108 protein-coding genes, 1 tRNA gene and 1 pseudogene (1 of these 110 cut by a window edge) are annotated in these 113,416 nt (G+C 59.7%); 62 read left to right on the top strand and 48 right to left on the bottom strand.

What is annotated here, in order from left to right; all coding sequences use genetic code 11:
* From DQ393_RS05690 to DQ393_RS05650, 9 genes are all read left to right on the top strand, one after another.
* Window positions 1-887 carry the 3' portion of a pyruvate dehydrogenase complex E1 component subunit beta gene (locus DQ393_RS05690; RefSeq protein ID WP_112340828.1) on the top strand. It extends 496 nt beyond the left edge of the window, so 887 of the gene's 1,383 nt are visible here — the last part of the coding sequence; its start codon lies off the left edge, out of view; the stop codon is at window positions 885-887.
* Window positions 888-902: 15 nt separating this feature from the next.
* Window positions 903-2,264 (top strand): pyruvate dehydrogenase complex dihydrolipoamide acetyltransferase, encoded by a 1,362-nt coding sequence (locus DQ393_RS05685; RefSeq protein ID WP_112340827.1) that lies wholly within the window; start codon window positions 903-905, stop codon window positions 2,262-2,264.
* A gap of 24 nt (window positions 2,265-2,288) precedes the next feature.
* Window positions 2,289-2,930 (top strand): SGNH/GDSL hydrolase family protein, encoded by a 642-nt coding sequence (locus DQ393_RS05680; RefSeq protein WP_112340826.1) that lies wholly within the window; start codon window positions 2,289-2,291, stop codon window positions 2,928-2,930.
* Between the two features lie 52 nt (window positions 2,931-2,982).
* Entirely contained in the window at window positions 2,983-4,428 is a 1,446-nt protein-coding gene (lpdA, locus tag DQ393_RS05675) for a dihydrolipoyl dehydrogenase (protein ID WP_112340825.1), read from the top strand.
* A gap of 55 nt (window positions 4,429-4,483) precedes the next feature.
* Window positions 4,484-4,738, top strand: a complete 255-nt coding sequence (locus tag DQ393_RS05670; RefSeq protein WP_112340824.1) for a GlsB/YeaQ/YmgE family stress response membrane protein — start codon at window positions 4,484-4,486, stop codon at window positions 4,736-4,738.
* 69 nt (window positions 4,739-4,807) lie between these two features.
* Entirely contained in the window at window positions 4,808-5,056 is a 249-nt protein-coding gene (locus tag DQ393_RS05665) for a GlsB/YeaQ/YmgE family stress response membrane protein (protein WP_092715509.1), read from the top strand.
* Window positions 5,057-5,092: 36 nt separating this feature from the next.
* The gene (gene lipA, locus DQ393_RS05660) at window positions 5,093-6,064 is read left to right on the top strand and encodes a lipoyl synthase (RefSeq protein WP_112340823.1); all 972 of its coding nucleotides are present in this window, start codon (window positions 5,093-5,095) and stop codon (window positions 6,062-6,064) included.
* A 199-nt stretch (window positions 6,065-6,263) separates the two neighbouring features.
* Window positions 6,264-6,812, top strand: coding sequence for an AAA family ATPase (locus DQ393_RS05655; RefSeq protein WP_432421984.1), 549 nt, complete (start codon window positions 6,264-6,266; stop codon window positions 6,810-6,812).
* A 9-nt stretch (window positions 6,813-6,821) separates the two neighbouring features.
* A complete protein-coding gene (locus tag DQ393_RS05650) occupies window positions 6,822-7,268 on the top strand; it encodes a type II toxin-antitoxin system RatA family toxin (protein ID WP_112340821.1) in 447 nt (148 codons plus the stop codon).
* A gap of 12 nt (window positions 7,269-7,280) precedes the next feature.
* Here the strand turns inward: DQ393_RS05650 and DQ393_RS05645 are convergent, their stop codons facing one another.
* Both DQ393_RS05645 and DQ393_RS05640 read right to left on the bottom strand, forming a co-directional pair.
* Window positions 7,281-7,775 carry a CinA family protein gene (locus DQ393_RS05645; protein ID WP_210260771.1) on the bottom strand — a complete coding sequence of 165 codons (495 nt, stop codon included), beginning with the start codon at window positions 7,773-7,775 and terminating at the stop codon, window positions 7,281-7,283.
* Entirely contained in the window at window positions 7,775-8,995 is a 1,221-nt protein-coding gene (locus DQ393_RS05640) for a bifunctional 2-C-methyl-D-erythritol 4-phosphate cytidylyltransferase/2-C-methyl-D-erythritol 2,4-cyclodiphosphate synthase (protein ID WP_112340820.1), read from the bottom strand. Before DQ393_RS05640 ends, DQ393_RS05645 begins: the two co-directional genes overlap by 1 nt.
* 223 nt (window positions 8,996-9,218) lie before the next feature.
* On the opposite strand from DQ393_RS05640, the gene dusB reads away from it, so the two are divergent.
* The 8 genes from dusB to hflX all read left to right on the top strand — a co-directional run bounded on the left by dusB (window position 9,219) and on the right by hflX (window position 19,443).
* Window positions 9,219-10,244 (top strand): tRNA dihydrouridine synthase DusB, encoded by a 1,026-nt coding sequence (gene dusB / locus DQ393_RS05635; RefSeq protein ID WP_181592288.1) that lies wholly within the window; start codon window positions 9,219-9,221, stop codon window positions 10,242-10,244.
* Complete coding sequence (locus tag DQ393_RS05630) at window positions 10,241-11,404, top strand: two-component system sensor histidine kinase NtrB (RefSeq protein WP_112340818.1); 1,164 nt, start codon at window positions 10,241-10,243, stop codon at window positions 11,402-11,404. The genes dusB and DQ393_RS05630 overlap by 4 nt, the downstream gene beginning before the upstream one ends.
* Window positions 11,401-12,852: a nitrogen regulation protein NR(I) gene (ntrC, locus tag DQ393_RS05625; protein WP_112340817.1), complete on the top strand. Its 1,452-nt coding sequence runs from the start codon at window positions 11,401-11,403 to the stop codon at window positions 12,850-12,852. Before DQ393_RS05630 ends, ntrC begins: the two co-directional genes overlap by 4 nt.
* Window positions 12,853-13,139: 287 nt before the next feature.
* Complete coding sequence (locus DQ393_RS05620) at window positions 13,140-15,413, top strand: sensor histidine kinase NtrY-like (RefSeq protein ID WP_112340816.1); 2,274 nt, start codon at window positions 13,140-13,142, stop codon at window positions 15,411-15,413.
* The gene (locus tag DQ393_RS05615) at window positions 15,403-16,767 is read left to right on the top strand and encodes a sigma-54-dependent transcriptional regulator (RefSeq protein WP_112340815.1); all 1,365 of its coding nucleotides are present in this window, start codon (window positions 15,403-15,405) and stop codon (window positions 16,765-16,767) included. Before DQ393_RS05620 ends, DQ393_RS05615 begins: the two co-directional genes overlap by 11 nt.
* 49 nt (window positions 16,768-16,816) lie before the next feature.
* A complete protein-coding gene (locus tag DQ393_RS05610) occupies window positions 16,817-17,680 on the top strand; it encodes a D-amino-acid transaminase (RefSeq protein ID WP_112340814.1) in 864 nt (287 codons plus the stop codon).
* A gap of 107 nt (window positions 17,681-17,787) precedes the next feature.
* Window positions 17,788-18,030, top strand: a complete 243-nt coding sequence (hfq, locus tag DQ393_RS05605; protein ID WP_003539403.1) for an RNA chaperone Hfq — start codon at window positions 17,788-17,790, stop codon at window positions 18,028-18,030.
* A gap of 78 nt (window positions 18,031-18,108) precedes the next feature.
* On the top strand, window positions 18,109-19,443 hold the full coding sequence (hflX, locus tag DQ393_RS05600; RefSeq protein ID WP_112340813.1) for a GTPase HflX: 1,335 nt from the start codon (window positions 18,109-18,111) through the stop codon (window positions 19,441-19,443).
* Between the two features lie 6 nt (window positions 19,444-19,449).
* Here hflX and mazG read toward each other — a convergent pair whose 3' ends face one another.
* Entirely contained in the window at window positions 19,450-20,298 is an 849-nt protein-coding gene (gene mazG, locus DQ393_RS05595) for a nucleoside triphosphate pyrophosphohydrolase (protein WP_112340812.1), read from the bottom strand.
* 21 nt (window positions 20,299-20,319) lie between these two features.
* Window positions 20,320-20,907 (bottom strand): deaminase, encoded by a 588-nt coding sequence (locus tag DQ393_RS05590; protein ID WP_112340811.1) that lies wholly within the window; start codon window positions 20,905-20,907, stop codon window positions 20,320-20,322.
* Window positions 20,908-21,199: 292 nt separating this feature from the next.
* Here DQ393_RS05590 and cysG point away from each other — a divergent pair, with 292 nt between their 5' ends.
* The 5 genes from cysG to DQ393_RS05565 all read left to right on the top strand — a co-directional run bounded on the left by cysG (window position 21,200) and on the right by DQ393_RS05565 (window position 26,233).
* A complete protein-coding gene (gene cysG / locus DQ393_RS05585; protein WP_112341058.1) occupies window positions 21,200-22,636 on the top strand; it encodes a siroheme synthase CysG in 1,437 nt (478 codons plus the stop codon).
* 3 nt (window positions 22,637-22,639) lie between these two features.
* Window positions 22,640-22,954 carry a DUF2849 domain-containing protein gene (locus DQ393_RS05580; RefSeq protein WP_112340810.1) on the top strand — a complete coding sequence of 105 codons (315 nt, stop codon included), beginning with the start codon at window positions 22,640-22,642 and terminating at the stop codon, window positions 22,952-22,954.
* Between the two features lie 17 nt (window positions 22,955-22,971).
* Window positions 22,972-24,651: a nitrite/sulfite reductase gene (locus DQ393_RS05575; protein WP_112340809.1), complete on the top strand. Its 1,680-nt coding sequence runs from the start codon at window positions 22,972-22,974 to the stop codon at window positions 24,649-24,651.
* An 11-nt stretch (window positions 24,652-24,662) separates the two neighbouring features.
* Window positions 24,663-25,175, top strand: a complete 513-nt coding sequence (locus DQ393_RS05570; protein ID WP_112340808.1) for a DUF934 domain-containing protein — start codon at window positions 24,663-24,665, stop codon at window positions 25,173-25,175.
* A gap of 245 nt (window positions 25,176-25,420) precedes the next feature.
* Window positions 25,421-26,233 carry a ferredoxin--NADP reductase gene (locus DQ393_RS05565; protein ID WP_112340807.1) on the top strand — a complete coding sequence of 271 codons (813 nt, stop codon included), beginning with the start codon at window positions 25,421-25,423 and terminating at the stop codon, window positions 26,231-26,233.
* A gap of 54 nt (window positions 26,234-26,287) precedes the next feature.
* Here the strand turns inward: DQ393_RS05565 and DQ393_RS05560 are convergent, their stop codons facing one another.
* The 4 genes from DQ393_RS05560 to DQ393_RS05545 all read right to left on the bottom strand — a co-directional run bounded on the left by DQ393_RS05560 (window position 26,288) and on the right by DQ393_RS05545 (window position 28,207).
* Window positions 26,288-26,902 (bottom strand): GntR family transcriptional regulator, encoded by a 615-nt coding sequence (locus tag DQ393_RS05560; protein ID WP_112340806.1) that lies wholly within the window; start codon window positions 26,900-26,902, stop codon window positions 26,288-26,290.
* A 191-nt stretch (window positions 26,903-27,093) separates the two neighbouring features.
* Window positions 27,094-27,300, bottom strand: a complete 207-nt coding sequence (locus DQ393_RS33670) for a hypothetical protein (protein ID WP_112340805.1) — start codon at window positions 27,298-27,300, stop codon at window positions 27,094-27,096.
* 239 nt (window positions 27,301-27,539) lie between these two features.
* Complete coding sequence (locus tag DQ393_RS05550) at window positions 27,540-27,797, bottom strand: GlsB/YeaQ/YmgE family stress response membrane protein (protein WP_112340804.1); 258 nt, start codon at window positions 27,795-27,797, stop codon at window positions 27,540-27,542.
* A 334-nt stretch (window positions 27,798-28,131) separates the two neighbouring features.
* Window positions 28,132-28,207 (bottom strand) — tRNA-Lys (locus tag DQ393_RS05545).
* Between the two features lie 282 nt (window positions 28,208-28,489).
* Between DQ393_RS05545 and DQ393_RS05540 the strand changes: the two genes are divergently transcribed.
* Both DQ393_RS05540 and DQ393_RS05535 read left to right on the top strand, forming a co-directional pair.
* Complete coding sequence (locus DQ393_RS05540) at window positions 28,490-28,966, top strand: hypothetical protein (protein ID WP_245430261.1); 477 nt, start codon at window positions 28,490-28,492, stop codon at window positions 28,964-28,966.
* 410 nt (window positions 28,967-29,376) lie between these two features.
* The gene (locus DQ393_RS05535; RefSeq protein WP_112340803.1) at window positions 29,377-29,583 is read left to right on the top strand and encodes a hypothetical protein; all 207 of its coding nucleotides are present in this window, start codon (window positions 29,377-29,379) and stop codon (window positions 29,581-29,583) included.
* A gap of 271 nt (window positions 29,584-29,854) precedes the next feature.
* Here the strand turns inward: DQ393_RS05535 and DQ393_RS05530 are convergent, their stop codons facing one another.
* Entirely contained in the window at window positions 29,855-30,136 is a 282-nt protein-coding gene (locus tag DQ393_RS05530) for a PsiF family protein (RefSeq protein WP_112340802.1), read from the bottom strand.
* 270 nt (window positions 30,137-30,406) lie between these two features.
* Here DQ393_RS05530 and DQ393_RS05525 point away from each other — a divergent pair, with 270 nt between their 5' ends.
* Both DQ393_RS05525 and DQ393_RS05520 read left to right on the top strand, forming a co-directional pair.
* Complete coding sequence (locus DQ393_RS05525; protein WP_112340801.1) at window positions 30,407-31,159, top strand: cytochrome c biogenesis CcdA family protein; 753 nt, start codon at window positions 30,407-30,409, stop codon at window positions 31,157-31,159.
* 64 nt (window positions 31,160-31,223) lie between these two features.
* Window positions 31,224-32,186: an AEC family transporter gene (locus DQ393_RS05520; protein WP_112340800.1), complete on the top strand. Its 963-nt coding sequence runs from the start codon at window positions 31,224-31,226 to the stop codon at window positions 32,184-32,186.
* Here DQ393_RS05520 and DQ393_RS05515 read toward each other — a convergent pair.
* Complete coding sequence (locus DQ393_RS05515) at window positions 32,163-33,365, bottom strand: UbiH/UbiF family hydroxylase (protein ID WP_112340799.1); 1,203 nt, start codon at window positions 33,363-33,365, stop codon at window positions 32,163-32,165. The genes DQ393_RS05520 and DQ393_RS05515 overlap by 24 nt on opposite strands.
* Before the next feature lie 214 nt (window positions 33,366-33,579).
* Here DQ393_RS05515 and pcsA point away from each other — a divergent pair, with 214 nt between their 5' ends.
* The 15 genes from pcsA (at window position 33,580) to DQ393_RS05440 (ending at window position 51,550) form a co-directional block, all read left to right on the top strand.
* Window positions 33,580-34,305 carry a phosphatidylcholine synthase gene (gene pcsA, locus DQ393_RS05510; RefSeq protein WP_112340798.1) on the top strand — a complete coding sequence of 242 codons (726 nt, stop codon included), beginning with the start codon at window positions 33,580-33,582 and terminating at the stop codon, window positions 34,303-34,305.
* Between the two features lie 12 nt (window positions 34,306-34,317).
* The gene (locus tag DQ393_RS05505) at window positions 34,318-35,301 is read left to right on the top strand and encodes a quinone oxidoreductase family protein (RefSeq protein WP_112340797.1); all 984 of its coding nucleotides are present in this window, start codon (window positions 34,318-34,320) and stop codon (window positions 35,299-35,301) included.
* A gap of 41 nt (window positions 35,302-35,342) precedes the next feature.
* Window positions 35,343-36,917 (top strand): ABC transporter ATP-binding protein, encoded by a 1,575-nt coding sequence (locus tag DQ393_RS05500; protein ID WP_112340796.1) that lies wholly within the window; start codon window positions 35,343-35,345, stop codon window positions 36,915-36,917.
* Complete coding sequence (locus DQ393_RS05495; protein WP_112340795.1) at window positions 36,907-37,992, top strand: ABC transporter permease; 1,086 nt, start codon at window positions 36,907-36,909, stop codon at window positions 37,990-37,992. The genes DQ393_RS05500 and DQ393_RS05495 overlap by 11 nt, the downstream gene beginning before the upstream one ends.
* Window positions 37,989-38,909, top strand: coding sequence for an ABC transporter permease (locus DQ393_RS05490; protein ID WP_112340794.1), 921 nt, complete (start codon window positions 37,989-37,991; stop codon window positions 38,907-38,909). The genes DQ393_RS05495 and DQ393_RS05490 overlap by 4 nt, the downstream gene beginning before the upstream one ends.
* Before the next feature lie 48 nt (window positions 38,910-38,957).
* Window positions 38,958-40,034, top strand: coding sequence for a BMP family ABC transporter substrate-binding protein (locus tag DQ393_RS05485; protein WP_112340793.1), 1,077 nt, complete (start codon window positions 38,958-38,960; stop codon window positions 40,032-40,034).
* Window positions 40,035-40,175: 141 nt separating this feature from the next.
* Complete coding sequence (ytfQ, locus tag DQ393_RS05480; RefSeq protein WP_112340792.1) at window positions 40,176-41,138, top strand: galactofuranose ABC transporter, galactofuranose-binding protein YtfQ; 963 nt, start codon at window positions 40,176-40,178, stop codon at window positions 41,136-41,138.
* Window positions 41,139-41,266: 128 nt separating this feature from the next.
* Window positions 41,267-42,790 (top strand): galactofuranose ABC transporter, ATP-binding protein YtfR, encoded by a 1,524-nt coding sequence (gene ytfR / locus DQ393_RS05475; RefSeq protein ID WP_112340791.1) that lies wholly within the window; start codon window positions 41,267-41,269, stop codon window positions 42,788-42,790.
* The gene (locus DQ393_RS05470; RefSeq protein WP_112340790.1) at window positions 42,787-43,812 is read left to right on the top strand and encodes an ABC transporter permease; all 1,026 of its coding nucleotides are present in this window, start codon (window positions 42,787-42,789) and stop codon (window positions 43,810-43,812) included. The genes ytfR and DQ393_RS05470 overlap by 4 nt, the downstream gene beginning before the upstream one ends.
* Window positions 43,809-44,777 (top strand): galactofuranose ABC transporter, permease protein YjfF, encoded by a 969-nt coding sequence (yjfF, locus tag DQ393_RS05465; protein ID WP_112340789.1) that lies wholly within the window; start codon window positions 43,809-43,811, stop codon window positions 44,775-44,777. The genes DQ393_RS05470 and yjfF overlap by 4 nt, the downstream gene beginning before the upstream one ends.
* Window positions 44,778-44,793: 16 nt before the next feature.
* A complete protein-coding gene (locus DQ393_RS05460; protein WP_112340788.1) occupies window positions 44,794-45,540 on the top strand; it encodes a FadR/GntR family transcriptional regulator in 747 nt (248 codons plus the stop codon).
* Between the two features lie 103 nt (window positions 45,541-45,643).
* The gene (gene glmU / locus DQ393_RS05455) at window positions 45,644-47,005 is read left to right on the top strand and encodes a bifunctional UDP-N-acetylglucosamine diphosphorylase/glucosamine-1-phosphate N-acetyltransferase GlmU (protein WP_112340787.1); all 1,362 of its coding nucleotides are present in this window, start codon (window positions 45,644-45,646) and stop codon (window positions 47,003-47,005) included.
* A 115-nt stretch (window positions 47,006-47,120) separates the two neighbouring features.
* Window positions 47,121-48,947, top strand: coding sequence for a glutamine--fructose-6-phosphate transaminase (isomerizing) (gene glmS, locus DQ393_RS05450; protein ID WP_112340786.1), 1,827 nt, complete (start codon window positions 47,121-47,123; stop codon window positions 48,945-48,947).
* Window positions 48,948-49,123: 176 nt separating this feature from the next.
* Window positions 49,124-49,825, top strand: a complete 702-nt coding sequence (locus tag DQ393_RS05445) for a DUF502 domain-containing protein (RefSeq protein ID WP_069612147.1) — start codon at window positions 49,124-49,126, stop codon at window positions 49,823-49,825.
* A gap of 237 nt (window positions 49,826-50,062) precedes the next feature.
* Window positions 50,063-51,550, top strand: a complete 1,488-nt coding sequence (locus DQ393_RS05440) for an esterase-like activity of phytase family protein (protein WP_432421983.1) — start codon at window positions 50,063-50,065, stop codon at window positions 51,548-51,550.
* Between the two features lie 42 nt (window positions 51,551-51,592).
* Here the strand turns inward: DQ393_RS05440 and recG are convergent, their stop codons facing one another.
* A complete protein-coding gene (gene recG / locus DQ393_RS05435; RefSeq protein WP_112341056.1) occupies window positions 51,593-53,698 on the bottom strand; it encodes an ATP-dependent DNA helicase RecG in 2,106 nt (701 codons plus the stop codon).
* 173 nt (window positions 53,699-53,871) lie between these two features.
* Here recG and DQ393_RS05430 point away from each other — a divergent pair, with 173 nt between their 5' ends.
* On the top strand, window positions 53,872-54,186 hold the full coding sequence (locus tag DQ393_RS05430; protein ID WP_112340784.1) for a succinate dehydrogenase assembly factor 2: 315 nt from the start codon (window positions 53,872-53,874) through the stop codon (window positions 54,184-54,186).
* Window positions 54,183-57,683 (top strand): transcription-repair coupling factor, encoded by a 3,501-nt coding sequence (mfd, locus tag DQ393_RS05425; protein WP_112340783.1) that lies wholly within the window; start codon window positions 54,183-54,185, stop codon window positions 57,681-57,683. Before DQ393_RS05430 ends, mfd begins: the two co-directional genes overlap by 4 nt.
* A 91-nt stretch (window positions 57,684-57,774) precedes the next feature.
* On the opposite strand, the gene DQ393_RS05420 is transcribed toward mfd, so the two are convergent.
* The gene (locus DQ393_RS05420) at window positions 57,775-58,197 is read right to left on the bottom strand and encodes a RidA family protein (protein WP_112340782.1); all 423 of its coding nucleotides are present in this window, start codon (window positions 58,195-58,197) and stop codon (window positions 57,775-57,777) included.
* A gap of 168 nt (window positions 58,198-58,365) precedes the next feature.
* On the opposite strand from DQ393_RS05420, the gene DQ393_RS05415 reads away from it, so the two are divergent.
* Window positions 58,366-58,953: a TetR/AcrR family transcriptional regulator gene (locus tag DQ393_RS05415; protein WP_169645983.1), complete on the top strand. Its 588-nt coding sequence runs from the start codon at window positions 58,366-58,368 to the stop codon at window positions 58,951-58,953.
* A gap of 80 nt (window positions 58,954-59,033) precedes the next feature.
* Here the strand turns inward: DQ393_RS05415 and DQ393_RS05410 are convergent, their stop codons facing one another.
* Window positions 59,034-59,705 (bottom strand): DsbA family oxidoreductase, encoded by a 672-nt coding sequence (locus DQ393_RS05410; protein WP_112340781.1) that lies wholly within the window; start codon window positions 59,703-59,705, stop codon window positions 59,034-59,036.
* Between the two features lie 91 nt (window positions 59,706-59,796).
* The gene (locus DQ393_RS05405) at window positions 59,797-61,608 is read right to left on the bottom strand and encodes an extracellular solute-binding protein (protein WP_112340780.1); all 1,812 of its coding nucleotides are present in this window, start codon (window positions 61,606-61,608) and stop codon (window positions 59,797-59,799) included.
* Between the two features lie 263 nt (window positions 61,609-61,871).
* On the opposite strand from DQ393_RS05405, the gene DQ393_RS05400 reads away from it, so the two are divergent.
* Window positions 61,872-62,531, top strand: a complete 660-nt coding sequence (locus DQ393_RS05400; RefSeq protein WP_112340779.1) for an invasion associated locus B family protein — start codon at window positions 61,872-61,874, stop codon at window positions 62,529-62,531.
* A gap of 136 nt (window positions 62,532-62,667) precedes the next feature.
* On the opposite strand, the gene hspQ is transcribed toward DQ393_RS05400, so the two are convergent.
* From hspQ to DQ393_RS05385, 3 genes are all read right to left on the bottom strand, one after another.
* Window positions 62,668-62,997 carry a heat shock protein HspQ gene (hspQ, locus tag DQ393_RS05395; protein ID WP_112340778.1) on the bottom strand — a complete coding sequence of 110 codons (330 nt, stop codon included), beginning with the start codon at window positions 62,995-62,997 and terminating at the stop codon, window positions 62,668-62,670.
* 214 nt (window positions 62,998-63,211) lie between these two features.
* The gene (glnA, locus tag DQ393_RS05390) at window positions 63,212-64,621 is read right to left on the bottom strand and encodes a type I glutamate--ammonia ligase (RefSeq protein WP_112340777.1); all 1,410 of its coding nucleotides are present in this window, start codon (window positions 64,619-64,621) and stop codon (window positions 63,212-63,214) included.
* A gap of 62 nt (window positions 64,622-64,683) precedes the next feature.
* Window positions 64,684-65,022: a P-II family nitrogen regulator gene (locus DQ393_RS05385; RefSeq protein WP_015339877.1), complete on the bottom strand. Its 339-nt coding sequence runs from the start codon at window positions 65,020-65,022 to the stop codon at window positions 64,684-64,686.
* 349 nt (window positions 65,023-65,371) lie between these two features.
* On the opposite strand from DQ393_RS05385, the gene DQ393_RS05380 reads away from it, so the two are divergent.
* On the top strand, window positions 65,372-66,847 hold the full coding sequence (locus tag DQ393_RS05380; protein ID WP_112340776.1) for an NAD(P)H-hydrate dehydratase: 1,476 nt from the start codon (window positions 65,372-65,374) through the stop codon (window positions 66,845-66,847).
* Between the two features lie 2 nt (window positions 66,848-66,849).
* Here DQ393_RS05380 and DQ393_RS05375 read toward each other — a convergent pair whose 3' ends face one another.
* Both DQ393_RS05375 and uvrA read right to left on the bottom strand, forming a co-directional pair.
* Window positions 66,850-67,656, bottom strand: a complete 807-nt coding sequence (locus tag DQ393_RS05375) for a DUF72 domain-containing protein (protein WP_112340775.1) — start codon at window positions 67,654-67,656, stop codon at window positions 66,850-66,852.
* Window positions 67,657-67,689: 33 nt separating this feature from the next.
* Complete coding sequence (gene uvrA, locus DQ393_RS05370) at window positions 67,690-70,611, bottom strand: excinuclease ABC subunit UvrA (protein WP_112340774.1); 2,922 nt, start codon at window positions 70,609-70,611, stop codon at window positions 67,690-67,692.
* A 271-nt stretch (window positions 70,612-70,882) separates the two neighbouring features.
* Here uvrA and DQ393_RS05365 point away from each other — a divergent pair, with 271 nt between their 5' ends.
* The gene (locus tag DQ393_RS05365; RefSeq protein WP_112341054.1) at window positions 70,883-71,446 is read left to right on the top strand and encodes a single-stranded DNA-binding protein; all 564 of its coding nucleotides are present in this window, start codon (window positions 70,883-70,885) and stop codon (window positions 71,444-71,446) included.
* 106 nt (window positions 71,447-71,552) lie between these two features.
* Here DQ393_RS05365 and DQ393_RS05360 read toward each other — a convergent pair whose 3' ends face one another.
* Window positions 71,553-72,257: an alpha/beta hydrolase gene (locus DQ393_RS05360; RefSeq protein WP_112340773.1), complete on the bottom strand. Its 705-nt coding sequence runs from the start codon at window positions 72,255-72,257 to the stop codon at window positions 71,553-71,555.
* Between the two features lie 106 nt (window positions 72,258-72,363).
* Here DQ393_RS05360 and DQ393_RS05355 point away from each other — a divergent pair, with 106 nt between their 5' ends.
* Window positions 72,364-73,290 (top strand): LysR family transcriptional regulator, encoded by a 927-nt coding sequence (locus DQ393_RS05355; RefSeq protein WP_112340772.1) that lies wholly within the window; start codon window positions 72,364-72,366, stop codon window positions 73,288-73,290.
* Between the two features lie 152 nt (window positions 73,291-73,442).
* On the opposite strand, the gene DQ393_RS05345 is transcribed toward DQ393_RS05355, so the two are convergent.
* On the bottom strand, window positions 73,443-74,075 hold the full coding sequence (locus tag DQ393_RS05345) for a MarC family protein (protein ID WP_112340771.1): 633 nt from the start codon (window positions 74,073-74,075) through the stop codon (window positions 73,443-73,445).
* Between the two features lie 224 nt (window positions 74,076-74,299).
* On the opposite strand from DQ393_RS05345, the gene gyrA reads away from it, so the two are divergent.
* Window positions 74,300-77,083: a DNA gyrase subunit A gene (gene gyrA, locus DQ393_RS05340; RefSeq protein WP_112340770.1), complete on the top strand. Its 2,784-nt coding sequence runs from the start codon at window positions 74,300-74,302 to the stop codon at window positions 77,081-77,083.
* Between the two features lie 149 nt (window positions 77,084-77,232).
* Here gyrA and DQ393_RS05335 read toward each other — a convergent pair whose 3' ends face one another.
* From DQ393_RS05335 to DQ393_RS05330, 4 genes are all read right to left on the bottom strand, one after another.
* The gene (locus DQ393_RS05335) at window positions 77,233-78,123 is read right to left on the bottom strand and encodes an NAD-dependent epimerase/dehydratase family protein (RefSeq protein WP_112340769.1); all 891 of its coding nucleotides are present in this window, start codon (window positions 78,121-78,123) and stop codon (window positions 77,233-77,235) included.
* Window positions 78,124-78,324: 201 nt separating this feature from the next.
* Complete coding sequence (locus tag DQ393_RS34085; RefSeq protein WP_281023965.1) at window positions 78,325-78,459, bottom strand: hypothetical protein; 135 nt, start codon at window positions 78,457-78,459, stop codon at window positions 78,325-78,327.
* A 40-nt stretch (window positions 78,460-78,499) separates the two neighbouring features.
* Complete coding sequence (locus tag DQ393_RS33335) at window positions 78,500-78,658, bottom strand: hypothetical protein (protein WP_162943881.1); 159 nt, start codon at window positions 78,656-78,658, stop codon at window positions 78,500-78,502.
* A 91-nt stretch (window positions 78,659-78,749) separates the two neighbouring features.
* A complete protein-coding gene (locus DQ393_RS05330) occupies window positions 78,750-79,085 on the bottom strand; it encodes a hypothetical protein (protein WP_245430260.1) in 336 nt (111 codons plus the stop codon).
* 91 nt (window positions 79,086-79,176) lie between these two features.
* Between DQ393_RS05330 and coaD the strand changes: the two genes are divergently transcribed.
* The 7 genes from coaD (at window position 79,177) to DQ393_RS05295 (ending at window position 85,010) form a co-directional block, all read left to right on the top strand.
* Window positions 79,177-79,689 (top strand): pantetheine-phosphate adenylyltransferase, encoded by a 513-nt coding sequence (gene coaD, locus DQ393_RS05325; RefSeq protein WP_112340768.1) that lies wholly within the window; start codon window positions 79,177-79,179, stop codon window positions 79,687-79,689.
* 29 nt (window positions 79,690-79,718) lie between these two features.
* Window positions 79,719-80,291, top strand: coding sequence for a peptidylprolyl isomerase (locus tag DQ393_RS05320; protein ID WP_112340767.1), 573 nt, complete (start codon window positions 79,719-79,721; stop codon window positions 80,289-80,291).
* An 83-nt stretch (window positions 80,292-80,374) separates the two neighbouring features.
* Window positions 80,375-80,884 carry a peptidylprolyl isomerase gene (locus tag DQ393_RS05315; protein WP_112340766.1) on the top strand — a complete coding sequence of 170 codons (510 nt, stop codon included), beginning with the start codon at window positions 80,375-80,377 and terminating at the stop codon, window positions 80,882-80,884.
* Between the two features lie 88 nt (window positions 80,885-80,972).
* Window positions 80,973-82,058 carry a tRNA preQ1(34) S-adenosylmethionine ribosyltransferase-isomerase QueA gene (queA, locus tag DQ393_RS05310; protein WP_112340765.1) on the top strand — a complete coding sequence of 362 codons (1,086 nt, stop codon included), beginning with the start codon at window positions 80,973-80,975 and terminating at the stop codon, window positions 82,056-82,058.
* A 6-nt stretch (window positions 82,059-82,064) separates the two neighbouring features.
* On the top strand, window positions 82,065-83,195 hold the full coding sequence (gene tgt / locus DQ393_RS05305) for a tRNA guanosine(34) transglycosylase Tgt (protein ID WP_112340764.1): 1,131 nt from the start codon (window positions 82,065-82,067) through the stop codon (window positions 83,193-83,195).
* Between the two features lie 245 nt (window positions 83,196-83,440).
* A complete protein-coding gene (locus DQ393_RS05300) occupies window positions 83,441-83,866 on the top strand; it encodes a VOC family protein (RefSeq protein ID WP_112340763.1) in 426 nt (141 codons plus the stop codon).
* A 253-nt stretch (window positions 83,867-84,119) separates the two neighbouring features.
* Entirely contained in the window at window positions 84,120-85,010 is an 891-nt protein-coding gene (locus tag DQ393_RS05295; RefSeq protein WP_112340762.1) for a cell wall hydrolase, read from the top strand.
* A 75-nt stretch (window positions 85,011-85,085) separates the two neighbouring features.
* Here the strand turns inward: DQ393_RS05295 and DQ393_RS05290 are convergent, their stop codons facing one another.
* The 6 genes from DQ393_RS05290 to DQ393_RS05265 all read right to left on the bottom strand — a co-directional run bounded on the left by DQ393_RS05290 (window position 85,086) and on the right by DQ393_RS05265 (window position 92,024).
* Entirely contained in the window at window positions 85,086-85,508 is a 423-nt protein-coding gene (locus DQ393_RS05290) for a DUF4864 domain-containing protein (protein WP_112340761.1), read from the bottom strand.
* 57 nt (window positions 85,509-85,565) lie between these two features.
* Window positions 85,566-86,831 (bottom strand): beta-ketoacyl-ACP synthase II, encoded by a 1,266-nt coding sequence (fabF, locus tag DQ393_RS05285; protein ID WP_112340760.1) that lies wholly within the window; start codon window positions 86,829-86,831, stop codon window positions 85,566-85,568.
* Window positions 86,832-86,848: 17 nt separating this feature from the next.
* Complete coding sequence (locus DQ393_RS05280; protein WP_112341053.1) at window positions 86,849-87,355, bottom strand: winged helix-turn-helix transcriptional regulator; 507 nt, start codon at window positions 87,353-87,355, stop codon at window positions 86,849-86,851.
* 145 nt (window positions 87,356-87,500) lie between these two features.
* Entirely contained in the window at window positions 87,501-88,091 is a 591-nt protein-coding gene (locus DQ393_RS05275) for an NADPH-dependent FMN reductase (RefSeq protein WP_112340759.1), read from the bottom strand.
* 136 nt (window positions 88,092-88,227) lie between these two features.
* The gene (locus DQ393_RS05270) at window positions 88,228-90,129 is read right to left on the bottom strand and encodes an ABC transporter ATP-binding protein (protein WP_112340758.1); all 1,902 of its coding nucleotides are present in this window, start codon (window positions 90,127-90,129) and stop codon (window positions 88,228-88,230) included.
* A 2-nt stretch (window positions 90,130-90,131) separates the two neighbouring features.
* Window positions 90,132-92,024, bottom strand: coding sequence for an ABC transporter ATP-binding protein (locus tag DQ393_RS05265; protein ID WP_112340757.1), 1,893 nt, complete (start codon window positions 92,022-92,024; stop codon window positions 90,132-90,134).
* A gap of 225 nt (window positions 92,025-92,249) precedes the next feature.
* Here DQ393_RS05265 and DQ393_RS05260 point away from each other — a divergent pair, with 225 nt between their 5' ends.
* A complete protein-coding gene (locus DQ393_RS05260; RefSeq protein ID WP_112340756.1) occupies window positions 92,250-92,906 on the top strand; it encodes a dihydrofolate reductase family protein in 657 nt (218 codons plus the stop codon).
* Window positions 92,907-92,948: 42 nt separating this feature from the next.
* On the opposite strand, the gene DQ393_RS05255 is transcribed toward DQ393_RS05260, so the two are convergent.
* Window positions 92,949-93,839, bottom strand: coding sequence for a LysR family transcriptional regulator (locus DQ393_RS05255; protein ID WP_112340755.1), 891 nt, complete (start codon window positions 93,837-93,839; stop codon window positions 92,949-92,951).
* Between the two features lie 101 nt (window positions 93,840-93,940).
* Here DQ393_RS05255 and DQ393_RS05250 point away from each other — a divergent pair, with 101 nt between their 5' ends.
* From DQ393_RS05250 to DQ393_RS05240, 3 genes are all read left to right on the top strand, one after another.
* On the top strand, window positions 93,941-94,162 hold the full coding sequence (locus tag DQ393_RS05250; protein ID WP_112341052.1) for a DUF1127 domain-containing protein: 222 nt from the start codon (window positions 93,941-93,943) through the stop codon (window positions 94,160-94,162).
* Window positions 94,163-94,519: 357 nt separating this feature from the next.
* Entirely contained in the window at window positions 94,520-95,374 is an 855-nt protein-coding gene (locus DQ393_RS05245) for a D-alanyl-D-alanine carboxypeptidase family protein (RefSeq protein ID WP_112340754.1), read from the top strand.
* A 457-nt stretch (window positions 95,375-95,831) separates the two neighbouring features.
* A complete protein-coding gene (locus DQ393_RS05240; RefSeq protein WP_112340753.1) occupies window positions 95,832-96,575 on the top strand; it encodes a class I SAM-dependent methyltransferase in 744 nt (247 codons plus the stop codon).
* A 182-nt stretch (window positions 96,576-96,757) separates the two neighbouring features.
* Here DQ393_RS05240 and DQ393_RS05235 read toward each other — a convergent pair whose 3' ends face one another.
* From DQ393_RS05235 to metG, 5 genes are all read right to left on the bottom strand, one after another.
* Window positions 96,758-97,237 (bottom strand): SRPBCC domain-containing protein, encoded by a 480-nt coding sequence (locus tag DQ393_RS05235; protein ID WP_112340752.1) that lies wholly within the window; start codon window positions 97,235-97,237, stop codon window positions 96,758-96,760.
* 72 nt (window positions 97,238-97,309) lie between these two features.
* Window positions 97,310-97,801, bottom strand: coding sequence for a YbaK/EbsC family protein (locus tag DQ393_RS05230; protein WP_112340751.1), 492 nt, complete (start codon window positions 97,799-97,801; stop codon window positions 97,310-97,312).
* Window positions 97,798-98,625 (bottom strand): MBL fold metallo-hydrolase, encoded by an 828-nt coding sequence (locus DQ393_RS05225; protein ID WP_112340750.1) that lies wholly within the window; start codon window positions 98,623-98,625, stop codon window positions 97,798-97,800. Before DQ393_RS05225 ends, DQ393_RS05230 begins: the two co-directional genes overlap by 4 nt.
* Window positions 98,626-98,629: 4 nt before the next feature.
* Window positions 98,630-99,412: a TatD family hydrolase gene (locus tag DQ393_RS05220; protein WP_112340749.1), complete on the bottom strand. Its 783-nt coding sequence runs from the start codon at window positions 99,410-99,412 to the stop codon at window positions 98,630-98,632.
* An 8-nt stretch (window positions 99,413-99,420) separates the two neighbouring features.
* Window positions 99,421-100,974, bottom strand: a complete 1,554-nt coding sequence (metG, locus tag DQ393_RS05215; protein ID WP_112340748.1) for a methionine--tRNA ligase — start codon at window positions 100,972-100,974, stop codon at window positions 99,421-99,423.
* A 211-nt stretch (window positions 100,975-101,185) separates the two neighbouring features.
* On the opposite strand from metG, the gene DQ393_RS05210 reads away from it, so the two are divergent.
* Window positions 101,186-102,025, top strand: coding sequence for a sulfite exporter TauE/SafE family protein (locus DQ393_RS05210; protein WP_181592287.1), 840 nt, complete (start codon window positions 101,186-101,188; stop codon window positions 102,023-102,025).
* Between the two features lie 51 nt (window positions 102,026-102,076).
* On the opposite strand, the gene DQ393_RS05205 is transcribed toward DQ393_RS05210, so the two are convergent.
* The 10 genes from DQ393_RS05205 to DQ393_RS05160 all read right to left on the bottom strand — a co-directional run bounded on the left by DQ393_RS05205 (window position 102,077) and on the right by DQ393_RS05160 (window position 111,305).
* Complete coding sequence (locus tag DQ393_RS05205) at window positions 102,077-103,108, bottom strand: DNA polymerase III subunit delta' (RefSeq protein WP_112340747.1); 1,032 nt, start codon at window positions 103,106-103,108, stop codon at window positions 102,077-102,079.
* Complete coding sequence (tmk, locus tag DQ393_RS05200) at window positions 103,105-103,782, bottom strand: dTMP kinase (RefSeq protein ID WP_112340746.1); 678 nt, start codon at window positions 103,780-103,782, stop codon at window positions 103,105-103,107. Before tmk ends, DQ393_RS05205 begins: the two co-directional genes overlap by 4 nt.
* Window positions 103,783-103,935: 153 nt before the next feature.
* On the bottom strand, window positions 103,936-105,144 hold the full coding sequence (locus DQ393_RS05195; protein ID WP_112340745.1) for a D-alanyl-D-alanine carboxypeptidase family protein: 1,209 nt from the start codon (window positions 105,142-105,144) through the stop codon (window positions 103,936-103,938).
* Window positions 105,145-105,214: 70 nt separating this feature from the next.
* Window positions 105,215-106,384, bottom strand: a complete 1,170-nt coding sequence (locus tag DQ393_RS05190; RefSeq protein ID WP_169646075.1) for a septal ring lytic transglycosylase RlpA family protein — start codon at window positions 106,382-106,384, stop codon at window positions 105,215-105,217.
* A gap of 440 nt (window positions 106,385-106,824) precedes the next feature.
* On the bottom strand, window positions 106,825-107,697 hold the full coding sequence (locus DQ393_RS05185) for a sigma-70 family RNA polymerase sigma factor (protein ID WP_112340743.1): 873 nt from the start codon (window positions 107,695-107,697) through the stop codon (window positions 106,825-106,827).
* Window positions 107,690-108,313 (bottom strand): flavodoxin family protein, encoded by a 624-nt coding sequence (locus DQ393_RS05180; RefSeq protein ID WP_112340742.1) that lies wholly within the window; start codon window positions 108,311-108,313, stop codon window positions 107,690-107,692. Before DQ393_RS05180 ends, DQ393_RS05185 begins: the two co-directional genes overlap by 8 nt.
* Window positions 108,314-108,639: 326 nt before the next feature.
* The gene (gene arsK / locus DQ393_RS05175; RefSeq protein ID WP_112340741.1) at window positions 108,640-109,857 is read right to left on the bottom strand and encodes an arsenite efflux MFS transporter ArsK; all 1,218 of its coding nucleotides are present in this window, start codon (window positions 109,855-109,857) and stop codon (window positions 108,640-108,642) included.
* The gene (arsC, locus tag DQ393_RS05170) at window positions 109,838-110,260 is read right to left on the bottom strand and encodes an arsenate reductase (glutaredoxin) (RefSeq protein ID WP_112340740.1); all 423 of its coding nucleotides are present in this window, start codon (window positions 110,258-110,260) and stop codon (window positions 109,838-109,840) included. Before arsC ends, arsK begins: the two co-directional genes overlap by 20 nt.
* Complete coding sequence (locus DQ393_RS05165) at window positions 110,257-110,940, bottom strand: aquaporin (protein WP_112341050.1); 684 nt, start codon at window positions 110,938-110,940, stop codon at window positions 110,257-110,259. Before DQ393_RS05165 ends, arsC begins: the two co-directional genes overlap by 4 nt.
* Window positions 110,940-111,305, bottom strand: coding sequence for an ArsR/SmtB family transcription factor (locus DQ393_RS05160; RefSeq protein ID WP_112340739.1), 366 nt, complete (start codon window positions 111,303-111,305; stop codon window positions 110,940-110,942). Before DQ393_RS05160 ends, DQ393_RS05165 begins: the two co-directional genes overlap by 1 nt.
* 42 nt (window positions 111,306-111,347) lie before the next feature.
* On the opposite strand from DQ393_RS05160, the gene DQ393_RS05155 reads away from it, so the two are divergent.
* A complete protein-coding gene (locus DQ393_RS05155) occupies window positions 111,348-111,872 on the top strand; it encodes a DUF6428 family protein (protein WP_112340738.1) in 525 nt (174 codons plus the stop codon).
* 102 nt (window positions 111,873-111,974) lie between these two features.
* Here DQ393_RS05155 and DQ393_RS05150 read toward each other — a convergent pair.
* Window positions 111,975-113,339 (bottom strand): annotated as a pseudogene (locus DQ393_RS05150) (IS701 family transposase).
* Window positions 113,340-113,416 lie beyond the last annotated feature (77 nt).

Genomic DNA, 113,416 nt, shown 5'->3' with positions numbered 1-113,416 from the left:
CCGAATATCAGGGAGCCTACAAGGTAACCCAGGGCCTGCTGCAGGAATTCGGCGCACGCCGCGTGATCGATACCCCGATCACCGAGCATGGTTTTGCCGGTATCGGCGTCGGTGCCGCGATGGCCGGTCTTCGCCCGATCGTCGAGTTCATGACCTTCAACTTCGCCATGCAGGCGATCGATCAGATCATCAACTCCGCCGCCAAGACGCTCTATATGTCCGGTGGCCAGATGGGCGCTCCGATCGTTTTCCGCGGCCCGAACGGCGCGGCAGCGCGCGTCGGCGCTCAGCATAGCCAGGACTATGCGGCCTGGTATAGCCACATTCCGGGCCTCAAGGTCGTCATGCCCTACACGGCAGCCGACGCCAAGGGCCTGCTCAAGGCTGCCATCCGCGATCCGAACCCGGTCATCTTCCTTGAGAACGAAATCCTCTACGGTCAGCACTTCGATGTGCCGAAGCTGGATAATTTCGTTCTGCCGATCGGCAAGGCCCGCATCCACCGTCCGGGCAAGGACGTCACGGTCGTCTCCTTCGGCATCGGCATGACCTATGCTACCAAGGCCGTTGCAGAGCTGGAAGCCCAGGGCATCGATGTCGAACTCATCGACCTGCGCACGATCCGTCCGATGGATCTGCCGACGATCATCGAATCGGTCAAGAAGACCGGCCGCCTGGTCACCGTCGAGGAAGGCTATCCGCAGTCCTCCGTCGGCACGGAAATCGCCACCCGCGTCATGCAGCAGGCCTTCGACTATCTCGATGCGCCGATCCTGACGATCGCCGGCAAGGACGTACCCATGCCATACGCCGCCAACCTCGAAAAGCTGGCGCTCCCGAGCGTCGCCGAAGTGGTCGATGCGGTGAAGGCCGTTTGCTACAAGTAAGGGGAGGGCTCATCGATGCCTATCAACATCACCATGCCTGCCCTCTCGCCGACCATGGAAGAGGGCAACCTCGCCAAGTGGCTGGTCAAGGAAGGCGACAAGATCAAGTCCGGCGATGTCATCGCCGAGATCGAGACTGACAAGGCAACGATGGAAGTCGAGGCTGTCGATGAGGGCACCGTCGCCAAGATCGTCGTTCCCGCTGGTACCGAAGGCGTGAAGGTCAATGCCCTGATCGCCGTGCTTGCCGCCGATGGCGAAGATGTCGCTGCGGCAGCTTCCGGCGCTGGCGCCGCTGCTGCTCCGGCTGCGAAGGAAGCCCCGAAGGTGGAAGCAGCACCTGCTGCTGCCCCGGCTCCGGCAAGCGTTTCTGCTCCTGCCGCACCCGCCCCAGCTCCCGCCGCATCGGCTCCGGCAGCGAGCGACGGTCATCGTACCTTCGCTTCGCCGCTCGCTCGCCGTCTTGCCAAGGAAGCCGGCATCGATGTGACTGCGGTTTCCGGCACCGGCCCGCATGGCCGAGTGGTCAAGAAGGACATCGAAGCTGCTGTTTCCGGCGGCACAGCCAAGGCTGCTCCCGCGGCAACCCCGGCTGCTCAGCCGGCAGCAGCCGCTGTTCCGGCCGCACCGAAGGGCATCTCCGACGACGCCGTCCTCAAGCTGTTCGAGCAGGGTTCCTACGAGCTCGTACCGCATGACGGCATGCGCAAGACCATCGCCAAGCGCCTGCAGGAATCCAAGCAGACGATCCCGCACTTCTACGTCTCGGTCGATTGCGAACTCGACGCGCTGCTGGCACTCCGCACGCAGCTCAACGATTCCGCTCCGAAGTCGAAGGACGGCGTGCCTGCCTACAAGCTTTCGGTCAACGACATGGTCATCAAGGCCCTGGCGCTGGCATTGCGCGATGTTCCGGATGCCAACGTCTCCTGGACTGACAGCGCCATGGTCAAGCACAAGCATGCCGATGTTGGCGTTGCCGTGTCCATTCCGGGCGGCCTGATTACGCCGATCATCCGCAGCGCCGAGCAGAAGACACTCTCCACCATCTCCAACGAGATGAAGGACTACGGCAAGCGCGCCAAGGAGCGCAAGCTGAAGCCCGAGGAGTATCAGGGTGGTACGACTGCGGTGTCGAACATGGGCATGATGGGCGTCAAGAACTTCGCCGCCGTCGTCAACCCGCCGCATGCGACCATCCTGGCCGTCGGCGCCGGCGAACAGCGCGTCATCGTCAAGAAGGGCGAAATGGTGATTGCCAACGTGATGACCGTCACGCTGTCGACCGATCACCGCGCCGTCGACGGTGCGCTCGGCGCCGAGCTCCTGGCAGCCTTCAAGGGCTACATCGAAAATCCGATGGGGATGCTCGTCTGAGCTTTGGCAACACGGAGGGCATGAATGACCAAGACTGTTCTGTGTTACGGCGACTCGCTGACATGGGGCTACAGTGCCGAAACGGTCGGCCGTCATGCCTATGAAGATCGGTGGCCGAGTGTCTTGCAAAAGGCGCTCGGCAACCAGGTTCGCGTGATCCCGGAAGGATTGAACGGCCGCACGACGGCGTTTGACGATCATCTCGCCGATTGCGACCGCAATGGCGCGAGAATCCTGCCGACGATCCTGCAGACCCACAATCCCCTTGATCTCGTGATCATCATGCTCGGCACCAACGACATGAAACCGGTCGTCGCCGGCTCGGCCTTTGCCGCTCTGCAGGGCATCAGCCGCTTGGTCCAGCTGGTGCGCAATCATGCTTGGGGGTTCGACTATGAGGTGCCCGACATTCTCATTGCCGCCCCGCCGGCGATTACCGAGACGGCGAATGCCGCCTTTGCTGCGAGTTATCTCGGCGCGGTCAATGAATCGAGCAAGCTGCCGACGCTTTACAGCGATTTGGCGGATGAACTCGGATGCGGATTCTTCGATGCCAATACGGTCGCCGTCACCACGCCGCTCGATGGCGTTCATCTCGATGCGGAAAACACCCGGGCGCTCGGTCGCGGCCTCGAGCCGATCGTGCGGATGATGCTCGGTCTCTGATAGATTCAAGGCGTCGGCTTCGATCCGCCGCCACCAATAAGGCAGGAAACACATGGCTGAGAATTACGACGTCATTATCATCGGCTCCGGTCCGGGCGGTTATGTCGCTGCCGTGCGCGCTGGCCAGCTTGGCCTGAAGACCGCGATCGTCGAGCGTGAGCACCTGGGCGGCATCTGCCTCAACTGGGGCTGCATTCCCACGAAGGCGCTGCTCCGTTCGGCCGAAATTCTCGATCATTCCAACCATCTGAAGGATTACGGTCTCGTTCTGGAAGGCAAGGTGAGCGCGGATGTGAAGGCGGTGGTTGCCCGCTCGCGCGGCGTTTCCGCCCGTTTGAACACCGGCGTCGGTTTCCTGATGAAGAAGAACAAGGTCGACGTAATCTGGGGCGAAGCCAAGATCACCAAACCAGGCGAAATCGTCGTCAGCAAGTCGACCAAGCCGGTCGTCGAGCCGCAGCATCCGGTGCCGAAGAACGTCAAGGGCGAGGGCACCTATACCGCCAAGCATATCATCGTCGCGACCGGCGCCCGTCCGCGCGCTCTGCCTGGCATCGAGCCGGACGGCAAACTGATCTGGACCTATTTCGAAGCGCTGAAGCCGGATTTCCTGCCGAAGTCGCTGCTCGTCATGGGCTCGGGCGCGATCGGCATCGAATTCGCGAGCTTCTATCGCTCCATGGGCGTCGACGTCACCGTCGTCGAAGTCATGCCGACTATCATGCCGGTCGAAGATGCCGAAATCTCCGGCATCGCTCGCAAGCAGCTGGAAAAGCGCGGCCTGAAGATCTTCACCAAGGCCAAGGTCACGAAGGTCGATAAGGCTGCCAACAGCATCACCGCCCATGTCGAAACCGAAGACGGCAAGGTTCAGCAGATCGTTGCCGATCGTATGATCTCGGCCGTGGGCGTTCAGGGCAATATCGAGAATCTCGGCCTCGAGGCGCTCGGCGTCAAGACCGATCGCGGCTGCGTCGTCATCGACGGCTACGGCAAGACCAATGTCCCCGGCATCTATGCGATCGGCGATGTCGCCGGCCCGCCTATGCTGGCGCACAAGGCCGAACACGAAGGCGTCGTCTGCATCGAGAAGATCGCCGGCCTGCCGAACGTTCATCCGACTGACAAGAGCAAGGTTCCGGGCTGCACCTATTGCCAGCCGCAGGTCGCTTCCGTCGGCCTGACCGAAGCCAAGGCCAGGGAGCTCGGCCGCGATATCCGCGTCGGCCGCTTCTCCTTCGTTGCCAACGGCAAGGCGATCGCGCTCGGTGAGGATCAGGGTCTCTGCAAGGTCATCTTCGACAAGAAGACCGGCGAACTGCTTGGCGCGCATATGGTCGGCGCCGAAGTGACCGAACTCATCCAGGGCTTCGTCGTAGCCATGAATCTGGAAACGACGGAAGAAGAACTGATGCATACGATCTTCCCGCATCCGACCGTATCGGAAACGATGAAGGAAGCCGTGCTGGATGCCTACGGCCGGGTGCTGAACGCTTGATAATTTCCTGCCATGCCCTTTATCCAGAGGGTGGAAAACAGGAAAGGAAATCAACATGTCTATCACGACGGAAGGTTGGATCGTCTTTCTTCTCATCGGCCTGGTCGCGGGTTTCCTCGCGAGCCTGATCGTTGGAGGCGGCGGACTCATCAGTTGCCTGGTGAGCGGCGTGATCGGCGCTTTCGTGGGCGGTTTCCTGTTTCATTATTTCGGGATATCGCTCGGTATTGAAAATGCGCTTGTCGTGGAGATCATCCATGCCACGGTCGGCGCGATCATCGTGGTGCTGTTGGCGAGATTGATCGCTTAGAGCATCATCATTAAGACGCAAGGCGACGCCCGGAAGAACTGTCTTGAAGGGCGCCCGAACGAGGGTTTGATGGAAAGCGTAGGTTGGCTGGGTCTGATCATCATCGGCGGTCTTGCGGGCTGGCTCGCTGGCAAGCTGATGGATGCACGTTACGGCATCATCCTGAACATCATCCTCGGCATTGCCGGCTCGGTTGTTGCTGCGGGGCTTCTGGTCGCTCTGCATGTCGGCGTTCCCGGCGGCCGGCTTGGCTTTTTCATCACCGGTTTCATCGGTGCATGCATTCTGATATTCCTCGCCAAATTCGCTCGGCGATGAAGGGCCGCATTTCAAGCGGCGGAAAGTAGACGTTCCATGGTCACCATTCTCGACACGATCAACCCGGACGCCAAGCGCGTGCGACACCCGGAAAAGGCGCATCGGCCGGATACGGAAGTCATGCGCAAGCCGGACTGGATCCGCGTGAAGGCGCCGACATCGAAGGGTTATGCCGAAACCCGTTCGATCGTGAAGGAGCACAAGCTCGTCACGGTCTGCGAGGAGGCCGGTTGCCCGAATATCGGCGAGTGCTGGGACAAGAAGCACGCCACCTTTATGATCATGGGCGAAATCTGTACCCGTGCCTGCGCCTTCTGCAATGTCGCGACCGGCAAGCCGAATGCGCTCGACATGGCGGAGCCGGAAAATGTCGCCAAGGCCGTCAAGCAGATGGGCCTCAGCCACGTGGTTATCACCTCGGTCGACCGCGACGATCTGGAAGATGGCGGCGCTGAGCATTTCGAGAAGGTGATTTGGGCGATCCGCGCCGCTTCGCCCTCGACCACGATCGAGATCCTGACGCCGGACTTCCTGAAGAAGCCGGGCGCTTTGGAGCGTGTCGTTGCCGCCAAGCCCGACGTCTTCAACCACAATCTGGAAACCGTGCCCGGCAATTACCTGACGGTTCGTCCCGGCGCGCGCTACTTCCACTCCGTCCGCCTGCTGCAGCGGGTCAAGGAACTGGATCCGACCATGTTCACCAAGTCGGGCATCATGGTCGGCCTCGGCGAGGAGCGCAACGAAGTGCTGCAGCTGATGGACGACCTGCGCACCGCAGACGTCGACTTCCTGACCATCGGCCAGTATCTGCAGCCGACGCGCAAACATCATCAGGTGATGAGCTTCGTCACGCCGGAAGAGTTCAAGTCCTACGAAACCGTGGCCTACACCAAGGGCTTCCTGATGGTCGCTTCCAGCCCGCTGACACGCTCGTCGCATCATGCCGGCGACGATTTCGCGCGGCTGCGTGCTGCCCGCGAGAAGAAGGTTCTACTGGCGGCGGAATAAGCCCAGCCGGATGAATTTGCCTTTGACCGAACCGCGGCGATTGCGCCGCGGTTTTTCGTTGTTCCGTCATTTATTTGTCATCGACGCGGCCTAGGGAACACGCCGCCGTTTGTCAGCGGTATCGGCACTTTCGATTCGATTATGGAGCTGTACCGTGGAGCAGATCGTCGCGCCACATGCGCTTGTCCGTTCCGTCGATATAGATGAGGCAGCTCGCATCCTCGAAAAGGCAGGCCGAATCCTCGTCATCGGCTGCTCCGGCGGCGGCAAGTCGACCCTGTCGCAGAAGATTGCCGCCCGCTTTGGCCTTGCCTATGTGTCGATCGATCGTGATGTTTTGTGGCTGCCCGGCTGGGTTCAGCGCGACAAGGCGGAGCAGCGCGCCATCATCGTCACCAAGGTGCAGGGCGAGCGATGGATCATGGACGGGACCAATCCCTCGACATTCGACATACGCCTGCCGCGCACGGATTTGGTCATATGGGTGCGGATGCCCCGCGTGCTATGCATATGGGGCGCCGTTTCCCGCTGGCTCAAATGGATGGGTCGCACGCGACCGGAGATGGCGCCTGGCTGCATAGAGAAAGTCGATTGGGATTTCCTGCGCTTCATCTGGACATTTGAGGAGAAATTCACGCCCAGGGTCCTTGCCGGACTTGCCGAACACGGCCCTGATGTCCCGGTTTTGCAGCTGAAATCCCGCGGCGAAATGCGTCAGCTCCTTGATCTTCTCGGCCGTCCTGCTTAATTGCGGCTCATGCCTCAGTTTGAAACCCATCGCCCCGTTCCCCATTCGCCCGACCAGATGTTCGACCTCGTCGCCGACGTGGAGCGCTATCCCGAATTCCTGCCGCTTTGCGATGCGCTCACGGTCCGCAACCGCAAGGAGCGCGACGGCAAGACCTTGCTGATTGCCGATATGACCGTTGGCTATAAAGCGATCCGCGAGACCTTCACGACGCAGGTGCTGTTGAACAAGGCGGAGCGCGCGATCGATGTGAAATATATCGACGGGCCCTTCAAATATCTCGACAATCGCTGGCGCTTTACGCCGTCGGAAAACGGCGGTTGCAGCATTGATTTCTTCATCGACTATGAGTTCAAGAGCCGCATTCTCGGCGCTTTGATGGGGTCGATGTTCGATCGGGCCTTCCGCATGTTCACGGATGCCTTCGAGACGCGCGCGAGCAAGATATATGCTTGAAGCCGCGCCTGCTTATTGGCTGAGCGCGACAAGCATCTCCAGCGCGGTGTTCAACGTGGCGAGCCGGACCTTGTCGCGGCCGATATCGCCGTAACGCATTTCGTGATGGATCAGCATACCGCTCCGCGCCTTGGCGGCGAGGTGGACGAGCCCAACCGGTTTTTCTGCTGAGCCGCCGCCGGGGCCGGCAATACCGGTCACCGCTACGGCAAAATCGGCCCGGGAGCGGAAGAGGGCGCCATGCACCATCTGCAGCGCCGTTTCCTTTGATACGGCGCCGAATTGCGCCAGCGTCTGCTCCTGAACGCCGAGCATCTCCATCTTGGCGGTATTGGTATAGGTGACGAAGCCGCGATCGACCACCGCCGAAGAACCGGGGATTTCCGTCAACGCGCCGGCGATAAGCCCGCCGGTGCAGGATTCGGCCGTGGCGACCATCCAGCCTTTTGCCGTGAAATCCGTCACGATCCTTTGCGCCAGCGCGATAACTTCATCGGGAAAATGCATTATGCCTTGCCTCCGCGATAGACGACGGTCGCCGTCGCAATGGCTGCGATGCCTTCGCGGCGGCCGACAAAGCCGATCTTCTCGTTCGTCGTTGCCTTGACCGAGCAGCGATCGATGCTGATATCGAGAAACTCCGAAAGCCTGGCGCGCATCACGTCGCGATGCGGCCCGACTTTCGGCGCCTCTGCGATCAGCGAGACATCCGCGTTCATAATGGTGCCGCCGCGTTCGCGCACGATCTTTGCCGCATGTTCGATAAAGATGCGGGATGGTGCGCCTTTCCACTGGGGATCGGAGGGCGGAAAATGATCGCCGATATCGCCGGCGCCGCAGGTGGCCAGCAACGCATCCGTCAGGGCATGCAGGGCAACATCGGCATCTGAATGCCCCTTCAGCTTCTGATCATGCGCAATGAACACGCCGCACAGCGTCACGCCGTCGCCGGGTTCCAGCTGGTGCACGTCGTAGCCATTGCCGGTGCGCACGTCTGGCAGCAGGCCGGCACTCAGCTTTTCATCGGCCATGGCAATATCCCTCTTGATCGTCAGCTTCACATTGTCGGCGCTGCCGGTCACGAGCTTTACCGGCAGTCCGCGCCATTCCGCGATCGAGGCATCGTCGGTGAAATCGGTCCTGCCGCCGGAATCGGCCTTTTCATGGGCGGCAAGAATATCGGCAAGGCGAAAGGATTGCGGCGTCTGTGCGGCGTGAAGCCCGGCGCGGGAGACGGTTTCGACGACCAGTCCTTCTGCATTGCCGCGCTTCAGCGTATCGGTGACAGGCATGGCGGGCAATACCGCCGGTGCGCCATCCGCAAGTGCTGCGGCCACTCGGTCGAGCAGGTCATGGTCGAAGAAGGGACGCACGGCATCGTGGATCATCACATGCGTCACGCCGCTGTCTTTCAACGCACGCAATCCGGCAAGTACCGATTGTTGGCGCGTCGCGCCGCCGAAGGCGATCTCGACATCAGGCAGTCCTGCAACCTGCTCCAGCGCCGAGCGGAGCAGATTTTCATCGTCGCGATGGATGACGATGACGATCTTCGCTGCCTGCGGCCATGTCACGAATCTTTCAAGCGTATGCGCAATAACCGCTCTGCCGCCGATCGGGCGATATTGCTTGGGGCCTTCTTCCGGAGAGCCCGCCCGTTCACCGCGCCCGGCGGCAACGATCACGATTCCCACCGATAACGGTTGCGTTGGATGCATTTGCGTCATAACCCCCGAAGGATAAAAGGCTCGGTCCCTCGCATGGCCTTGAAAAGCACAGAGCTTTCTTTTGAACAAGCACATGCTAAATAGATCGCCAAACGGGACCCTGCTTCAGCAGGGTCTATCGCCTCGACGGAGTATTTTCCAGCATCTGCCCAAAAAATATCGGGATTCTTCAAACCCCCTTGGCAAACTTTCAAAGCGTGTCTAAAAATAGTGCAGATGTATAGTGTGCCCGAAAGATAATCATTTGCTGTCTTCCAAGCTTGCAGCCCCATTTTCCATCGGTTCCGTGCCTATCCGGAATCGTGTGATCCTGGCACCGATGTCGGGCGTGACCGATCTTCCTTTCCGGCAGCTCGCATTGCGTTATGGGGCGGGCTTGGTCGTCACGGAAATGGTCGCTAGCCGCGAGCTCGTGCAGAATACGGCTGAATCCTGGGCGCGTTTGAAAAGCGCGGGATTGAAGCCGCATATGGTGCAGCTTGCCGGTCGCGAGGGCCATTGGATGGCCGAAGCGGCGAAAATTGCCGCCGACAATGGTGCCGATATCATCGATATCAATATGGGATGTCCCGCCAAGAAGGTGATCGGCGGCTATTCCGGCTCGGCGCTGATGCGCGACCCGGACCACGCGCTGACATTGATCGAGGCGACGGTCCGGGCGGTGAACATTCCCGTGACACTCAAGATGCGGCTGGGCTGGGACGAGAATTCCATCAACGCGCCTCATATCGCCCGCCGGGCCGAAGAGGCCGGTGTCCAGCTCGTGACCATTCATGGCCGCACGCGCATGCAGTTCTATGAGGGCAGGGCGGATTGGGATGCGATCCGCGCCGTGCGCGATGCCATCACCATTCCGCTTGTCGCCAATGGCGATGTGGAAACGGAGGAAGACGCCGAGGAAATCCTGCGCCGCTCCGGTGCCGATGCCGTGATGATCGGCCGGGGCTGTCAGGGCCGCCCATGGCATGCAGGCGTATTGGCCGGTCACCGCGAGCCGAGCCGCCAGGAGATCGTCGAGATCGCACTCGAACATTATCGCATGATGCTGGAGTTTTATGGCGAAGCGGTCGGCATTCGCCATGCCCGCAAGCATCTCGCCTGGTATCTCGATCGCTATGCGCCGGCGACGGCAGGTGCCGACAAGGTGAAAATCATGACGTCGAAAGAGAGCGGCGAGGTGGCTGCATCCTTCCTTGCCGCGCTGCACGCCGGCGCCAATCTTGCCCAATGCGTTCAGGAGGCTGCATGACTTCGAAATCCAGCTCCAGCTCCGGCGCCGGTGACATCTCGGCCAACTCCGTGGCAATGGCGGTTCTCAACGCGATCCAGAATCCCGTCGTCATGGTCGACGAGGCCGGCTTGATTGCTTTCGCCAACTGGGAGGCGGAGGCCTTCTTTGGCGCAAGCGCGTCCCATCTGTCGCGCTACAAGATTTCGACCTTCATTCCCTTCGGCAGCCCTTTGTTGGCGTTGATCGATCAGGTGCGCGAGCGCCGCGCGCCTGTCAACGAGTATCGTGTCGACCTCAGTTCGCCGCGTTTGGGGCAGGACAAGCTGGTGGATATCTATGTTGCGCCGGTTTCCAGCGACCCGGGTTCCGTCGTGGTGGTGTTCCAGGAACGCTCCATGGCCGACAAGATCGACCGGCAGCTGACGCATCGCGCCGCCGCCCGTTCGGTCACCGGCCTTGCCTCCATGCTGGCGCATGAGATCAAGAACCCGCTGTCGGGCATTCGCGGCGCCGCTCAGCTGCTCGAACAGTCGGTCGAGGACGATGATCGCGCGCTGACGCGCCTCATCTGCGACGAGACGGACCGCATCGTTTCGCTGGTCGACCGCATGGAGGTTTTCTCCGACGAGCGGCCCGTCGATCGTGTCCCCGTCAACATCCACTCTGTGCTCGATCATGTGAAGGCTGTCGCCAAGGCGGGCTTTGCCCGCAACATCAAGATCTCAGAGAATTACGATCCGTCGCTGCCGGCGGTCTTCGCAAACCGGGATCAGCTCGTGCAGGTCTTCCTCAATCTGGTGAAGAATGCCGCTGAAGCGGTTGGCGACCGTCAGGATGGCGAGATCATGCTGACGACGGCCTATCGCCCCGGCATCCGGCTTTCGGTCGCCGGCACACGCGAAAAAATCTCGCTGCCGCTGGAATTCTGCGTCATCGACAACGGCCCGGGCGTACCGGCCGATCTCGTGCCGCATCTCTTTGATCCGTTCATCACCACGAAGACGAATGGAACCGGCCTCGGCCTTGCGCTGGTCGCCAAGATCATCGGCGACCATGGCGGCATTGTCGAATGCGACAGCCAGAACCATCGTACCACTTTCCGCGTTTTGATGCCCGCCTCCAAGGGCATTACCCCAGAAGATGCCCCCCTTCCGAACTCTACAGGGACTACTCGATGACAGCCACGATCCTTGTCGCCGATGACGATGCGGCCATCCGCACCGTGCTCAACCAGGCTCTGAGCCGCGCGGGTTACGATGTGCGCATTACATCCAACGCCGCCACGCTCTGGCGTTGGGTCTCGGCCGGCGAAGGCGACCTCGTCGTAACCGACGTCGTCATGCCTGATGAAAACGCATTCGATCTATTGCCGCGTATCAAGAAGGCGAGGCCGGATCTGCCCGTGCTCGTCATGAGCGCGCAGAATACCTTCATGACGGCAATCAAGGCGTCCGAAAAGGGCGCTTACGATTATCTTCCGAAGCCGTTCGACCTGACGGAGCTGATCGCGATCGTCGGCCGTGCCCTGTCCGAACCGAAGCGCAAGCCGGCAAAGCTTGACGACGACATGCAGGACGGCATGCCGCTTGTGGGGCGTTCAGCCGCGATGCAGGAAATCTATCGCGTGCTCGCGCGCCTGATGCAGACCGATCTCACGCTGATGATCACCGGCGAATCCGGCACCGGCAAGGAGCTGGTGGCGCGCGCCCTGCATGATTACGGCAAGCGCCGCAATGGGCCTTTCGTTGCCATCAACATGGCTGCGATCCCGCGCGATCTGATCGAATCCGAACTGTTCGGTCATGAGAAGGGCGCTTTCACCGGTGCTCAGACCCGCTCGACCGGCCGTTTCGAGCAGGCGGAAGGCGGTACGCTGTTTCTCGACGAAATCGGCGATATGCCGATGGATGCGCAGACACGCCTGCTGCGTGTGCTGCAGCAGGGCGAATATACGACCGTCGGCGGCCGCACGCCGATCCGCACCGATGTCCGCATCGTCGCGGCCACCAACAAGGACCTGAAGCAGGCGATCAATCAGGGCCTGTTCCGCGAGGACCTCTATTATCGTCTCAACGTCGTGCCGTTGCGCCTGCCGCCGCTGCGCGACCGCGCCGAGGATATTCCGGATCTCGTGCGCCATTTCGTGCAGCAGGCCGAGAAGGAGGGGCTGGGTTCCAAGCGCTTCGACCAGGAAGCGCTCGAACTGATGAAGGCCTATCCCTGGCCGGGCAATGTTCGCGAACTGGAAAACCTCATTCGCCGGCTGATGGCGCTCTATCCGCAGGATGTTATCACCAAGGAAATCATCGACGCGGAACTGCGGGCCGACGTGCCCGACAGCCCGATCGAAAAAGGCCCGGTCCGCACCGGCTCCATGACCATCGCCCAGGCGGTGGAGGAAAACATGCGGACCTATTTCGCCGGTTTCGGCGACAATCTGCCGCCGCCCGGCCTTTACGACCGCGTGCTGACAGAAATGGAATATCCGCTGATTCTCGCGGCCTTGACCGCGACGCGCGGCAACCAGATCAAGGCCGCCGATCTTTTGGGCCTCAACCGCAATACGTTGCGTAAAAAGATCAGAGAACTGGGAGTTTCGGTTTACAGAAGCTCCCGAACGGCTTGACAATGCGATCAGATGCGTTGCATTTTCGCCACAATGCGTTGCTTAAAGGTCACGCAGTTGATTCGTCGTCTTTGCAGTGGCGATTCATTTGGCTTGCTCTTCGGAAAACGAAAGTTCGTCAGATTTTTCAGGTAGTTGCAAGGGTGATATGAAGTAAAGGTTTCGCTCCTATGCGAAACCGAACGACAGTTCCCGCCTCTGCCTGTCGCGCACGCAAATGCCAAATAAGCGGCGGTGCGATTTTGACCAGGGCGTCGATCGTCGCTCGGGCGTGGAGATTGATGGGAATGATGCAGGACGCGGTGTCGCCGGCGGCGAGCGACGAGGCGGTTGTCAAGGTGACGGACCGCCGTGCTTCCTTTGCCCTGCCGGGTCTCATCCTGGCTGGTGGGGCGCTTCTGTGTGCCATTGCGACCCTGCTGATGCTGCTTGGGTTGACGCCGATCGCCCCGACATCGTCGGTCGTCTTCACCTCGGTCGTGATCAACGGTCTCTTCGTGCTGGGACTGATTGCCCTGATCGCCCGCGAAGTCGCGCGGCTGATGAAGGCGCGCAGCCGTGGCCGCGCCGCGGCTCGGCTCCATATTCGCATCGTCGTTCTTTTCTCGATCGTGGCGATCACGCCGGCCATTCTCGTCGCCATCGTCGCGAGCCTGACGCTCAATGTCGGCCTCGACCGCTGGTTCGGCGTTCGCACGCAGCAGATCATCAGTTCCTCGCAGAACGTCGCGCAAGCCTATCTGATGGAGAATGCGAGCTATCTGCAGGGCCAGACCGTGTCGATGGCGAACGATCTGGAGCGCAATCGCTCGCTGTTCAATCTCGACCGCACCGGCTTCGCCGATTTGATGACCCGGCAGGCACGTGGGCGCGGCTTGCTGGGCGCCTTCCTCGTGCGCCGCGACGGCAGTGCGATCGTCCAGGCCGAGATCAAGACCGAACGGCCGCTTCCGGCCATTCCGAAGGATGCGCTCGATTCCTCCGCCAACGGCCAGCCGACACTCATTCCGCCAGGGGTGACCAACCTTGTCGGCGCAGTCATCAAGCTTGATGAAATTCCCGGCTCGTTCCTCTACACAGTGCGTGCCGTCGACCCGCGCGTCATGAACGCCATGCGCATGGTCGAGGACAACACCGTCGAATACAAGGCGATGGAAGCAGGGCGCATGTCGCTCCAGATCGCCTTCGCCGTTCTTTACATCGGCTTCGCGCTCATCGTGCTGCTGGCCGCGATCTGGACCGCGATTGCGATCGCCGACCGTATCGTCAGGCCGATTCGCCTCCTCATCAGTGCTGCGGACAATGTCGCGTCGGGCAATATGAACGTGCTGGTGCCCGTGCGGTCTGCCGATGGCGACGTCGGCAGCCTGTCGCGCACCTTCAACAAGATGATCTCGGAAATTCGCACCCAGCGCGATGAAATCCTTGAAGCGAAGGACGAGGTGGACGACCGCCGCCGCTTCATCGAGGCCGTTCTGTCGGGTGTGACGGCGGCTGTCATCGGTGTCGAGCATGACCGGCGCATCACCATCGTCAATACTTCGGCTGAAGACCTGCTGACGCTCAAGAGCGACGAGCTGATCGGCAAGAACCTGTCGGAAATCGCCCCCGAGGTCGATCAAGTCGTGACTGAGGCGACGACGCGCCATCGCAGCGATTTCCGCAAGCAGATCAGCCTCGTTCGCGGCGGAACGGTGCGCACGCTCAGCGTCCAGGTGACGCGCGAGGAATCACGCGATGCCAACGAATCCTATGTCATCACGCTCGACGACATCACCGATCTGGTGATTGCGCAGCGCTCGACCGCCTGGGCAGACGTTGCGCGCCGCATTGCGCATGAGATCAAGAATCCGCTGACGCCGATCCAGCTGTCTGCCGAGCGCATCCGCCGCCGCTTCGGCAAGAATATCGCCGATGCAGACCGTCCGATTTTCGACCAGTGCACGGATACGATCATCCGGCAGGTGGGCGATATCGGCCGCATGGTCGACGAGTTCTCCTCCTTCGCCCGTATGCCGAAGCCGACCATGGAGCCGACCGATCTGCGCGATATTCTGCGCGACGCCGTGTTCCTGCGCGAAATGGGCAATACGCATGTCCAGTTCGAGCGTGAGCTGGGCGACGAACGGCTGGAGGGCATGTTCGATGCGCGAATGCTCGGTCAGGCCTTCGGCAATCTCATCAAGAATGCCGTCGAGGCGATCGAAGGCGTGCCGAGCGATCAGGCGCGCGAGCAGCCGAAGGTCCTGGTGCGTTCGTCGCTCGATCCGGAGCGGGATCGTTTCACCGTCGATGTCATCGACAATGGCCGCGGCCTGCCGGTGGAAAACCGGCACAGCATTCTCGAACCCTATATGACCATGCGCGAGAAAGGTACGGGCCTCGGTCTCGCCATCGTCAAGAAGATCATTGAAGACCATGGCGGGCAGATCGAACTCCACGACGCGCCGGCCGATTTCGACCAGGGCAGGGGAGCCATGATCCGCGTGCATCTGCCGCGCCGTGAGCAGGCCACCGTCGCCCACACAGCAAGTGACAAGGAAAGCGTTTATGGCATCTGACATTCTCGTAGTGGATGACGAGGAAGACATTCGCGAAATCGTTTCGGGCATTCTCTCCGATGAAGGGCACGAAACCCGCACGGCACACGACAGCGACAGCGCGCTCGCCGCGATTTCCGATCGCGCGCCGCGGCTGATCTTCCTCGATATATGGATGCAGGGCAGCAAGCTCGATGGTCTTGCGTTGCTCGACGAAATCAAGGCGCGCCATCCGGAACTGCCTGTTGTCATGATCTCCGGTCACGGCAATATCGAGACGGCCGTCTCCGCCATCAAGCGCGGCGCCTTCGATTTCATCGAAAAGCCGTTCAAGGCCGATCGTCTGATCCTGATTGCCGAGCGCGCGCTCGAAAATTCCAAGCTGAAGCGTGAGGTCTCCGAGTTGAAGCGCCGCACCGGCGACGCCGTGGAGCTTATCGGCACCTCGGTTGCCGTTTCGCAGCTGCGCCAGACGATCGACAAGGTATCGCCCACCAACAGCCGCGTCATGATCTTCGGCCCGTCGGGCTCCGGCAAGGAGCTCGTCGCGCGGATGATCCACAAGAAGTCGACCCGCGCGAATGGTCCCTTCGTGGCGCTGAATGCCGCGACGATCACACCGGAGCGCATGGAAATCGCTCTCTTCGGCACAGAAGGCTCGCCGGGGCAGGCGCGCAAGATCGGCGCCCTGGAAGAGGCCCATCGCGGCATTCTCTATCTCGATGAAGTCGGCGAAATGCCGCGCGAGACGCAGAACAAGATCCTGCGCGTGCTCGTCGATCAGCAGTTCGAGCGCGTCGGCGGCTCCAAGCGCGTCAAGGTGGACGTCCGCATCATCTCGTCCACGGCCTATAATCTCGAGAGCCGCATCGCCGAGGGCCTGTTCCGCGAGGATCTCTATCACCGTCTGGCCGTCGTGCCCGTGCGTGTGCCTGCCCTTGCCGAACGCCGCGAGGACGTTCCCTTCCTAGTGGATCAGCTGATGCGCCAGATATCCGAGCAGGCCGGCATCCGTCCGCGCCGGATCGGTGACGACGCCATGGCCGTGCTGCAGGCACATGACTGGCCGGGCAACATCCGCCAGCTGCGCAACAATATCGAGCGGCTGATGATCCTGGCACGCTCCGATGGCGCAGAAACGCCGATCACGGCGGAAATGCTGCCGACCGACCTCGGCGACATGCTGCCGAAGGTATCCGCCAAGAACGATTATCACATCATGACATTGCCGCTGCGCGAAGCCCGCGAGATGTTCGAGCGCGATTACCTCATCGCTCAGATCAACCGCTTCGGCGGCAATATCTCGCGTACGGCGGAATTTGTCGGCATGGAGCGCTCGGCGCTGCATCGAAAACTGAAGTCGTTGGGCGTCTGATCAGTCGCTCGACATTTCAAACATCTCAGAATTCGGATCAGGGGCTTCCATGCCGAGAATAGCTTATGTCAACGGTCGCTACGTCAAGCACAGCGATGCCATGGTGCATATCGAGGATCGCGGCTATCAGTTCGCCGATGGTGTCTACGAGGTTTGCGAGGTCCGTCATGGCGTGATTGTCGACCTGACGCGCCATCTTGACCGCCTCAACCGTTCGCTGGGCGAATTGCGCATCGCCTGGCCGATGACGCGCCAGGCATTGATCCTGGTGATTCGCGAGACGCTACGCCGCAACCATGTCCGCAATGGCCTGTTCTATCTGCAGGTGACGCGCGGTGTCGCCCGTCGAGATCACGTCTTCCCGCCGGCCGGCACGCCGTCCTCGATCGTCGTGACCGCCAAGAGCACCGATCAGTCCGTGATCGCCAAAAAGAACGCCGATGGCATCAAGGCGATCACCGTCCGCGACAATCGCTGGGACCGGGTCGACATCAAGTCTGTGGGCTTGCTTCCGAATGCCATGGCCCGCCAGCAGGCCAAGGAGGCCGGCGCCCAGGAGGCGATCTATATCGACCACAACGGCATGGTGAAGGAAGGGGCTGCGACCAACGTCTGGATCGTCGATCATGATGGCAATCTCGTCACTCGCCCAGCCGAGCATGGCATCCTGCGCGGCATCACCCGTACGACTCTGATGGACGTCGCAGCCAAGCTCGACGTGACGATTGTCGAGCGATTCTTCTCGGTCGAGGAGATGATGAAGGCCCGCGAAGTCTTCATCACCGCGGCGACAAGTATATGTTTTCCGGTCGTTTCTATCGACGGCGAGCCCATTGCCAATGGTCATCCGGGCAGCATGTCACAGAAAATTCGTGAAGCCTTTTTCGACGTTGCGGAAAAGACTGCGATTTGATACCAACATTCGCTGGAGGGAGAGAATGAGGGTATCTCCTGTCCGGGACCTCTGTATATCATGACATTCAACCGACCTGGGTCGGCAAAAAAGAAAGAAGCGGCGCGATGGCGGAACGTTCTCAAAACTTGCAGGACTTGTTTCTCAATACTGTTCGCAAGCAAAAGATTTCACTCACGATTTTCTTGATTAACGGCGTGAAGCTCACAGGTGTCGTAACCTCGTTCGACAATTTCTGCGTCCTGCTCCGTCGCGATGGCCATTCGCAGCTCGTCTACAAGCATGCGATCTCGACGATCATGCCGGGTCAGCCGATGCAGATGTTCGAGAGCGAAGAAGCCGCATCCTAAACAGGACTATCTACAATCACGACACGCGATACCAAAAATGATTCTCTCATCCCGGAGACCGTAAAACACCGGGATGATATGCGCGCTGTTGTCGTCGTGCCTGTTTTGAAACAGGCGCGCGCCGCGCGTTCCGCTCAAGCCGATAGCGCTAATTTCGTCTCGCGCCCGCCCGAGAGCCGGCTGGAAGAGGCCAAAGGTCTCGCCTTGGCGATCGATCTCGACGTGGTCAACGGTTCCATCGTGCCGATCAACGATCCGCGGCCGGCAACGCTGCTCGGGACTGGCAAGATCAAGGAAATTCTCGCGCTGCTCGACGAGTTCAACGCCGGCCTCGTCATCGTCGATCATCCGTTGACGCCGGTGCAGCAGCGCAATCTCGAAAAGGCATGGAACGCCAAGGTCATCGACCGCACCGGCCTCATTCTCGAAATCTTCGGCCGCCGCGCCTCCACCAAGGAAGGCACGCTGCAGGTCGAGCTGGCTCATCTGAACTATCAGAAGGGCCGGTTGGTTCGCAGCTGGACCCACCTTGAACGTCAGCGCGGCGGTGCCGGCTTCATGGGCGGCCCGGGTGAAACCCAGATCGAAGCCGACCGGCGGATGCTGCAGGAGCGGATCATCCGGCTGGAGCGCGAGCTGGAGCAGGTGGTCCGCACACGCCAGCTTCATCGCGCCAAACGCCGGAAGGTGCCGCATCCGATCGTGGCTCTCGTCGGCTATACCAATGCCGGCAAGTCGACGCTGTTCAATCGCATTACCGGTGCCGGTGTTCTGGCTGAAGACATGCTGTTTGCGACGCTCGACCCGACGCTGCGCCGCATGAAGCTGCCGCATGGCCGTACCGTCATTCTCTCCGATACCGTCGGCTTTATTTCCGACCTGCCGACCCACCTGGTGGCCGCATTCCGCGCGACGCTGGAAGAGGTGCTGGAAGCCGATCTGATCCTGCATGTCCGCGATCTCTCCGATGACGATAATCAAGCCCAGAGCGCTGACGTCATGCGCATTCTCGGCGATCTCGGCATCGGCGAAGCCGAAGGCGCCGAGCGCATCCTCGAGGTCTGGAACAAGATCGATCGGCTGGAGCCGGAAGCGCATGACGCCATCGTCCAGAAGGCGTCGACCGCGGAAAACGTTATTGCAGTCTCGGCGATAACAGGCGAGGGCGTCGATCGTCTGATGGGCGAAATCAGCCGGCGTCTTTCCGGCGTGCTGACGGAAACGACGATCACCTTGCCCGTCGAAAAGCTGGCGCTGCTGCCCTGGCTTTACAATCATGCCGTCGTCGACAGTCGCGAAGACAACGAGGATGGCACGGTAACGCTCGACGTCCGCCTGACCGAGACCGAGGCGGCCGAACTGGAGCGACGCATGGGCAACGGCCCGAAGCCGCAGCGCGAAGACTGGGAATAGGCGTTTTTACGCCGTTTTGACTCCGGCTAGCTGCCGCTCGATGGCTTTTGCCGACTGCCATATCTCTTCCATCCGCTCCAGCGAGGCGCCTTCCAGCGTCTCGCCCTCAGCCTCGAGCGTTGTTTCGATATGATGGAAGCGGCGGCGGAACTTGGTGTTCGTGCCGCGCAGGGCCTGCTCCGGATCGGCCTTCACATGCCGGCCGATATTGACGACGGCGAAGATCAGGTCGCCGAGTTCGTCGCTGACCTTGCCCTTGTCGCCGCTCGCAAGCGCTGCCCGCAATTCGCCGATCTCCTCCTCGATCTTGTCGAGGATCGGCTCCGGCGCCGACCAGTCGAAACCGACCTTGGCGGCCCGTTCCTGCAGTTTCAAGGCTTCTGTGAGGGCAGGGCACGTTCGCTGCACCGAGCCCAGGAAGCCGGCCTTGAAATCTTCGGTGATGCCGCTCTTCGCCCGCCGTTCGGCTCGTTCGCGCTTCTCCTCGGCCTTGATCCGGTCCCACTGCAGCGTCACTGCATCCTCGGTCTTGGCATCGGAGACAGCAAAGACATGCGGATGGCGGCGGATCATCTTGCGGGTGATGGCATGCACGACATCACCGAAGGAAAACGCTCCCGCCTCCTCGGCGATCCGCGCATGGAAAACGACCTGCAGCAGCAGATCGCCGAGCTCGTCGCAGAGATCGTCCGTATCCTTGCGTTCGATCGCATCCGCGACCTCATAGGCCTCTTCGATCGTATAGGGCTTGATGGTCTCAAAGGTCTGAACGATGTCCCAGGGGCAGCCGCTCTCGGGATTTCGCAGCGCCGCCATGATGTCGATCAGGCTGTTTATGTCTCGCGATGCTTCCATCGTTGCCTCGGTTTTGTTCTGTTAATTCAGCGGGATGTCGTTGCTGTTCTTCGATGCCTGGTAGTTGTCGGAGAGACCGGCATAGGTCTGCTTGATGCGCGCCGTCCGGTCCTTCAGCTCGGCCTTACGCGGATCGGCTTCCGTCTCCACGAGGTCGGAAATGGCAAAGCTGTTCCAGAATGCATTTTGGCGGCGATAGCCACCCGGCTCCAGGCCGAAGACTTCCTTCAGGATCTTGAGATCGTGCGGGATCGCGAAGGCGTCACGGGAATCCTCATGGCTGAAGAAGTAGTAGAAATTGTCGAAGCCGGCCCAGGTAATCGCCGACATGCACATGGTGCACGGCTCGTGGGTGGACAGGAAGATCAGGTCCTTGGTCGCGGGCTTTTCGCCGAGTTCATAAAAGCGCTTGAGGGTATGAACCTCGCCATGCCACAGCGGGTTCTCCAATTCATTGTTGGTTTCCGCGATGACGAGCGAAAGGTCCGATTTGCGCAGGATAGCGGCGCCGAAGACCTTATTGCCGGCGGCCACGCCCTTGCTGGTCAGGGGCAGGATGTCGTGCTCCACGACATCGAGAAGGCGGGCTGCGATGCTGTTGTCGGCCAAGGATCTGCTCCGGAGTTTTGAGCTAGTCTATCGGGATTGCGCAAGCGGCGGAATGCGCAAATGACGTATGGACCAGGTTTGTCACAGGCAATAAAATCGCCGCAGGCGGTAGTCAATCCTAAAAGTCTATAGATTTCCTATGTTTACCCAGATCTGCTCGTCTGGTGAGTTTTGCTCAAATCCTTGTCATGTCGAGCAAAAGAATACGCGCACGCATGGGCATTAGAATTTCTGTTTCTTCAATCTCTTGGCAGCAGGGGCGATATTCGCCAAATCTCGAAGTGGAATAATGATGCCTCCCAGGACTGAACAGCTTTCGGTGTTTCCCGCCTTCTTCCGCGTGGAGGGAAGGGTAGCGGCTGTTTTCGGCAATGGCGACGAAGCCTTCGCCAAGGTACGGCTGCTCCTGAACACGCAGGCCCGGATCGTCGCCTGTGCTCCGGCGCCCGAAGCTGACTATCATGCCTTCCTGATCGCCAACCGCATCGAAACCGTACGCGACGATTTCTCACCCGATCAGGTCAAGGGGGCGACCTTGGTCTTTGCCGCCACCGGCGATGCCGCAGCGGATCGCGCGATCGTCGATGCTGCCCGCGCCGAGCGAATTCCGGCAAACGCCGTCGACCAGCCTGACTATTGCGATTTCTATACACCGGCGCTGGTCAATCGCGCTCCCGTGGCCGTTGCCATCGGCACCGAAGGTGCCGGTCCGGTGCTGGCACAGATGATCCGCGCCCAGATCGACCAGATGTTGTCGCCGTCGCTCGGCAAGCTTGCCGAGCTTGCGACGCGCTACCGCAAGCCGGTCGAGCGCCTTGTTGCGCGCGGCGTTGCGCGTCGCGTCTTCTGGCGGCAGTTCTTCTCCGAATCCGTTGCTGACGCCGTCAATGCCGGTCATATCTTGCAGGCGGAGCAGGCAGCCGATGAGCTGCTGCAGTCGTCGCGCGACGTCGAGGGCCGCATCTGGCTGGTCGGCGCCGGCCCCGGCGCGGAAGATCTGCTGACACTGCGCGCACAGCGCGTCATGATGGAAGCCGATGTCATCGTCTATGATGCGCTGGTGCCGCAGGTGATCGTCGATATGGGCCGCCGCGATGCCGAGCGCCTGTCGGTCGGCAAGCGCAAGGGATGCCACAGCAAGTCGCAGGAAGAGATCAACGATCTGCTGGTGCAGCTCGGTCGTGAAGGCAAGCGTGTGGTGCGGTTGAAGTCGGGCGATCCGCTGGTTTACGGCCGCGCCGGCGAGGAAATGGCGGCTCTGCGCGCCGCCGGTATCGGCTATGAAATCGTTCCGGGCATCACCTCGGCCTTTGCCGCCGCTGCCGATTTCGAGTTGCCGCTGACGCTGCGCGGCGTTGCTTCATCGCTGGTCTTCACGACAGGTCACGATCTCACAGGCGATGTGCTGCCCGATTGGGCGAGCTTGGCCGTATCCGGCGCCACGATTGCGGTGTATATGGGGCGCACGGTTGCCGCTTCCGTCGCCGGCCGCCTGATGCAGGCCGGCCTGCCGCCGGAGACGACCGTTGCCATTATCGAGAATGCGAGTCGGCGCGATCGCCGCCTGATGCATGGCGTTCTGCGGGATCTGCCGGATCTCGAGCACCTCGACGAGTTGAACGGGCCTGTCATGGTTATCATCGGCGATGCCGTCGCCGGTGCGAATTTTGAGCAATCCGAGCCGCTGGTCCGTCGCGAGACCGCTGCTCAAGACTATGCAAGGAACTGATTGATGGTCGACAAGGTTCTGACCGCAAACCGGCTTACCGATGGCGTCGCCGTCTGGCTGAACGCAAATGGTGAATGGGTGACATCGCTGCAGGAGGCGCTGGTCGCTCGTCATGCCGAAGCGGAAGCCGCACTGGAAGCGATCGGCAAGCAGGCCTATGCTGACAACAAGGTCGTCGACGTCAATCTCATCGACGTGCAGGAAACGGACGGCAAGCTTTGGCCGCTGCGCCTGCGCGAGCGCATCCGCGCCGAAGGCCCCACCATGGAATATGCGCCGGGCTATGCCGCGGCCGATCCCGATTTCATTGCAGTCTGAGAAGTCCCGAGGAAGTCATGTATCGTTACGATGAATTCGACCACGCCTTTGTTGCGGAACGGGTTGCCCAGTTTCGCGATCAGGTGCAGCGACGTCTGTCGGGTGAGCTTTCGGAAGATGCCTTCAAGCCGCTGCGCCTGATGAACGGCGTCTATCTGCAGCTGCATGCCTATATGCTGCGCATCGCCATTCCATACGGCACGCTGAGCTCGCGCCAGATGCGCATGCTCGCCCATGTCGCCCGCACCTATGACCGCGGCTATGGCCACTTCACCACGCGTCAGAACCTGCAGTTCAACTGGCCGAAGCTTTCTGAGATGCCGGACGCGCTTGCTGATCTCGCTTCAGTCGAGATGCACGCCATCCAGACCTCGGGTAATTGCATTCGCAACGTGACCGCCGACCATTTCGCCGGCGCTGCGGCGGACGAAGTCGCCGATCCAAGGCCTTATGCCGAAATCCTGCGCCAATGGTCCTCCGTTCATCCGGAGTTCTCCTTCCTGCCGCGCAAGTTCAAGATCGCCGTCACCGGCGCCGAGCGCGACCGCGCCGCGATACAGGTGCATGATATCGGCCTGCATCTGAAGAAGAACGACAAGGGCGAGATCGGCTTTGCCGTTTACGTCGGCGGCGGGCAGGGGCGCACGCCGCTGGTTGCCAAGCTGATCCGTGACTTCCTGCCGGAAGAGGATCTCCTGTCCTATACGACGGCGATCATGCGCGTTTACAATCTGCATGGCCGCCGCGACAACAAGTATAAGGCCCGTATCAAAATCCTCGTGCATGAAACCGGCGCCGAAGAACTGGCGCGTCAGGTCGAGGCCGAGTTCGACAAACTGCGAGACACTGAACTGAAGCTGCCGGAAGCCGACGTTCAGGCGATTTCAGCCTATTTCGCACCGCCGGCGCTGCCGGAGCGCCCCGAAGGCTGGGAAAGCCTGGCACGCTGGAAGAAGGCCGATCCGGCTTTTGCGCGCTGGGTGCAGCAGAATGTGCAGCCGCACAAGAACCCCGATTACGGCATGGTGACAATCTCGCTGAAGCCGATCGGCGGCATTCCGGGCGACGCCTCGGACGCGCAGATGGAAGCCGTGGCCAATATTGCCGAGGAATATGCCTTCGACGAGATCCGCGTCAGCCATGAGCAGAACCTCATCCTGCCGCATGTGGCGCTGGCCGACCTCGAAGCGGTTTATCGCGGTCTGGTGGCCAACGGCCTCGAAACGGCGAATGCCGGCCTGATCACGGATATCATCGCCTGTCCTGGCCTCGACTATTGCGCGCTTGCCAATGCGCGTTCCATTCCGGTTGCGCAGGAAATCTCCACGCGTTTCGGTTCGGCCGAGCGTCAGGCCGAGATCGGTGAGCTGAAGATCAAGATTTCCGGCTGCATCAATGCCTGCGGCCATCACCATGTCGGTCATATCGGCCTGCTCGGCGTAGAGAAGAAGGGTGCGGAACTCTATCAGATCACGCTCGGCGGCTCCGGCGACGAGAATACCTCGATCGGCGAGATCATCGGCCGCGGCTTCGAGCCCGATAAGGTGACCGACGCCATCGAGACCATTGTCGATACCTATCTCGGCCTTCGTCTGGATCCTTCCGAAACATTCCTCGCCGCCTACCGACGCGTCGGGCCGCAGCCGTTCAAGACAGCACTCTACGGCGCGTCCTCGTCGGCAGCGGAAGCGGCGTAAGGAGATCGACCATGACAAAGATCTGGCGTGAAACAGGCTTCGTGGACAATGATCAATGGGTCATCGAGACCGACGAGGTCAAGGCGACCGAGACGCAGAAACCTCTGCTTAGTCTTGATGCACTGATCGCGAAGGCGGAAGAGAGCAACGAAGCCGGCCTCGGCGTTCTCATCAAGCCGGCAGACGATGTGACCCGGCTGCAGCCCTATCTGGACCGTCTCGATATCGTCGCAGTCGCGTTTCCGGCATTCAACGATGGTCGTGCCTTCAGCCACGCCTCATTGCTGCGCCAGCGCCTCGGCTATGCCAATGAGCTGCGTGCTGTCGGCGACGTATTGATCGACCAGATACCGTTGATGCTGCGCGTCGGCATCGATAGTTTCGCAGTGACCAACGAGACGGCGCTGAAGCGCCTGTCGGAGAACCGATTGCCGGGTATTCCGCATTACTATCAGCCGACCGCGCGGAAGGCTGAGGGCGGGCAGGCCTATAGCTGGCGGCGATTGCCGGCAAAATCGGCCTGATGTCGAAAGGCCTGCGTTTGCGGCAATTTGACGGGGTCGGATTGCCGTATTCAAGCCTTTTGAACGATGTAGTATCGGCAATCTGGAAACTTGACTGAAACACGCATATTTCAGTCCTATGCTGCCTGATGGAATGGAATGCCTTTCAAAACCGGCTATATTGTTATATCAGCGTCGCGAAATGAGCCTGCCAGGGAATATGTGACCAGGAAAACGCGTAAGACTAATACGGGATTCGAGACAGAATGAACGCCCCCGCAAAGACAGATGAATTTGCTTCAGCAGTACCCGCCGGCGTCTTCGCCGAGAAGGTGCTGAGCGTCACGCATTATACCGACCGGCTCTTTCGCTTCACTATGACCCGGCCGCAAGGCTTCCGCTTCCGCTCCGGCGAATTCGCCATGATTGGGCTGATGGTCGATGGCAAACCGCTCTATCGCGCCTATTCGATCGCGAGCCCCGCCTGGGCCGACGAGCTCGAATTCTTCTCCATCAAGGTGCCGGATGGTCCGCTGACCTCGCACCTGCAGAACATCAAGCCCGGCGACGAAGTGTTGATGCGCAAGAAGCCGACGGGCACGCTGGTTCTGGATGCGCTGACCCCCGGCCGGCGGCTCTACATGTTCTCGACCGGCACCGGCATTGCGCCGTTTGCAAGTCTTATCCGCGATCCGGAAACCTATGAGAAGTTCGAGGAGGTCATCCTCACCCACACGACGCGCGATGTCGCCGAGCTGAAATACGGCTTCGACCTCGTCGAGGAAATCCGCAACGACGAAATCCTGAGCGAAGTCGTCGGTGACAAGCTGCGCCACTATGCGACTGTCACTCGTGAGGAATTCCCCTTCAAGGGCCGCATCACCGATCTCATCGAAAACGGCAAGCTTTTCAGCGATCTGGGCGTGCCTCCGCTTGATCCCGCGATCGATCGCGGCATGATCTGCGGTTCTTCCGCCATGCTGAAGGACACCAAGGGTCTGCTCGAAAAAGCCGGCCTGAACGAAGGTGCCAACAACAAGCCGGCCGAGTTCGTCATCGAACGCGCCTTCGTCGGCTAGGCGAATTGCCGACATGTGGACGCAGAGGCGGTTTCGACAACGAAGCCGCCTTTTTCATGGGCTGCTGAGATAGCCGATGAGCGAGGCCATGGCGGCGCGTGCGTGATCTGCATCGCCGTTTCGGATCGCGTCTATTGCCTGAACATGCATGGCTGTCGCTCGGCCCATCTGGTCATGCGCTCCCGTGGAGTACCAAAGCCTGCGCGCATGCGTCTGCACTGGTCCGAGCGCTGCCGTAATGAAATTGTTGGGGCAGGCGGCTTCCAGAATCTCATCGAACGTCTTGTCGGTGGCGAAAAATCCGGGCAGGTCGCCTGTAACGGCACACTCCGTCATCAGACGAGCGCATTCCCCCAACTGCTCACGCTGCTGCGGATCTGCATGGGTGGCAACGAGCGCGGCCGCGATCGGCTCCAGTTCGCGCCGGACCTGCATGACGAATTGATGGTCCTCGGGGCGGATCTCCGCAATCTGCAGGCCGACGCGGGGCCGCACATGGATCAGCCCCTGCCAGGCGAGCTTCTGAATCGCTTCGCGCACTGGAGTTCGCCCGTGGCCAGCCATCTCGATCAGTTGTTTCTCGGTGACGAGGGCGCCTGGCGTCAGCTCGAGCGTCACGATCGAGTATTCGAGCGTGAGATAGGCGAGGTGGCTAAGCGAATTCTGCATTCGAGACGGTTTCCGGCATGTGCATGGACGGCACAGAGTGTCATCTGGCATCATCGAAGGCAATCGATAGCGATATATCAGTATCGCAGTCGGCCGGCCTTCTTTACGTCCATGTATTTCAATGATTCCGGACCGCCTTGAGAAAATCGACGGTCCGGCGGCAATTTACGCCTGACGGAAAGAGCCGCGCATCATTGGCCTATTGCCGTGGAAAGGCTCGGCGGCTTCCGTTTGGCTGCCATGAGCAGATCCAGCTCCGTCGACGAGGGTCCGAACTTATAGAAGAGGCGCTTTGCTTCCGCGTCGTCGAGACGATATTTCCGCGCAAATTCAGCAATGCTGTAAGGGCGGCCTCGGATGACTCTTCGCGTGGTTGTCCGATTGGCGTTTTCCGTCATGTTTCCAACCTCCTTTCGGTTCCATTCTGGTAGATAGCGCCAAGCGGGAGGTTGGAAAGGCCTTGAAGTGCATTGTGATCGTGCACATCGGCTCTCTCGGGTCTCATATTCGGATTTTTATATGTCGTGGCAACCCGCCGCGCATGCCGACACCGTTCATGCAACAAAAAGGGAAGGCGAGAATATCTCGCCTTCCCTTTTCCTCTTCCCGATTCGGGCGCTTCCCGCCCGATATATGGTTATCGCCTGATCAGTCGGCCGACGAAAATCAGGATGCAGGCGCCGATGAAGCCCGTGACCAGATAATTTAGCCACACATGGAACGGCAGAGCGATGCCGAGGGCACGGAACAGCCAGCTGGCGACGAGCGCGCCAACGATGCCGAGGATGATGTTCATGATGATGCCGGTGTTGCTCTTCATGATCATCTCGGCGAACCAGCCAGCCAAACCGCCGATGATAATTGCTGCAATCCAACCTACGTTTGCGTCTTCCATAAAAGAACCTCCTGAGGGCCCGACAGGTTGTCAACAGTAACCGATATACACCAAAAACGATTCGCACCCCAACTGTTGCCGATTGCAGGCTGATGGAACCGATCTTTGCAACCCTGATTATTAGCGAAAATTGTTACCGTTGTTTGCGCCCGATGAGAATCGGCTGCCTTGCCGAGGGCAATCGGTTTGTCAGCTTCATGCACTATGATCTCGGATATATCGACTTGGAGCAGAGGACCTTGCAAACTATCGACAACCCGTTCGGCACGAGGTTGTCACCCATGTCTTAGGGACAATCTGTTACCTATGTCTTCGGTATGGACAAAAAATCCGCTGGTGAGAGCGATGGGATTCGAACCCATGACCTACTGATTAAAAGTCAGTTGCTCTACCGACTGAGCTACGCTCTCCCTTTCCGCAGGCAGATACTGCCTCGGCTGGAAGTGCGCGGAACATATGCAGACGCCCTATTGCGGTCAACCCATAAAATAGCAGTTGTCATGCCTCGAAGATGCTTTTCCTCGTCTCCTTGTGGCGAAATGGGCAGGCGTGACGGAAAAATCCTTTCTTGTGAGATTGTATAACGCACAGGTTGTTGATGTCGGTTGTATCAAAATGGCTGGTGAAGGCTCTCGATTGGGTAGTAAGGTGCCCTGATCAAAAAGATGGCTGGTAAAGACGACGGGCGAATAATGGAATTCGTGGCAGATCTGCCCTTATGGGAAATCTACGCAATCGTTTGCGGGCTGCTGGGTTCCCTCGGGATCCTATTAGGGCTGATCGCCGGAAAGAGGTTTGGGATTGCATTGAGGGTATTGCCGCTGGTTGGCGTCGCGATCACGACGCCGGTGACAGAGCATTTTGTGATTCCCTATCTCACGGAGCGCTACCCCGTAATCTTCGCCAACAAGGACCTGCCCAGAAAGGTCGATCAGAAAACCACTTTGACGAAGATAGATTTTACTGACCAGATCTACAGCTATTTCTACGATGTGGATGATGATGAGGAGGATTTCGATCCTCCTCTCGTCAAATCCGCCCAGCTTGCCGACTTGTGCAACTTCCTCCTGCCGAAATTCAGCTCCGGCGAAGCTTTGCTGGCAAATTACATCTATCAGCTGAAGGGTCGGGATTACTCGTTTTCGGTCGACAGCCGCGACTGCTCGTGAGGCTTGGATAGGCGGTCCTGCTTAAGATCGCCTCTGCAGGATGATTCGCGCGGGCAAACCGGCCTGCACCTATGCGATTGCCGAGAGCGCCGCGATCGCAACCGCCGTCCGGCCGCCGAAGATTGGCAGCAATATCAACATGACAAGTCGGGCGAACTTCTTCCTTTCGATCGCCGTCATGATCAGCTCCTCACCTGGCAACGACGTTTAAACGCTGAAATTCATAATTCGTCTCGTATCAACTGTCGTATTTTTATATTAAATGTCGCTAAAAGTATGACGCCTTGTTGTTTCGGCGTCCTTAAAGCCGCGCCGACCGCGGATTGGACAATCGTCGGACAGCGATATCCCCAGCCTCCTTGGAACGGAATCGAATCGACCGAGTTTCCCTTCCGACAAAGAGGAGACGTATGTTGGCAAACGATCGATCGCATGATCCGCAGGACGGAAACGAAGAGAAGCAGGCGCTGGCGAAGATTCAGCACAGCAAGGCACATGATTCGGTTCGGGTGTCGAAGAATAGGGACAAGGCCAAGGTTGTTGCCGATCCTCGCAACAGGCTCGCCGATGGTAAGGTCGATCCGGCGACGAGAGAACTCAAGCCGAAGACGGAGTGATCCTCGGCGGGTCATGGCTCCGGTCGCATCCGACTGGCCGGTTTCTGCTCCGTCCATTGATTCGACCGGACAGGAAAGGGCTTCAATTTCAGTGGTTTCCGCTGTTTGTCTCGTCGGTTGCAAACATTGCCGCCGCCATGGCAGCCAGACGTGCTGTTTTCCTGTGCCGCATCTCTCCGGCTTATGGTGCGAGGTGAAGACCCTATCGCAACGATCAACTCTACCGCCACTTCAACGGCAAAGTTGATCGTTGCGTAAGACGTATTTGGCCTTAGACCTTACCGCCGTTCTTCTTGCAGTCGCTGCGGAATTTGGCGCGTGCCTTTCCATGCAGACCCTTGGCATCGGCCTGGGTCGAACATGCCTTGGACACGGCAGTCTGAGCCGGCTTCATTGCTTTCGGCTTGGTCGTGGTGGTCGTCGAAGGCGTCGACATCGTTGCACTGGGGGTCGTCGTAGTCGTGGTGCTGGGGGTCGTCGCGGTTTGGGCCATGGCGCTGACGCTGAAGAGTGCGACAAAGGCTGTAGTCGTGAACATAGTAGCAATTCGCATGGGGCTTTCCTCCGTTAAATAGCTGAGATGGAATATGCGTTGTTCTACGAACCATGGCAGCTTGGACCCCGAATTGGGCGAAAAGTGAATTCTTTCATCCGCTTCCTCTGCGGCGTTTGGTCGCGTCTGTGGAAACGGATTGGCAGCCTGTGCTGGGCGCAGCAATCGTTCGTCTCCAAGGCTGTACCGGGACTGCCCGCGAAAAGGTGATTGGCTTTCGGTCGTCTGCAACGCTAGGAAGGGACCGGAATGACATAGCCGGAGTCCATCGTGTCGCTCGCCGATATCTCGCTTCTGAGTGCATTGCTCGCCGGAGCGCTTTCGTTTCTTTCGCCCTGCGTGCTGCCGCTCGTACCGCCTTATCTCTGCTACATGGCGGGAATTTCGGTCGAGCAGTTTCGTGGCGGCGGCGCGGCTGCCGTAGCGGCGCCGAACATTCGCGGCAATGTCCTGATGTCGGCGCTCTTTTTCACCTTAGGATTTGCCACGGTATTCGTCGCGCTCGGAGCCGGCGCCTCTTCCATCGGGCTGCTGCTGCGCCAGCACCTGGATATCCTCGCCAAGATCGGCGGTCTCATCATCGTCATCATGGGCATGAATTTTCTCGGCGTCTTTCGTATCGGCCTTCTGGCCCGCGAGGCACGCTTCCAGAGCGGCGGCAAACCGGCGACGCTGACGGGTGCCTACATTATGGGCCTTGCCTTCGCCTTTGGCTGGACGCCTTGCATCGGCCCTGTGCTGGGCGCCATTCTCGGCATTGCTGCATCGCGTGAGACGGTCGGCGCCGGTGCGGGCCTGCTCGCCGTCTATTCGCTCGGCCTTGCCATTCCCTTCTGGATCGCCGCCGGCTTTTCCGGGGCCTTCATGAGCTTTCTCTCCCGCTTTCGCCGCCATCTCGGTACGGTCGAGAAGATCATGGGCGGGCTTCTGGTGCTCACCGGTCTCGCCTTCATTTTCGGCTATGTGAGCGACATGGCGATCTGGTTTCAGCAGACCTTTCCAATCCTGATGAAAATCGGCTAATCCGGGCGACACCTTTCGCCTTCATTTTCCCCGGCAAACGGAACATGCCCGATGGCTGACCCCCATGGCTGATATTGTTGGTCTGCTGCTGCCATTCTTCGGCCTGATCCTGATCGGTTACGTCGTCACACGCGTTACGAAGCAGCCGGCGGAGGCACTCGGCTGGCTGAATACCTTCATCATCTATGCCGCATTGCCGGCGCTGTTCTTCAAGCTCGTATCCCAGACGCCGATCGAACAGCTGACGCGGATCGACTTCATCGCCGCCGATATCGCCGCGACCTATTCGATTTTCCTGCTGCTGTTTCTGATCGGCCGTTTCCTGCGCCGCAATTCACTTGCCGACTGCACGATCCAGGCTTTCGCCGGCGCCTATGGCAATATCGGCTATATGGGGCCAGGGCTCGCACTTCTGGCGCTGGGCGAAAGGGCCGCCGTTCCCGTAGCGCTGATCGTTTGCTTCGAAAACGCCCTGCATTTCATCGTCGCGCCCGCGCTGATGGCGCTGGAAGGTGAAGACAAGCGATCCCCATTGCGGCTTGCCGCGGATATTGCCGGCAAGGTGCTGCTGCACCCCTTCATCCTGTCGACCGCGCTTGGTTTCGTCGTGGCGGCGTTTTCGCTCCATCAGCCCGTCGCCTTCGAGCGATTTGTCAATTATCTCGCGCAAGCTGCTGCGCCTTGTGCGCTATTTGCCATGGGCGTGACGCTTGCATTGCGGCCGCTGAAATGGATTCCAGTCGAGATCGGCTATATCGTGCCGGTGAAGCTCATCCTGCATCCGTTTGTCGTCTATATCGTTCTGCAGGCCGTCGGCGGATTCGATCCGATCTGGATCGAGGCGGCGGTCCTTTTGGCGGCACTGCCGACGGCAACGAATGTCTTCGTCATCGGCCAGCAATACGGCGTCTGGCAGGAGCGGGCATCCGCCACCATCCTGATCACCACGGCCTGTTCCGTGGTGACGGTTTCCGTCGTTCTCTATTTGATAAAGTCGGGCGCCTTACCGGCGCAGCTTTTCCCGTAGCAGCGACGGAAAATTGCGCAGGCTTCCGCCGGGTTCGATGCCCTCGCGCATGACGATGTTGCGGAGCGGTGCAATGGCCGAAAGCACATGCAGGCCCGCGGCGCGCAACATCTGCACAGGCAGGAAGTCCGACAGAAGCGAGCGATTGAGGAGGTCGACGCTTGCTGTCCGGGTGACGATATCGGCGCGTCTCTTGCGGTCGAAACTGTTGCCCGATGTCGCCGGGATCGGCTGGTCGGCGCGCGAGCAAAGAATATCCGACAACGCCAATATATCGCGAAGACTGAGATTGAGCCCCTGGGCGCCGATCGGCGGAAAGACATGCGCGGCTTCGCCGATCAGCGCGGCGCGGCCCTTGCCGAAACGATAGGCCGTCATGCCGGAAAGCGGCCAGACCTGCACGCTGTCCTCGATCGTGACCTGGCCAAGCATCGATTGCATTCGCTCCTCGACCAGGCGGCCGAGCTCCTCGAGCGACTTTTCGGCATTGGCCGCCGCTTCCGACGGCTTCTGCACCCAGACAAGGCTCGAACGCCGGCCGGGCAGAGGCACCTGCGTGAAGGGGCCGCTTTCCGTGTGAAATTCCGTAGAGATGTTCTGATGCGGCAGACTATGCGCGAAGTTCAGCACCATTGCCGATTGTGGATAAGACCAGCCCTTGGTTTTGATTCCGAGCATCTCTCGCACCATCGAATTGCGGCCATCCGCGCCGATGACGAAGGCGGCTTCGATCGAATCGCCGTTGTCGATGACGACCGTGACGCCGTCATCGCGGAAGGTGATTTCGGAAGCGGTGGCTTCGGTGCGGCTGATATTGCCTTCCGCTTCGATGGCTTGGCTGAGATTGTCGAGCAAGACGGCATTCGGAATATTGTAGCCGAAGGCGTCCAGTCCGATCTCGGACGATCGGAACGAGACGGTCGGCGCACGCAGCAGCCGCGAAGTGCCGTCGACGATGCGCATCGTGGTCAGCGGTGCCGCCGAAGACGCTACCCTTTCCCATAGCGTCAAGCGCTCCAGAAGGCGGATCGATTGGTCCATTAGCGCCGTCGTCCGCTTGTCGGCCTTGTTGTGCGGCGCGGCGACAAGGGCGACGGATCTTCCGCCGCGCGCGAGCGCGAACGCCGTGATCATGCCGGCGAGTCCACCGCCGATAACGGCCACTTCAATCTGCTTCATATCGATGCCTCAATTGCCTTTGGTTCTGAAAATAAGCGCTTAGCCTGTTGAAATCCATGGGATGAAACATCGCAATGGGTGAAAATGACAGTAAGTAGCGCTAGCGTGCCGGGATCGACGCTTTTGTGCTGGCGGTGCAAGCCAAAGGATGCATATTAGCGAGAAAAAAACCGCCTGCTGGGGCAGGCGCATAAGCAGGCGAGTCACGGGGCGGATGAAAATCTTCAATTACAAGCGGGTGCCTTACGCGGAGATGCGTGCTTTCTCCGTTCATATACTGACGGCATCCGGATCGTTTCTCGCCTTTCTCGGCGTCGTCGCGGCGTCGGAACATCGCTTCGTGGATATGTTCTGGTGGCTTGGTCTGGCACTGCTTGTCGACGGCATCGACGGACCGATCGCGCGCAAGGTTCGCGTCAAGGAAGTGCTGCCAAACTGGTCCGGCGACACGCTCGACAACATCATCGATTACGTCACCTACGTGCTCCTGCCGGCCTTCGCGCTCTATGAGAGCGGCATGATCGGCGAGCCATGGTCGTTTGTCGCAGCCGGGATGATCGTGGTTTCCAGTGCCATCTATTACGCCGATACCGGCATGAAGACGGACGAATATTTCTTCTCCGGCTTTCCGGTCGTCTGGAACATGGTGATCTTCACGCTCTTCGTCATCGACGCCAGTGCGACGACAGCCATGATCCTCGTCGGCGTTTCTGTCGTCCTGACCTTCCTGCCGATCAATTTTCTGCATCCCGTGCGCGTCAAGCGCTTGCGGCCGCTGAACCTTGGCATATTTCTCTTCTGGTCGGCGCTTGGCATCTATTCGCTGCTGATGCATTTCGTCATGCCGCAATGGGCCGTTGTCCTCTTCATCATCAGTGGCATCTATCTTTATTGCATCGGCGCCGTGCTGCAGTTTTTCCCGTCCCTCGGACGTCAATGAGGATTGCGCATCATGAAGAAGACCAAGGTTATCCGAATCCATGAAAATGGCGGTCCTGACGTCATGAAGCTGGAGGAGGTGGACCTGCCGCCTCCGGGTGCGGGTGAGGTGCAGATCCGCCACGCCGCAATCGGCCTTAACTTTATCGACGTCTATTTTCGTTCCGGTCTCTACAAGGCGCCCTATTTTCCTCTGCCGCTCGGCAAGGAAGCCGCAGGCACGATCACTGAAGTCGGGCCTGGGGTGAGCGATTTTGCCGTGGGCGATCGCGTCGCCTATGTCGGCAGCGACGGCGCCTACAGCGTCGAGCGCAATATCGAGACGCGCCATCTGGTGAAAGTGCCTGACGATATCCCGCTCAAAACCGCCGCATCGATGATGCTGAAGGGAATGACGGCCGAATATCTGCTGAACCGTACTTTCAAGGTCGGTCCCGGAACGACGCTGTTGTTTCATGCGGCTGCAGGCGGTGTTGGCCTGATTGCCGGCCAATGGGCCAAGGCGCTGGGAGCCGGTACCGTCATCGGCACCGCCGGTTCCGCCGAAAAGGTCGAACTGGCGCTGGCGCATGGCTATGACCACGTCATCGACTACAGCAAGGAGAATTTCGCCGATCGCGTCCGCGAGATTACCGGGGGCAAGGGTGTCGATGTCGTCTACGATTCGGTTGGCAAGGACACGTTTCCGCAGTCGCTCGACTGCCTGCAGCCGCGCGGCATGTGGGTCACCTTCGGCCAGTCTTCCGGCCCGATCGAGAACTTCAATCTCGCCATCCTCAATCAAAAGGGCTCGCTTTTCGCCACGCGACCGAGCCTCTTTGCCTATGTCGGTACACCTGAGGAGTTGAGAGCCAGTGCAAAGGCGTTATTTGCTGTTGTGCAAAGCAGCAAAGTGCGTATCAATATTCATCAGACTTATCCGTTGGGCGATGCTGGGCGCGCGCACGCGGATCTGGAAGCCAGGAAAACGAGTGGAACTACACTACTGATCCCATAGATCCGTAAAGGACAGGTCGGTGGGAAGGAAATGAGGGGAACGTGTCGTCATCCGATGCGCCGGCAACCGGCGCGCTATTGTCGGTTCGCAAACTGACGAAAATGTTCGGCAGTTTTACTGCTTGCAACGAAATCGATCTTGAAATCCAGCCGGGAGAAATTCACGCTCTCCTCGGGGAGAACGGCGCAGGCAAATCCACGCTCGTCAAGATGCTGTTCGGCGTGCTCGAACCGTCTCATGGCGAGATTATCTGGCAGGGACAGCCCGTTTCGATCGATGCGCCGGGTACTGCGCGCAAGCTCGGGATCGGCATGGTATTCCAGCATTTTTCCCTGTTCGAGGCGTTGACCGTCGCGGAAAATATAGCGCTCTCGCTCGACAGCAATATCCCGCTCGCAAAAATTTCCGAGGAGGCTGCAAAGCTTTCGCATGCCTATGGCCTGCCGCTCGATCCGAATGCGCATGTCGCCGATCTTTCGGTCGGCGAACGCCAGCGCATCGAGATCGTTCGCGCGCTTCTGCAGAATCCGAAGCTGATCATTCTCGATGAGCCAACCTCTGTTTTGACACCGCAGGAAGCCGATCGCCTCTTCGAGACCCTGTTTAAGCTGAGAGACGAGGGACGCTCGGTGCTTTACATCAGCCATCGGCTGGAGGAAGTGCAGCGCATCTGTTCGCGCGCCACTGTCCTGCGCCACGGTAAAGTTACGGGCGCCTGCGACCCGCGGCAGGAAACGACGGGCTCGCTCGCCCGTATGATGGTCGGCAGTGATGTCGCGAGCGTGCATCACGAAGGTCTGGACAAGAAAGGGGATATCCTCTTGGAAGTCGCCGGCCTTTCGGCGCCCGCGCGAACTCCTTTTGCCATGTCGCTGAAGGATGTTGCCCTGCGTGTACGTGCGGGCGAGGTGTTGGCGATTGCCGGAGTCGCCGGAAACGGCCAGGGCGAGCTGTTCGATGTCATTTCAGGTGAATACACCGTTGCATCGGATGATCTCGTCCAGTTGCGCGGCAAGGCGGTGGGAGGCAAGGGCATCAATGCGCGCCGGCTGCTGGGCGCTGGTTTTGTGCCGGAAGAACGCCATGGCCACGCGGCCGTATCGGCATTGAAACTCTCCGACAATCTCGTGCTCGCCAGGCATCAGTCGGACCGCAAGTCGTTTCTGGGTGGTGGCTTCTTCAACGTCATCAGGCATGGCGCGGTCAAGCAGGCGACGAAGCGGATCTGCGAGGCGATGGATGTGCGCAAAAGCGGCGAGGATCCCGCCGCCGGCGCGCTTTCCGGCGGCAATCTGCAGAAATTTATCGTCGGCCGCGAGCTGGATCGTCAGCCGAGCGTGCTCGTTGTCAATCAGCCGACCTGGGGCGTGGATGCCGGCGCTGCCAGCCGCATCCGCCAGGCACTGGTCGATCTCGCCCGCGACGGTTCGGCCGTGCTCGTCATCAGCCAGGACCTGGATGAGATTTTCGAAATCGCGACCGATATCGCCGTCATCTCGGAAGGGCGGCTGTCGCCATCCTATCCGGCAGGTGAGCTGACCCGCGAAAAGATCGGCCTGCTGATGGGCGGGCTGCATGAATCGAAGACGCATTCGGAGCCTGCCCATGCGCATTGAACTCGAAAAGCGCCCGCAGGTCTCGAAGCTGTTCGGCTTCCTGTCGCCGTTGCTTGCCCTCGTCCTGGCGCTGATCGCCGGCACCATCATGTTCGCCGTCATGGGCAAGGATCCCGTCGAGGCGCTCAATGCCTTCTTCGTCGAGCCTCTGCTGGAAGTATGGTCGCTGCACGAACTGGCGATCAAGGCTGGGCCATTGATCCTGATCGCAGTCGGCCTGTGCCTCTGCTACCGTTCCAACAATTGGAATATCGGTGCCGAGGGCCAGTTTACCATGGGTGCAGTCGCTGGATCGTTCATCCCGATCGTCTTCACCGATTGGCACTCGCCGTCGATCCTGCCTCTGATGCTGCTCGCCGGCGCTATCGGCGGTGCGCTCTATGCCGCCATTCCGGCGCTGCTGAAGGCGCATTTCAATACCAATGAGATCCTGACGAGCCTGATGCTGGTCTATATCGCGCAGCTCTTCCTGGATTGGCTGTCGCGCGGGCCATGGCGCGATCCTCAAGGCCATAATTTTCCGCAGAGCATCGATTTCCCCCCGGAAGCCGTGCTGCCGGCGATATGGGAAGATTCCGGGCGAGCGCATTGGGGCATCGTCTTTGCCGTGGTCGCGGCGGTCCTTGCCTGGTTCCTGATGAAATATACGCTGAAGGGCTTTGAGATAACGGTACTCGGCCAGTCGGCGCGGGCAGGGCGCTTTGCCGGTTTCTCCTCGCGCAAGATGGTCTGGTTTGCCTTCCTCTTTTCCGGTGCGCTCTCGGGATTGGCCGGCATATCCGAGGTTTCCGGCTCCATCGGCCATCTTCAGCCGGCGATCTCGCCTGGTTACGGCTTCACCGCTATCATCGTCGCCTTCCTCGCACGCCTCAATCCGCTCGGAGCCATCCTCTCCGGCCTTGTATTGGCGCTGACCTATCTCGGTGGCGAGGCGGCGCAATTGTCGCCCGGCATTTCCGCCAAGGCGGCCAGCGTCTTCCAGGGGCTGTTGCTGTTTTTCGTGCTCTCCTGCGACACGCTGATCTATTACAGGATCCGCCTGGTCTGGTCGCGGGTTCGGGGAGGTGCGGCATGAGTGTCTTCGAAGCCATCCTGCTCACCATCATCACCGCATCGACGCCGCTCGTCATCGCCGGCCTCGGTGAGCTGGTGGTGGAACGGTCGGGCGTGCTCAATCTCGGTGTCGAAGGCATGATGATCATCGGTGCCGTTGCCGCTTTCGTCGGCGCCCAGATGAGCGGATCTCCCTATGTCGGCCTGCTGACCGGCATCGTTGCGGGCGCGCTGTTTTCGCTGCTGTTCGGCTTCCTGACCCTGACGCTGGTGACGAACCAGGTCGCAACGGGGCTGGCGCTGACTATCCTCGGCCTCGGCCTTTCCGGCATGATCGGCGAAGGCTATGTCAGCGTGCCGGGTGTGCAGCTGCAGGAGATCGTTTTTCCGTTCCTGTCGGATATTCCGCTGATCGGCTCGGTGCTGTTCAAGCAGGACGTGACCTTCTATCTCTCGATAGCGCTACTCATCGGTGTCAATTGGTTCCTCTTCCGCAGCCGTGCCGGCCTGAAGCTGCGCGCCGTCGGCGATAGCCATGGCTCGGCCCATGCTCTCGGCATCGATGTCATCCGCACCCGCTATCTCGCCGTCATGTTCGGCGGTGCCTGTGCCGGGCTTGCCGGCGCGCAGCTGTCGCTTGTCTATACGCCGCAATGGGTCGAGAACATGTCGGCCGGCCGCGGCTGGGTGACGCTGGCGCTGGTGGTCTTCGCATCCTGGCGGCCGATGCGCGTCATGGCCGGCGGCTATCTTTTCGGTGCCGTAACGATCCTGCAGTTCCATGCGCAAGGCTTCGGCGTCGGCATTCCCTCGCAATTCCTATCGATGCTGCCCTATGCATCGACTATTGTGGTTCTCGTCATCATCTCTCAAAATCGCCGCGCGACCTTGATCAACACGCCAGCGTCGCTCGGCAAGGCCTTCGTTCCGGAACGCTGAAGACAAGAATCGGACGGATTTCATAGTGTCAAACCAACAGGGGTAACCATGAAGAAACTAGCACTCGCCCTCACAACGACAGCCGCCGCCATCATCGGCTTTGCGGCCGCTGCTGAAGCAGCGCCGACCAAGGTCTGCTTCGTCTATGTCGGCTCGCATACGGATGGCGGTTATTCGCAGGCGCATGATCTCGGCCGCCAGCAGGTCCAGAAGGAGTTCGGCAACAAGATCGAGACGCCCTATCTCGAAAACGTGCCGGAAGGCCCGGATGCCGAACGCGCCATCGAGCGTCTTGCCCGTTCCGGCTGCTCGCTGATCTTCTCCACCTCATTCGGCTTCATGGACGCGACCGTCAAGGTTGCCGCCAAGTTCCCGAAGGTGAAGTTCGAGCATGCGACGGGGTTCAAGAGCGGCCCGAATCTCGCGACCTACAACTCGCGCTTCTATGAAGGCCGTTACATCCTGGGCCAGATCGCCGCCAAGACGTCGAAGAATCATGGTGCCGCTTACATCGCGTCCTTCCCGATTCCGGAAGTCGTGATGGGCATCAATTCCTTCGAACAGGGCGCGCGCTCGATCGATCCCAGCTTCAAGCTCAAGGTCGTCTGGGTCAACACCTGGTTCGATCCGGGCAAGGAAGCAGACGCCGCCAAGGCCATGGTCGACCAGGGTGTCGATATCCTGACGCAGCACACCGATACGACGGCGCCGATGCAGGTTGCTGAAGAGCGTGGCATCCATGCTTTCGGCCAGGCTTCCGACATGATCAAGGCTGGTCCGAAGGCACAGCTGACGGCGATCGTCGACACCTGGGGCAACTACTACTCCAAGCGCGTTCACGCGCTGCTCGACGGCACCTGGAAGTCCGAACAGAGCTGGGACGGCCTCAAGGACGGCATCTTGAAGATGGCTGACTACACCAACATGCCCGACGACGTGAAGAAGATGGCTCAGGAAACCGAAGCCAAGATCAAGTCCGGCGAGCTCGCGCCCTTCACCGGCCCGATCAACAAGCAGGACGGAACCCCTTGGCTGAAGGCAGGCGAAAAGGCTGATGACGGCACGCTGCTCGGCATGAACTTCTACATCGAAGGGGTCGACGACAAGCTGCCGGCTTCGAAATAAGCGGGCGAAATAGTTTAAGTTGAGAAGGGGCGTTTTAAATGCCCCTTTTTGTTGCGCTGCAACATCGAATGCCAATTTACAAAAGTATTACTATATGATTTTTAAACCTTGGCCTGAGGAAATGGCCTTTGGGAGGAAATCATGAAGTTGAAGACTGCACTGATCAGTGCGACGATGCTCGCTGCCTGCATGTTCACGTCGGCATCGGCTAAAGACCTGGTCGTCGGATTCTCGCAAATCGGTTCGGAGTCTGGTTGGCGTGCGGCCGAAACGACGCTGACGAAGCAGGAAGCCAAGAAGCGCGGCATCGACCTGAAATTCGCTGACGCGCAGCAGAAGCAGGAAAACCAGATCAAGGCGATCCGCTCGTTCATCGCGCAGGGCGTCGATGCGATCCTGCTTGCGCCTGTGGTCGAGACCGGCTGGGATGCTGTCCTGAAGGAAGCCAAGGAAGCCAAGATCCCCGTCATCCTGCTTGACCGCACGGTCAACGCGCCGAAGGACCTTTATCTGACCGCCGTCACGTCCGACCTGGTTCATGAGGGCAAGGTCGCCGGCGACTGGCTCGTCAAGACGGTCGGCGACAAGAAGTGCAATGTCGTCGAGCTGCAGGGCACGACCGGTTCCTCGCCGGCCATCGCCCGCAAGAAGGGCTTCGAGGAAGCCATCAAGGGTCACGACAACCTGAAGATCGTTCGCAGCCAGACCGGCGATTTCACCCGCGCCAAGGGCAAGGAAGTGATGGAAAGCTTCCTGAAGGCTGAAAACGGCGGCAAGGATATCTGCGCGCTCTATGCTCATAACGACGATATGGCCGTCGGTGCAATCCAGGCGATCAAGGAATCCGGCCTGAAGCCGGGCAAGGATATCCTGGTCGTGTCAATCGATTCGGTTCCGGATATCTTCAAGGCGATGACTGCCGGCGAGGCGAACGCCACTGTCGAACTGACGCCGAACATGGCTGGTCCCGCCTTCGATGCGCTCGACGCCTATCTGAAAAGCAAGAAGGAGCCGCCGAAGTGGATCCAGACCGAGTCCAAGCTCTACACCCAGGCCGATGATCCGCAGAAGGTCTACGAGCAGAAGAAGGACCTCGGCTACTAAGACAAAAGCTGATCGCACCTGCTGGCAGAGCCGCCGGTGCGCATTCTTGTTCAAGATGCCGGCGCATCGACGCAATGCGCCGGCTATCGCTTTCGCCCATTGGCTCAATGCAAGGATATCAGCGCTTCATGGCTCAAGACGTCGAGCGACTTCTGACAGCGACAGGCTTTTGTAAATATTTTCCCGGTTCGACCGCTCTCGATCACGTTGATTTCACATTGATGCGCGGCGAGGTTCACGCGCTGCTTGGCGAGAACGGTGCCGGAAAATCCACGCTGATCAAGTGCATGACAGGCGCCTATCGCCGCGACGGCGGCACTCTGGTTCTCGACGGCGCCGAGATCGATCCCCACGACACGCTGGCGGCGCAAAAGCTCGGCATCGGAACAGTCTATCAGGAAGTGAACCTGCTTCCCAATCTAAGCGTGGCGGAGAACCTGTTCCTCGGTCGCCAGCCGCAGCGGTTCGGCATGGTCAGCAGCCGCATCATGAACGGCATGGCGAGAGACCTGTTGTCGCAATATGGCATGGATATCGATGTCAGCCGCCAGCTGGACCGTTTCTCCGTTGCCATACAGCAGGTGATCGCGATTGCCCGCGCCGTCGATCTCTCCGGCAAAGTGCTGATTCTCGACGAGCCGACCGCGAGCCTCGACACGCATGAAGTCGAGATGCTGTTCGGCATCGTCAGGCGCCTGAAGGAGCGCGGCCTGGGAATCGTCTTCATCACGCATTTTCTGGAGCAGGTCTACGAGATCTGCGATCGCATCACCGTTCTTCGCAATGGTCGTCTGGTCGGCACGCGCGATGCGGATGGTCTGCCGCGGCAGACCTTGATCGCCATGATGCTCGGCCGCGAACTTGCCGAGACGGAAAGTGCGGCCAAGCAGACAGAGACGGAAAGCGGCCCGGTCAGATATCATTTCACGAATTTCGGCAAGCGCGGCAAGATCAAGCCCTTCGACATGGAGGTTCATGTCGGAGAGGTGGTCGGCATCGCCGGCCTGCTTGGCTCCGGACGCACCGAAACCGCCGAAGTGCTTTTCGGCGTCGAGCGTGCCGATAGCGGCGAAGCGAAGATCGATGGCAATACCGTTACGCTTTCCAGCCCACGCGCTGCGATCAAGCGCGGCTTCGGCTTCTGCCCGGAAGATCGCAAGACGGATGGCATTATCGGCGATCTTTCCATCCGGGAGAATATCATCATGGCACTGCAGGCCAGGCGCGGCTGGGCCAGGCCTCTCGCACGCAGCGAGCAGAATGCCATCGCCGACCGCTACATCAAGGCGCTGGATATCCGCACGACCGATCGGGAAAAGCCCATCCGTCTTCTTTCGGGTGGCAACCAGCAAAAGGCGATCCTGGCGCGATGGCTGGCGACCAATCCGAATTTCCTGATCCTGGACGAACCGACCCGTGGTATCGATGTTGGCGCGCATGCGGAAATCATCCGGCTGATCGAAGATCTTTGCCGGCAGGGCATGTCCCTGGTAGTCATTTCGTCGGAACTCGAGGAGCTTGTCGCCTATAGTTCACGCGTCATCGTCCTGCGCGACCGCGAACATATTGCCGAGTTGACCGGCAGCGAGATATCAGCCGGAAATATCGTCGAGGCTATCGCCACGGCTCAGAATGCAAAGGAAGACGCATGAGCTCGCAAATCAAGGCATCCTTGCTTCGGTTGCTGCCGCAGTTCATTGCGCTTGCGGTAATTCTTCTGTTGAATTTCATTATGTTCCCGCATTTCTTTCATCTGGAAATTCAAAATGGAAGACTCTACGGGAGCCTGATTGACGTGCTCAATCGCGGCGCACCGGTGGCGCTGCTGTCCATCGGCATGACGCTGGTCATCGCCACCAAGGGCATCGATCTTTCGGTCGGCGCGGTGATTGCCATATGTGGTGCCGTGGCGGCATCGTCGATCGTTTCCGGCTATTCGCTGAGCTACACTCTGTTGCTGACCGTCGGTATCGGTCTGGCGTGCGGCTTATGGAATGGCTTTCTTGTCGCCGCGCTCGATATCCAGCCGATCATCGCGACGCTGGTGCTGATGGTGGCCGGTCGCGGCATCGCGCAATTGATCACCGAGGGTACGATCCTCACCTTCAACAATGACGGGCTGATCTTTCTCGGCAGCGGTTCCTTCGCGGCACTCCCGATGCCTGTGGTGATCTGGCTTGTCGCTGCACTTGTCGTGATCCTTCTCGTCCGGCGCACGGCGCTTGGGATGTTGGTCGAAGCGATTGGTATCAACCGCCGGGCGAGCACGCTGTCAGGTATCCAAACCCCGGTCCTGCTCATGGCGGTTTATGCATTGAGCGGGCTTTGCGCCTCTATCGCCGGCATCATCGTTTCGGCCGATATCAAGGGCGCCGATGCCAATAACGCCGGCCTGTGGCTGGAGCTGGACGCGATTCTCGCCGTCGTCGTCGGTGGCAATTCGTTGCTTGGCGGCCGCTTCAGCATCGTCGGTTCACTGATCGGCGCGATGATCATTCAATCGGTCAATACAGGCATACTGCTCTCCGGCTTTCCGCCGGAGTTCAATCTGGTGATCAAGGCGGTCATCGTCATCGTCATTCTGGTCATCCAGTCCCCGGCGATGCAATCCACCATGTCATTTTTCTGGCGCCGAGGCGAAGGGCGGATGGTGCAAAAGGAGCAGGCAAAGTGAATTCCAAATATCTTCCGCTGCTTGCGACGATCGTCATCTTCATTCTCGCCTATGCCGGCTGCGTGACGCAATATCCGAACATGCTGTCGACGCGAGTGATCGGTAATCTATTGACCGACAATGCTTTTCTGGGGATTGCGGCCGTCGGCATGACATTCGTGATCATTTCCGGCGGGATCGATCTGTCCATCGGCTCGGTCATTGCCTTTACCGGCGTTTTCCTCGCGGTTATCTTTCGCGATACGACGATCCATCCCCTGGTCGCGTTCGCCCTGGTCCTCGTGATCACGACGATTTTCGGCGCCGGCATGGGTGCCATCATCCATTATCTCAGCATGCCGCCCTTCATCGTGACGCTGGCCGGCATGTTCCTGGCGCGCGGCATAGCCTTCGTGCTGTCCATCGACAGTATCCCGATCGAGCATGATTTCTATTCGCAGCTGAACGATCTCTATTGGCTGATGCCTGGCGGCGGCCGGCTGACATTGATCGGTGGCCTCATGCTGCTCGTCTTCGCCGGCGGCGTCATCCTGGCTCACCGCACTCGTTTCGGTGCCAATGTCTATGCCTTGGGCGGCGGTGTGCCGACGGCGCAACTCATGGGCGTTCCCGTCGGCCGTACGACGATCCGGATCTACGCTTTGTCGGGTTTTCTCGCCGGTCTATCCGGAATCGTTTTTTCGATCTATACATCCGCTGGATATTCGCTTGCCACCGTTGGCGTTGAGCTCGACGCCATCGCTGCTGTGGTCATAGGTGGAACACTGCTGACGGGAGGAGCGGGGTTCGTCGGGGGAACACTCATCGGAATTCTCATACAGGGCCTGATTCAGACCTACATCACCTTCGATGGAACGCTTTCCAGCTGGTGGACGAAGATATTGATCGGCTTATTGCTGTTTGCATTTATTCTGATGCAGAAGGGCCTTCTGCTGCTTTCCCGTTTCAATCGACGGTACGCCTGAGGGAAGGACAGAATGCTTGCGCAGCCGATTGCTTGATACCAGAAAACCCGAGAGAAAGACGCGAACGAGCCATGCTCAGGTCGTCGACGATCTTGGTAAGGCGATCGTGTCAGGCGCTTTTCCGATCGGTAGCATTCTTCCTGGCGACAGCGAGCTTCTGCAGCGATTCAAGGTATCCCGCACCGTTCTGCGCGAAAGCATGAAGACGCTTGCGGCAAAGGGGCTGATCGTGCCGCGGGCACGTGTCGGCACTCGGGTCACCGAGAGAATTCATTGGAACATGTTCGATAATGAAGTGCTTAACTGGCACTTCGAGAGCGGGGTCAACAAGGAGTTCCTTCTCCACCTCTATGACATACGCATGGCTTTCGAGCCTTTCGCCGCCAGCCTGGTAGCGGAGCGGGCCAGCCGCGAGGACATCGATCTCCTGCGCCGGCTCGCAGCCTCCATGGCCGCCTCGCATCATACGTCGGACAGCCTTGCCGTTGCCGACCTGCATTTCCATCTGGCAATCACCGAAGCGTCGCAGAACCCGTTCATGCGCTCGCTCGGCGGACTCATCGAGGCGGCATTGGTCGGCATGTTCCGCATGAGCGCGCCTCCTTCCAGCAATGGCTTTGCCAATATTGCCGACACGCATATGGCGATTGTCGATGCCATCGCGGCGCGGGACGGCCCGGCCGCGCACAAGGCTATGGAGTTTGTGATCATCGATGGGCGTCAGCACGTCCTCGAAGGTTTCGCCGCTCTTGCCCAGGCCTGAGCTCTGCCTTTAATTTCGCCGTAGTTCGCCGCTCGACTAGTTGCTATGAGGGTGACTGTGCTCGTCAGCGGGCAACGCCTGATCGTATATCTCGGAGCCCGAAATGGAACGTACCTGCCTCGCCATCATTCTCGCCGCCGGCGACAGTACCCGTATGAAATCGTCGATATCGAAGGTTCTGCATCCGATTGCCGGTCGCCCGATGATCGCGCATGTGATGGAGGCGATCGCCAAGACGGATATTTCGGCGGCAGCGCTGGTTGTCGGGCGCAATGCCGATGAGGTGACTGCGGCAGCGTCGATCGGCGGCATCACCGTCGAATCCTATCTGCAGAAGGAGCGCCTCGGCACCGGTCACGCCGTGCTGGCGGCGCGCGAAGCGATCGCCAGGGGATACGACGATATCCTCGTTGCCTATGGCGATGTGCCGTTGCTGACCGACACGCCGCTTCGCGCTGCGCGCCAGGGGCTGGCCGAAGGCAATGACGTCGTCGTCATCGGCTTTCACACCGACAATCCGAATGTCTATGGCCGGTTGCTGGTCAAGGATGGCGAATTGATCGCGATCCGCGAGGCAAAGGATGCAACGGACGCCGAACTGGCGGTGACCTGGTGCAATAGCGGTCTGATGGCGATCAACGGCCGCAAGGCGCTCGATCTGCTCGACCGCATCGGCAATGATAATGCCAAGGGCGAATACTACCTCACCGATCTCGTCGAGATCGCCCGTTCGCTGGGCGGGCGCGCCGTGGCCGTCGATGCACCCGAAGTCGAGATGACTGGCTGCAACAACCGCGCCGAACTCGCCTTCATCGAGCGTCTCTGGCAGGAGCGGCGCCGGCACGAGCTGATGCTGTCCGGTGTCACCATGATTGCGCCGGAGACCGTGTTTTTGGCCTATGATACCGTTATCGGCCAGGATGCATTGATCGAGCCGAATGTCGTGTTCGGCCCGGGCGCGGTCATTGAAGGCGGCGCGATCGTCCACGCCTTCTCACATATAGAGGGCGCACATGTCAGCGCAGGTGCCACCGTCGGGCCATTTGCAAGGCTGCGCCCTGGTGCGGACCTCGCTCGTGGCGCAAAGGTCGGCAATTTCTGCGAGGTCAAGAACGGCAAGATCGGCGAGGGCGCCAAGGTCAATCATCTGACCTATATCGGCGACGCGACGGTGGGTGCCGCCAGCAACATCGGTGCCGGCACGATCACCTGCAATTATGATGGCGTGAACAAGCACGAAACCCATATCGGCGCCAATGCCTTCGTCGGGTCCAATTCATCGCTCGTGGCACCCATCCGCATCGGTGATGGCGCCTACATTGCGTCCGGCAGCGTTATCACCGACGATGTTCCCGCCGATGCGCTGGCCTTCGGGCGTGCGCGCCAGGAGGTGAAGCCGGAACGCGCCAAGCTCATTCGCGAGCGGGCCCTTGCTATCAAGGCAGCCAAGAAGGCCGGCCACTAAACTCTTGGGCGATCCGCGTAACGGTCAGAAATCGAAAGTGACCGTTGCGGCAATTGAGAAAATTGCAGGAATGATTAGGACTTGCCCTCATATCTGAGGCCAGACGGAGAGTTGTATGTGCGGCATTGTTGGGATCGTCGGAACGAAGCCTGTAGCGGACCGCTTGGTGGACGCGCTGCGGCGCCTCGAATACCGCGGCTATGATTCGGCCGGCGTCGCGACGATCCATGATGGCGTGATGGATCGCCGCCGCGCGGAAGGAAAGCTCTTCAATCTGGAGAAGCGGCTGGAGACTGATCCTCTGCCCGGCACGACGGGGATTGCCCATACGCGCTGGGCCACGCACGGCGTTCCGAACGAAACCAATGCCCACCCGCATTTCGTGGAAGGCGTCGCCGTCGTCCATAACGGCATCATCGAAAACTTCTCCGAATTGCGCGAGGAGTTGAAGGCCGAAGGCAAGGTATTTGCTTCGCAGACAGACACGGAAGTGGTTGCGCACCTGCTCGCAAACCATATCCGCGAAGGTCTGGATCCCCGCGCCGCAATGCTGAAGATGCTGAACCGCGTGACTGGTGCCTACGCACTGGCCGTGATGTTCGAGAACGATCCTGACACGTTGATCGCGGCGCGTTCCGGCCCGCCGCTTGCCGTGGGTTACGGCAAGGGCGAAATGTTCCTCGGTTCGGATGCGATTGCCCTTGCGCCCTTCACCAACGAGATCAGCTACCTCGTCGACGGCGACTGCGCGATCGTCACCCATGCCGGCGCGACCATTCTCGATTTCAACGGCAATGAAGTGACGAGGCCGCGGCAGATTTCGCAGGCAACCGCCTATGTGGTCGACAAGGGCAACCATCGCCACTTCATGGAGAAGGAAATCTACGAGCAGCCGGAGGTCATTTCGCACGCGCTCAGCCAATATGTCGATTTCGCCAGCCACCGGGTACGCCCAAGCGCATCGGCGATCGATTTCGGCAATGCCTCGGGCCTGGCGATTTCCGCTTGCGGTACAGCTTATCTTGCCGGTTTGATCGGCAAATACTGGTTCGAGCGATATGCGCGCCTGCCGGTCGAAATCGACGTGGCCTCAGAATTCCGCTACCGCGAAATGCCTTTGTTGCCCTCGCAGGCGGCACTGTTCATCTCGCAATCCGGTGAAACGGCCGATACGCTTGCCTCACTGCGCTATTGCCGGGATCACGGCCTCAAAATCGGTGCGGTCGTCAACGTCAAGGAATCGACCATCGCGCGCGAGTCCGATGCTGTATTTCCGATCATGGCCGGCCCCGAGATCGGCGTTGCCTCGACGAAGGCCTTCACCTGCCAGCTTGCCGTTCTTGCTTCGCTGGCTGTCGGAGCGGGTATCGCTCGAGGTACCGTCAACGCTGCGGAGGAACAGGAAATGGTGCGCCATCTCGTCGAGATGCCGCGCATCATGGCCAATGTCCTGAATATCATCCAGCCGCAGATGGAAGGCCTGGCGCGCGAGATTTCGAAGTTCAAGGATGTGCTCTATCTCGGTCGCGGCACGAGCTTCCCGCTCGCCATGGAAGGCGCGCTGAAGCTGAAGGAAATCTCCTACATCCACGCCGAGGGATATGCGGCCGGCGAGCTGAAGCACGGTCCTATTGCCCTGATCGACGAGAACATGCCCGTCATCGTCATCGCGCCGCACGACCGCTTTTTCGACAAGACCGTTTCCAATATGCAGGAAGTGGCGGCACGTGGCGGTCGAATCATTTTCATCACGGATGAAGCGGGGGCAGCCGCCTCGACATTGCCGACGATGGCGACAATTGCGCTGCCGGTCGTCGATGAGATCATCGCGCCGATCATCTTCTCACTACCGATTCAGCTGCTTGCCTATCATACCGCGGTCTTCATGGGGACGGATGTCGATCAGCCGCGCAACCTCGCCAAATCGGTTACCGTGGAATAGGATTCTTTCCGTCGCACATTTGCCGTCACGTCGTCGTGAGCCTATCGTTTGTTCGGCTCGCAGACGCAGCTGGCGGGTTGTATGCCGCGCTGATTTCTGGCACGATTCGCTCACGGAGATGGTGGGGAGAATTTGCCGGATAGCGGTAGCGACGGAACGGAGTTTTCGAGCGGCGAATGACTGAAAAACTCATCAAAATGTCCGTAACCACGCGGATCAGAAACAATTTCCTGGCCGGCCTGATTATATGCGCTCCGATCGCCATCACACTGTGGCTGACCTGGTCCGTCGTCCATTGGGCCGATAGCTGGGTTCGCCCCTATATTCCCGCGCGTTACGATCCCGAAAGCTACCTGAACTTCGCCGTTCCCGGTACCGGCCTGGTGATCGCGATGATCTTCATCACGATCGTCGGTTTTCTCGCCAAGAACCTGATCGGCCAGAGTATCGTCCGCTTCGGCGAGTCGATCGTCAATCGCGTGCCTTTGGTGCGGACCATCTACAAGAGCGTCAAGCAGATCTTCGAGACCGTGCTGAAGGAGCAGGGTACGTCGTTCAAGAAGGTGGGGCTGATCGAATATCCGAGCCCCGGTCTCTGGTCCATGGTGTTCATATCGACGGATGCCAAGGGTGAGATTGCTTCGAAATTCAATGCTATGGGTCAGGACATGGTGGCGGTCTTCCTGCCGCCGACACCCGTGCCAACGGCCGGCTTTCTGGTTTTCGTTCCACGCGAAAAGATCACGGTGCTCGACATGAGCCCGGAGGATGGCGCCAAGCTGCTGATATCCGGCGGCCTGGTTTCCCCCGAATACAAGGAAGAGCTGGTTGCGGCGAAGGGGCTGCCCAGGCCCGTTCCGATAAAATCCCTGACTTAGAGACACTCCCGCTCCTGTCGTGGGTTGCCTGGCCTCGCGTATCGCGCGAGCTGTCATGTCCCTATCATATTGACGCCTTAGACCGTCGTACGGGACAGGCAATCGGATGCATCTCATCATCGAACGTGCGGAGTTTCGACCCGGGCTGTTGTTTCTCGACACGGCTCGAGAGAGGGCCGGAGATGGATCTCATTGTCTCCATAGATATTTTCATCGGAGGATATTGTCTTGAAATCTATGCGTTCGAAGAGCTTGCCGCTGTTGTCGGCTGTGCTTGCCACATTTGTTTTTTCTGCGCCGGTCGCGGCGCTTGCGGATAGTTCCATCGCGGTCCAGGGCGTGACGCTTGTCAACAAGGGACGTGTTGCGGTCGGCCGCATCCCCGCCAACCTGCGTGACAAGTTCGGCGAGACCTTCGGCTCCGGTTCAGGCATGTCGATCGATACCAAGAGCTGGGTTCGCAATGCCGACGGCACCTATAAGGGTTCGCTCTGGCTGCTGCCGGACCGCGGCTACAATGCTGTCGGCACGACCGACTATCGTCCGCGCCTGAACACGATCGACGTCACTTTGAGCCCCGTCGCGCCCGGCGCGACGCCGCCGGCCGGCAAGGAGCAGGCAGGCGTCGACGCCAAGCTTTCCGACACCCTGCTTCTGAAGGATGACAAGGGCGCCGACACCACCGGCCTCGATCCGGCCAATGGCACCCGTAAGGCGGAGGGCGCGATGCCGCTGCTGCCCCAGGCGCCGAACGGCAAGATCTCGCTCGACACGGAAGCGATCGCACGGCTGCCCGACGGCACGATGTTCATCAGCGACGAATATGGTCCCTATATCTACCGCTTTGCCGCCGATGGCCGCATGATGTCCGCCACCCCTCCGCCAGCCGCCTTGCTGCCGATGCGCAATGGTGCCGTCAACTTCGCTTCCAACAACCCGGGTCCCGGTGAAACCGCTCCGGATCCGAAGGACCCGACGAGCGGCCGCCAGAACAACCAGGGTCTGGAAGGCATGTCGCTGACGCCGGACGGCAAGTTCCTGATCGCCGTGCTGCAGTCTGCAACGCGCCAGGATGGCGGCGATTCCAGCTCCACGCGCCAGAACACCCGCGCGCTGGTCTATGACGCTGCCGATCCGGCAAATCTGAAGCTGGTTCATGAATATGTCGTGCCGCTGCCGGTCTTCACGAATGACAAGGGCAAAACGGCTGTTGCCGCCCAGAGCGAAATCTATGCGCTCTCGCCGACAAGCTTCCTGATGCTGGCGCGCGACAGCAACAACGGTTACGGCGTAAAGGGCGACAAGTCGCTCTACCGCAGCATCGTCGCCGTCGACGTGTCGGCTGCGACCGACATCGCCGGCAGCAAGTTCGATGCCGATACGGCGGTCGCGCCCAAGGGTGTTCTTGACGCCTCGGTAAAGCCGGCCACGGTTAGCCAGTTCATCGATATCAACGACAGCGCCGATCTCGCTCGCTTCGGCCTTCATAATGGCGCGCCGAACGACCGCAACAACCTCTCGGAAAAATGGGAGGCCATGTCGCTCGTCAGCGTTCAGGATCCGAAGCTGCCGGACGATTACTTCCTGTTCGTCGCCAATGACAACGACTTCCTGACCCAGGATGGCTATCAGGTGGGCGCGGCCTACAAGGGTGACGGCGGGGGCGATGTGGACACCATGTTCCAGGTATTCCAGGTGACCATTCCCGGCCTCGCCGCAAAGTGATCTGACGAAATGCCGATGGGCGCGGCTAACGCGTCCATCCGCTTACCCCGCTCGCAGGAACCGGATCGCTTCGTCGCGACGGAAGAGATAGAGCAGGGTGCGTACCGCACTGCCACGCTCGCTGGTCAGCTCCGGATCGCGCTCGATGAGATAGGCTGCATCCTTGCGGGCGATTTCCAGAAGATCGGCATGGGCTTCCAGGCTGGCGATGCGGAAGCCTGGTGTGCCGGACTGACGCGTGCCGAGAAGCTCGCCTTCGCCGCGCAGCTTCAAGTCCTCCTCGGCAATGCGGAAGCCGTCTTCCGTCTCGCGCATGATCGACAGCCGCGCATGCCCGGTTTCGCCGAGCGGGCCCTTGTAGAGAAGAATACAGGTGGAGGCTTCGTCACCGCGACCGACGCGTCCGCGCAACTGGTGAAGCTGCGCCAGGCCGAAGCGTTCGGCATGTTCGATGACCATGATCGTTGCATCCGGTACGTCGACGCCCACTTCGACGACGGTCGTGGCCACCAGCAGGCGGATCTCGCCGTTCTTGAACGCCATCATCACAGCGTCTTTTTCCGGGCCGCTCATCCGGCCATGGATCAGGCCGATGCCCGGTCCGAGCGCCTTGGTCAACGTCTCATGGCGCTCTTCGACGGACATTAAATCGGATTCTTCGGATTCCTCCACAAGTGGGCATATCCAATAGGCTTTTTTTCCTTCCGCTAGCGCGCTCCTTAGGCGCGCGACGATGTCGCCGGTTCGTTCATTCGGAATGGTGATCGTCTGGATCGGCTTTCGGCCCGCCGGCTTCTCGGTGAGCTTGGAAACATCCATATCCCCGAAAGCGGCAAGCACCAGCGTTCGCGGGATCGGCGTCGCGGTCATGACGAGCATATGGGGAGAGATACCCTTCGCGGTCAGGCGCAGGCGTTGATGAACGCCGAAGCGGTGCTGTTCATCGACGACGGCCAACATGAGGTTGGCATAGGCGACGCTGTCCTGGAACAGAGCATGGGTGCCGATGATGATCTGCGCCTCGCCGGAGGCGATGCGCTCCAGGATCGCATCTCGCTCGCGCCCCTTCGTACGGCCTGTAAGAACTTCGACGGAAAGGTTTGCATTCGCAGCAAATTTTGAAATCGTTGCATGATGCTGGCGAGCCAGAATTTCGGTCGGTGCCATCAGCACGGCCTGGCCGCCGCTTTCTATGACGGCGGCAATCGCCATCAGTGCCACGAGTGTCTTTCCCGCGCCGACGTCGCCCTGCAGCAGCCGAAGCATGCGCTCGGTGCCCGCCATATCCTTGAGAATATCGGCCACTGCGTCGCGCTGGCTGTTCGTCATCGAGAAGGGCAGGGATTCCAGTATCTTGCGGCTGATTTCTCCAGTTGCATGCACCGGCTGCCCCGCAACCTTGCGTAGCCTTTGGCGCACGAGAGAGAGCGACAATTGCCCTGCCAGGAATTCATCATAGGCAAGCCGGCGGCGCGCGGGAGATTGCGGATCGATATCCGCCGCATCCCTCGGCGCATGCAGCATGTGGAAGGCGTCGGAGATCGAGGGGAAACCCTGCTTCTGAGTAAGGGCTATGTCATCCCACTCGGGCAGCTGCGGGATGCGCGGCAGCGCCGCCTCGATGGTCTTGCGCAGGAACTTCGGCGTGAGGCCGGCGGTTAGCGGATAGACCGGTTCGACGAGCGGCAGGTTTTCCGCCTCGCTCTCGCGCATGATATAGTCGGGATGCACCATGGACGGTCGGCCGTTGAACCAATCGACCTTACCACTGACGGTGACGGTTTCATCGATCGGCAGCTGCTTTTCGAGCCATTGCGCCTTGCTGCGAAAGAAGACCAGCGCCAATTCTCCCGTCTCGTCGTGCATATAGACGCGATAGGGAACGTTGCTACGCGGATTGGGCGGCGGCTGATGTCGGTCGACACGGCCGGTGATGGTGACAATTGCGCCCTGCGGCGCTCGGGCTATACCGGGCTGCTCGCGTCGATCGATGATCGAATGCGGCGCGTGAAAAATGAGGTCGATGACCCGGCAATCGTCGATCGTCTCGCGGTCGAGCAGCTTAACCAGCAGCTCGGATACCTTCGGCCCGACGCCGGGCAGCGAAGAGATGGAGGCAAACAGCGGATCGAGGATAGCAGGACGCATGGCCGGCAAAATGCGACGGGCAGGGCGCATTTGGCAAGGGGCGGTAGGGAACTCGGTGCCATTGTATCAAACACTCCCCGGAAAATTGCATTGCAGGTGCTTTTTTCTGAAAAACCGGTTCCCACCTTTGAGCACTGGTTTTATAGAGACGCATCAACATAAAGGTGTTTTTGATGACTGGGCTGACCCTCAGCAGTGCCGATCTCGATCCTCGCCGTCGGCGCATCCTTTTCCGTTGCTGGCATCGCGGCATCCGCGAGATGGATCTGGTCTTCGGCCAGTTTGCCGATAATGAGCTGCCGGGCCTCGCTGAAGCTGAACTGGATGAGCTCGAGCGCATCATGGCCGAAGAGGACAATGATCTCCTCAAGTGGATTCTCGGCAGCCAGCCGACGCCGCAGCATCTGCAGACGCCGCTTTTTCAGCGTCTGGCCTCGTACAAGCCCGATTTCGAAGAGATCGCCGAAAGGTTCGGATTAACGAAATGATCCCCGGTTTCGACGCGAAGAAGCTGCTCGCCGCCAGCGAGCCGATGACGGTCGGTCATGTGCCGGCCGGCCTAGAGCCGTTTCTGATTGCCGAAATGGCAAAGACCGGTCAGCCGATCGCCTATGTCATGTCCGACGGCCAGCATATGGCCGATGTCGAACAGATGCTCGGCTTCATCGCGCCCGAAATCCCGGTTCTCACCCTGCCTGCCTGGGATTGTCTTCCCTACGACCGCGTTTCCCCGAGTTCCGATACCTCGGCGCGGCGCCTGGCGGCTTTGTCCGGCCTGATCGCGCATCATCGCAAGCCGCATGCGGCGATCGTGCTGGTGACCGTCAATGCCATGCTGCAGAAGGTGGCGCCACAGGACATTATCGAGAGCCTGGCGTTCTCGGCCCGTCCCGGCAATCAGGTCCGGATGGACGACATCGCGGCCCGCCTGGAGCGCAACGGTTTCGATCGCGTGGCGACCGTGCGCGAGGTCGGCGAATATGCCGTGCGCGGCGGCATTCTCGATGTCTTCGTTCCCGGCACGGAAGAGCCGGTACGCCTGGATTTCTTCGGCGATACGCTGGAAAGCATCCGCAGCTTCGATCCGGCAAGCCAGCGCACGACAGGGCAGGTGCGTTCGCTCGATCTCAATCCGATGAGCGAAGTGACGCTGACGCCGGATACGATCAGCCGCTTCCGCAAGAATTATCTTTCCGCCTTCGGCGCCGCCACGCGCGACGATGCGCTCTATCTCGCCGTGTCGGAAGGCCGTCGCTATGCCGGCATGGAACATTGGCTGCCGCTCTTCTACGAGAAGCTCGAGACGGTTTTCGACTATCTCAAGGGCTTCCGTTTGGTGACGGATCACACCGTGCGCGAGGCAGCCGAGGAGCGTTCCAAGCTGGTCTTCGACTATTACGATGCCCGCCTGCATTCCGGCCAACAAGCCAAGGGGCAGATGGCGCAGGGCACGCCTTATAAACCGGTTACGCCCGGCCAGCTCTATCTCGACGGCAAGGCTTTCGGCAGCGCTTTGGATGCCTTTGGCGCCATCCGCATCTCACCCTTCAACGAGCATGAGGGCGAGGCGCGCCGCGTCATCGAGCTTGATGCCCGCCAGGGGCCGCGCTGGGCGCGGCCAGCGACTGACACAGCCGATAGCGAGCGCGTCAACGTCTTCGATGCGGTCGTCAAGCATATTGCCGACAAGCGGGCGGCGGGCGGCAAGGTGCTGATTTCGGCCTGGACCGAAGGTTCGCTCGATCGCCTCCTGCAGGTGCTTTCCGAACACGGGTTGGCGCGCGTCAAGACGATTGAGGCCTTCAAGGATCTCAGCGGCCTGGCGAAGGGCGAGGCGGCTGCCGCCGTACTCAGCCTCGAAGCCGGCTTCGAGGCTGGGGATCTCGTCGTCATCGGCGAGCAGGATATTCTCGGCGACCGCATGGTGCGCCGCTCCAAGCGCCGCAAGCGCGCCGCCGATTTCATCTCGGAAGTGGCGGGGCTCGACGAAGGCTCGATCGTCGTTCACGCCGAGCATGGCATCGGCCGTTTCGTTGGCCTCAGGACCATCGAGGCTGCCGGTGCACCGCATGCCTGCCTTGAGCTGCAATATGCCGACGACGCCAAACTCTTCCTGCCGGTCGAGAACATCGATCTGCTCTCGCGCTTTGGCGGCGAGGGCACCGAGGCGCAGCTCGACAAGCTCGGCGGCGGCGCCTGGCAGATGCGCAAGGCGAAGCTCAAGAAGCGCCTTCTGGATATCGCTGGTGACTTGATCCGTGTTGCGGCCGAGCGCCTGACGCGCCATGCGCCGGTGCTGACCTCGCCCGAAGGGCTCTACGACGAGTTTGCTGCACGCTTCCCCTATGACGAGACCGACGACCAGATGAACGCCATCGAGGCGGTGCGTGAGGATCTCGGCGCCGGCCGGCCGATGGACCGCCTTGTCTGTGGTGACGTCGGTTTCGGCAAGACAGAGGTGGCGCTTCGTGCTGCCTTCGTCGCCGCCATGAATGGCGTGCAGGTCGCTGTCGTGGTGCCGACGACCTTGCTTGCCCGGCAGCATTTCAAGACCTTTTCAGAGCGTTTCCGCGGCCTGCCGATCCGGGTACAGCAGGCATCCCGCCTGGTTGGCGCCAAGGATCTGGCGCTGACGAAGAAGGAAGTGGCCGAAGGCAAGACGGATATCGTCGTCGGCACGCATGCGCTGCTCGGCGCCGGTATCAAATTCGCCAATCTCGGCCTGCTCGTCATCGACGAGGAGCAGCATTTCGGCGTCAAGCACAAGGAGCGGCTGAAGGAGCTGAAGAGCGACGTGCATGTGCTGACGCTATCGGCGACGCCGATCCCGCGCACCTTGCAGCTTGCGATGACCGGTGTACGCGAACTGTCGCTCATCACCACGCCGCCGGTCGACCGCATGGCGGTGCGCACCTTCATTTCGCCCTTCGATTCCCTCGTGATCCGCGAAACGCTGATGCGCGAGCATTATCGCGGCGGCCAGAGCTTCTATGTCTGTCCGCGTCTTGCCGATCTCGCTGATATCCATGCGTTCCTGCAATCGGATGTGCCGGAGTTGAAGGTGGCGGTCGCCCATGGCCAGATGCCGGCCGGTGAGCTGGAAGACATCATGAACGCCTTCTACGAAGGCCGTTATGACGTGCTGCTCTCCACCACCATCGTCGAATCCGGCCTCGATGTGCCGACGGCCAATACGCTGATCGTCCACCGCGCCGACATGTTCGGCTTGGCCCAGCTCTATCAGCTCCGCGGCCGCGTCGGTCGCTCCAAGGTCCGCGCCTTTGCGCTCTTCACGCTGCCCGTCAACAAGGTACTGACCACGACGGCGGAGCGCCGGCTCAAGGTGCTGCAGTCGCTGGATACGCTCGGCGCCGGCTTCCAGCTGGCAAGCCACGATCTCGATATCCGCGGCGCCGGCAACCTGCTCGGCGAGGAACAGTCCGGCCACATCAAGGAAGTCGGCTTCGAACTTTACCAGCAGATGCTCGAGGAGGCCGTTGCCGAGGTCAAGGGCGTCGACGAGATCCAGGATACCGGCTGGTCGCCGCAGATCTCCGTCGGCACGCCTGTCATGATCCCCGATGATTATGTGCCCGACTTGCATCTGCGCATGGCGCTCTATCGCCGTCTCGGCGAGATCACCGAGCTGAAAGAGATCGACAGTTTCGGAGCCGAGATGATCGATCGCTTCGGCCCCTTGCCGATCGAGGTGCAGCATCTTCTGAAGATCGTCTACATCAAGTCGCTCTGCCGCATCGCCAATGTCGAGAAGCTCGACGCCGGCCCGAAGGGTGTCGTCGTGCAGTTCCGCAACAAGGAATTCCCGAACCCGCCCAACCTCGTCGGCTATATCGCCAAGCAGGGCACCATGGCAAAGATCCGTCCCGACCACAGTGTCTTCCTGACCCGCGACCTGCCGACGCCGGAAAAGCGACTGCAGGGGGCGGCCGTGGTCATGACGCAACTGGCGGAATTGGCGAAGTAGGAGGCGTCTCTCTCAGCCAGCAGTTTTGCGGCTGATGAAGGGCCGGCCCGCCGCAACCATTTTCCGCTGCGGGCCGAAACTGACCATATCCTCAAGCCGCCTGTGGCTCACGCATCTCCCCAGCATCCGGAATCCGCGCTATGACCTTGATTTCAAAATCGAAGCCCGCCAGCCAGTTGACGCCAACTGCCGTCCAGTTCGGATAAGGCTTTTCGGTGAAGATCCGGTTCTTGACGGTCATGATCGCGCCGAACTGCCGCTCCGGATCGGTGTGAAACGTGGTGACATCGATGATGTCGTCGAAGGTGCAGCCTGCGGCTTCCAGGGTTGCTCTCAGATTGTCGAAGGCAAGTTGAACCTGCTTTTCGAAATCCGGCTCCGGACTTCCATCCGCACGGCTACCGACCTGACCGGAGACGAACAGCAGGTCGCCCGAACGGATTGCAGCGGAATAGCCGTGCTCCTCATAAAGCGCATGTCTGTTCTTCGGGAAAATTGCATTCCTGGTCGTCATTATATTCGCCTCTTATTCGTGTTGACGGGAAAAGATCAGAAGGACACAAGCTTTGGCAGCCATTCCAAAGTGCCGTTTGATTTTATATACGACGTGTATGTGAAATATTCATATGTGCGGCGTATGTCAATATTTCAAATACGAAACGTATGTGAATTTGAGAGTGATATGGCAAAGCGCCTGGAAACGATGGAAGAAAATCGCAACAAGCTGATTGCCGCTGCGCGGAAAGCTTTTGCCGAAAAAGGCTTCGCCGCGGCATCGATGGACGAGCTGACGGCAGATGTCGGTTTGACGAGAGGGGCCCTCTATCATAATTTTGGCGACAAACGGGGATTGCTCGCCGCCGTCGTCGATCAGATCGATCATGAGATGGCACTGCGGGCGAAGGAGATCGGCGCACAAGCGGACGGTGACTGGCAAGGCCTGCTTGCGGAAGGTGAGGCCTATATCAAGATGGCTCTCGATCCGGAGGTCCAGCGCATCGTCCTGCTTGATGGGCCGGCGGTGCTCGGTGATCCCTCGAAATGGCCCAGCCAGAACAGCTGTCTCGCGGGGACACGGCAGACGGTTTCGAAGCTTCTGGAACAAGAGGTGGTCAAACCTGTCGATGCCGAGGCGGCAGCCCGCCTCATTTCAGGCGCAGCGCTGAATGCTGCCCTCTGGGTTGCCGCCAGCGATAAACCGGCGGACGTGCTGCCCAAGGCGATAGAGGCCTTCCGGGCAATGGCTTCGGGATTGCTGGCAAAGACCTGATGCCGGCTATGACTCGGCTATTTCCGCGATCTGCGATTCGTGGAATCTCTTGCAGCTATGATCGAAACGCGGAATCCCGCCTAGTTCATTCCCGAGCGCGCTTCCGTCTTCATCTTTGCGATATCGCGCAACGCCCCGGCAAGCACGTCCGGGGTCTGCGCGCCGCTGACGGCATATTGCTGGTCGAAGATGAAGAAGGGCACGCCGTTGACGCCGATCTTCTGGGCGGCGTCGATTTCGCCAATAATCAGATCGCGATCCGCATCGGAGGCGAGCAGGGTTGATATGACGGAACGGTCGAGACCGGCCTTTTCGGCAATATCGAGCAGTACGGCATGATCGCCGACATTGCGGCCCTCTTCGAAATTGGCCTTGAAGAGCGCATCGACCACCTTGTCCTGCTTCTCGCGGCTTTCGGTGACGGCCCAGTGGATGAGGCGGTGCGCATCGAGTGTGTTGGGGCCGATCTTGATGGCGTCGAAATCGAACTTGATGCCGACCTCGCGGCCGAGATCTGTCAGCATCTTGTGTCCCTCAGCGACACGCTGCGCGCCGCCCAGCTTCTGCTCGAGTGCCTTCTTCTGGTCGACGCCCTCAGGTGGATAGTCGGGGTTCAGACGATAGGGCCGCCAGTTGAGATCCACGCCCACTTCGTCCTGTACCTCGGCGATGGCAAGCTCCAGGCGGGCCTTGCCGAGATAGCACCATGGGCAGACAACGTCCGAGACGACGTCGATCGTAATGCGTTCCATGGTTTTGTCCTTTCGGTTTTGGGCTAGCCTTCACCATCTAGGCTTTTGTGCCGATAGCTTCAACCGGTTACCGAAAGGGAACCACACAGCATTACTGAGCCGAGGCATCCCACCATGCGGGCAGATAATAGCCGTAGAGCGGCAGTACGTCGGAATGGGCGATATGGCTGCGCCGTGCCACCCACTGCTGTGCGATATGGTAAAGCGGCACGACATAATAGCCTGAAATCAATATGCGATCGAAGGAACGCACGGCGTCGCGGAAATCATCGGCCGAGCGCGCCGTCAGGAAGTGATCGATCAGCGTATCGACGTCCGGGTCGTCGACGCCGGCAAAGTTCAGGCTGCCCGGCATCTTGGCGGCGGCAGAGCCCCAGCGCGGCACTTGTTCGATGCCTGGCGACAGCGACGACGGATAGGATTTGATGATCATGTCATAATCATAATTCGTCGTGCGCAGCTGATATTGCGAATCGTCGACGGTGCGAATCGTAACGGCAATGCCGAGCAGCGCCAGCGAGCGGCGATAGGCAATGGCAATACGCTCCTGATCCGCGTTCTGCGTCATGATCTCGAAGCTGAGCTGCCGTCCGGCGCTGTCGACCATGCGTTCGCCCTTGATCGTATAGCCGCCCTGTTTGAGGAAGTTGACCGCCTTGCGCAGGATTTTGCGGTCACGGCCGGTGCCATCGCTGACAGGCAGCTTGTAGGTGCCGTCAAGCACGTCGGCATCGATACGGTTCTTGATTGCACCAAGCATGGCAAGCTCGTTGGCATTGGCAGGCACGCCGAAGGAGGACAGATCGGAATTCTGCCAGTAGCTTTCCGTTCGTGTATAGGCGCTGGAAGCCAGATTGCGATTGAACCATTCGAAATCGAAGGCGAGTGTCAGGCCCTTGCGCACATTCTTGTCGGCAAACATCGGCCGGCGCATGTTGAAGACGAAGCCCAGCATGCCGCTCGGCAGCTTCGGCGTAAACGTCTCCTTGACGACGGCGCCGGAGCCGACGGCCGGGAAATTATAGGCCTGCTGCCAATGCGCGGGGCTGCCGTCCGGATAGATATCGATATCGCCCTTCTTGAAGGACTCGAACAAGGTCGTGTCCTGCAGGAAGTAGCTCACCACGATCTGATCGTAATTGTCGACGCCGACCTTCGTCGGAATGTCCTTGCCCCAATAATCGGGATTGCGCTCGAAGGTGATTCGCTGGCCGGGATCGACGCTTTTCACCCGATACGGACCGGAGCCGACCGGAATGCCGAGCGTGGTCCGATCGAAATTGTCGGAATTGGTCGCATGTTTCGGCAGGATCGGCAGCGACGAGGCGATGATGAGGGGCGTTTCGCGATTGGCCTTCTCGTTGAATCGGACCATGACGCTATGTTCGCCGACCTTCTCGATCGCGCCGATCGTGTCGAGCCAGGACGAGAAGGGTATGCGTCCCTTCTCACGCAGGAGCTGGAAGGTGAAGATCACGTCGTCGGGCGTGACCGGCTGCCCGTCGGACCATTTGGCGGCGGGATTGAGGTTGAACTGGATGTAGCTCCTGCTGTCGTCCCATTCGACCGTCTGTGCCAATAATCCGTAAAGCGTGAAGGGTTCATCACGCGAGCGCACCATCAGCGGTTCATAGATGAGATTGCCGAATTCCGGATCCCACATGCCGCGCGCCGTGGTGCGCATGCTCTTCAAAATGAAAGGGTTGAGGTTGTCGAAGGTGCCGACCACGCCATAGCTGATGCGCCCGCCCTTTTTCACATCCGGATTGACGTAAGGGAAATGCTTGAAGTCCGCCGGCAGGGCCGGATCTCCATGCGTGGCAATGCTATAGAGCGGTTGCGCCGCGGCGGCGTTGCACAAGGCTGCTAAGAACAGGAGGACAGCGATCCGGAGCGCTTGCATGGCATCCTTTCCGGTAAGGTACGATTCGGCCGAACATTATCACGAGCGTGCCGAATTCAACACGCGACTGCGGAAATCTTAGGACTTGGCAGAAAAGGCCAAAGAAAAGCTGGATATCCGCGCCGGTGCGATGTAACAGGGGTGCCGGGTTTCTCGGGTCATGTATTTGCCTTATTCATTCGACAGGTGGACGACGGTTTGACCCGAATTGCATGGGACGGCGCGCTGTCGTTCCGAAGCGGATTTCAGGAGGCGGTTTCGCTATGATGTTCAAGACTGACAACAAAATGCGGGCAGGTCTCTCTGCTCTGGCTCTCATGATCGGCGCGGCCATGCCGGCTGCTGCATTCGCTCAGGACGCGTCCAACGCAGCTCCTGCCGATGGCGGCAACGATCCCAATCAGCCGCGCCTGGGCTGGTACAAGACCTGCACCAAGCAGGACGATGCCGACATCTGCATCGTGCAGAACCTGATCATGGCAAACAACGGCCAGCTGGTCACGGCAGTCGGCCTCATCTCCGTCGATGGCAAGGTCAACCGCAAGATCCTGCAGATCTCCGTTCCGACGGCTCGCCTGATCCCCCCCGGCATCACCATGCAGGTTGATGGCGGCAAGGGCCAGAAGCTCGATTACGCCGTCTGCCTTCCGGACAAGTGCACGGCCGAAGTGCCCTTGACCGACGCGATGATCAACTCGCTGAAGAAGGGCACGGATGTGACCTTCACCTCGATCAACTTCCGCCGCGCACCGAACCCGATCAAGATTTCGCTCACCGGCTTCGGTGCCGCTTATGACGGTCCGGCAATCTCCGACAGCAAGCTTGCTGAAAGCCAGAAGAGCCTGCAGGACAGCATGCAGAAGAAGGCCGAGGAAGCGCGCAAGAAGCTGGAAGACGCCCAGAAGGCCGCCAAGCAGCAGTAAGCTTCTAGAAGTTTGCCTTATTGAAAAAGCCCGGAGCGATCCGGGCTTTTTTATGCTATCGGTCGTGTCTCGAAAATGAAAAAGGGAAGACGCTTGGGGCATCTTCCCTTTTAAAAAGAATTTATCTGGCAGGCGCTTAGTGGGCGAAGCTCATCTTGGGTTTGAACTGGCCCGTCGGCGCCCGGTCGAAAATCTGGGCGATCTGCGGATTGCGGAGAGGGACACCGCTCTCGTCGTTGATCAGATTCTGTTCTGACACGTAGGCGACATATTCGGTCTCGTCGTTTTCGGCGAGAAGGTGATAGAATGGCTGGTCCTTTTCAGGCCGCACTTCGGCCGGAATGGAATTCCACCATTCCTCGGTGTTTGCGAATTCCGGATCGACATCGAAGATGACACCGCGGAAGGGGAACATCCGGTGTCGAACCACGTCGCCAATGTTGAATTTTGCGTTTCGTTGTTTCATGGCACGACTTCCTTTCAAGCAATCATGTGGTGACTTTCACCACTGATATCAAGGATTTTGCCCCCATTCCTTCATCGAACTGTCACATTCGGCCCGGGTCATTCGTTCGAGCCACGCGATCGCTCAATGCGAGGACGCTATCGGGCGGGAGACCTGCCACCGGCTTCCCGATCGTGGAGAAAGCCCCGGCAGGCCGGGGCTTTCGTGTTCGATATCAGACCGAGTAGTACATGTCGTATTCGACAGGATGCGGGGTCATTTCGAAGCGCATGACTTCCTGCATCTTCAGCTCGATGAAGGCATCGATCTGGTCGTCGTCGAAGACGCCGCCGGCCGTCAGGAACTTGCGGTCCTTGTCGAGGCTTTCCAGAGCTTCGCGCAGCGAGCCGCAAACCGTCGGGATCTTCTTCAGCTCCTTCGGCGGCAGATCGTAGAGATCCTTGTCCATGGCCTTGCCGGGATGGATCTTGTTCTTGATGCCGTCGAGGCCGGCCATCAGCATGGCGGCGAAGCCGAGATAGGGGTTGGCGGTCGGGTCGGGGAAGCGGACTTCGACGCGCTTTGCCTTCGGGTTGGAGCCGAACGGGATGCGACAGGAGGCGGAACGGTTGCGGGCCGAGTAAGCGAGCAGAACCGGAGCTTCATAACCCGGGACGAGACGCTTGTAGGAGTTCGTCGACGGGTTGGTGAAGGCGTTGATCGCCTTGGCATGCTTGATGATACCGCCGATGTAATAGAGGCAGCTTTCCGAGAGGCCTGCGTATTCGTCGCCGGCGAAGGTCGGCTTGCCGCCCTTCCAGATCGACTGATGGACGTGCATGCCCGAGCCGTTGTCGCCGAAGATCGGCTTCGGCATGAAGGTTGCCGTCTTGCCGTAGGCATTGGCGACCTGGTGCACGACATACTTGTAGATCTGCATCTTGTCGGCATTACGCACCAGCGTGTCGAACTTGATGCCGAGCTCGTGCTGGGCGGCTGCGACTTCGTGGTGATGCTTTTCGACGACGACGCCCATTTCGGCCAGAACCGTCAGCATCTCGGAGCGCATGTCCTGGCAGCTGTCGATCGGCGGGACAGGGAAGTAGCCGCCCTTGACGCGCGGACGGTGGCCGAGGTTGCCCGTTTCGTAATCGGTGTCGTCGTTGGACGGCAGTTCGCTCGAGTCGAGCTTGAAGCCGGTATTGTAGGGATCGGCCTTGTACTTGACGTCATCGAAGACGAAGAATTCGGCTTCCGGGCCGAAGAAGGCGGTGTCGCCGATGCCGGAGGCCTTGAGATAGGCTTCAGCCTTCTTGGCGGTGCCGCGCGGATCGCGGTTATAGGCTTCGCCGGAGACCGGGTCGAGGATGTCGCAGAGGATCACCATGGTGGACTGTGCGAAGAACGGATCCATATGGACCGTATCCGGATCGGGCATCAGCACCATGTCGGATTCATTGATGGCCTTCCAACCGGCAATCGAGGAACCGTCGAACATGACGCCATCGGCAAACATATCTTCGTCGACGCAGACCACATCCATGGTGAGGTGCTGGAGCTTGCCCTTCGGATCCGTGAAGCGCAAGTCGACGAACTTTACGTCGTTGTCCTTGATTTGTTTCAATATTTCGCTTGCGGTCGTCATTAAATTGCTTCCCTTGACTTAGATGACGATTAAACGAGCCGCGGCCGCAGGGACCGGGCGGATTAAATGGCGTCGATGCCCGTCTCACCGGTGCGGATTCGAATGACTTCTTCCACGTTGGAAACGAAAATCTTTCCGTCGCCGATACGGCCTGTTTGTGCGGCCTTGCGGATGGCCTCGATCACCGCCTCCGCATTTTCGTCCGCCAATACAACCTCGACCTTCACCTTCGGCAGGAAGTCGACGACGTATTCGGCGCCACGGTAAAGCTCCGTGTGGCCCTTCTGACGACCGAAGCCCTTCGCTTCCGTGACGGTGATGCCCTGCAGGCCGACTTCCTGAAGGGCTTCCTTCACTTCGTCGAGCTTGAAGGGCTTAATGATCGCTTCGATCTTTTTCATGAGAAAATGTCTCTCCGCTTCTTCTGTTACAGCAGGACTACTCCCCGCTCGGCCAACGTAATGCACGTATCATGCCAGTTGCGAACGAGCTGCCGTAGAAAATCCCGGTGAATTCGTACCGAGACGATGGATTGATGAGGATTTTTTGGAAAAATGGAAGCGATTTCGCGCCGAAATGCACGGGATAAGCAAAATTTCGCAAAAAAAGTGCCACGCAGGCCATGTCTATGCCCCGGCAAGCCATTGAATGTTATTGTTTAATTATTATGCAAATGCATATTTATCAATCAAATCGCATGCTGTGAAAACGGTTGTTTTTGAGGCAGATTTCGCATCTATAATATCCGTCATGATGTTGCCGCTTGCCGACCTGCTTCTCACGCCCGACGATATGGCCGCTGTCGACAGCGCTGCCGCCGCGTCCGGTATCGATTCCTATGGGCTTATGGAAAGGGCCGGTCAGGCTGTCGCTGCCGCAGCGCTCCGGCACTTTCCCGAGGCGCATCGATATATCGTTCTTTGCGGTCCGGGCAATAATGGCGGGGACGGCTATGTCGCTGCACGCGCGCTGCAGCAGGCCGGCGCCGAACTGCGGCTTTTCCATCTCGGCGATCCCAAGCGGCTCAAGGGCGATGCTATCAGTGCCTTTGCCGATTGTCCTGTCGGAGGCGCGGCGATCGGCAGCTATGTTCCGAAGGTCGGCGATGTGGTGATCGACGCCATCTTCGGCGCGGGGCTTTCCCGCTCCGTTCCTGATGAAGTTGCCGCGGTCATTGCGCGAACCGCCGAGGCGCAAGTTCCTGTCATCGCCGTCGATCTGCCGTCCGGCATCGATGGGCGTAGCGGCCGGATTCTCGGCGCCGCCTTCCAAGCCACGCGCACCGTGACCTTTATGACGCGCAAGCCGGGCCACCTTCTCCTGCCGGGCCGCGATCTATGCGGCGAGCTGGAGGTTTTCGATATCGGCATTCCCGCGCGCATCGTTCGCACCCATGCCGACAATCGGATCGCGGAAAATGCGCCGGCGCAGTGGCAGGCTGAGATACCTTCGGCCAGCGCGGAGACGCACAAATACAAGCGCGGTCATCTGGTCGTCTTTTCAGGCGGTCCGAACGCAACCGGTGCTGCACGCATGTCGGCCATGGCGGGGCTGAAGGCCGGGGCAGGGCTCGTCACCATCGCCTCGCCGCCGGAAGCGCTTGATGTCAATGCCGGCCTGCTGACCGCAATCATGCTGCACGCGGTCGGGGATGAAGCGTCGTTGCGGCAATGGCTCGCCGATCAGCGGCTCTCGACCTTCATTCTCGGACCAGGTTTCGGCGCCGGAGAAAAAGCGCGCCAGTTCTGCCTCGCGCTTGCAGATCGCCATCTGGTGCTGGACGCGGACGGCATCACGTCGTTTCGCGACGAGCCGCAGCGATTGTTCGATGCTTTTGCCGAGGGACCGACACGCTTGGTGCTGACGCCGCATGAAGGGGAGTTTGCACGGCTCTTTCCCGATATTGCTGCGGACGAAGCTTTGAGCAAGATCGACAAGGCGAGGGCCGCGGCCGCGAGAGCCCACGCCGCCATCATCTACAAGGGTGCCGACAGCGTGATTGCCGCCCCTGACGGCCGGGCGCTGATCAATGCCAATGCGCCGCCCTGGCTTGCCACGGCCGGCGCAGGCGACGTGCTGGCCGGTATTGTCGGCGGTCTGATGGCGCAGGGCGCGCCCGCCTTCGAAGCCGCAGCGGCCAGCGTCTGGCTGCACGGCCTTGCGGGCCAGCATGCCGGCAAGGGGCTGACCGCTGAAGATCTCGTCGCGGCCGTCAAGCCGCTATAGCGCTATTTCGCCACTTCCTGCTGCAAGGCGATCGCACCGGGCGGTGCATTTACCTTGCCCTCATGGATCATGAAGGCAAAGACGTCGCGCGGCTCGACCTTGACCTTGCGTTTCGCATCGATCAGCGGCAGGTCGTCCGGCACCTTGCCGGCGGCCCATGTTTTCAAGCGATCGGCCCAGGCTTTCAGATCTTTCGGTGGATAGCAGGTCTTGATATCGTCCGAGCCTTTCTGCAGGCGGGCATAGACGAAATCTGCGGTCACGTCGGCGATCATCGGATATTCGAAATGCTCGGCGCAAACCGGCGCCACATTATACTTTTCAAGCAGCGCAATGAATTCCGGCACCTTGAAGGAATCGTGCCGGACTTCGACGACATGCTTGAGTGCAAGCCCATCCTGTTTCGCCGGCAGCAGCTTCAGGAATGCCTCGAAGTCATCCGGATCGAATTTCTTCGTCGGCGCGAACTGCCAGAGCAGCGGACCGAGATGATCGCCGAGCTCGCTGATGCCGGATTCCAGAAAGCGCTGCATGGACTCGCCCGCTTCGGCAAGCACGCGGCGGTTGGTGACGAAACGTGTCGCCTTCAGGGAGAAGATGAAGCCGTCAGGAACGTCGGCAGCCCATTTGGCGAAAACCTCAGGCTTCTGCGTGCTGTAATAGGTGCCGTTGACCTCGATCACCTTCAGCTGGCGGCTGGCGTAATTCAGCTCATCCTTCTGCTTCAGCGTGTCAGGATAGAAAGTCCCGCGCCAGGGTTCGAAGGTCCAGCCGCCTATGCCTGTGCGGATTTCGCCCGCTTTGGTCATTCTCTCCTCCTTGGACATTCAGCCGGGTGAACCTCACTCCGCCGCCGCAACCTTCTTCACCGGACGCCGCTCCAGCAGTTCCCTCAGGAACTGTCCCGTATAGGAGCGCTTTTCGTTGACGACCGCTTCCGGCGTTCCAACGGCAACGATCTCGCCGCCGCCATCGCCACCTTCCGGACCGAAATCAAGGATCCAGTCGGCGGTCTTGATGACTTCGAGATTGTGCTCGATGACGACAACCGAATTGCCCTGATTGACCAGTTCGTGCAGCATTTCCAGAAGCTTGGCGACATCGTGGAAGTGCAGTCCGGTTGTGGGTTCGTCGAGGATGTAGAGCGTGCGGCCCGTCGATCGCTTCGACAATTCCTTGGCTAGCTTGACGCGCTGCGCTTCGCCACCTGAAAGCGTATTGGCCTGCTGTCCCACCTTGATATAGCCGAGGCCGACATCCTTCAGGCTCTGCAGCTTGTCGCGCACGGCGGGAACGGCCGCAAAGAAATCGACGCCTTCTTCGACCGTCATGTCGAGCACGTCGGCGATCGACTTGCCCTTGAAGGTCACGTCGAGAGTTTCGCGGTTATAGCGCTTGCCGTGGCAGACGTCGCAGGTGACGTAGACGTCGGGCAGGAAGTGCATCTCGATCTTGATGACGCCGTCGCCCTGGCAGGCCTCGCAGCGGCCTCCCTTAACGTTGAAGGAGAAACGGCCGGGCTGATAGCCGCGAGCCTTGGCTTCCGGCAATCCGGCGAACCAGTCACGGATCGGCGTGAAGGCGCCGGTATAGGTCGCAGGGTTCGATCGCGGCGTGCGGCCGATCGGCGACTGGTCGATATCGATGACCTTGTCGATATGTTCGAAACCGTCGATGCGGTCGTGATCGGCCGGGATTTCGCGGGCGCCCATGACGCGGCGTGCCGCCGACTTGTAAAGCGTCTCGATCAGGAAGGTGGACTTGCCGCCGCCGGACACGCCGGTAACCGCCGTGAAGACGCCGAGCGGGATAGACGCCGTGACATTCTTGAGGTTGTTCCCTCTCGCGCCGACGACTTTGATTTCCTTGCCCTTCTTGGGCTTGCGGCGCTCATCCGGAACCGGCACGCCGAGTTCGCCGGAAAGATATTTACCGGTCAGTGACTTCGGGTTCGCCATGATATCCTGCGGCGTGCCATGCGCCACCACCTGGCCGCCATGGACGCCAGCTGCCGGGCCGATATCGACCACATCATCTGCGGTCAGGATCGCATCCTCATCATGCTCGACGACGATGACGGTGTTGCCGATATCTCGCAGATGCTTCAGCGTTTCCAGCAGGCGGGCATTGTCGCGCTGATGCAGTCCGATGGAGGGCTCGTCGAGAACGTAGAGAACGCCCGTCAATCCTGAACCGATCTGCGATGCAAGCCGGATGCGCTGGCTCTCGCCGCCGGACAGCGTGCCTGAATTGCGCGACAGGCTCAGATATTCGAGACCGACATCGTTGAGGAAGCGCAGGCGATCGCGGATTTCCTTGAGGATGCGGACAGCAATCTCGTTCTGCTTGTCAGTGAACGTTCCCGGCAGCGCGTCGAACCAGTCGCGGGCAACACGAATGGACATCTCCGCCACCTGGCTGATGTGCAGTTTGTTGATCTTGACCGCCAGGGCTTCCGGTTTCAGGCGATAGCCGTTGCAGGCCGGGCAGGGGGCGGCCGACATGAAGCGTTCGATCTCCTCGCGCGCCCAGGCGGAATCCGTTTCCTTCCAGCGCCGCTCGAGGTTCGGCACGATGCCTTCGAAATTCTTGTGCGTGGTGTAGGAGCGCGCACCGTCGGCATAATGGAATTCGATCTTGTCTTCCGTGCCGTTCAGAATGACATCCTTGGCCTTGTCGGACAGCTCGTTCCAGCGATTGCCGAGCTTGAAGCCGTAATGCTTGCCGAGCGCTTCCAGCGTCTGGTTGTAATAGGGTGAGGTCGACTTGGCCCACGGAGCGATCGCGCCATCGCGCAGCGTACGTTCCGGCTCCGGCACGATCAGTTCCGGATCGATCTTCTGCTGCGAGCCCAGCCCGTCGCAGGACGGGCAGGCGCCGAAGGGATTGTTGAAGGAGAATAACCGCGGCTCGATTTCCGGAATGGTGAAGCCGGAAACCGGACAGGCGAATTTCTCGGAGAATAGCACGCGCTCATGCGTCTCATTCAACGACTTGTTGGCCGAACCGCCGGCAGCGGTCTCTTCAGGCGGCAACGGCTTGTCGGCGAATTCCGCGACGGCAAGACCGTCGGCAAGACGCAGCGAGGTCTCGAAGCTGTCGGCGAGACGCGCCGCCATGTCGGGCCGGACGACGATACGGTCGACGACCACGTCGATGTCGTGCTTGTATTTCTTGTCGAGAACAGGCACATCGGCGATCTCGTAGAACTGGCCGTCGACCTTGACGCGCTGGAAGCCCTTTTTCATGAGCTCCGCCAGTTCCTTCTTGTATTCGCCCTTACGCCCGCGCACGAGCGGTGCCAGGATGTAAAGCCTGGTGCCTTCGTCATAAGCGAGAACGCGGTCGACCATTTGGCTGACCGTCTGGCTCTCGATCGGCAGGCCCGTCACAGGCGAATAGGGAACGCCGACGCGGGCAAACAGCAGACGCATATAGTCGTAGATTTCCGTGACCGTGCCGACCGTCGAGCGCGGATTGCGTGAGGTGGTCTTCTGCTCGATCGAGATCGCCGGCGAGAGCCCGTCGATCTGGTCGACATCAGGCTTCTGCATCATTTCCAGGAACTGGCGTGCGTAGGCCGAAAGGCTTTCGACATAGCGACGCTGGCCCTCGGCATAGATCGTATCAAAGGCGAGCGACGACTTGCCGGAGCCGGAAAGGCCGGTCATGACGATCAGCTTGTTGCGTGGCAGGTCAAGATCGATGCCCTTGAGATTGTGCTCGCGCGCACCACGTATGGAAATAGTCTTCAGTTCGCTCATCGTCGTATGCAGGTCCCTTGGAGTCTGCCTTTATTTAGTGATGTCAGCCCGCGAGTCGAGGCTGAAATGAAGAGTAGAGCCGGGTTTTCGATTCCGTTGACATCATCATAGGGATAAATTAGAACAAATAAAGAACAAAATCATCGCGGCGATTTCTTTGTGGATGAACGGAACTGGGAAGGCCGCATAAATAGCACCTGACAGCCGCTATGGGTTAAGGTGCGCCGATAGAATTTCAAAGCCGTCGATGGGCGGCAAGCAGGGTGGTGTCATGGCCGGTAGTGTGAATAAGGTAATTCTGGTTGGAAATCTCGGGGCGGACCCGGAAATCCGCCGCACGCAGGACGGCCGCCCGATCGCCAACCTCAACATTGCGACCTCGGAAACCTGGCGCGACCGCAATTCCGGTGAGCGTAAGGAAAAGACCGAGTGGCACCGTGTGGTCATCTTCAATGAAGGTCTCTGCAAAGTCGCGGAACAGTATTTGAAGAAAGGCGCCAAGGTTTACATCGAAGGTGCGCTGCAGACCCGCAAGTGGCAGGATCAAAGCGGTCAGGACCGCTATTCGACCGAAGTCGTGCTGCAGGGCTTCAATTCGACGCTGACCATGCTCGATGGCCGCGGCGAAGGCGGCGGCTCCATTGAAGGCGGCAGCCGTGGTGGCCGTGGCGGTGGTGATTTCGGCGGCGGTTATGGCGGCGACTACGGTGGCGGCGACGATTATGGTCAATCCTCCGCGCAGGGCTCATCCCGCAGCGGGGGAGGCAATCGTGGCGGTGGCAGCCAGGGCGCCGGTAATTTTTCGCGCGATCTGGATGACGACATCCCGTTCTGAGATAAGAGGGTGGAACGTTCTGTAAAATAAAGCCGTACGCTTCACATAGGTAAGAGAGACCGCCCTGCGGGCAGTCTCTCACCATTCGTTGAGTGAATAATGGCTTTCACCAGCCGTTCTGAACAGCGCCCACCGCCTTCCGGATTACTTCGATGACGGCGGCGGGCTGGGAGAGCATCGGCACATGGCTGCTTGCCACCTCGGTAACAGTCGCCCCCATGCGCTTCGAAACCCAGCGCTGGAGATCGGGATGCACGGTGTGGTCCTCGGTCGCAAGTACATACCAGCTCGGCTTGGTCCGCCACGCCACCTGGTCTGCCGCTAGCTTCTGCTGGTTGAGCACGTCGGCGCCAGGCGCGAAATGGGTCGCCCAAACCAGCTTCTGCTCGTCTTGTGAAAGGTCGCCACAAAAGAACTGGGTGCCGCTCGGCAGCAGCCAAGCACGGTTGTCAGCAATCTCAACGTAACCGAAGATGTCCGAGGGATATTTGTTGAGTTGGTCCTGCACGGTTTCGCCCGCATCAGGGGCGACGGCCGCGATATAGACAAGGCCGACCACGCGCGGGTCAATGCCGGCCGCCGTAATGGTCGCGCCACCATAGGAATGGCCGACGAGGATGACAGGGCTGCCGACGCGATTGAGCGTGCGCTTGATCGTTGCCACATCCTCTTCGAATGAATCCAGGCCATATTGGACGGCGATCACCTCATGCCCGTCCGCCTGCAGGACCGTTATCACCTTGCTGAAGCATGAACCATCCGCCCAGAGGCCATGGCAGAATACGATGGTAGGCTTGGATGCCGTAGACATTTTGTTTTCTCCTTCGTTGATTACAGCGCGAAGGTAGATTTCACTTCCATCTGCGACAAAGACTTTGTACGTTTGACCTATGCCTTGGAAGTATAGCGAGGATCGGATGGAACTCCGCCATTTACGCTACTTCATTGCGGTTGCCGAGCAGGGCAGTTTATTGACCGCTGCCCAACGGCGACTGAACACCTCGCAGCCATCGTTGAGCCGGCAGATTCGCGATCTCGAATCTGAAGTCGGCGTTCAGCTGTTCGAGCGACAGGCACGCGGAGTTGTGCTTACGGATGCGGGGCGCGTTTTTCTGGATCATGCTCGGCTGGCGCTTCTACAAGTCGAGGCGGCCATCGAAGGCGCCCGACGAACGGCAGAGCCGAAGAGGCCCACACTCGCTATGGGATTTCTGGTCGGGCTGGAGGTCACGTGGCTACCTCACCTATTGCGCATGATCCGCGAGGAGGCGCCGGAGACCGAGATCACATTGTGTAGTCTATCCTCCCCGGAGCTTGCTCTTGCACTTATGCGCGGAAAGTTGGACATGGCCTTCCTTCGCCCTGAGAAACAAAGTTTAGGCCTATCTTTCAAACTGCTGGCGAAGGAGCCGCTACTCGCCGTGCTGCCGGCGAGCCATCGCTTGGCATCTCGCAAAAAGATTCGGCCGGAAGATCTCGCCAGCGAAATTTACGTCAGCTCGGCAAGAACGTCGCCGGTATTGCAAGCTGTCATCCAGGATTACGCATCGAGCGCCGGGATCGTACTCAAGGCAAAATACGAAGGCGAGAACATATCGTCGGCAATGTCGCTCGTCGCATCCACTGGCGGAGTTACTCTTCTCCCGCTTTATGCGCAAAATATACTGGCACCAAACGTTGTTGCCAGAGCGCTCGAAGGTGTGCCTCCGACAGTCGATCTCACTCTGGGATACAGCGAAGCAAATTCCTCTCCCTTGCTCCGCCGGCTTCTATCTCGAGCGGATGAATTGGTCGAAAACGTGCAAAATCAAAGCATCATCCGATACGCGGAAGCCTCACAATAGGAACGGCTCCGGATCCGGCGAAGCTGGGGCAACCGTAGTGGTGGCAACCAGGGCGGTGGCGGCAATTTCTCGCGCGATCTGGATGATGACATCCCCTTCTGAGCTGAGCATACGCGGGAGAACTTTGAAAGCTCGCCTCATGCCGGGCTTTGTCACGAAAGGGTCAGCGCCGCCCTTGCCCCATCCACGACGAACTGCGCGGCAAGCGCCGCAAGGATAACCCCGAGCAGGCGGGTTAGAATGGCGCGGCCGGTTGCGCCCAGCATACGGTCGAGCCTGTCGGAAATGGCAAGGGCTGCAAAGACCAGGGCGAGGTTGACGGCGATGACGCCGATCAGCTGCGCGCGGTCAAGCGTCGTCTGTAGCGAGCCGGCCAACAGAATGGTGGCCGAGATGGCGCCGGGACCGGCAATCAAGGGCAGGGCGAGGGGGAAGACCGCGATATTGCGGATGTGATCCTGCGTGATCGCGACTTCGGTCGTCTTCTCTTTCCTGTCCTGCCGCCGCTCGAACACCATCTCGAAGGCGATCCAGAAGAGCAGCAGGCCGCCGGCAATGCGGAAGGCGCCGATGGAGATGCCGAGCACGCCAAGCACGCTCGCTCCGAATAGAGCGAAGGCTGCCAGGATGAAGAAGGCGATCAGCGAGCCGCGCAGAGCCACCTGTTTGCGCTCGGAGCGATTCATGCCAGCCGTAAGTCCGATGAAAAGCGGTGCAAGCCCCGGCGGATCGACAGTGACAAGCAGAGTCGTGAAGGCATTGATCAGCGTATCCGCGCTCGCCATATAGTCCCCAAAGCTTATTCTGTCGCTGTTATCAAGCATTGTTATGCGACGAATGGGCTTTGGCAAAGGGTCATGCGTCGGTGTCGATCAGTTTCGCCATGGAAATGTTCGATTCCATGGCTTAAAGGGGCAAAACCTGTTCAAAAACACCGGCCCAAATTGGCGCTCGCCAGGCCTTTCGGCTATAAATTTCGCAGTGATTCTAAAAGAGATCGTGATCTGTTTTGACTGAGCAAACACCACCCGGCGGCGGGAAGCTCCCGCCAGGCATCGAGCCGATTTCCATCATGGAGGAAATGCAGCGGTCGTATCTCGATTACGCCATGAGCGTCATCGTCAGCCGCGCGCTTCCCGACGTTCGAGACGGTCTCAAGCCCGTTCATCGGCGCATCCTCTATGCGGCGCATCAGAGCGGTTATCACTGGAACCGCAAATATGTGAAGTCGGCCCGTCCCGTCGCTGACGTCATGGGTAGCTATCACCCGCATGGCGACGCCTCGATCTATGACGCCTTGGTCCGCATGGCGCAGGACTGGTCGATGCGCGTGCCGCTCATCGACGGGCAGGGCAATTTCGGCTCCATCGACGGCGACCCGCCGGCGGCGATGCGTTATACGGAATCGCGCCTGGCGAAGGTCGCCCATGAGCTTCTGGAGGATATCGACAAGGAAACGGTCGATTTCCAGGAAAACTACGACGCCACGACGGAGGAGCCGAAGGTTCTGCCGGCGCGCTTCCCGAACCTGCTTGTCAACGGTTCAGGCGGTATCGCCGTCGGCATGGCGACCAACATTCCGCCGCACAATCTTTCCGAAGTCATCAACGGCTGCATTGCGCTGATCGATAATCCGGCAATCGAGCTGCCCGAGATGATGGAGATCATCCCAGGCCCGGATTTCCCGACGGGTGCGAAAATTCTCGGCCGTGCCGGCATCCGCTCCGCCTATGAGACGGGGCGCGGTTCGGTCGTCATGCGCGGTGTCGCGACCATCGAGCCGATGCGCGGCGATCGCGAGCAGATCATCATCACCGAGATTCCCTATCAGGTGAACAAGGCGTCGATGATCGAGAAGATGGCCGAACTCGTGCGCGAGAAGCGCATCGAGGGCATCTCGGATCTGCGCGACGAATCCGACCGCCAGGGATATCGCGTGGTCGTCGAGCTGAAGCGCGATGCCAATGCCGACGTCATCCTGAACCAGCTTTATCGCTATACGCCGCTGCAGACCTCTTTCGGCTGCAACATGGTGGCGTTGAACGGCGGCAAGCCGGAGCAGATGAACCTGATGGACATGCTGCGCGCCTTCGTGGCCTTCCGCGAGGAAGTCATCAGCCGCCGCACGAAGTATCTGCTGCGCAAGGCGCGTGATCGCGCTCATGTGTTGGTCGGCCTGGCGATTGCCGTCGCCAATATCGATGAAGTCATCCGTGTCATCCGCCAGGCGCCGGATCCGCAATCGGCCCGCGAAGAGCTGATGACGCGCCGCTGGAATGCTGCAGACGTCGAATCGCTTATCCGGCTAATCGATGATCCCCGTCACCGCATCAATGAGGATGGCACCTACAATCTCTCGGAAGAGCAGGCCCGCGCGATCCTCGAACTGCGTCTCGCACGTCTGACCGCTCTCGGTCGCGATGAAATCGACGAAGAGCTCAACCAGATCGGCGTCGAAATCAAGGACTATCTGGATATTCTCTCGTCACGGGCCCGCATCCAAGCCATTGTAAAAGAAGAGCTTGCTGCTGTTCGCGACGAGTTCGGAACGCCGCGCCGCACCGAGATCGTCGATGGTGGTCTCGAGATGGACGATGAGGATCTGATCGCCCGCGAGGACATGGTCGTCACCGTTTCCCATCTCGGCTACATCAAGCGCGTGCCGCTGACCACCTATCGTGCGCAGCGCCGTGGCGGCAAGGGCCGCTCGGGCATGACGACCCGCGATGAAGATTTCGTTACGCGGCTATTTGTTCTCAATACGCACACGCCCGTCCTGTTCTTCTCGTCCCGTGGTATCGTCTATAAGGAAAAGGTCTGGCGTCTGCCCATCGGCACGCCGACATCACGCGGCAAGGCGCTGATCAACATGCTGCCGCTGGAGCCCGGCGAACGCATCACCACGATCATGCCTCTGCCCGAGGATGAGGATAGCTGGGATAATCTCGACGTCATGTTCACGACGACGCGCGGAACCGTGCGCCGCAACAAGCTGTCGGATTTCGTGCAGGTCAACCGCAACGGCAAGATCGCCATGAAGCTCGAGGAGGAGGGTGACGAAATCCTCTCCGTCGAGACCTGCACCGAGCATGACGACGTGCTGATGACGACGGCGCTCGGCCAGTGCATTCGTTTCTCGGTTTCGGACGTGCGCGTCTTTGCCGGCCGCAACTCCATCGGCGTGCGCGGCATCAGTCTTGCATCCGGAGACCGGATCATCTCGATGACGATCGTCCGGCATGTGAATGCAGAGCCCTGGGAGCGTGCCGCCTATCTGAAGCGCTCCGTCAACGAGCGCCGCTCCGCAACGGGAGACGACGAGGAGATTGCGCTGGTCGGCGAAGAGGTCACCGAAGAGGGGCAGCTCAGCGACGAGCGTTATGAAGAACTCAAGGCGCTCGAACAGTTCGTTCTAACGGTCTCGGAAAAGGGCTTCGGCAAGCGGTCGTCTTCGTATGATTTCCGCATCTCCGGCCGCGGCGGCAAGGGTATCCGCGCCACCGATACGTCGAAGACGGGCGAGATCGGCGAACTTGTCGCCGCCTTCCCGGTCGAGGACGGCGATCAGATCATGCTCGTGTCGGATGGCGGTCAGCTGATCCGCGTGCCCGTCGGTGGCATTCGCATCGCCAGCCGCGCCACCAAGGGCGTCACCATCTTCTCCACTGCGAAGGATGAGAAGGTCGTGTCCGTCGAGCGCATCAGCGAGCCGGAAGGCGAAGATGATGCAACGGCCGAAGATGACGCTGTTGCCGGCGAGGCAGGAGATGTCGAGGGTGGCGGCGCAGAATAAAATCGCGCTGCAATCCGGTCGGGAAAGCTGGACACCGATCCGACTGACCTGCTTGAAAATGGAAATTTTTCAATCGCATGAGCTTGGCAACAGGCTCGTGCGATTGTTTTTGGAGCACAGGCTGACTTGCCGGAGGATCGCGGTAGGATCTACTCGGACTGCTTATTGTCTCGGGAGAAGGGTGGCAGAACCTCGAGGCTTTCCCGATCAAGCTGAGCGAGAACCTCGTCATAGCCAAAGCGGAAATGCCATCCGAGGACCGTGCCTGCGGATTTCGAGGCGTAGATGCGATCGATGCTTTGCGGCAGAGACCAGTTTTGCTGTGCAAATATCGCAGCGAGGCCCGGAGCACGCAATCGGATGATGGAGGCTGCGTCAACGGCGAGTGCCTCGCAATCCTCGGGTTTGAACAGCGTGCCGGCTGAAATGATATGCCGCTGAAAATCCCTGCCGCCATTCGTCAATGCCACGAGATGGGCATCGGCCACGTCCCGGATATCGACGCCACGGTGCAGCCGGTAGGCGGCCATCACATCGGCCGGTTCCGGAAAGCTTCGAGACATGCGTAAAACGCGTACCTGCAAATCTGGACCGGCCATGTCCGCCAGGATCCGTTCGGCTTCCAGTTTCGTGCGGTGATAGATGCTTTTCGGTTGTGGCGCGGTGTCTTCATCAATCCATGTGCAACGGCCGGGAGCGGCTGCGTGGCCATAAAGCGCCGTCGTGCTCGTAAACACCAGCCGCCTCACACCGGCCGCGAGGGACGCTTCTGCCAGAAAACGCGTTCCCTCCACATTGATGCGGCGAAATTCATCGTCGGAGATCGTTCCGACATGTGGAGCGTGCAGCGCTGCGCAATGGACGATCGCATCCGCACCAGCCAACGCTTGGCGCAGCAGCACCGCATCGGTAAAATCTCCGACGAGATGCGTTGTCGAAAACGGCGAACGATCGATTCCTACGGTTGAGTGATTTGCCGACAGCACGTTGAAGATTGCTCGGCCAAGCCGCCCTGAACTGCCTGTCAGAATAACGCGCATGTCGATCCCCCATTGAACCGACTCATCATAGCACGATCGTGGCTACCGCCGCGCTTCTCGAAGCAAGATCATATGCTTGCGGAGGGTGACAGGATGCGAAGGTCAATGTATTGGCAATAAAAAACCGGACGCTGGCGGGTAGCGTCCGGTTCATGGTCCATCCGAGCATCTGGCGGGGAGAGGATGCTCGGTACGCGGAGATCAGAGCGTCTTATGACGCTTATGCAATCTCTTGCTCTCTTCGCTTTCGCGATGGAGCGCCGAAATGGTGGATGCGACTGACACGATGAACATGATGCTGATAAAAAGCGTAAGCAGCGTCAAAATTGTGAACATGATCGCTCCCTCCTTTGGTGGGACTAGCGTTCAGATCCCTTTAGTATTGGCTCGTGGCAACGAAGGGACGAGCCGAAGCAAAGGGACCGTAGACCTTCGACTGGTCGGGTTTCTGATCGTAAAGTGCAACGGTTGCCGCGAGCATTCCCGAAATCATGGCCATCCAAACAACGTTAATGAGGGTGATCTTGTCGGGCATACTCTTCTTCCTTCTTGCCGCAATACGCGAGCTGAGTTTCGGACTGTTAACGCGGCGTTTCCTAAATGGTTCCGCCGATCTTGAGGTCTATCTAGCAATGCGCGCCTGAAGCGACCTTGAATAGCTTGTTCATCTGGCGTTCAGATTCGCGATGCGTTTTGCGCATGGCAGTGGCGATTTCTTGGGCAAAATCGACATCTTTGCCGCTTTCAAAATCAGAATCCCATTCGATCTCATAATTGTCGGCGAAAAGATGAACGAGGTATTCGACCAGAAATGAACCGACGATGGCGCCTGCGATAATGAAGACGAGCATGGAATGATTTCCCTGAGACGGAGATCGATGAGCCATTGAGCCAGGGCCCGTTTCGATGTTGAAGCCAGTAAAGCATTGTCGAGCTGAAACAGGCTTGAACGTCGCGTTCATCCGATGTTCAGAGGCGGTCCCCGGGTTGCAAATGACTTGCGATGCGGCCCCATCCGTGACAAAAGGCGTCAAAACAACGAGCCGGCCTGGTATGACGACAGCCTTTTATCCCGGATCCTTCGACCCGATGACCAATGGACATCTGGATGTCCTCGTGCAGGCGTTGAACGTTGCCTCGAATGTGATCGTCGCGATCGGCATTCATCCCGGCAAGAAGCCGCTCTTCTCCTTCGAGGAGCGGGCGGAGCTGATCCGCAGATCGCTCGCCGAGGCTGTGCCGCAGAAGGCGGGTGCCATTTCCGTCGTCGCCTTCGACAATCTGGTCGTCGATGCCGCCCGCGCCCATGGCGCCACCTTGCTGGTGCGCGGCCTGCGCGATGGCACCGACCTCGACTATGAAATGCAGATGGCCGGCATGAACCGGCAGATGGCGCCGGATATCCAGACGCTGTTTCTGCCCGCCGGTACGGCCTCGCGGCCCATAACCGCCACATTGGTGCGGCAGATCGCATCCATGGGCGGCGATGTCAGCGCCTTTGTGCCGTCAGCGGTTCTGGAAGCCCTGACCGGCAAACTCAAAGATACGGCCAGCGTCAAAAACTGAGCCCGAATTCATTTCCGAACGGAGCACTAATGAAACTCTTTCATATCGCATTGGCAGGCGCTTTGAGCCTTGCCGCATTCGCAGGCAGCGCAATCTCGGCTGCGGCCGCCGATCTCCTGACGATCCAGCTCAAGGACGGCCCTGTCGTCGTCCAGCTGATGCCCGAAGTTGCGCCGAAGCATGTCGCGCAGATCGAAGCGCTGGCCAAGAAGGGTGCTTACGACAACGTCGTCTTCCACCGCGTCATCGATGGCTTCATGGCCCAGACCGGCGACGTCCAGTACGGCAATGCGACGAAGAGCTACGATCCGAACAAGGCCGGCACCGGCGGTTCCGACCTGCCGAACCTTCCGGCCGAATTCTCGAAGGTTCCGTTCCAGCGCGGCACCGTCGGCATGGCACGCGCGCAGGACCCGAATTCCGCCAATTCGCAGTTCTTCATCATGTTCGCTGATGGTGCTTTCCTGAATGGTCAATACACGGTCGTCGGCAAGGTCATCTCCGGCATGGAGCTTGTCGACAAGATCAAGCGCGGCGAAGGTCAGAACGGCGAAGTGAGCAACCCGGACAAGATGATCAAGGTTACGGTCACCAAGAAGTAATGTCACAGGCATGATCCCAAAAAGCTCGACGCGATTTTTGGACAGGATCATGCGCAATCAAGAAGAGAGAAGAGGAAACGAACATGGCTGAGATCAAGGATCCAGAAAACACCCTCATCCTGGAAACCACCAAGGGCCAGGTTATCATTCAGCTTCTGCCGCAGGTCGCCCCCGAGCATGTCGCCCGCATCAAGGAACTCGCCCGCGAGAAGGCCTATGACGGCGTCGTCTTCCATCGCGTCATCGATGGCTTCATGGCCCAGACCGGCGACGTGCAGTTCGGCAAGCAGGGCAGCGAAACCTTCAACCCGGGCCGCGCAGGCATGGGCGGCTCCTCCAAGCCGGACCTGAAGGCGGAATTTTCCGCGACCTCGCATATTCGCGGCACCTGCTCCATGGCCCGTTCGCAGAACCCGAACTCGGCCAACTCCCAGTTCTTCATCTGCTTCGCTGATGCTCCCTGGCTGAACAAGCAGTATTCCGTCTGGGGCCAAGTCATCTCCGGCATGGAATTCGTCGACCAGATCAAGCGCGGCGAACCGGTGAAGGATCCGGATTCGATCGTATCCGCGCGGGTTGCCGCCGACGTCTGATCGTGATTATTCCTGAAACCCGCCTCTTGCGCTTATGGCGTGAGGGGCGGGTTTCGCTTTGCCTGAATGAACTGCCTGGACGACCTGAATGCGTGTTGACCTTTTCGACTTCGATCTGCCGGATGAGCGTATCGCGCTCAGGCCCGCCGAGCCGCGCGATAGCGCGCGTCTGCTCGTCGTCGATCCAAACGATGGTGCCAACACGCTGAGTGACCATCAGGTGCGGGATCTGCCATCTTTCCTGCGCCCCGGCGATGCCATGGTTTTCAACAATACCAAGGTGATACCGGCACAGCTGGAAGGCATTCGCCATCGCGAAGGCGCGCCTGGCCAGCAGGTCTCGGCGACGCTGCATATGCGTGTCGCGCCGGATCGCTGGAAGGCCTTTGCCAAGCCCGGGAAGCGCATCAAGATCGGTGACCGCATCCAGTTCGGTCACGGCGAAAATGTCTGCGCGCTCGGTTCGCTCGACGCCACGGTCGAGGAAAAAGGCGAGGGCGGCGAGATTACCCTGCGGTTTGATCTATCCGGTCCCGCCCTCGATGAGGCGATTGCCAGCGTTGGGCATATTCCGCTGCCACCCTACATCGCTGCGAAGCGCCCGGAAGACGAGCGCGATCGCGCCGACTATCAGACGATCTATGCGCGGGAAGAGGGTGCCGTCGCAGCACCAACTGCGGGTCTGCATTTCACGCCATCCCTGTTTGCCGCACTTGATGCCATGGGCGTCGAGCGTCATTTCGTGACGCTGCATGTCGGCGCCGGTACTTTTCTGCCGGTCAAGGCCGATGATACCGATGATCACAAGATGCATTTCGAGATTGGCTATGTCGATGCCGAAACCGCCGCCAGGCTCAACGCCGTCAAGGCGAGGGGCGGGCGCATCGTCTGTGTCGGAACGACCTCGCTGAGACTGATCGAAAGTGCTGCCGCCGACGATGGCACCATCCAGCCCTGGCAGGGTGCTACCGGCATCTTCATCACGCCCGGCTACCGCTTCAAGGCCGTCGATATGCTGATGACCAATTTCCACCTGCCGCGCTCGACCCTGTTCATGCTCGTATCGGCCTTTGCGGGCCTCGATACCATGCGCGCGGCCTATACACATGCTATCGAGACGGGCTATCGCTTCTATTCCTATGGCGATGGCAGCCTGCTCTACCGGAAAGACTAGAACGAGATGAGCGAGAGCTTTCAGTTTCAATTGAAGAAGACCGACGGCGGTGCGCGCCTCGGCGAAGTTTCCATGCCGCGCGGCACGATCCGCACGCCGGCATTCATGCCTGTCGGCACGGTCGGCACCGTCAAGGCCATGTATCTCGATCAGGTGCGCGAAAGCGGCGCCGATATCATCCTCGGCAATACGTATCACCTGATGCTGCGCCCGACCGCCGAGCGTGTCGCCCGCCTTGGCGGCCTGCACGAGCTGATCCGCTGGCCGCATCCGATCCTCACCGATTCCGGCGGTTTCCAGGTCATGTCGCTGTCCGGTCTGCGTAAACTCGATGAGCAGGGCGTCACGTTCAAATCGCATGTCGATGGCAGCCTGCATCACATGTCACCGGAACGATCGATCGAGATCCAGGGGCTGCTCGATTCCGATATCCAGATGCAGCTCGACGAATGCGTCGCCCTGCCGGCAACGCCGAAGGAGATCGAACGCGCCATGGAAATGTCGCTGCGCTGGGCGGAACGCTGCAAGGTGGCCTTCGGCAATCAGCCCGGCAAGGCAATGTTCGGCATCGTTCAGGGCGGCGACGTGCCTGAGCTGCGCGTCCGCTCCGCACAGGCATTGAGCGGCATGGACCTGAAGGGCTATGCAGTCGGCGGCCTTGCCGTCGGCGAGCCGCAGGAGGTTATGCTGCGTATGCTCGAGATCACGCTTCCGGAGCTGCCGACGGAAAAGCCGCGCTATCTGATGGGGGTCGGCACGCCCGACGACATTTTGAAATCGGTCGCCCGCGGCATCGACATGTTCGATTGCGTGATGCCGACCCGCTCGGGCCGTCACGGACTGGCCTTCACGCGTCGCGGCAAGGTCAACATCCGCAACGCCCGCCACGCCGAAGACATGCGGCCGCTGGATGAGCAGTCCAATTGCCCGGCGTCACGGGATTATTCGCGCGCCTACCTGCACCATCTTGTCCGCGCCAACGAAGCGCTCGGCGGCATGCTGCTCTCCTGGCATAATCTCGCCTACTATCAGGAACTGATGCAGGGCATCCGCCAGGCGATCGCCGAAGGCCGCTTCGCTGATTTCATGGCTGAAACGATGGAGAATTGGGCGAGGGGCGATCTCGAGCCGGTGTGATTGAGCTACGATGAGGATGCACTACGCGATCTTGCTCCCATGACGATTTCGCGCTAACAGAAGCGTGTCGAAAAAGGCAGGGTTGGTTTCGGTAGGCCCAACTCCTTCCAATATGGAAGCACTGCTCCTTGCCATTGGTGATGAGAGCCCGCGACGCGGAACTTGGCCATTGTGGTCGAGTGTCTCGCGTTGACGTGGGCCGGATCGACCGACATGTCTCCGCGGGAAAGCCTTTTGGAGCTGTCATGAGACTGAACCACCTGGATCTGCATGTTCCCGATGTCGCTGCGACCCGGGATTTTTTTGTTTCCGTTTTCGGCCTGACGGAGGTGGAAACGCGGGGCGCCAATGGCCTTGCCATCCTTCGCGATGATGCCGGGCTTGAACTTGTCATCAGCCGGCCTGTCGAGAAATTCGGCGGTGCCGATACCGTTTCTGTTGGCCGCAATACCTATCATATCGGCTTCATGCAGCCCTCTCGAGAAGCCGTCGATCTGTTGTTCGAACGGGCGAAATCGAGTGGCTGCGAGATCTGGAAGCCACCTTCGGCCATACGTGGCAATTGGTCGTTTTATTGTTTTGCACCGGGGCGAATTCTCATCGAAGTCGGCTGGCGCATGGACCTTGCCCTGTTGGTAAATCATTTATTATCGATTGATTGCTATCCTTAACCAACGTCATTTTGAGCCGGCTGGAATGGACTTGCCCTAGGCAATCTCCGTTTCCGGCCGTGTTTCAAAATGAACCTGGCGACAATAAAGCATTGGGAAAAATAGCGAATCGGAATAAACGGTCCATCCGCCTTTGAAAAACGTCATTGGCTGATTTGATTGTGTGGCCGCTTGGAATTTTGAAAAAATCCGGCTAAAACGCATTCTCTTGATCGATAAGGGCTGTACTACCGAAAATAGGAGGCACTTGCCGTTGAGGGCGCAACGTAAATTCGGGGCATGTCTTTCAGGGCTATTGATTGTCGGTCTAGCGGCTACCAGCTGCACGACGACGCAGAAGACAACCCCCACCCCCAGCAAAACCACCAAGCCCATTCGTGGCGCGAAAGTAACGTACAATTACACGACGAAGGACAAGGACTGTCTCGAACGTGCAATGTACTTCGAATCGGAGCGTTCAGACCCGAGCGGTTACATGGCCGTCGGTACGGTCGTAATGAACCGCCTGACCTCCGGTGCTTATCCGCCCACGATCTGCGGCGTCGTCGCCCAGGAAAAGCAGTTCGCGCCAGGCGTGATGACCAGGGAGGTCAAGGATCAGGCAAAGCCCGATCTTGAGGTCGCTGCCTCGAAGATCCTGCGCGGCGAACGGCATCCCCAGGTGAAGGACGCAATGTTCTTCCATACCGAGGGCCTGAGGTTCCCCTACGATAACATGCACTACGTCGCTTATGCCGGCGGCAACGCGTTCTATGAGAAGCGTGGTCGCGATGGTGAATTGCAGACGCCCGCGCCGCTTCCGGCCTACGAGGTTGCGATGAATTATGTGCCCACGCAGGGTGCGCCGCAATCTCCGTTCGTCCTGCCGGAAACGCAGCCGGCGCAATCCGCTTCGTCGGTTATGGCCTTTACGCCTGTTTCCAACCCGGTGGTGACGATGCCGCAGAGTGCCGTTCTGATCCCGGCTGCGGTACCGATCCCGACACCGGCACCCACGGACATGGCAATTTCGGGACCGCTTTCGAGCGGCGAAACCACCTATACGAATACCCCAATGCCGGCATCGACGGTCGTCATTCCGCAGCCGCGCCCGGAGTTTGACGGCAACGCGCCTGCGGAAAATTCGCTTAGAATTCGCGGCTAGCACCAACTGGCTCAAACCCTCGAGCAGCGCGCTTCTTTCTCAGAGGCGCGCTGTTTTGTTTGGGATGAGCCATGTTCAGATGCCCTCGCTCGTTGCTTTTGGGAGTATCTGCACACCATTGATCTTGTAGCTGCCGTCAGGCTGACGGGTTATCTGATAGATCGCGGTCCAGTCCTTGTCGTCGGTGCCAGCGATCAGCACTTCCTGATAGACGACCGCGCCGTTGTCGATCGCGCGGCTCTTGCCGAAGGCATAATTGCCGGGATGATAGACCGGCTGATAGCTCTTCTTCACCATGGCAAAGAAGGTGTCCTTGTCCGGAAAGAGCGCCTTGATGCCGGGCGCGGCGAAGGAATAGGCCGTCGCTGCGTCATCGTGCAGAAAAGCTTCGATCTGTTGTTCAATGAGGCTCTGTGCCGTTCGAACCGGATCGTCTGCGCGGGCGGCCGGTGCGAAGGCGATGCAGCAGAGAAAAGCGGCTATGGAAAAAGCGCGCATGTTCGATCCCAGCCATATGGGAAGAGCATAGCGCGCTTTGGTATCAAGCGGAAGCGATTACTGCCAGCGGCGGAAGAGAGCACTGGCGTTGACGCCGCCAAAGCCAAAGCCGTTGGATATCGCATAGTCCATGGCCATCGGCCGCGCCTTGGCACCAACAATGTCGATACCCTCGGCCGCCGAATCCGGATCCTGCAGATTGCGGGTCGGCGGAGCGATCTGGTCGCGCAGCGCCATGACAGTGAAGATCGCCTCCATGCCGCCGGCGGCACCCAGAAGATGGCCGGTCGCGGCCTTCGTGCCACTGACGGCAATTGCACCCTCGCGGCCGAAGACGGTCTTGATCGCTTCCATCTCGCCACGATCCCCGACCTGTGTCGATGTCGCATGCGCATTCAGGTGTTTGACCTCGGCCGGCGAAATGCGAGCCTGAGAAAGGGCGGCAAGCATGGCCCGGCGCGCACCATCGCCATCTTCCGGCCCGGCAGTCATGTGATAGGCATCGGCGGCTGTGCCATAGCCGACAAGTTCGGCCAGCGGCGTAGCACCACGAGCAAGCGCATGCTCCAGCGTTTCGATCACAAGCATGCCGGCGCCTTCGCCCATAACGAAACCGTCACGACCGCTGTCGAAGGGGCGGGAGGCTTCTTCCGGCCGGTTACTGAAGCCGGTCGAGAGCGCGCGCGCTGCAGCGAAGCCGCCGAGGCTCACCTTGTCGATGCAGGCTTCGGCACCGCCGCAGATGGCAATATCGGCCTCGCCTGAGCGGATCAGCCGCGCCGCGTCGCCAATTGCCTGAACGCTGGCGGCACAGGCGGTGACCGGCGCGCCGAGCGGTCCCTTGTATCCGTAACGGATACTGACCTGGCCGGCGGCGAGATTGACAAGGAAGGATGGGATCGTAAAGGGCGACAAACGCCGCACACCTTTTGTTTCGGCCGTGCGAACCGCATCGGCGATGGCGGGAAAGCCACCGACGCCCGATGCGATGATCGTGGCCGTCCGTTCCAGAGCGCTGACGTCAGTCGGTTGCCAGCCGGCCTGCAGGATTGCCTCTTCGGCGGCCGCCATGGCGAACAGGATAAACCGGTCCATCTTTTTCTGGTCTTTAACCGGCACATAGCGGTCGGCGTCGAAGCCGGCTTCGAGGTTCTCCGCTATATCGGGAACGACACCACCGATCTTGGCGGCGAGATCACCTACCATTTCCTCAGGCAGCAATCGGAGGCCGGAACGGCCTTCGATCAGCCGTTTCCAGCTCGCATTGACACCCACACCCAGGGGAGAAACCAGCCCCATGCCGGTAACGACGATACGATCCATGTCTTGCTCCTATTGTGTCAGGCGTCGAAGCCCAGAAACCATGCTTTCATCTGGGCGATGCGGTCATGAACGGCCTCGTCGGCCGCAGGCCCAGGCACGAGGATCGTGTCTTCAGGCTGAAAGGCGCGGCCAGTGACGCGGTCGATGAGAAGCGGGTCGCGGTCTTCACCGGTATTGGCGTCGGCTAGCCGCACGGCGACCTCTTCGGCAGGCAAATGCCGGTTGCCCCAGGTGAAAAGCGCCATCAGAACCGGGAAGAAATCCCGACCCTTGTCGGTCAGCGCATATTCGTAGCGCGGCGGCCGCTCACTATAGAGACGCCGCTCGAACAAGCCTTCATCGGTTAGGTGCTTGAGCCGACGCGTCAGGATGTTCGGCGCAATTCCAAGGTTCTTCTGGAATTCGTCAAACCGGCTCAACCCCTGAAGGGCATCACGCAGAATCAGAATGCTCCACCAGTCGCCGACGCTTTCGAGCGCGCGGGCGGCTGGGCATTTGAAGGTGCTGAAGCTGGTTCTCTGCATGGGCAGGGCAGATAGCATGAGTAACTAGCATTATGCAAGTTACTATCATGAACCGGCGTGTGCGCGAAACGAGAACTCAATCTGCTGATGTGAGGCTAGATGGGAATAAGCGCGATGTGCCCGGCTGTAGCCACGCCGCGAGTTCTTAGTAAGGAGGTGCCTTGCGGGCGCGCTGGTGTTTTGCTGCCTCGGTCCACCAGGCGAGATCCTCAGCAAAACGGGGGAAAGCTCTTGCCAACGCATCGCCTCCGCTCCCGGTCGGTTTACTGTCAACGTCCAACGCCGCCGAGATATTGGCGACCGCGAGGGTGCTTGAGATGACGACCATTCCCATCTCGGAAAGGGTGCCATGCCATGAGACTGCCGCATGGGCGCCGGAAAGGCGGCCGCCGGAATAGCTGGCAATTGCCGCCGGGCGCCAGAACCACTCTTCAAGGTAATGGTCGGTCAGGTTCTTCAGCCCGGGTTGCATGCCCCAATTATATTCGCCCGTAACGAAAACGAAGGCATCGGCCACCCGGATTTTCTCGGCAAGCTGCTCCATTGCCGATGGCGCGGAACCTTTGGGGTATTCCTTGTACATCCGATCGAGCATCGGCAGTCCAACCGCCTTGGCGTCGATGAGTTCGACGGCGTTTCCGCGCTCGCGAAGTCCGGTTACGATATAATTCGCAAGACGGATGCCGACACGATCCGACCGGTAGGAACCGTAGAGAACCAGAATACTGTCGACCATTGGCGATTATGTCCTCACAGCTCGCGCGGCATGTCTGGAGCAGTTCAGCTCTTCATGGAATCTCTGAACCGCTCTATCCCATTGTTTTCAAATCAATTCTGGACGAAAACCGCCACGCACTTTTCCGCGAATTGCTTTAGGTTCGCGACTCCGCCGGCACCGAAGCGGAGACTTCCTCCTCCGGAATATCGTCGAACGACGCGTAGTTGAGATTATAGAGCTTCGAATAGAGTTTGCCATTCGCCATGAGCTGATTGTGGTTGCCGCTTTCAAGCAGCTGACCATTTTGCAGCACGATGATGCGATCGGCCTCGCGGATGGTGGCCAGACGATGGGCGATGACGAGGCCGGTGCGGCCCTCGAGCAGCTTCACCAGTGCCTTCTGGATCAGCATTTCGGTGTAGCTGTCGATATTCGCTGTCGCTTCGTCGAGTACGAGGATCTTGGCGTCAGCGACAAGGGCGCGGGCGAAGCTCACGAGCTGGCGCTGGCCGAGCGAAAGATCGCCGCCGCGCTCGCCGAGAACGGAATCGTAGCCATCCGGAAGACGCATGATGAACTCATGCGCACCGACGGCCTTGGCAGCTTCTATGACTTCCTCGCGCGTCGCCTCCGCCTTGTTATAGCGAATATTATCGAGCACAGTGCCGGTGAAGAGGAACGGCTCCTGCAACACCATGGCGATCTGGCGGCCGAGCGAATCCTGGGTGAGGGAGCGCACGTCGTGACCGCCGACCAGTACCTGGCCCTGCTGCACGTCGTAGAAACGATGGATAAGTGCCATCGAGCTCGACTTGCCCGAACCTGTGGGGCCGATCAGCGCTACGGTTTCACCCGGATTGACCCTGAAACTGACATTCTTCAGCACCGGATGCTTGGGATTGTAACCGAAGACGACGTCGCGGAACTCCACCGAGCCGTCCATGTCCCGCGAAAGCTCGACGGCATCGGGTGCATCCTTGATGTCGATGGGTACATCGAGCACCTCGGTCAGTCGCTGCCCGGACGCCATGGCGCGCTGCATGACCGAATACTGCATGGTGAGGGAGCGGATCGGGTCGAAGAAGCGCTGGATGTAGAACAGGAAGGCGACCATGATGCCGACATCGAGCCTGTGGTTCAGGACCATCGAGCCGCCGACGATGATGACGATCGCCATTGCCATGCCGGTCAGCGTATCGACGATCGGCACCATGATCTGCGCATAGCGCGCCGCCGTCAGATGCGCTTGAAGATTGGTATGCGCCTTGTCGTCGAAAAGCGAGAAGTTGACCCCTTGCCGATGCATGCCCTGAACGGCGCGCACGCCATGGATTGCTTCGGCCAGCGCGCCGTTGGTGACGGAGTTGGTCTCATGCGCGTTCATAAAGGCGAGGCGCGCCTTCGGCAGCCAGAACAGCCGCACGATGAAGAGGATCGGCATGACGGAAAGCGTCAGCAGGCCAAGACGGAAATCCAGCGACAGCATGACGATGACGATGCCGAAAAGCAGGGCTATGTCACCGACGGAAAGCACTGAAGTTTCAAGGAATTCCTGCATGGAGTTAACATCGCCCTGCAAGCGCGACATCAGGCGTCCTACTTCCGTCTTGTCCATGAAGGACAGCGAGACGCGCTGCAGATGCGCAAACATCGCCCGGCGTATGTCGAACAGCACTTCCTCCGCGACCTGGCCGACAAAGGTCTCCTGCACATAGCTCGCCCCGTAATTGACGAGAATTGCCGCCGCGAAAATTGCGAGAGACAGCCAGAGTGCCGAGTAGTCTATGGCGCCCGGTGCCATCGCATTGTCGATCGCATGCCGGATGACGAGCGGTATGATAATCTGTGATCCCGTGAACAGCAGAACGGCCGCGACCGAAATATAGATCTGGCGGCGATAGGGGCTTACGAAGGCCCAGATGCGGCGAATGATCTTGCTGTCGAAGACCTTGCCGAAGACCTCCTCTTCGACGCGGTGCGAGCCGACCACGGCACGGGGAGGGCGGCGACCATCCTCGCGCACGTCATTGCGCTCGGTTTCGGTGATTTCCGACATTGTCAAACCTCCCTTTTTGCCCTTTCGAGCGTGCCGCCACTGGATGTCCTGATGACATCGTCCTCCGGGCGAACCTGCAGATCGTAAAGCGCCTTGTATCGGCCTCCAGCGGCCAGAAGCTGCTCATGGGTGCCGCGCTCGACGATCTCGCCGTCCTCAATAAAGAGGATCTGGTCGGCATGCATGAGCGAACTCAGCCTGTGGGCGATGATCAGCGTCACGCGATCCCGCGAGAAGCGCTTCATGGCGCTACGGATGCGCTGCTCGGTTGCAGCGTCGATCGCCGCCGTGGAATCGTCGAAGACCATCACGGCCGGCTTCAGCATCAAGGTGCGGGCGATCGTCAGGCGCTGGCGCTGACCACCGGAAAGAGACACGCCGCGCTCGCCGACGACCGTGGTGTAGCCGGCGGGCAAGCCGAGAATGTAGTTGTGCAGCTGTGCCGACTCGGCGGCGCGCTCAATGCGGGTTTCCTTTGCCCAGGGATCGCCATAGGCGATATTGTTCTCGATGCTTGTCGTGAACAGGAAGGAATCCTGCTGCACGACGGCCACGTTCTGCCGCAGCGATTGCAGCGTCGCCTTGCGGATATCCTGGCCGTCGAGGGTGATCCGCCCGGCCGTGACATCATAGAAGCGCGGAATGAGGTGGGCGATGGTGGACTTGCCACTGCCGGGCGGGCCAACGATGCCGATCGTCTCGCCGCGTCTTGCCTCGAAACAGATATTCTTCAGCACCGGCCGCGTTTCCGAGCCGGGATAGTTGAAGTCGACATTCTCGAAACGCAGCGTACCGTCGGTTACGACAAGCGGCTTGGCATCCGGTGCATCCTTGATGGGAATATCGAGATCCAGCAGTGCAAACAGCCGAGAACCGCAGGTCGATGCGCGGGCGAAGGCATTCACCATCAGGCCGAGCTGGCGTACCGGCATCTGCAGGATGGTCATGAAGGTCAGGAAGGAGGCCAGCGTGCCGACGCTGATCTCGCCCGCAATGACCTTGAGACCACCCAGCCAGAGAACCAGCCCCATCGACACGAAGAAGGAGAGGTTCATGGCGCTGGTATTGATGACGCGGATGCCGACGCGCTTATGGGCCAGCGAAAGCGCGTTATGCGAGGCGCGGTCGAACTTCATGAGTTCATGCGCCTGGGCGGCGAAGGCACGGACGACGCGGATACCGCCGAGATTTTCTTCCATCACGCGCGTCAGCACCGAGAGCCGTTCCTGCAGCTCGAGCCAGGTCGAACGCAGCCGCAACTGCGTGACGGAGGAGCGCCACGCGACGAAGGGCACGAAGCTCAGGGCGAGCAGGCCGAGTGCCACATCGGTCGACAGCAGCATATAGGCGCCGACGCCGATCAGCATGGTGAGCAACACCGTGCGCACCAGGGCGGTCGAGAAATACATGCGCACGCCTTCGAGATCGAGCAGGCCTACGGTGATGAGATCGCCGGAATGGACCTTGTCGTGGAAGCTGAAGGAGAGCTGCTGGATTTTCTCGTAACAGGCGAGGCGGAGCTCATAGCCCATGTGGTGGCCGACGGATTCGCTGTAATAGTTCTGCACCATCGTGAACAGGCCGCGCAGGATGCTGACGACAAGCAGCAGCAGAGCCGTCGTCATCAAAGCATTTTCCGCGATCTGGCCAGCAGCGCCACCAGCAACCGCCGTCTGTGTCTGGTCGACGGCTCGACCCAGAAGCCTGGGGATCGTCAACTGCAACGTTGCAGCTACAAAAGTTGCTCCTATGGCCAAGCTTGTCTGCCAGGGGTGGCGCAGCGTCATATGGGTGATACGAACGATCGTCGAGAGGCCCTGGCCCCAACCGACCGCGTTGATATGCGCGCGCGAGGCCAATGGCCGCGCCGCGTTTCTTGATGAATCGCTGCTCACGCTTTTATCCAAGCACAATTAAACGAGGCGGGCCCGCAATCGGGTTCGTATCTCAGGGAAAGTATTGATAGGATGAATTTTGCCGATTCCGTGGCGACGTTCAAGAGTCAATTGGTCACAAGTCCCGCGCGAACGTTAGATTGCGTGTTCAAAAAATAATCGATGACATGTCGGGATCGAAATCGGCGGGACGTCCTTCGAGCACCAAGCAAAAAGGAGGACATCATGCGCAAGGTCATCGCAGCCACATTTATCAGCCTCGACGGCGTCATGCAGGCACCCGGCGGTCCGGATGAGGATCCGACCGGCGGTTTCAAGAATGGCGGCTGGGTATTTCCTTATTCCGACGAAGAAACCTTCAAGACACTCTTCGAAGTGTTCGAAAAGCCGTTCGATCTTCTGCTCGGGCGCAAGACCTATGAGATTTTTGCCGCCTATTGGCCCTATATCGACAATGACAATCCGGTTGCCGCGAAATTCAACAGCGTCACCAAATATGTTGCGACACGCGGTAACGGCGAGCTGAAATGGAACAAGAGCCGGTCCCTTGGCAAGGATGCCGTGGCGGCGATCAAGGAACTGAAGGCAGGCGAGGGGCCGGATCTCCTCATCCAAGGCAGCGGCGATTTCATTCAGACCTTGCTGCGCCACGGACTGATCGACGAATTCAATCTGATGATCTTTCCGCTCGTGCTGGGTAGCGGCAAGAAGCTGTTCGCCGGCGGGGCGGTTCCCGCGGCGATGAAACTGCTGCGCACACAGTCATCTCCGACCGGTGTCATCTTTGCGACTTATCAGCCGGATGGGCCGGTGAAGACAGGTTCCTTCGTCGGGCCGGATCCGTCTGAAGAGGAGATCGAGCGCCGCAAGCAGTGGAAATAGATAATCGAAGGATCGGGACGACCGGAGAATACCTTGTCACGATCACATCGCATGTCCGATCGTCTGGAATTCTCGTAGGGATTTCATGATTTCACGAAGACCTTTTGTGAGATGCTTGTCCCGGCGCAATACTATGCCGAGTTGCCGAACGAGTCTTGGTCGGAGCGGAGAGGTGACCAACAGGTCCGATTTGTCACGCCTCAGCGCCATGTCTGGAAGAATGGACCATCCGAGGCCCGCCGCGACCAGCTCCTTTATGGCCTCGACGCTGCCGAATTCCATGGCGGGCTCCGGTTGGGCTCCGCCAGTTCGGAACCAGTCATCCGTGGCGCGACGCGTATTGCCGCCTTCATAAAGCAGCAGCGCCTTGTCCTTCATGAATTCGACATCAGGTCCGCCATCCGGCATTACGCTTCCCTTGGGAGCTACCGCCAAAAGCTCGTCGTCATGGAATGGTTCGATTTCGAGGGAGCGACCGGAGGCGGGCAGGGCGACCACCGCGAGGTCGAGCGCATTGGCTTCGAGATCGTGCAGTATCTCTGCAATATTGCCGATGCGGACGATGATCTCGAGATCGGGCATGCGTTTCTTTGCAGTTGCGATGGCGCGGGGCAGCAGGTGGATCGAGGCCGTGCCGCCGCTGCCGATCCTCACGCGCCCAACCGATCCTTCGCGAAACGGCATCATCGCCTCTTCCGCCATGGAGCAGGCTTCTACGATGCGGCGCGCATGCGGAAGCAGATCGGCACCTGCCGGCGATGGCTGCGCCCGCCGGCCGACACGCTCGATTAGTCTCACACCGAGGCGCTGCTCCAGAAGCTTTACCTGCAGGCTGACGGCCGGTTGCGTCAGCCCTGCCCTGTCGGCCGCGGCGGTAAAACTGCCGAGATCGACGACGCTGATAAAGGCGGCGAGCTGATCCAGATTAAGCATTAGAAGAATTCCTTATGGATTGCATAAAGATCATAAGCTTCAATCGCTGCTAACACCAGTGCATCCTGAAGCCATGTTGATGCGGCTCAGGGAGCATGAAGATGACAATCGATATCGGTAGAGCAACGCCAGCGGCTGGTGCGGGCAGGGAACGGCGAAAGCCGGGATTTCTGCGGGCTGCGCTCAAAAGATTTCTGATCTACCTCGAAAAGCGCGAGACAAGATGGAGCCTGCGCGACCTGACCGATGATCAGCTTCACGATATCGGGATGACGCGCGCCGAAGCGCGAACCGAGGTCCGCAAGTCATGGTTCTGGAGCTGAATGGCCCGAAGCTACGGGAAGGGGGAAGGTTCCGGAGAGGAGCCGCATAACTGTGCCGTTTGCACAGAGAGGGCCCATGCAGGAAGTGACTGCCGGAAGCGGACGGTCGGAGGACTTTATGCCATCCTCATCTCTGACGCGCGCGCAGCGGATTACGGCAGCAGGACCTGATCCTTGGAGCGGGCAGGGACCGGCACTCCGAATGATCTCAACCTCAGTACACAGCAAATATGTCTCATGCAGTCCTTTTTGTGGCAGCGTTCTTCTTTCCGCCATAGAGTTGTCTGATCCATCGCCTTCCAAATTCAGCGGTGCCTTCCGCCCGGATCGTCAATTCAGAGTACCAGATAGAGTTCCATGCTCAAGACAACTTCAATGCTTCTTACCGCGGCGCTTTCGGCCGTGTCTCTTCTTGGCAGTCTTTCGATAGCGCAGGCCGGTCAGGCAAGTTACGTCGTGGACGCGCGTAGCGGCCAGGTGCTGGAGGCATCGAATGAGAACGAATTGAACTATCCGGCATCGCTTACCAAGATGATGACGCTCTATCTCGCCTTCGAGGCGCTGCATGGCGGCCGCCTGACATGGGATCAGAAGCTTACCTTGTCGGAGAATGCCGAGAGCAAGGAGCCCTTCAAATTCGCGATCGGTGCTGGCCGTAAGGTGACGGTGCGCGAGGCTGTCGAAGGCATCGTCGTCCTATCGGCCAATGATGCGGCTGTCGCGATTGCCGAGCAGCTTGGCGGCTCCGAGGAGAGCTTCGGCAAGATCATGACTGCGAAGGCGCATCAGCTTGGCATGAGCAGTACTGTCTTCAAAAATCCCTCCGGCCTGCCGGATCCGGAACAGGTCACGACCGCGCATGACATGGCAACGCTGGGCATTGCGCTGATGCGCGACTTTCCGGAGGAGTTCAAACTCTTCTCGCTGCGCGGCATGAAGTTCCGTGGCATGAAGCTGCGCGGCCACAACAATCTCATGTATCGCTACGCCGGTGCCGATGGCATCAAGACCGGCTATACCGATGCCTCCGGCTATAATCTCGTGACGTCTGCAACGAAGAACGGCCGTCGCGTCGTCGGCGTGGTCATGGGGGAGAAGACCGCCCAGATTCGCGACGACAAGATGGCAAGCCTTCTGGACACTTATCTGGCCCCGGTGGCGACGACGGCCACGGTATCGACCGGCGCTCCCAAGCAAAGCTCGGCGAACTGATTTCGGCTCGATTTCAGCATTCAGCCGACCATTGATCTTTTGGCGGCTGATAAGGGGTGGCTCCGTTTCCGAAGTCGCTGCGAGGAGAAGCTAATCCCGCCGCATGACAGGGTGAGGGGGCGGGTTTCTTCGTGCAAAAATATGATGCCCCGACCGTCAACTTCACGCAAGGCTTTTTCATGGTCGATCGGTGAGAGGGCTCTCTCATGATGAATAGACGAACAGTGATTGCCGAACTGGCGGACTGCCCTATGTCTACCGTTGCTCGTTCGCTGCGCTTGTCGTGATTTGGTAGGAATCCGCGCCGAACTGCGAATTCGCATAGGCGGAGATATCTGGTTTCAGTTTGTATTCTCCGAAAATGAAGGATCCATCATTGGCCGCGACCGGTCTGATGCTCCTGTAAGATCTCGCTAGCAAATATTTCAACGCATTGGGTCAAGTTGGGAGGACCGGAATGACGTATGATGATGCACGTTTGACGCGTGAGCGCGACTTTCATAATGAACGTTTTGGTGCAGTGGAGGAGCGCAAGGAGGATTCGTTTTATTTCGCTGTCAAAGCCGCTGTGGATGCTTATTGGCGGCTGGTGAGGATGGCTTGCCCCGAAAAGGACGTGCTCGAATACGGATGCTCGAACGGCATGAGCAGCATCGGTCTCGCGCACTCCGCCAAGTGGATCACCGGTATCGACATTTCTGATGTTGCCATTCAGCAGGCCACGAATTCGGCAGCTCTCCGCGGAATCGACAACGTGACGTTCCAGGTCGATAATGCTGAGGAGATGAGCCTGCCGTCAGCGGGTTTTGATGTCGTCTTCGGCAGCGGAATCCTGCACCACCTGGTCCTCGAAAAATCGCTCAGCGAGATCCGGCGTGTGCTCAGACCCGGCGGCAAGGCCTTCTTTTTCGAGCCGCTCGGCCACAACCCCGTGATCAATCTCTATCGCAACCGGACGCCGGAGGCCCGCACGGTCGATGAGCACCCGCTCTTGAAATCCGACTTCGACATCGTGCGCCGATATTTTTCGAAGTGCGATCTGGAGTTCTTCGGGCTCGCCGCGCTTGCTTCCATTCCGTTTCGCAGGAGCCCGTTCGGCGCCGCGGTTCGGGGCACCGGCGAACAGATCGACAATCTGCTGCTCAAAATCCCAGGCGTCAGATGGCAGGCCTGGATCGTCGTTATGACACTGGAGGCGTGAGGGGCAGGCCTGTTCAATCGCGGAGAAGAGCAGGCCATTCCATGCTCAAAAATCATGGCTAATGCTGTGTGTCTGTTGCATTCGAAAATGGAACCCACCTCCGGCCGCACAAAAATCAGATAAGATAGATTATGGAACAAAAGCTGATATGGTCGCGATAAAGAGATTGCCATTTTTTTATTTCATTTCAGATAGTTGTCGAGATTTTCGAGAGTCGATTTCAAGCCCTCGTCATGATCTTTCCTGCTGATGCCATGTGGCACGTTCTCGCAAACTATGGTGACCTTCGTACCAGACGGCAGCTCCATCCACGACCATGTGATGATCATCGTACCGGCGAAGGCTGCGTCGTCGGATTCGAAATTCACCGCCTGAACGATGCGCTTGTCAGGAACGATTTCGAGGAACCGGCCGGAAACGATGTCGGTGTGTTCGGAAGATTTTCCGGGTATGGAATGATCCGCTGCATCATAGGACAGCGCCAGCCGATAAATGCCACCTGGATGTGGCTCGAAGACGTGAATGTGTCCCGTCATGCCTTTGGGCGGAAGCCAGGCGATCAATGCTTCGGGATTGACGAACGCGTCGAAGATCGCGTGTGGCGTAGCGCGGATTATTCTGGAAGCCGTATCGGTTCTTTTTGCGCCTGCTGCCTCACTCATCACGTCCTCCTGGTCGTGGGTATCGCTGCGCTTTGCGCGGCGCGGCCGATTAAATGCCCGCGGATTGCCGCTTCAGTTCGCCTTGATGCGGATCGTCATGGCTGCGATCTTCTCGGCAAGCAGCGCCGGATTGCAGGCAAAGATGCTATCCGGGCGCCCAGCCGCGCACCAGACCTGGTCGTAAGCCAATAGGCTCTGGTCCATGAAAACGGGCAGATCGACGAGATGGCCGATCGGAGCGACCCCGCCGATCGCGAAGCCGGTTTCGTCGCGAACGCGATCGATATCCGCGCGCTTCAGTCGAACACCGTACGTCGTTGCTATATATGCCGTATCGGCATTATGGCTGCCCGAAACAAGAAGCAGCGTCAATTCATGCGTGTCGGCGTTGACGAAAACCAGCGACTTGACGATCTGGCCAACGGCGCATCCGACTGCCTTGGCGGCTTCCTCGGCCGTCCGCGTCGACTGCTCCATACGCTTGATCGCAATATCCAGACCCAGATTGCTCGCCGCCAGCTCGACGCGCTCCAGGCTCGAAAGCTTTCTGCTGTCTTCGCTCATAGATCGTCATCCTCCACGTCGAGTTCGATCTGCATCTGATCGTAGGCCGGCTCGACATGATCGGGCGTTTCTGCCAGCACGGTGTCATAATCGAGTGGCGTGTGCATGTGGGTCAAGATGGCATGTTTCGGCGCCAAGCGTTCGATCCATCCAAGCGATTGTTCCAGCGATAGATGGCTCGGATGCGGCCGATACTGCAGAGCGTCGATGATCAGGACATCGAGGTCTTGAACTTTTTCTACCGATTCCGGCGGGAAATCACTGATATCGCTGCAATAAGCGAGTTTACCGATACGGAAGCCGAGCGAATGAATATCGCCGTGCAGCTGCTTGTGAGGCCAGAAACGGATCGGACCGCCCGCCCCTGCAATCGTGAAGCTTGCCTCGAGGCTTTCTATCAGCACCGGCCGCACGATCGGCGGATAGCTGCTGCCTGGCGGTGTCTCCAGACAATAACGAAAACCCTCGCGAATGCGATCCATGGTCGGCGGATCGGCATGGATCGGGATCCGCTCATGCGAGATATGGAAGAAGCCGCGCAGATCGTCGATGCCGTGAATATGGTCGGCATGGGCGTGGGTATAGAGCACGGCGTCGATGGAGCTGACGCCGGCGCGGATCATCTGCTCACGAAAATCCGGTCCCGTATCGATGACGACCGTGGTAATCCCGCCATCCGGTGCGATCTGCTCGACGAGAAACGCCGCACGTGTGCGCCGGTTCTTCGGGTTCTTAGGATCGCAATCGCCCCAATCCCCGGTAATACGGGGAACGCCCGGCGACGATGAACAGCCCAAAATGGTGAAGCGTCGCCGGTATGTCACGACGTCAGACCCTCGTCATCTTGGAGAAGCAACGGAAGGCGTTCGCCGTGGTGATTTCAGCGATATCCGCCATGCTGACGCCGATCGTATCGGCGAGCACCTCGGCGGTATTGACGACATAGGATGGCTCGTTGCGCTTGCCGCGCCAGCGCTTTGGCGCGAGATAAGGCGCATCGGTCTCGACCAGCAGCCGATCATGCGGGATGGTCTTGGCGATCTCGCGCAGCTCCTCCGATTTCGGGAAGGTCAGGATTCCGGAGAAGGAGATATAGCCGCCGAGCTCGACGCCGGTCTGGGCAAGGGCAGGGCCGGCGGAGAAGCAATGGAGGATGAAGGGGAAAGCCCCCTTCCCCGTCTCTTCCGTCAGGATCGCGGCCATATCCTCATCGGCGCTGCGGCTGTGAATGACGAGCGGCAGCTGCGTTTCGCGTGCGGCAGCGATATGGCGCAGGAAGCCGGTCTTCTGGTCCTCCGGCTTGACGGTGTCGTAGAAATAATCGAGACCCGCCTCGCCGATCGCCACGATCTTTTCGTGCTGGTTGGCCAGCCGCACGAGGTCTTCCGTCTGAATGTCCAACTCCTGGTCGGCGCTATTCGGATGGGTGCCGACCGAGCAGAAAACCGACGGATAGCGCTCGGTAAGCGCAAGCAATCCATCGAGCTTCCTGACCTTGGTCGAGATGGTGACCATCTGCTTGACGCCGACCTCGTGAGCGCGCGCGACGATCGCGTCGCGCTCCTCTTCGAAATCGGCAAAATCCAGATGGCAATGCGTATCGATCAGCATGGAAAACCTTATTCGGCGGTCGGCGCGACATAGCGCGGGAAGACTGGTTTCGGCGCTTCCAGCGGCGTTCCGGCGACGAGTCGGCCCGCCGCGCCGAGCGCCGCGAAATCGCGCTTGTCGGCAGGGATTGCAATGAGATCCAGCAGTTTCGCGGAGGATTCCGGCATGAAGGGCTGCAGCAGAATGCCGATCTGGCGCACGACATCGGCCGTGACATAAAGCACGGTCGCCATGCGGGCCGGGTCGGTCTTCTTCAGCGCCCAGGGCTCCTGGCTCGCGAAATAGCGGTCGGTTTCGGAAACCACTGCGATGATGGAAGCGAGAGCGCGATGAATGAGCTGCTTGCCCATATCTTCGCGAGTCGAGGCAAGCAGGGCATCTGCCTGATCGAGAAGCGCCTTGTCCTCGTCGGTCAGCGGACCGCATTCCGGAATCTGACCGTCGCAGTTCTTGACGATCATCGACAGGGAGCGGCTTGCAAGATTGCCGATGCCATTGGCGAGATCGGAATTGATGCGCGTGCCGATCGCCTCCTCGCTATAGCTGCCGTCCTGGCCGAAGGAGACTTCGCGCAGGAAGAAGTAGCGCACCTGGTCAAGGCCGAAATGGTTCACGAGATTGACCGGATCGACGACGTTGCCGAGCGATTTCGACATCTTCTCGCCCTTGTTGAGCAAGAAGCCGTGGGCATAGACGCGCTTCGGCAGCGGCAGCTTTGCCGACATCAGGAAGGCCGGCCAATAGACCGCGTGGAAGCGTATGATGTCCTTGCCGATGATATGAAGATCGGCAGGCCAGTATTTCGCACGGGGATTGTTGCGGTCTTCGATATAGCCGGTCGCCGTGATGTAGTTCGTCAGCGCATCGACCCAGACATACATGACGTGCGAGGGGTCGTTCGGCACCTTGATGCCCCAGTCGAAGGTGGTGCGCGAGATCGACAGATCCTTGAGGCCGGATTTCACGAAGGAAATGACTTCGTTGCGGCGTTCGGCCGGGCCGATGAAATCCGGGTTCTCTTCGTAAAGCTTCAGCAGGCGGTCCTGGTATTCGGAGAGCTTGAAGAAATAGCTTTCCTCCTGCACCCATTCGACCGGCGTGCCCTGAGGCCCGTAACGCACGCCGTCGGCGCGCAGCTCCGTTTCGTTTTCCTGGTAGTAGGCTTCGTCGCGCACCGAGTACCAGCCGGCATAGGAATCCTTGTAGATGTCGCCGGCATCGGCCATCAGGTTCCATATGTTCTGCGATGTCTCGTGGTGGCGCGGCTGCGTCGTGCGGATGAAGTCGTCGTTCGACGCGTTCAGCAGCTTGCCCATCGCCTGGAATTCGTCGGAATTGCGGTTGGCGAGCTGCTGCGGTTCCATGCCCTCGGCCCGCGCCGTCTGCTGCATCTTCTGGCCATGTTCGTCCGTACCCGTCAGAAAGAAGACGTCGCGGCCGTCGAGGCGCTGGAAGCGCGCCAGCGCGTCGGTGGCGATCAGCTCATAGGCATGGCCGATATGCGGCTTGCCGTTGGGATAAGCGATCGCGGTGGTGATGTAGAACGGAGTTTTTTCGGTCATGTCGGGCAGTGGTCCGCTTTTACTGTTGCGTCTCTGTTATTCTTGGCTCCGCTCGCTTTAGCGCATGTTTGCCGGGAGCGAAACACCAAGTTTCGCGCCCGCAGCATTCGGAAGTTGGGGATGGCGCCTTGCTTGACTTGGCCCCGCCTCGCCTTTACCCCTTCGCAAGACTGGAACGCAGGACTGAGACGGCCGTGAATTTCATTGCTTTATGTATTGGTCTGCCCAACTGCTTCAAGGGCTTGTGAATTTGAGTTTGATCGGTTCCTTTCAGCCGCTTTATTCCTTTTCCGGCTTTTTCGTCGGCATGCTGGTCGGCATAACCGGCGTCGGTGGCGGCTCTTTGATGACGCCCCTCCTCGTCCTGCTTTTCGGCGTGCACCCGGCGACGGCCGTCGGCACCGACCTCCTTTATGCCGCAATCACCAAGACAGCGGGAACGGCCGTGCACGGCATGCATGGGCGGGTCAATTGGAAGGTCGTGAGCCTTCTGGCGTCAGGCAGCGTGCCGGCGGCGCTCGCCATGCTCTGGATCATGGCCGGCGTCAATCGCGAGAGCCCCGCCGTTGCTCATGCCATCACCCTGTCCCTGGGATGTCTCCTGCTTTTGACGGCGCTGATGCTGATCTTCCGTGGCCAGATTCTTCAGGCCATCCGCAAATGGCGCAGCGAACGCGGTACCATATCGCCACGCAACATCGCCCTGCTGACGGTCATCCTCGGCCTCATGCTCGGCACTCTCGTCACCATGACATCGGTCGGCGCCGGCGCGCTCGGTGTCACCGTCCTGCTGGTGCTTTATCCGCAGACGGACGTGCGCGAAATCGTTGGCTCGGATATCGTCCATGCCGTGCCGCTGACCCTGATCGGCGGCATGGGCTATTGGTTCATCGGCGAGATCAACTGGACGATGCTGTTCGCCCTGCTGGTGGGCTCGATCCCGGGCATCGTTGCCGGCAGCCTGCTGGCGCCGCGCCTGCACGAGCGGTCCGTCCGCATCATCCTTGCCGTTACACTGGCTATCGTCGCCTGCAAGCTACTCTTTCCCTGATACGATTCAGAGGAGGCTCCGTGGTGGCTGCCGTTGGGAATTGTGGCCTGTCTATGCCGAAAGCTGTTGCTTGAGCTCGCCGAGGATGGCGATGAGCGTTTGCTTGCGATCGAGATTATAGGCTTGCGACACGTTCAGCCGCTCGGTGGTCTCGGAATGCAGGCGGGCCAGTCTTTCGGCGGCGGCAACGGAACCGTGGAGCGCGGCGGCGCGGGCGCGATCGATGATGTCGTCGCCGATATGAGCGACGAAGAAACCGAAGATCGTGTCGCTATCCTTGGCCGAAAGCGCATCGGCGAGGCGGTGCATCGCCTTGCGGGCCGCGGGTCCATCCGCCGAAAGCACCTGCCTGTAAGCCTCGATGATGTCACCGCCGCCGTAATTCAGGAGCTTGAGCGCCTCGCTGACGCTGCCCTTGGCTGCGGAGAGCAATTCGCTCCCCTGCCCGGCCGGCACGCCCAGATTTTCGAGCGCCATACGCAAGGCATCATCGGGAAGCGGCGCGAGCTTCAAGGGCAGGCAACGTGAGCGGATCGTCGGCAGAAGCCGACCCGGTGCATGCGAAAGCACGAGGAACAAAGCGCGCTTCGGCGGTTCCTCGAGGATCTTCAGAATGGCGTTGGCCGCACTGCGGTTGAGATCGTCTGCGGGGTCGATGACGACGATCCGCCAATTGCCGGTGCCGGAGGTCTGCGAAAAGAATTTTCCGGCGCGGCGCACCTCGTCCACGGTGATTGCGGACTTCACCTTGCCGGTCTTGTCGTCGACCGGCCGGCTTAGATGCAGCAGATTGTGGGAGGCGCCAGCGGAAATCTGGCGGCTGACGGCGGATGCCGGGTCGGGATCGCCGATCGTCTCGGGTGCGGATGCGGGATCGGGATGGGAGAGGACATGATTGGCGAAACGAAAGGCAAGGGTTGCCTTACCAATGCCTTCAGGCCCCTCGATCAGCATGGCGTGATGCCCCTTGCCGGAGCGATAGGATTGGGCGAGGAAGGCTTCCGCCTCCTCATGGCCGAAGAGCCTCGTATTGTCTTGAGGAGGAATGGCGCCGTCGAGGACGCCCGGCCGGTCGTCACTCATTGTGCCGCTTCCGATCCCGAGGCGATATTGGCGGCGCCAAGTCGCTTGTCCACGATCCCGGCTATTTCCGCCGCGATATCGTCTTCGGACCGCTGTGCGTCGATGACGTGGCAGCGATCGGGTTCGCGAGCGGCGATATCGAGAAAGGCCTCGCGGCGTTTCTCATGGGTCTGCATCTCTTCCTTCTCGAATCGATCGGGCGCGGCGACGCCCGAGGCCCGCTTGCGTGCACGCTCCAGGCCCATTTCGGCCGGAATATCGAGAATCAGCGTGCAGTCCGGCACGACACCATTGACGGCGACCCTTTGCAGGGCCTCGATATAGTCGGGCTCGAGATTGCCCGTCACGCCCTGATAGACGCGTGAGGAATCCATGAAGCGATCGCAAAGGACGATGGTGCCGCGCGAAAGCGCGGGGCGAATGACTTCCTCGACATGATCGTTGCGCGCGGCGGCAAAGAGAATGGCCTCCATGCGCGTGCCGAACATTTCCGCAGCACCTGAAAGCAGGACGTGCCGCACAGCCTCGGCCCCCGGTGACCCACCAGGTTCGCGCGTCACCAGAACCTCATGGCCACGCTCGCGCAACCGTTCAGCCAGCCGGCGGATCTGGGTGGATTTGCCGGCCCCTTCCCCGCCTTCGAAGCTTACGAATAATCCGTTTGCATCAGCCAATGATCATGTCCTGCACTTTTCGCGTGCCATCCGTCTGGCATGCGATACGCACCCTGTTTAACCCAAGACATGCCTCGGTGGAACCATGCATGTCTCGATGTGCGTGACTCTATATGGGGTGTGAACAGAGATTTCGCGAGCCGTACGGCCCTCTCAACTCGGCAAAGGCTTGTCCCACAGCCAGGAGAACAGCAGCGACTCGGTCAACTCCATCAGAGCATCGAATGCGCGGCGGCCCAATGTGCCCTGCCCGACCGATTCCTTCGTGTAAAGCGGCAGCTCTCGTAACAGACGTGCGCCCAGGAAGACGCGGAGAGTTCCCGCTTCGTAATCCGCAGCAACCGGCGCCGTCAGCGGCCAGCGATAGACGATGCGGGCGGATAGCCGATCCGGCGTGTCCACAGGGACGTAGACGTCGACTGGTATCTTAGCCCGCAGGCCGACGGTCGATGCGGCGCCGCCATAGACGCTGGCATCGCCGATCACCTCGCCATCGGCAAAGATGCGCTGGCTCTTGAAGTTGCTGAGGCCCCATTCAAGCACGCGTCGCGTCTCCTCAATGCGTTCCTTGTCGCTCTTCAGTCCGCCAAGCGCCAGAAACAGCCGGCGACCATCGCGCTGAATGGAGGCGACGATCGAAAAACCCTCGCCTTCGGCAAAACCGAGCCCCAGGCCATCCACGCCGATATTGAGCAGAAGCATCGGGTTCTTGTTGCGCTGATAGATCTTGTTCCAGGTGAAGTCGGCCTGGCCGAAATACTTATAGAGGTCCGGGTACTTCTGTTGCAGATCCTGTGCCAGCAGAACCATCTCGCGCGCGGAGACCTTGCCGCCGCCATTGGGATCGTTGGCATCGGGAAGTCCGGTGGAATTGGTGAAGGTCGCCCGCGGCATGCCGATCTCGCGCGCCCGTGCCGTCATGCGCCGGGCGAATTCGCGCTCGCTGACGGACATGCCTTCCGCTAGAACGATGCAGGCGTCATTCGCCTGCTGCACGGCAATACCCTGGATCAGATCGCCGACGCGGATGCGCGATTTCAGGGCTGCGAACATCGTCGACGCACGCGAGGGAGCGCCGCCCGTCCGCCAGGCATTTTCCGAGACGGGATATTCCGTATCGAGGCTGATCTGCCCTCGCCCGATCGCGTCGAAAACGACATCCAGCGTCATCAGTTTCGCAAGTGACGCCGGCGAAATCAGCTGGTCCTCGTTCTTGGCAAGCAGGATGGTGCCGGTCGAGGCTTCGATCATGAATGCCTGCGCGGCTTTCGTATCGAAAGTACCGGGTGCCGCCTGCGCAAAGGCGGGGGCGTTGCCGAGCCCGAGGACAAAAAGGAACAAAAGAATCAAACTCTTTGGCATATCGTCCCCTTCATCCGATTACCGGCACGATTATTTTAGTGACGGGTTGAGATTCAGGCAATGATACCGATCAGTCCGCCTGCGTCGTACCCTGATGCTGGCGGCGATAGGACGAAAGGATCGATTCCTGCGTCAGCCCGTCATTGCGAACCATGACGGCATCGAAGGCGAGGTTCACATACGCGGTCTTGACGGGAGCCTCCTGGTAGGCGGCAACGGTCGAGCCCAGGGTTCCATCCGTCAGGCTCGCAAGGCGCCGCGGGAAGTCCGGCCGCTCGTAGGGGATCGGGCCAATTCTCGGCAGAACGACCATGGACGGCTCCGCCGGCTCTGCGGCCGGCATGGCGCCGCCATTCCATTCCATCGGGGGCAGATTGTTGCGCTTGCTGCCATCGTAACCGGCGTCGGGCGTAGAACCGGCGAAAGCCGTCGTCGCATAAGGCGACTGGCGCGGAATGGGAGCGATCGCCGGCGCGGCCTCATAGCTGCGCTGCTGGCGGCTAGCGCGGAAGGGAGTATCCGTTTCGGGCAACTGATCCGCCGTCATGCGGCCGGCGGAAGCAACCATCACACCGGTTGCGATCTGGCCGCCAGGATTGATACTGGGCAGGCGCGAACCCTTCGGAATGTAGGAGGCCATCAGATAAGGCTCGTCATGACCGTCCATGCGGGCGCGGCCGACATATTGCACGCGCACGTCGCCGGTGCCGCTGTGCTGCAGGTCGAGCATCTGCGCGGTCTTGTTGGAAAGGTCGATGATGCGGCCGGGATGGTATGGGCCGCGATCGTTGACACGCACGATGATGGAGGAACCGTTTTCGATATTGGTAACGCGGGCGTAGCTCGGCAGCGGGAAGGTCGGATGCGCGGCGGTCAATGCCTGCTGATCGTAGACTTCGCCATTGGCCGTCAGGCGGCCGTGGAAGGCCGAGCCGTACCAGGAAGCGATACCGACCTTGCTGTAGCTGTAATCTTCCTTGGGGTAATACCACTTACCCTTCACCTGGTAAGGATTTCCGACCATGAAGCGGCCGCCACCCTTCGGCACGGGGCCGTTATTGACGACGCGAGGGCTCGCCTTCACGCCATATTCCTTCTCGGAGAAATATTCCTTGCCGTGCTTGCGCGTCGAAGCAACCTTCTGAGACGTTCCGCACGCCGTGATGGTTGCGCACATCAGGGAAAGAGCAAACCAACGCATACCCGCTGCGCATGTCACCGCACGATTTTCTGATGTCATCTGTCCCAAGCCGCTACTCATTACTCTGACGGAGGTCTGATACCGGTACATCCCTCATTCCGGTATCCTGCTACGCTCCAATCACCTAACGGTGCTTTAATCATGATTGCAGTTTGGCGTTTTTGCGATGCAAATTGAGCTCACTGAAGAAATTCTGAAAGTCATGGTTAATGCATGGTAAAGCGGCGTCGGCTTGAAGTAGTGACGGCAACAATACGCACGCTGAGACACAGGCTCGTCCGCAGATCGTCATCAGCCGTCCAGCTCTGTGACAAACGAGAGCGAGTCGCCACTGGACTCGGGATTTTTTGGATAAATTCGAACAGTGCTTTCAGGCACTTGTATCAAGGCGCATCAGTATCTCGTCGTGATAGACTTCGCCGACCTTCTACGCTTCGGTGTCGACCGCTTTCGTATCTCTCTCTTCGCGCCGTCAATCGTCAATGCGGCAAAGCCTTGATAACGTGCTGCAGCTTGTCCGGATTGCGGGTGCAATAGATGGCGACGACCTTTTCCTGCTCGATCTGCAGCGCGGTCGTCTGCGCGACATTGCCGCCCTCTATCGTCACGAAACCCGGCAGGCCGTCGATGGCGGCATAATGGACCAGCTGGGAGGGCTGCGCGCGGAAAATTCGTGCCAGCTGCTCATGAAGGAGCATGACGGCGGAAAGCCCGACATGCGGCCGCAGCGAGGTCGGTACCTTGCCGCCGCCATCGGCATAGACAACGACATCTTCGGAAAGCAGAGCGCGAAGAGCGGCCATGTCTCCCGTTCTCGACGCCGTGAAGAAGGCGGTGGCGAATTTGAGCCCCTGCTCTTTGCCGATGGCAAAGCGCGGCCGCGCTTCGGTGACATGCGCCCTCGCCCGGCTGGCAAGCTTGCGGCAGGCAGCAGCCTCGCGACCGATCGCGAGCGCAACATCGTCGAAATCCATGCCGAACACGTCATGCAGGAGAAAGGCTGCACGCTCCAGCGGCGACAGGCGCTCCAGCGCCAGCATCAACGGCAGCGTGATGTCGTCGGCCGCATCGCCATCGTCCGGATCGAAGATCGGCTCGGGCAGCCAGGAGCCCACATAGGTCTCCCGGCGACGGCGTGCCGATTTCAGCTCGTTCAGGCAAAGCCGGGTGACGATAGTCCGCAGAAACGCGGCAGGCGTGCGAATCGTGGCACGATCGGCCGCCAGCCAGCGCAGCCAGGTATCCTGCACGACGTCTTCGGCATCCGCGACCGACCCGAGCATCCTGTAGGCGAGCCTGACGAGGCGCGGGCGCAGCTCGGAAAAGATCGGGTCGGACGGCATTTCACACATGGACCGCAAGTTCATGTGCGAACGGATTGACGTCGCGACCGCAGACGAACTGCAGCGTCGTCAGCGCCACCCGTCGCCCAAGATGGCGGGCGGTGGCGAGATCGGAAGCAGGCGGTGCGGTCTCCGGCCCTTCATCCGTATTCGCCTGCGCCGCCGCGCCAAGCCAGAAGCCGAGGCGGTTCAGATCCTCTTCCGAGCCCGTTGAAGAACAATTTGCCGGAGGAAGATCGAGGCCGACCCAATGCATTCCGTGCTGGGCTGCGAAAATCACCATCTGCATCAGCGTCGAAAGCTTGTCACCGGATCGTGACCCCGAAGTGGTGAAGCCCGCCGCAATCTTGTCCTTCCACAGATAGCCCCTGGCGAGAACGGCATGCGATGTTGCCTCCTGAAATGCTTTGAACGATGCGGAGACCGAGCCCATATAGGTCGGCGATCCGAAGATGATGGCCTGCGCCGCGTTGAGATCATCCCAGTGGCGCTCCACCTTGTCCACCGTCAACAGCATAGCCTCGACGCCATCCACCTCCTCAACCCCCGCCCTCACGGCTTCCGCCTGACGGCCCGTATGGCCATAGCCGCTGTGATAAACGATTGCGATGCCCTGCCGGATCATTGCCATCTCCTTCGAAATTGGTGTTGCGAAGGACATGACAAGGCATGGGGGAAGGATTGTGACATGCCGGGATTTTACGGGAAGGTGAAAATGGGGGGAGCCTATCGGCTGTATAATCCAGCGATGTCTGGTCTGAGATTGTGAGGGCGGAAAAGGCCGTACGAAGTCGAGTGGGGCCAATCCTGCTGTCTATCGCTGGTCTGGAAGAAAGATCGCGGTTGTCATTCGCCGCATGCTTAGGCGGATTCAAGGCAGCAGGAGCGTCGTCATAGTGCCGCCAAGGGCGGGACGTGGGACCGATCGGCTCCGCCGAAGCATTCCGTTCGTCAGTTCTGCTCGGTTGGCCTGTGTTGTTCTTGCCGCAATACCGTGATGGAGAGCAGCGCGACTATCGAAAGTCCACCCAAGGTCGCCGTGATGCCGAGAGATGACGGTATGCCGATGTTCTCCATCGAGAAGGCAAGCACGAATGGCGCAAGCGCTGAAAGGATCAGGCGCGCTGCCATCATCTTCCCCTGCAGCCTGCCATAGCCCTCACTTCCAAAGAGATGCAGAGGCAGCGTTCCGGTCACGATGCTCAACAGGCCATTGCCCATGCCGAAGATGATTGCGAAGGCCATGGCACCCAGCACGGATGGCGCTGAGAACAGAAGCACAAGGACGCCGCTGGGGATGAGCACTGCTGCGATCATTGCTAGATGGAGCGCGGACAAGTTCTTCCCGAAGACCATGTTGACGAGCCGACTGCTGACCTGCGAGGGGCCAAAAAGCGCTCCAACGAGGGCGGACGTCGCACCGAGTCCAAGACCGGACAGCAATGGGACAAGATGTACCAAAACAGCCGAACTAATGAGCGACATCAAGGAGAAGCCGGTGACCATGACCGCGAAGCCGATACGGCGTCGTGCGGGTGGGAGCATGCCCTCGACAACGGGTGCAGCGGTGGAGGCCTTCACGCGGTTCGAAGCTCCTTCGCGAGACAGCCAAGTGTGAATCGGCATGCAGACGAATAGGTTCAGCGCTGCGAAGACTAGATAGACCTTCTGCCAGCTCAGATGCGCATGGAGCGCGGTTGTGATCGGCCAGAAGATTGTCGAGGCGAACCCGGCGATCAATGTCAGATAGGTAATGCTGCGGGAAGCGACGTGAGGATGGATTTGGACGAGCAACGCGAAGGCGGCGCCATACTGGACCAGATTGGCCGAAACTTCGACAGCAATGAGTGCGGTGACATAGGCCGCCTTGTTAGGCGTGAGGGCACAAACGGTCAGAGCCGCAGCAGCCACGAAGGATCCGATCGTCATCACACGGGCGGCACCGATCCTATCGAATAAGATACCCAGCCATGGGGCAGTCAGCCCGCCGACCAGTAGCGCGACGGACAGTGCGCCGAATACCCATTCGCTGGACCAAGAGAACTGCGCTGCCATGTCCGGTGCAAGGATGCTGAAGGAATAGTAGAGCGTGCCGTAACCGATGATCTGTGTCAGACCGAGCGCAAGCACGGCAAGAACGGGCACTCGCTCAGACAAGGCGCTTCCCATCAGCGTCGAGAATCTTTTCGCCGTCTTCCTTGCTGAACGGTCCTTTATGAGTGTCAGGAAGGATGTCGAGGACGACTTCCGAAGGCCGAGCAAGGCGGGTCCCCAAGGGCGTGATGACGAACGGCCTGTTGATCAGAATCGGATCTTTTATCATCGCATCCAAGAGCTGCGCGCCTGTCAGGTCGGCATTGTCGAGACCCAGCTCCGCATAGGGCGTGCCCTTCTCGCGGATAGCTTCACGGACAGTTAATCCGGCGTCGGCAATCAGTTTCACGAGCTGGGCGCGCGTGGGCGGGTTCTTCAGGTATTCGATAACGGTCGGTTCGATCCCGGCATTGCGGATCATGGCCAGCGTGTTGCGGGACGTGCCGCAATCCGGATTGTGGTAGATGGTGACGTTCATGATGCTGTCTCCACGGTTGGGGTCGGCCGAAGCAGCCAAGTGACCAGAACGAAGGCGCATAGCGCCCCGATGAACTCCGCCGTAACGAATCCCGGAAGATCGGCGGGCCGAATTCCAGAGAAGGTGTTCGTGAAGGCGCGCGCGACCGCGACGGCGGGATTGGCGAATGATGTAGAGGACGTGAACCAATAGGCCGCCGTGATGTACAGGCCGACCAACCAAGGGATTGCCCCTCGATCGAAGCGGATGCCGAGAAGAATGACCGATACGAGCCCAAAAGTGGCAACCCATTCCGCCGACCATTGGCTCTCTCCAGAGCGCTCTTTCAAGGACCATTCGAGGATGGGGTGTGCGAACATCATATGAGCCGCCATCGTACCCGAGACGCCGCCAGCGATCTGAACGATGATGTAGGCAGCTAGGTCGCGCCTAGGCAGCACACGCGACAGGGCGAACACCAGCGACACGGCGGGATTGAAATGCGCTCCCGATATCGGGCCGAGCACCGTGACGAGCACCGCCAGCATCGCGCCCGTCGCCAACGTATTCCCAAGCAGGGCGAGCGCTGTGTCCTGCGTCAGGGAGGATGCCATAATGCCGGAACCGACGACGGTCGCGACCAGCAAGGCGGTTCCGATGGCTTCTGCAGCCAGCCGCCGATGAAGATCGAACTCTTGCATCAGTTCGCCTTCTTCGACATCGACGTCGCCCCGTCCGCGCAACATGCGGCCACGGCTACAGCCGGAGCGCAGATTTCAGGATGTCCGGCGCAGCAGTCTTCCATCAGGAACCGAACAAGTCCCCCAAGAGCATCGTAGGCCGCTGAATAAATGATCGAGCGGGACTCCCGCTGCTGGTTGATGAGACCTGCTCGCTCCAGTTCCTTGAGGTGAAACGAGACGTTCGACGGAGAGACTTCCGCGTTCTCGGCGATCGCGCCTGCGGACATGCCATCGGGTCCGGCGACCACAAGCATTCGGATGATCTGTAGACGCGTCTCCTGCGACAGGGCGCCGAACGACGCCAGGGCTTGACGTTGATCCATATTTCAATAATCCTTGAATTGTTGAAACAAGGATTACCGGAAATGAATGCCATCGACAACAGCAAAATACAGACGGACGACATTAGCCTGGGCGCCCTCGTCTCAATTCTTTCCAGAGCGAAGGATTCTCCTCTGGTGTTCTACTATGACGGACATCCGGTGAAGTCCGGTTATCACGTCACAGAGGTCAAGGCCGGACAGTTCTCGGCTCTCGACTGCGGTGCCAATCCGGAGGCCTGGTCAGAGATATTCATCCAGCTCTGGGACATCGATGAAGCCGATCGCACGCACATGGCTGTGGGCAAGTTCCACTCGATTATCCGAAAGGTGACCGAGCACGTGCAGCTCGACGGATCGGCGAAGCTAACCTTCGAAGTCAGCGACGGCGTGCGACCGATGCAGCTCTACTGCGCATCTTTACCGACACTCCGGGGCGGAGCTGTCCATGTCGAACTCCTGCCGCGCCCGGCGAGCTGCAAGCCACGTGACCGCTGGTTGGTCGAGAACGCAAAGGGGGGCGCTGCCTGCTGCGGACTAACCGCCTCCCAAAGCGGTTGCTGCGCCTAGTCTCGAAAACGAAGAAAAAGGACATGGGAGGGGCGGATTCTGCCGCCTCTTATCAAGCTGCCCGCTGCAACCGAATCGGGCGCTCCTGCAACACGTATGCAGTTACGGCATTGTTGCAGCTAGCACTACTTTGGCAGAATTGAATTTGGGGTCATTAGGAACCTGATACGGCAGTGAGGACATCGTTGTGGTGGATGGTGGTTTGAGAGCGCGGCTATGACAGCGCGTCGGATGGCCGGCAGTGTCGGCTTAGGCGGGCCGTGCCTCTTCCTTTTTTTCCCGCTTTGCCTTGTTGAGGCGTTGATGTTGAAGAAAGGCATAGGCAATCATCGTCATCAACGCGTGTCGGTGGAGGCCCTGCCATGATCGACCTTCAAAGTGATCGAGGCCGAGCTCTTCCTTCATCTGCTGATGGGCCTGCTCGCAGACCCATCGCGCCTTGATGGCCGCCGTGAGCGCTTTCAAGGTCGCCTCGGCCGGCAGATTGGAGAGGTAGTATTTGCGCTCGTCGTTTGAACGCCATTCACCAACGAGCCACGCCACTTCGCCCGGCATGTGCTGCTGTCCCTTGTCGAGGATGCGTTGCGGGTTGCCATCAGCAATCCGAATGCGTAGGGCAGCGAAGCGTGCTGTCAGTCGACCTTTCGTGCCGTGACGCCAACTGACCTTCTTCCAGGTGTTTCCTTCCAAGATCGTTTCGGCTGCGGTCGACAGCGTATCGGGGATCGAATGCTTGCGTGGCCGTCCATGGCCGGCGACAGGAAAGACCAATGCGACATCATGAGGATAAACCTTCTGATGCTTGGGAATACCGACAGCCCAGGTGAGATTGCGTGCACTGAGCCCCTGGCGAAACGCAGCCGACAGACCATAGCCGGCATCCGCAAGCACGGTGCCAAACCGCACGCCTGCGGCCATCAGCCGATCGATCTCGCCGAGCGCGATCTCCGGTTTGGTGCGGGATCGGCGCATCTCCTCGGGAACACCAGCCTTCGCCATCCGATCCTGATCACTCGTCCAACTGTCGGGCAAGAACAATCGTAAGCCCACTGGGACGGGAACCTCGTCGCGGGCCAGCGTCAACGACACCAGCGTCTGGCAATTGGCGCGCTTGCCGAGCATCGACGCGTACTGCGGCGCCACCCCAACAGAATGGTCGCCTTTCTTCGGTAGACCTGTGTCGTCGATCACCAGAAAAGCATCTGAAGCCCCGACAATCCTGTCGGCCTGCACCGCCAGTTCCGCCTCAAGAGGACCGGCATCCCAAATCCCATCCGAGATGAAATGATGCAGGCGGTCGTAGCGATCAGGTGCCAGACGTTCCGCCATCGGCTCGATACTCTTGCGATCACCAGGTCCGATGAGGCCCGAAATATAGACCGGGCACATCTGCCGCCGCTTCTTGTGACCAAGCTTCTCGACGAACGGCTTCAGCCAATCCGCCAGCGCAACATCCAGTTCCGACATCTCGCGCACCCCTGTGAAAGTGCCCAAGATGGCCCATCATCGTAAATGACCGGTTAATCTGCCAAAGTAGTGCTAGG

Origin of the sequence: Martinezella tropici, assembly GCF_003287875.1 — a bacterium.
Lineage (GTDB): Bacteria > Pseudomonadota > Alphaproteobacteria > Rhizobiales > Rhizobiaceae > Rhizobium > Rhizobium tropici_C.
Note: the sequence above shows the minus strand (reverse complement) of the source record. Positions and strands in the feature narration are given on the sequence as shown.

Excerpts from the sequence above, each read along its gene's own strand:
- DQ393_RS05485 (WP_112340793.1), top strand. The coding sequence starts at position 38,958 with ATGAAGAAACTAGCACTCGCCCTCACAACGACAGCCGCCGCCATCATC.
- DQ393_RS05620 (WP_112340816.1), top strand. The coding sequence starts at position 13,140 with ATGATGCAGGACGCGGTGTCGCCGGCGGCGAGCGACGAGGCGGTTGTC.
- DQ393_RS05245 (WP_112340754.1), top strand. The coding sequence starts at position 94,520 with ATGCTCAAGACAACTTCAATGCTTCTTACCGCGGCGCTTTCGGCCGTG.
- arsK (WP_112340741.1), bottom strand. The coding sequence starts at position 109,857 with ATGGGAAGCGCCTTGTCTGAGCGAGTGCCCGTTCTTGCCGTGCTTGCG.
- DQ393_RS05230 (WP_112340751.1), bottom strand. The coding sequence starts at position 97,801 with ATGAGCGAAGACAGCAGAAAGCTTTCGAGCCTGGAGCGCGTCGAGCTG.
- DQ393_RS05630 (WP_112340818.1), top strand. The coding sequence starts at position 10,241 with ATGACTTCGAAATCCAGCTCCAGCTCCGGCGCCGGTGACATCTCGGCC.
- DQ393_RS33670 (WP_112340805.1), bottom strand. The coding sequence starts at position 27,300 with ATGACGGAAAACGCCAATCGGACAACCACGCGAAGAGTCATCCGAGGC.
- DQ393_RS05440 (WP_432421983.1), top strand. The coding sequence starts at position 50,063 with ATGCGTTCGAAGAGCTTGCCGCTGTTGTCGGCTGTGCTTGCCACATTT.
- DQ393_RS05355 (WP_112340772.1), top strand. The coding sequence starts at position 72,364 with ATGGAACTCCGCCATTTACGCTACTTCATTGCGGTTGCCGAGCAGGGC.
- DQ393_RS05520 (WP_112340800.1), top strand. The coding sequence starts at position 31,224 with ATGGCTGATATTGTTGGTCTGCTGCTGCCATTCTTCGGCCTGATCCTG.
- DQ393_RS05280 (WP_112341053.1), bottom strand. The coding sequence starts at position 87,355 with ATGCAGAGAACCAGCTTCAGCACCTTCAAATGCCCAGCCGCCCGCGCG.
- DQ393_RS05315 (WP_112340766.1), top strand. The coding sequence starts at position 80,375 with ATGGCTGAGATCAAGGATCCAGAAAACACCCTCATCCTGGAAACCACC.
- DQ393_RS05615 (WP_112340815.1), top strand. The coding sequence starts at position 15,403 with ATGGCATCTGACATTCTCGTAGTGGATGACGAGGAAGACATTCGCGAA.
- cysG (WP_112341058.1), top strand. The coding sequence starts at position 21,200 with ATGCCTCCCAGGACTGAACAGCTTTCGGTGTTTCCCGCCTTCTTCCGC.
- DQ393_RS05515 (WP_112340799.1), bottom strand. The coding sequence starts at position 33,365 with ATGAAGCAGATTGAAGTGGCCGTTATCGGCGGTGGACTCGCCGGCATG.
- DQ393_RS05235 (WP_112340752.1), bottom strand. The coding sequence starts at position 97,237 with ATGAGTGAGGCAGCAGGCGCAAAAAGAACCGATACGGCTTCCAGAATA.
- DQ393_RS05250 (WP_112341052.1), top strand. The coding sequence starts at position 93,941 with ATGACAATCGATATCGGTAGAGCAACGCCAGCGGCTGGTGCGGGCAGG.
- DQ393_RS05320 (WP_112340767.1), top strand. The coding sequence starts at position 79,719 with ATGAAACTCTTTCATATCGCATTGGCAGGCGCTTTGAGCCTTGCCGCA.
- DQ393_RS05260 (WP_112340756.1), top strand. The coding sequence starts at position 92,250 with ATGCGCAAGGTCATCGCAGCCACATTTATCAGCCTCGACGGCGTCATG.
- lipA (WP_112340823.1), top strand. The coding sequence starts at position 5,093 with ATGGTCACCATTCTCGACACGATCAACCCGGACGCCAAGCGCGTGCGA.
- DQ393_RS05560 (WP_112340806.1), bottom strand. The coding sequence starts at position 26,902 with ATGCAGAATTCGCTTAGCCACCTCGCCTATCTCACGCTCGAATACTCG.
- lpdA (WP_112340825.1), top strand. The coding sequence starts at position 2,983 with ATGGCTGAGAATTACGACGTCATTATCATCGGCTCCGGTCCGGGCGGT.
- DQ393_RS05640 (WP_112340820.1), bottom strand. The coding sequence starts at position 8,995 with ATGACGCAAATGCATCCAACGCAACCGTTATCGGTGGGAATCGTGATC.
- DQ393_RS05160 (WP_112340739.1), bottom strand. The coding sequence starts at position 111,305 with ATGGATCAACGTCAAGCCCTGGCGTCGTTCGGCGCCCTGTCGCAGGAG.
- DQ393_RS05185 (WP_112340743.1), bottom strand. The coding sequence starts at position 107,697 with ATGTGTGAAATGCCGTCCGACCCGATCTTTTCCGAGCTGCGCCCGCGC.
- DQ393_RS05335 (WP_112340769.1), bottom strand. The coding sequence starts at position 78,123 with ATGCGCGTTATTCTGACAGGCAGTTCAGGGCGGCTTGGCCGAGCAATC.
- DQ393_RS05490 (WP_112340794.1), top strand. The coding sequence starts at position 37,989 with ATGAGTGTCTTCGAAGCCATCCTGCTCACCATCATCACCGCATCGACG.
- DQ393_RS05410 (WP_112340781.1), bottom strand. The coding sequence starts at position 59,705 with ATGGAACGCATTACGATCGACGTCGTCTCGGACGTTGTCTGCCCATGG.
- DQ393_RS05535 (WP_112340803.1), top strand. The coding sequence starts at position 29,377 with ATGTTGGCAAACGATCGATCGCATGATCCGCAGGACGGAAACGAAGAG.
- DQ393_RS05275 (WP_112340759.1), bottom strand. The coding sequence starts at position 88,091 with ATGGTCGACAGTATTCTGGTTCTCTACGGTTCCTACCGGTCGGATCGT.
- DQ393_RS05670 (WP_112340824.1), top strand. The coding sequence starts at position 4,484 with ATGTCTATCACGACGGAAGGTTGGATCGTCTTTCTTCTCATCGGCCTG.
- tgt (WP_112340764.1), top strand. The coding sequence starts at position 82,065 with ATGAGCGAGAGCTTTCAGTTTCAATTGAAGAAGACCGACGGCGGTGCG.
- DQ393_RS05575 (WP_112340809.1), top strand. The coding sequence starts at position 22,972 with ATGTATCGTTACGATGAATTCGACCACGCCTTTGTTGCGGAACGGGTT.
- DQ393_RS05645 (WP_210260771.1), bottom strand. The coding sequence starts at position 7,775 with ATGCATTTTCCCGATGAAGTTATCGCGCTGGCGCAAAGGATCGTGACG.
- hspQ (WP_112340778.1), bottom strand. The coding sequence starts at position 62,997 with ATGAAACAACGAAACGCAAAATTCAACATTGGCGACGTGGTTCGACAC.
- DQ393_RS05290 (WP_112340761.1), bottom strand. The coding sequence starts at position 85,508 with ATGCGCGCTTTTTCCATAGCCGCTTTTCTCTGCTGCATCGCCTTCGCA.
- DQ393_RS05650 (WP_112340821.1), top strand. The coding sequence starts at position 6,822 with ATGCCTCAGTTTGAAACCCATCGCCCCGTTCCCCATTCGCCCGACCAG.
- ytfR (WP_112340791.1), top strand. The coding sequence starts at position 41,267 with ATGGCTCAAGACGTCGAGCGACTTCTGACAGCGACAGGCTTTTGTAAA.
- glmS (WP_112340786.1), top strand. The coding sequence starts at position 47,121 with ATGTGCGGCATTGTTGGGATCGTCGGAACGAAGCCTGTAGCGGACCGC.
- recG (WP_112341056.1), bottom strand. The coding sequence starts at position 53,698 with ATGCGTCCTGCTATCCTCGATCCGCTGTTTGCCTCCATCTCTTCGCTG.
- DQ393_RS05360 (WP_112340773.1), bottom strand. The coding sequence starts at position 72,257 with ATGTCTACGGCATCCAAGCCTACCATCGTATTCTGCCATGGCCTCTGG.
- hflX (WP_112340813.1), top strand. The coding sequence starts at position 18,109 with ATGCGCGCTGTTGTCGTCGTGCCTGTTTTGAAACAGGCGCGCGCCGCG.
- DQ393_RS05385 (WP_015339877.1), bottom strand. The coding sequence starts at position 65,022 with ATGAAAAAGATCGAAGCGATCATTAAGCCCTTCAAGCTCGACGAAGTG.
- DQ393_RS05375 (WP_112340775.1), bottom strand. The coding sequence starts at position 67,656 with ATGACCAAAGCGGGCGAAATCCGCACAGGCATAGGCGGCTGGACCTTC.
- DQ393_RS05420 (WP_112340782.1), bottom strand. The coding sequence starts at position 58,197 with ATGACGACCAGGAATGCAATTTTCCCGAAGAACAGACATGCGCTTTAT.
- hfq (WP_003539403.1), top strand. The coding sequence starts at position 17,788 with ATGGCGGAACGTTCTCAAAACTTGCAGGACTTGTTTCTCAATACTGTT.
- DQ393_RS05345 (WP_112340771.1), bottom strand. The coding sequence starts at position 74,075 with ATGGCGAGCGCGGATACGCTGATCAATGCCTTCACGACTCTGCTTGTC.
- arsC (WP_112340740.1), bottom strand. The coding sequence starts at position 110,260 with ATGAACGTCACCATCTACCACAATCCGGATTGCGGCACGTCCCGCAAC.
- DQ393_RS05195 (WP_112340745.1), bottom strand. The coding sequence starts at position 105,144 with ATGCCAAAGAGTTTGATTCTTTTGTTCCTTTTTGTCCTCGGGCTCGGC.
- DQ393_RS05380 (WP_112340776.1), top strand. The coding sequence starts at position 65,372 with ATGATGTTGCCGCTTGCCGACCTGCTTCTCACGCCCGACGATATGGCC.
- pcsA (WP_112340798.1), top strand. The coding sequence starts at position 33,580 with ATGAAAATCTTCAATTACAAGCGGGTGCCTTACGCGGAGATGCGTGCT.
- DQ393_RS05405 (WP_112340780.1), bottom strand. The coding sequence starts at position 61,608 with ATGCAAGCGCTCCGGATCGCTGTCCTCCTGTTCTTAGCAGCCTTGTGC.
- mfd (WP_112340783.1), top strand. The coding sequence starts at position 54,183 with ATGATCCCCGGTTTCGACGCGAAGAAGCTGCTCGCCGCCAGCGAGCCG.
- DQ393_RS05365 (WP_112341054.1), top strand. The coding sequence starts at position 70,883 with ATGGCCGGTAGTGTGAATAAGGTAATTCTGGTTGGAAATCTCGGGGCG.
- DQ393_RS05255 (WP_112340755.1), bottom strand. The coding sequence starts at position 93,839 with ATGCTTAATCTGGATCAGCTCGCCGCCTTTATCAGCGTCGTCGATCTC.
- queA (WP_112340765.1), top strand. The coding sequence starts at position 80,973 with ATGCGTGTTGACCTTTTCGACTTCGATCTGCCGGATGAGCGTATCGCG.
- ytfQ (WP_112340792.1), top strand. The coding sequence starts at position 40,176 with ATGAAGTTGAAGACTGCACTGATCAGTGCGACGATGCTCGCTGCCTGC.
- DQ393_RS05445 (WP_069612147.1), top strand. The coding sequence starts at position 49,124 with ATGACTGAAAAACTCATCAAAATGTCCGTAACCACGCGGATCAGAAAC.
- glmU (WP_112340787.1), top strand. The coding sequence starts at position 45,644 with ATGGAACGTACCTGCCTCGCCATCATTCTCGCCGCCGGCGACAGTACC.
- DQ393_RS05400 (WP_112340779.1), top strand. The coding sequence starts at position 61,872 with ATGATGTTCAAGACTGACAACAAAATGCGGGCAGGTCTCTCTGCTCTG.
- DQ393_RS05550 (WP_112340804.1), bottom strand. The coding sequence starts at position 27,797 with ATGGAAGACGCAAACGTAGGTTGGATTGCAGCAATTATCATCGGCGGT.
- metG (WP_112340748.1), bottom strand. The coding sequence starts at position 100,974 with ATGACCGAAAAAACTCCGTTCTACATCACCACCGCGATCGCTTATCCC.
- DQ393_RS34085 (WP_281023965.1), bottom strand. The coding sequence starts at position 78,459 with ATGTTCACAATTTTGACGCTGCTTACGCTTTTTATCAGCATCATGTTC.
- DQ393_RS05300 (WP_112340763.1), top strand. The coding sequence starts at position 83,441 with ATGAGACTGAACCACCTGGATCTGCATGTTCCCGATGTCGCTGCGACC.
- DQ393_RS05220 (WP_112340749.1), bottom strand. The coding sequence starts at position 99,412 with ATGCTGATCGATACGCATTGCCATCTGGATTTTGCCGATTTCGAAGAG.
- DQ393_RS05270 (WP_112340758.1), bottom strand. The coding sequence starts at position 90,129 with ATGTCGGAAATCACCGAAACCGAGCGCAATGACGTGCGCGAGGATGGT.
- DQ393_RS05180 (WP_112340742.1), bottom strand. The coding sequence starts at position 108,313 with ATGATCCGGCAGGGCATCGCAATCGTTTATCACAGCGGCTATGGCCAT.
- DQ393_RS05505 (WP_112340797.1), top strand. The coding sequence starts at position 34,318 with ATGAAGAAGACCAAGGTTATCCGAATCCATGAAAATGGCGGTCCTGAC.
- DQ393_RS05205 (WP_112340747.1), bottom strand. The coding sequence starts at position 103,108 with ATGAGTGACGACCGGCCGGGCGTCCTCGACGGCGCCATTCCTCCTCAA.
- DQ393_RS05610 (WP_112340814.1), top strand. The coding sequence starts at position 16,817 with ATGCCGAGAATAGCTTATGTCAACGGTCGCTACGTCAAGCACAGCGAT.
- DQ393_RS05415 (WP_169645983.1), top strand. The coding sequence starts at position 58,366 with ATGGCAAAGCGCCTGGAAACGATGGAAGAAAATCGCAACAAGCTGATT.
- uvrA (WP_112340774.1), bottom strand. The coding sequence starts at position 70,611 with ATGAGCGAACTGAAGACTATTTCCATACGTGGTGCGCGCGAGCACAAT.
- DQ393_RS05330 (WP_245430260.1), bottom strand. The coding sequence starts at position 79,085 with ATGAACGCGACGTTCAAGCCTGTTTCAGCTCGACAATGCTTTACTGGC.
- DQ393_RS05580 (WP_112340810.1), top strand. The coding sequence starts at position 22,640 with ATGGTCGACAAGGTTCTGACCGCAAACCGGCTTACCGATGGCGTCGCC.
- coaD (WP_112340768.1), top strand. The coding sequence starts at position 79,177 with ATGACGACAGCCTTTTATCCCGGATCCTTCGACCCGATGACCAATGGA.
- DQ393_RS05430 (WP_112340784.1), top strand. The coding sequence starts at position 53,872 with ATGACTGGGCTGACCCTCAGCAGTGCCGATCTCGATCCTCGCCGTCGG.
- DQ393_RS05665 (WP_092715509.1), top strand. The coding sequence starts at position 4,808 with ATGGAAAGCGTAGGTTGGCTGGGTCTGATCATCATCGGCGGTCTTGCG.
- DQ393_RS05165 (WP_112341050.1), bottom strand. The coding sequence starts at position 110,940 with ATGCAAGAGTTCGATCTTCATCGGCGGCTGGCTGCAGAAGCCATCGGA.
- DQ393_RS05680 (WP_112340826.1), top strand. The coding sequence starts at position 2,289 with ATGACCAAGACTGTTCTGTGTTACGGCGACTCGCTGACATGGGGCTAC.
- ntrC (WP_112340817.1), top strand. The coding sequence starts at position 11,401 with ATGACAGCCACGATCCTTGTCGCCGATGACGATGCGGCCATCCGCACC.
- DQ393_RS05565 (WP_112340807.1), top strand. The coding sequence starts at position 25,421 with ATGAACGCCCCCGCAAAGACAGATGAATTTGCTTCAGCAGTACCCGCC.
- glnA (WP_112340777.1), bottom strand. The coding sequence starts at position 64,621 with ATGACGACCGCAAGCGAAATATTGAAACAAATCAAGGACAACGACGTA.
- DQ393_RS05240 (WP_112340753.1), top strand. The coding sequence starts at position 95,832 with ATGACGTATGATGATGCACGTTTGACGCGTGAGCGCGACTTTCATAAT.
- DQ393_RS05470 (WP_112340790.1), top strand. The coding sequence starts at position 42,787 with ATGAGCTCGCAAATCAAGGCATCCTTGCTTCGGTTGCTGCCGCAGTTC.
- DQ393_RS05530 (WP_112340802.1), bottom strand. The coding sequence starts at position 30,136 with ATGCGAATTGCTACTATGTTCACGACTACAGCCTTTGTCGCACTCTTC.
- DQ393_RS05155 (WP_112340738.1), top strand. The coding sequence starts at position 111,348 with ATGAATGCCATCGACAACAGCAAAATACAGACGGACGACATTAGCCTG.
- DQ393_RS33335 (WP_162943881.1), bottom strand. The coding sequence starts at position 78,658 with ATGCCCGACAAGATCACCCTCATTAACGTTGTTTGGATGGCCATGATT.
- DQ393_RS05570 (WP_112340808.1), top strand. The coding sequence starts at position 24,663 with ATGACAAAGATCTGGCGTGAAACAGGCTTCGTGGACAATGATCAATGG.
- DQ393_RS05495 (WP_112340795.1), top strand. The coding sequence starts at position 36,907 with ATGCGCATTGAACTCGAAAAGCGCCCGCAGGTCTCGAAGCTGTTCGGC.
- DQ393_RS05540 (WP_245430261.1), top strand. The coding sequence starts at position 28,490 with ATGGAATTCGTGGCAGATCTGCCCTTATGGGAAATCTACGCAATCGTT.
- DQ393_RS05190 (WP_169646075.1), bottom strand. The coding sequence starts at position 106,384 with ATGACATCAGAAAATCGTGCGGTGACATGCGCAGCGGGTATGCGTTGG.
- mazG (WP_112340812.1), bottom strand. The coding sequence starts at position 20,298 with ATGGAAGCATCGCGAGACATAAACAGCCTGATCGACATCATGGCGGCG.
- DQ393_RS05210 (WP_181592287.1), top strand. The coding sequence starts at position 101,186 with ATGTATTGGTCTGCCCAACTGCTTCAAGGGCTTGTGAATTTGAGTTTG.
- fabF (WP_112340760.1), bottom strand. The coding sequence starts at position 86,831 with ATGGATCGTATCGTCGTTACCGGCATGGGGCTGGTTTCTCCCCTGGGT.
- DQ393_RS05685 (WP_112340827.1), top strand. The coding sequence starts at position 903 with ATGCCTATCAACATCACCATGCCTGCCCTCTCGCCGACCATGGAAGAG.